Source organism: Streptomyces sp. NPDC002144 (assembly GCF_053593695.1).
Map to the genome: position 1 here is coordinate 56,045 of NZ_JBSFDB010000008.1, position 115,343 is coordinate 171,387.

At 70.4% G+C, this 115,343-nt stretch carries 90 protein-coding genes, 2 tRNA genes and 3 pseudogenes (2 of these 95 running past the window's edge); 37 read left to right on the top strand and 58 right to left on the bottom strand.

Annotated features, from left to right (window positions below; translation table 11 throughout):
- The 6 genes from ACWCQ1_RS14310 to ACWCQ1_RS14335 all read left to right on the top strand — a co-directional run.
- On the top strand, window positions 1-720 hold the 3' portion of the coding sequence (locus ACWCQ1_RS14310; RefSeq protein ID WP_133044284.1) for a phosphatidylglycerol lysyltransferase domain-containing protein. The gene continues 1,098 nt to the left of window position 1, outside the view; 720 of the gene's 1,818 nt are visible here — the last part of the coding sequence; the start codon falls outside the window, past its left edge; the stop codon is at window positions 718-720.
- A 112-nt stretch (window positions 721-832) separates the two neighbouring features.
- Window positions 833-1,792 carry a dihydropteroate synthase gene (folP, locus tag ACWCQ1_RS14315; protein ID WP_451026590.1) on the top strand — a complete coding sequence of 320 codons (960 nt, stop codon included), beginning with the start codon at window positions 833-835 and terminating at the stop codon, window positions 1,790-1,792.
- Window positions 1,789-2,292: a nuclear transport factor 2 family protein gene (locus ACWCQ1_RS14320; protein ID WP_451026591.1), complete on the top strand. Its 504-nt coding sequence runs from the start codon at window positions 1,789-1,791 to the stop codon at window positions 2,290-2,292. The genes folP and ACWCQ1_RS14320 overlap by 4 nt, the downstream gene beginning before the upstream one ends.
- 296 nt (window positions 2,293-2,588) lie before the next feature.
- Window positions 2,589-2,948, top strand: a complete 360-nt coding sequence (folB, locus tag ACWCQ1_RS14325) for a dihydroneopterin aldolase (RefSeq protein ID WP_133044282.1) — start codon at window positions 2,589-2,591, stop codon at window positions 2,946-2,948.
- On the top strand, window positions 2,945-3,556 hold the full coding sequence (gene folK, locus ACWCQ1_RS14330) for a 2-amino-4-hydroxy-6-hydroxymethyldihydropteridine diphosphokinase (RefSeq protein WP_133044281.1): 612 nt from the start codon (window positions 2,945-2,947) through the stop codon (window positions 3,554-3,556). The genes folB and folK overlap by 4 nt, the downstream gene beginning before the upstream one ends.
- A 78-nt stretch (window positions 3,557-3,634) precedes the next feature.
- A complete protein-coding gene (locus ACWCQ1_RS14335; protein WP_133044280.1) occupies window positions 3,635-4,120 on the top strand; it encodes a DUF3180 domain-containing protein in 486 nt (161 codons plus the stop codon).
- Between the two features lie 5 nt (window positions 4,121-4,125).
- Here the strand turns inward: ACWCQ1_RS14335 and folE are convergent, their stop codons facing one another.
- From folE to dacB, 6 genes are all read right to left on the bottom strand, one after another.
- A complete protein-coding gene (gene folE / locus ACWCQ1_RS14340; protein ID WP_133044279.1) occupies window positions 4,126-4,731 on the bottom strand; it encodes a GTP cyclohydrolase I FolE in 606 nt (201 codons plus the stop codon).
- A 113-nt stretch (window positions 4,732-4,844) separates the two neighbouring features.
- Window positions 4,845-6,884, bottom strand: coding sequence for an ATP-dependent zinc metalloprotease FtsH (ftsH, locus tag ACWCQ1_RS14345; protein WP_133044278.1), 2,040 nt, complete (start codon window positions 6,882-6,884; stop codon window positions 4,845-4,847).
- A gap of 206 nt (window positions 6,885-7,090) precedes the next feature.
- Complete coding sequence (hpt, locus tag ACWCQ1_RS14350) at window positions 7,091-7,651, bottom strand: hypoxanthine phosphoribosyltransferase (protein ID WP_133044376.1); 561 nt, start codon at window positions 7,649-7,651, stop codon at window positions 7,091-7,093.
- Window positions 7,652-7,722: 71 nt separating this feature from the next.
- On the bottom strand, window positions 7,723-8,748 hold the full coding sequence (gene tilS / locus ACWCQ1_RS14355) for a tRNA lysidine(34) synthetase TilS (RefSeq protein WP_133044277.1): 1,026 nt from the start codon (window positions 8,746-8,748) through the stop codon (window positions 7,723-7,725).
- A 192-nt stretch (window positions 8,749-8,940) separates the two neighbouring features.
- A complete protein-coding gene (locus ACWCQ1_RS14360) occupies window positions 8,941-10,065 on the bottom strand; it encodes a zinc-dependent metalloprotease (RefSeq protein ID WP_133044276.1) in 1,125 nt (374 codons plus the stop codon).
- A 76-nt stretch (window positions 10,066-10,141) separates the two neighbouring features.
- Entirely contained in the window at window positions 10,142-11,785 is a 1,644-nt protein-coding gene (dacB, locus tag ACWCQ1_RS14365) for a D-alanyl-D-alanine carboxypeptidase/D-alanyl-D-alanine endopeptidase (protein WP_451026592.1), read from the bottom strand.
- A gap of 79 nt (window positions 11,786-11,864) precedes the next feature.
- Here dacB and ACWCQ1_RS14370 point away from each other — a divergent pair, with 79 nt between their 5' ends.
- Together ACWCQ1_RS14370 and ACWCQ1_RS14375 are read left to right on the top strand one after the other, a co-directional pair.
- The gene (locus tag ACWCQ1_RS14370) at window positions 11,865-12,356 is read left to right on the top strand and encodes an inorganic diphosphatase (protein WP_029394330.1); all 492 of its coding nucleotides are present in this window, start codon (window positions 11,865-11,867) and stop codon (window positions 12,354-12,356) included.
- A 107-nt stretch (window positions 12,357-12,463) separates the two neighbouring features.
- Window positions 12,464-14,125, top strand: a complete 1,662-nt coding sequence (locus ACWCQ1_RS14375) for a threonine/serine exporter family protein (protein ID WP_358602323.1) — start codon at window positions 12,464-12,466, stop codon at window positions 14,123-14,125.
- Here ACWCQ1_RS14375 and ACWCQ1_RS14380 read toward each other — a convergent pair.
- Window positions 14,122-15,096, bottom strand: a complete 975-nt coding sequence (locus ACWCQ1_RS14380; protein WP_451026593.1) for a DedA family protein — start codon at window positions 15,094-15,096, stop codon at window positions 14,122-14,124. The genes ACWCQ1_RS14375 and ACWCQ1_RS14380 overlap by 4 nt on opposite strands.
- A 142-nt stretch (window positions 15,097-15,238) precedes the next feature.
- Between ACWCQ1_RS14380 and ACWCQ1_RS14385 the strand changes: the two genes are divergently transcribed.
- Entirely contained in the window at window positions 15,239-15,604 is a 366-nt protein-coding gene (locus tag ACWCQ1_RS14385) for a YbjQ family protein (protein WP_358602317.1), read from the top strand.
- Between the two features lie 18 nt (window positions 15,605-15,622).
- Here the strand turns inward: ACWCQ1_RS14385 and ACWCQ1_RS14390 are convergent, their stop codons facing one another.
- Complete coding sequence (locus tag ACWCQ1_RS14390; protein WP_133044271.1) at window positions 15,623-16,384, bottom strand: MerR family transcriptional regulator; 762 nt, start codon at window positions 16,382-16,384, stop codon at window positions 15,623-15,625.
- 165 nt (window positions 16,385-16,549) lie between these two features.
- Between ACWCQ1_RS14390 and ACWCQ1_RS14395 the strand changes: the two genes are divergently transcribed.
- The gene (locus tag ACWCQ1_RS14395; protein WP_133044270.1) at window positions 16,550-17,950 is read left to right on the top strand and encodes a glutamate decarboxylase; all 1,401 of its coding nucleotides are present in this window, start codon (window positions 16,550-16,552) and stop codon (window positions 17,948-17,950) included.
- An 11-nt stretch (window positions 17,951-17,961) separates the two neighbouring features.
- Here the strand turns inward: ACWCQ1_RS14395 and ACWCQ1_RS14400 are convergent, their stop codons facing one another.
- The 4 genes from ACWCQ1_RS14400 to ACWCQ1_RS14415 all read right to left on the bottom strand — a co-directional run bounded on the left by ACWCQ1_RS14400 (window position 17,962) and on the right by ACWCQ1_RS14415 (window position 21,684).
- The gene (locus tag ACWCQ1_RS14400; protein WP_451026594.1) at window positions 17,962-18,603 is read right to left on the bottom strand and encodes a PadR family transcriptional regulator; all 642 of its coding nucleotides are present in this window, start codon (window positions 18,601-18,603) and stop codon (window positions 17,962-17,964) included.
- A 25-nt stretch (window positions 18,604-18,628) separates the two neighbouring features.
- Window positions 18,629-19,177: a DinB family protein gene (locus ACWCQ1_RS14405; RefSeq protein WP_358602310.1), complete on the bottom strand. Its 549-nt coding sequence runs from the start codon at window positions 19,175-19,177 to the stop codon at window positions 18,629-18,631.
- Between the two features lie 109 nt (window positions 19,178-19,286).
- A complete protein-coding gene (locus ACWCQ1_RS14410) occupies window positions 19,287-20,747 on the bottom strand; it encodes an aldehyde dehydrogenase family protein (protein WP_133044267.1) in 1,461 nt (486 codons plus the stop codon).
- A 112-nt stretch (window positions 20,748-20,859) separates the two neighbouring features.
- Window positions 20,860-21,684: a helix-turn-helix domain-containing protein gene (locus ACWCQ1_RS14415; RefSeq protein WP_133044375.1), complete on the bottom strand. Its 825-nt coding sequence runs from the start codon at window positions 21,682-21,684 to the stop codon at window positions 20,860-20,862.
- Between the two features lie 334 nt (window positions 21,685-22,018).
- Between ACWCQ1_RS14415 and ACWCQ1_RS14420 the strand changes: the two genes are divergently transcribed.
- Window positions 22,019-22,531: an ATP-binding protein gene (locus ACWCQ1_RS14420; protein WP_451026595.1), complete on the top strand. Its 513-nt coding sequence runs from the start codon at window positions 22,019-22,021 to the stop codon at window positions 22,529-22,531.
- 75 nt (window positions 22,532-22,606) lie between these two features.
- Here the strand turns inward: ACWCQ1_RS14420 and ACWCQ1_RS14425 are convergent, their stop codons facing one another.
- Window positions 22,607-22,861 (bottom strand): DUF397 domain-containing protein, encoded by a 255-nt coding sequence (locus ACWCQ1_RS14425; protein WP_133044265.1) that lies wholly within the window; start codon window positions 22,859-22,861, stop codon window positions 22,607-22,609.
- Between the two features lie 410 nt (window positions 22,862-23,271).
- Between ACWCQ1_RS14425 and ACWCQ1_RS14430 the strand changes: the two genes are divergently transcribed.
- Both ACWCQ1_RS14430 and ACWCQ1_RS14435 read left to right on the top strand, forming a co-directional pair.
- The gene (locus ACWCQ1_RS14430) at window positions 23,272-23,802 is read left to right on the top strand and encodes a hypothetical protein (protein WP_358602305.1); all 531 of its coding nucleotides are present in this window, start codon (window positions 23,272-23,274) and stop codon (window positions 23,800-23,802) included.
- Between the two features lie 39 nt (window positions 23,803-23,841).
- Window positions 23,842-24,348, top strand: a complete 507-nt coding sequence (locus ACWCQ1_RS14435) for a DUF4232 domain-containing protein (protein ID WP_451026596.1) — start codon at window positions 23,842-23,844, stop codon at window positions 24,346-24,348.
- A gap of 12 nt (window positions 24,349-24,360) precedes the next feature.
- On the opposite strand, the gene ACWCQ1_RS14440 is transcribed toward ACWCQ1_RS14435, so the two are convergent.
- The gene (locus ACWCQ1_RS14440; RefSeq protein WP_451026597.1) at window positions 24,361-25,473 is read right to left on the bottom strand and encodes a DUF2786 domain-containing protein; all 1,113 of its coding nucleotides are present in this window, start codon (window positions 25,471-25,473) and stop codon (window positions 24,361-24,363) included.
- Between the two features lie 96 nt (window positions 25,474-25,569).
- On the opposite strand from ACWCQ1_RS14440, the gene ACWCQ1_RS14445 reads away from it, so the two are divergent.
- On the top strand, window positions 25,570-26,301 hold the full coding sequence (locus ACWCQ1_RS14445; protein WP_358602298.1) for a Clp protease N-terminal domain-containing protein: 732 nt from the start codon (window positions 25,570-25,572) through the stop codon (window positions 26,299-26,301).
- Window positions 26,302-26,336: 35 nt separating this feature from the next.
- Window positions 26,337-28,025, top strand: a complete 1,689-nt coding sequence (locus ACWCQ1_RS14450; protein WP_451026598.1) for a bifunctional 3'-5' exonuclease/DNA polymerase — start codon at window positions 26,337-26,339, stop codon at window positions 28,023-28,025.
- Here the strand turns inward: ACWCQ1_RS14450 and ACWCQ1_RS14455 are convergent, their stop codons facing one another.
- The 3 genes from ACWCQ1_RS14455 to ACWCQ1_RS14465 form a co-directional block, all read right to left on the bottom strand.
- Entirely contained in the window at window positions 28,026-31,244 is a 3,219-nt protein-coding gene (locus ACWCQ1_RS14455; protein ID WP_358602433.1) for a BTAD domain-containing putative transcriptional regulator, read from the bottom strand.
- Window positions 31,245-31,755: 511 nt separating this feature from the next.
- A complete protein-coding gene (locus tag ACWCQ1_RS14460) occupies window positions 31,756-32,661 on the bottom strand; it encodes a glycosyltransferase family 2 protein (protein ID WP_358602292.1) in 906 nt (301 codons plus the stop codon).
- 199 nt (window positions 32,662-32,860) lie between these two features.
- The gene (locus tag ACWCQ1_RS14465; protein WP_451026599.1) at window positions 32,861-34,306 is read right to left on the bottom strand and encodes a DHA2 family efflux MFS transporter permease subunit; all 1,446 of its coding nucleotides are present in this window, start codon (window positions 34,304-34,306) and stop codon (window positions 32,861-32,863) included.
- A 94-nt stretch (window positions 34,307-34,400) separates the two neighbouring features.
- Here ACWCQ1_RS14465 and ACWCQ1_RS14470 point away from each other — a divergent pair, with 94 nt between their 5' ends.
- Entirely contained in the window at window positions 34,401-35,144 is a 744-nt protein-coding gene (locus ACWCQ1_RS14470; protein ID WP_451026600.1) for a TetR/AcrR family transcriptional regulator, read from the top strand.
- Window positions 35,145-35,170: 26 nt separating this feature from the next.
- On the opposite strand, the gene ACWCQ1_RS14475 is transcribed toward ACWCQ1_RS14470, so the two are convergent.
- A complete protein-coding gene (locus tag ACWCQ1_RS14475) occupies window positions 35,171-35,485 on the bottom strand; it encodes an SUKH-4 family immunity protein (RefSeq protein WP_451026601.1) in 315 nt (104 codons plus the stop codon).
- Here ACWCQ1_RS14475 and ACWCQ1_RS14480 point away from each other — a divergent pair.
- Window positions 35,396-36,402 (top strand): annotated as a pseudogene (locus ACWCQ1_RS14480) (replication initiator); the annotation flags it as partial. The gene ACWCQ1_RS14475 and the pseudogene ACWCQ1_RS14480 sit on opposite strands and share 90 nt — an antisense overlap.
- A pseudogene (locus tag ACWCQ1_RS14485) lies at window positions 36,390-36,824 on the top strand (tyrosine-type recombinase/integrase); the annotation flags it as partial. The pseudogenes ACWCQ1_RS14480 and ACWCQ1_RS14485, both read left to right, overlap by 13 nt.
- A gap of 140 nt (window positions 36,825-36,964) precedes the next feature.
- On the opposite strand, the gene ACWCQ1_RS14490 reads toward ACWCQ1_RS14485, so the two are convergent.
- Window positions 36,965-37,243, bottom strand: a complete 279-nt coding sequence (locus ACWCQ1_RS14490) for a hypothetical protein (RefSeq protein ID WP_451026602.1) — start codon at window positions 37,241-37,243, stop codon at window positions 36,965-36,967.
- On the bottom strand, window positions 37,240-43,806 hold the full coding sequence (locus ACWCQ1_RS14495) for a polymorphic toxin-type HINT domain-containing protein (protein WP_451026603.1): 6,567 nt from the start codon (window positions 43,804-43,806) through the stop codon (window positions 37,240-37,242). The genes ACWCQ1_RS14490 and ACWCQ1_RS14495 overlap by 4 nt, the downstream gene beginning before the upstream one ends.
- A gap of 139 nt (window positions 43,807-43,945) precedes the next feature.
- On the opposite strand from ACWCQ1_RS14495, the gene ACWCQ1_RS14500 reads away from it, so the two are divergent.
- On the top strand, window positions 43,946-44,323 hold the full coding sequence (locus tag ACWCQ1_RS14500; RefSeq protein ID WP_358610443.1) for a hypothetical protein: 378 nt from the start codon (window positions 43,946-43,948) through the stop codon (window positions 44,321-44,323).
- Window positions 44,324-44,367: 44 nt separating this feature from the next.
- Here the strand turns inward: ACWCQ1_RS14500 and ACWCQ1_RS14505 are convergent, their stop codons facing one another.
- Together ACWCQ1_RS14505 and ACWCQ1_RS14510 are read right to left on the bottom strand one after the other, a co-directional pair.
- Entirely contained in the window at window positions 44,368-47,187 is a 2,820-nt protein-coding gene (locus ACWCQ1_RS14505; protein WP_451026604.1) for a LamG domain-containing protein, read from the bottom strand.
- Between the two features lie 252 nt (window positions 47,188-47,439).
- Window positions 47,440-48,582 carry a hypothetical protein gene (locus tag ACWCQ1_RS14510; protein ID WP_451026605.1) on the bottom strand — a complete coding sequence of 381 codons (1,143 nt, stop codon included), beginning with the start codon at window positions 48,580-48,582 and terminating at the stop codon, window positions 47,440-47,442.
- 544 nt (window positions 48,583-49,126) lie between these two features.
- On the opposite strand from ACWCQ1_RS14510, the gene ACWCQ1_RS14515 reads away from it, so the two are divergent.
- Entirely contained in the window at window positions 49,127-49,651 is a 525-nt protein-coding gene (locus ACWCQ1_RS14515; RefSeq protein ID WP_358609419.1) for a transposase, read from the top strand.
- Window positions 49,652-50,017: 366 nt separating this feature from the next.
- Here ACWCQ1_RS14515 and ACWCQ1_RS14520 read toward each other — a convergent pair.
- From ACWCQ1_RS14520 to bldG, 12 genes are all read right to left on the bottom strand, one after another.
- Window positions 50,018-50,094 (bottom strand) — tRNA-Thr (locus tag ACWCQ1_RS14520).
- A 107-nt stretch (window positions 50,095-50,201) separates the two neighbouring features.
- Entirely contained in the window at window positions 50,202-51,785 is a 1,584-nt protein-coding gene (locus ACWCQ1_RS14525) for an alpha/beta hydrolase (RefSeq protein WP_451026606.1), read from the bottom strand.
- Between the two features lie 135 nt (window positions 51,786-51,920).
- Window positions 51,921-53,126: a DNA polymerase III subunit delta' gene (locus ACWCQ1_RS14530; RefSeq protein WP_451026607.1), complete on the bottom strand. Its 1,206-nt coding sequence runs from the start codon at window positions 53,124-53,126 to the stop codon at window positions 51,921-51,923.
- Between the two features lie 111 nt (window positions 53,127-53,237).
- On the bottom strand, window positions 53,238-56,495 hold the full coding sequence (gene tmk, locus ACWCQ1_RS14535; RefSeq protein ID WP_451026608.1) for a dTMP kinase: 3,258 nt from the start codon (window positions 56,493-56,495) through the stop codon (window positions 53,238-53,240).
- A gap of 144 nt (window positions 56,496-56,639) precedes the next feature.
- Window positions 56,640-59,465, bottom strand: a complete 2,826-nt coding sequence (topA, locus tag ACWCQ1_RS14540) for a type I DNA topoisomerase (protein WP_133044248.1) — start codon at window positions 59,463-59,465, stop codon at window positions 56,640-56,642.
- Window positions 59,466-59,723: 258 nt separating this feature from the next.
- On the bottom strand, window positions 59,724-59,921 hold the full coding sequence (locus ACWCQ1_RS14545; protein WP_133044247.1) for a hypothetical protein: 198 nt from the start codon (window positions 59,919-59,921) through the stop codon (window positions 59,724-59,726).
- Window positions 59,922-60,050: 129 nt separating this feature from the next.
- Window positions 60,051-62,444 (bottom strand): protein kinase domain-containing protein, encoded by a 2,394-nt coding sequence (locus ACWCQ1_RS14550; RefSeq protein WP_451026609.1) that lies wholly within the window; start codon window positions 62,442-62,444, stop codon window positions 60,051-60,053.
- Window positions 62,445-62,625: 181 nt separating this feature from the next.
- Entirely contained in the window at window positions 62,626-64,146 is a 1,521-nt protein-coding gene (locus ACWCQ1_RS14555) for a DUF7059 domain-containing protein (protein ID WP_358598061.1), read from the bottom strand.
- Window positions 64,147-64,189: 43 nt separating this feature from the next.
- Window positions 64,190-64,786 carry an SF-assemblin family protein gene (locus ACWCQ1_RS14560; RefSeq protein ID WP_133044244.1) on the bottom strand — a complete coding sequence of 199 codons (597 nt, stop codon included), beginning with the start codon at window positions 64,784-64,786 and terminating at the stop codon, window positions 64,190-64,192.
- Between the two features lie 206 nt (window positions 64,787-64,992).
- A complete protein-coding gene (locus ACWCQ1_RS14565; protein WP_133044243.1) occupies window positions 64,993-67,401 on the bottom strand; it encodes a sodium-translocating pyrophosphatase in 2,409 nt (802 codons plus the stop codon).
- A gap of 336 nt (window positions 67,402-67,737) precedes the next feature.
- Window positions 67,738-68,169, bottom strand: coding sequence for an ATP-binding protein (locus ACWCQ1_RS14570; RefSeq protein ID WP_133044242.1), 432 nt, complete (start codon window positions 68,167-68,169; stop codon window positions 67,738-67,740).
- Between the two features lie 120 nt (window positions 68,170-68,289).
- Entirely contained in the window at window positions 68,290-68,631 is a 342-nt protein-coding gene (gene bldG, locus ACWCQ1_RS14575) for an anti-sigma factor antagonist BldG (RefSeq protein WP_003975386.1), read from the bottom strand.
- Window positions 68,632-68,792: 161 nt separating this feature from the next.
- Between bldG and ACWCQ1_RS14580 the strand changes: the two genes are divergently transcribed.
- Window positions 68,793-71,228: a DEAD/DEAH box helicase gene (locus tag ACWCQ1_RS14580; protein ID WP_451026610.1), complete on the top strand. Its 2,436-nt coding sequence runs from the start codon at window positions 68,793-68,795 to the stop codon at window positions 71,226-71,228.
- 53 nt (window positions 71,229-71,281) lie between these two features.
- Here ACWCQ1_RS14580 and ACWCQ1_RS14585 read toward each other — a convergent pair whose 3' ends face one another.
- The 7 genes from ACWCQ1_RS14585 to ssd all read right to left on the bottom strand — a co-directional run bounded on the left by ACWCQ1_RS14585 (window position 71,282) and on the right by ssd (window position 76,508).
- Entirely contained in the window at window positions 71,282-71,659 is a 378-nt protein-coding gene (locus ACWCQ1_RS14585; RefSeq protein WP_451026674.1) for an Rv3654c family TadE-like protein, read from the bottom strand.
- Window positions 71,660-71,835: 176 nt separating this feature from the next.
- On the bottom strand, window positions 71,836-72,207 hold the full coding sequence (locus tag ACWCQ1_RS14590) for a TadE family type IV pilus minor pilin (protein ID WP_451026611.1): 372 nt from the start codon (window positions 72,205-72,207) through the stop codon (window positions 71,836-71,838).
- Window positions 72,194-72,403: a DUF4244 domain-containing protein gene (locus ACWCQ1_RS14595; RefSeq protein ID WP_133044240.1), complete on the bottom strand. Its 210-nt coding sequence runs from the start codon at window positions 72,401-72,403 to the stop codon at window positions 72,194-72,196. The genes ACWCQ1_RS14590 and ACWCQ1_RS14595 overlap by 14 nt, the downstream gene beginning before the upstream one ends.
- Before the next feature lie 92 nt (window positions 72,404-72,495).
- Window positions 72,496-73,287, bottom strand: coding sequence for a type II secretion system F family protein (locus tag ACWCQ1_RS14600; RefSeq protein WP_358598081.1), 792 nt, complete (start codon window positions 73,285-73,287; stop codon window positions 72,496-72,498).
- A 35-nt stretch (window positions 73,288-73,322) separates the two neighbouring features.
- The gene (locus ACWCQ1_RS14605; RefSeq protein ID WP_358598084.1) at window positions 73,323-74,183 is read right to left on the bottom strand and encodes a type II secretion system F family protein; all 861 of its coding nucleotides are present in this window, start codon (window positions 74,181-74,183) and stop codon (window positions 73,323-73,325) included.
- Window positions 74,176-75,444 (bottom strand): TadA family conjugal transfer-associated ATPase, encoded by a 1,269-nt coding sequence (locus tag ACWCQ1_RS14610; RefSeq protein WP_451026675.1) that lies wholly within the window; start codon window positions 75,442-75,444, stop codon window positions 74,176-74,178. Before ACWCQ1_RS14610 ends, ACWCQ1_RS14605 begins: the two co-directional genes overlap by 8 nt.
- Window positions 75,396-76,508 carry a septum site-determining protein Ssd gene (gene ssd, locus ACWCQ1_RS14615; protein ID WP_451026612.1) on the bottom strand — a complete coding sequence of 371 codons (1,113 nt, stop codon included), beginning with the start codon at window positions 76,506-76,508 and terminating at the stop codon, window positions 75,396-75,398. The genes ACWCQ1_RS14610 and ssd overlap by 49 nt, the downstream gene beginning before the upstream one ends.
- Window positions 76,509-77,083: 575 nt before the next feature.
- Between ssd and ACWCQ1_RS14620 the strand changes: the two genes are divergently transcribed.
- Window positions 77,084-77,917, top strand: coding sequence for an HAD family hydrolase (locus ACWCQ1_RS14620; RefSeq protein WP_133044236.1), 834 nt, complete (start codon window positions 77,084-77,086; stop codon window positions 77,915-77,917).
- 340 nt (window positions 77,918-78,257) lie between these two features.
- On the opposite strand, the gene ACWCQ1_RS14625 is transcribed toward ACWCQ1_RS14620, so the two are convergent.
- Entirely contained in the window at window positions 78,258-79,082 is an 825-nt protein-coding gene (locus ACWCQ1_RS14625; RefSeq protein WP_133044235.1) for a Fic family protein, read from the bottom strand.
- Window positions 79,083-79,183: 101 nt separating this feature from the next.
- On the opposite strand from ACWCQ1_RS14625, the gene ACWCQ1_RS14630 reads away from it, so the two are divergent.
- On the top strand, window positions 79,184-80,164 hold the full coding sequence (locus tag ACWCQ1_RS14630) for an ATP-binding protein (protein WP_358598091.1): 981 nt from the start codon (window positions 79,184-79,186) through the stop codon (window positions 80,162-80,164).
- Window positions 80,165-80,179: 15 nt separating this feature from the next.
- Here ACWCQ1_RS14630 and ACWCQ1_RS14635 read toward each other — a convergent pair whose 3' ends face one another.
- Window positions 80,180-81,451 (bottom strand): polysaccharide deacetylase family protein, encoded by a 1,272-nt coding sequence (locus ACWCQ1_RS14635; protein ID WP_358598094.1) that lies wholly within the window; start codon window positions 81,449-81,451, stop codon window positions 80,180-80,182.
- Between the two features lie 333 nt (window positions 81,452-81,784).
- Between ACWCQ1_RS14635 and ACWCQ1_RS14640 the strand changes: the two genes are divergently transcribed.
- The 6 genes from ACWCQ1_RS14640 to ACWCQ1_RS14665 all read left to right on the top strand — a co-directional run bounded on the left by ACWCQ1_RS14640 (window position 81,785) and on the right by ACWCQ1_RS14665 (window position 90,142).
- The gene (locus ACWCQ1_RS14640) at window positions 81,785-84,493 is read left to right on the top strand and encodes a SulP family inorganic anion transporter (RefSeq protein ID WP_451026613.1); all 2,709 of its coding nucleotides are present in this window, start codon (window positions 81,785-81,787) and stop codon (window positions 84,491-84,493) included.
- Window positions 84,494-84,712: 219 nt separating this feature from the next.
- Window positions 84,713-86,668: an acetate--CoA ligase gene (gene acs / locus ACWCQ1_RS14645; RefSeq protein WP_451026614.1), complete on the top strand. Its 1,956-nt coding sequence runs from the start codon at window positions 84,713-84,715 to the stop codon at window positions 86,666-86,668.
- A gap of 184 nt (window positions 86,669-86,852) precedes the next feature.
- Window positions 86,853-88,289, top strand: a complete 1,437-nt coding sequence (gene nhaA / locus ACWCQ1_RS14650) for a Na+/H+ antiporter NhaA (RefSeq protein ID WP_133044230.1) — start codon at window positions 86,853-86,855, stop codon at window positions 88,287-88,289.
- A 77-nt stretch (window positions 88,290-88,366) separates the two neighbouring features.
- Window positions 88,367-88,882, top strand: coding sequence for a phage holin family protein (locus ACWCQ1_RS14655; RefSeq protein ID WP_133044229.1), 516 nt, complete (start codon window positions 88,367-88,369; stop codon window positions 88,880-88,882).
- On the top strand, window positions 88,879-89,832 hold the full coding sequence (locus ACWCQ1_RS14660) for an alpha/beta fold hydrolase (protein WP_133044228.1): 954 nt from the start codon (window positions 88,879-88,881) through the stop codon (window positions 89,830-89,832). Before ACWCQ1_RS14655 ends, ACWCQ1_RS14660 begins: the two co-directional genes overlap by 4 nt.
- Before the next feature lie 127 nt (window positions 89,833-89,959).
- A complete protein-coding gene (locus tag ACWCQ1_RS14665) occupies window positions 89,960-90,142 on the top strand; it encodes a hypothetical protein (protein WP_133044227.1) in 183 nt (60 codons plus the stop codon).
- A 27-nt stretch (window positions 90,143-90,169) separates the two neighbouring features.
- On the opposite strand, the gene ACWCQ1_RS14670 is transcribed toward ACWCQ1_RS14665, so the two are convergent.
- From ACWCQ1_RS14670 to nth, 3 genes are all read right to left on the bottom strand, one after another.
- A complete protein-coding gene (locus tag ACWCQ1_RS14670; RefSeq protein ID WP_133044226.1) occupies window positions 90,170-91,369 on the bottom strand; it encodes a MarP family serine protease in 1,200 nt (399 codons plus the stop codon).
- A gap of 96 nt (window positions 91,370-91,465) precedes the next feature.
- Entirely contained in the window at window positions 91,466-92,161 is a 696-nt protein-coding gene (locus ACWCQ1_RS14675; protein WP_133044225.1) for an NUDIX hydrolase, read from the bottom strand.
- 393 nt (window positions 92,162-92,554) lie between these two features.
- Complete coding sequence (nth, locus tag ACWCQ1_RS14680; RefSeq protein WP_451026615.1) at window positions 92,555-93,496, bottom strand: endonuclease III; 942 nt, start codon at window positions 93,494-93,496, stop codon at window positions 92,555-92,557.
- Between the two features lie 336 nt (window positions 93,497-93,832).
- Between nth and ACWCQ1_RS14685 the strand changes: the two genes are divergently transcribed.
- Together ACWCQ1_RS14685 and ACWCQ1_RS14690 are read left to right on the top strand one after the other, a co-directional pair.
- Entirely contained in the window at window positions 93,833-94,507 is a 675-nt protein-coding gene (locus ACWCQ1_RS14685) for a Crp/Fnr family transcriptional regulator (protein ID WP_058924095.1), read from the top strand.
- Between the two features lie 36 nt (window positions 94,508-94,543).
- Window positions 94,544-95,362 carry a nucleotidyltransferase domain-containing protein gene (locus ACWCQ1_RS14690; protein ID WP_451026616.1) on the top strand — a complete coding sequence of 273 codons (819 nt, stop codon included), beginning with the start codon at window positions 94,544-94,546 and terminating at the stop codon, window positions 95,360-95,362.
- A 28-nt stretch (window positions 95,363-95,390) separates the two neighbouring features.
- Here the strand turns inward: ACWCQ1_RS14690 and ACWCQ1_RS14695 are convergent, their stop codons facing one another.
- The 4 genes from ACWCQ1_RS14695 to ACWCQ1_RS14710 form a co-directional block, all read right to left on the bottom strand.
- Entirely contained in the window at window positions 95,391-96,221 is an 831-nt protein-coding gene (locus tag ACWCQ1_RS14695; RefSeq protein ID WP_358598117.1) for an MBL fold metallo-hydrolase, read from the bottom strand.
- A complete protein-coding gene (locus ACWCQ1_RS14700) occupies window positions 96,218-97,087 on the bottom strand; it encodes an NUDIX hydrolase (protein WP_358598120.1) in 870 nt (289 codons plus the stop codon). The genes ACWCQ1_RS14695 and ACWCQ1_RS14700 overlap by 4 nt, the downstream gene beginning before the upstream one ends.
- A gap of 61 nt (window positions 97,088-97,148) precedes the next feature.
- The gene (locus ACWCQ1_RS14705) at window positions 97,149-97,613 is read right to left on the bottom strand and encodes a RidA family protein (protein WP_133044220.1); all 465 of its coding nucleotides are present in this window, start codon (window positions 97,611-97,613) and stop codon (window positions 97,149-97,151) included.
- A complete protein-coding gene (locus ACWCQ1_RS14710) occupies window positions 97,613-97,771 on the bottom strand; it encodes a DUF4177 domain-containing protein (RefSeq protein WP_003991873.1) in 159 nt (52 codons plus the stop codon). Before ACWCQ1_RS14710 ends, ACWCQ1_RS14705 begins: the two co-directional genes overlap by 1 nt.
- Before the next feature lie 72 nt (window positions 97,772-97,843).
- Here ACWCQ1_RS14710 and ACWCQ1_RS14715 point away from each other — a divergent pair, with 72 nt between their 5' ends.
- Complete coding sequence (locus tag ACWCQ1_RS14715; RefSeq protein WP_133044219.1) at window positions 97,844-98,821, top strand: ArsA family ATPase; 978 nt, start codon at window positions 97,844-97,846, stop codon at window positions 98,819-98,821.
- 221 nt (window positions 98,822-99,042) lie between these two features.
- Window positions 99,043-100,431 carry an ArsA family ATPase gene (locus ACWCQ1_RS14720; protein ID WP_451026617.1) on the top strand — a complete coding sequence of 463 codons (1,389 nt, stop codon included), beginning with the start codon at window positions 99,043-99,045 and terminating at the stop codon, window positions 100,429-100,431.
- A 14-nt stretch (window positions 100,432-100,445) separates the two neighbouring features.
- Here ACWCQ1_RS14720 and wblA read toward each other — a convergent pair whose 3' ends face one another.
- The gene (gene wblA, locus ACWCQ1_RS14725) at window positions 100,446-100,784 is read right to left on the bottom strand and encodes a transcriptional regulator WblA (RefSeq protein ID WP_058924101.1); all 339 of its coding nucleotides are present in this window, start codon (window positions 100,782-100,784) and stop codon (window positions 100,446-100,448) included.
- Between the two features lie 408 nt (window positions 100,785-101,192).
- On the opposite strand from wblA, the gene ACWCQ1_RS14730 reads away from it, so the two are divergent.
- Window positions 101,193-103,466 (top strand): transglycosylase domain-containing protein, encoded by a 2,274-nt coding sequence (locus tag ACWCQ1_RS14730; protein ID WP_358598129.1) that lies wholly within the window; start codon window positions 101,193-101,195, stop codon window positions 103,464-103,466.
- Between the two features lie 142 nt (window positions 103,467-103,608).
- On the opposite strand, the gene ACWCQ1_RS14735 is transcribed toward ACWCQ1_RS14730, so the two are convergent.
- Window positions 103,609-104,073 carry a GatB/YqeY domain-containing protein gene (locus tag ACWCQ1_RS14735; RefSeq protein ID WP_133044216.1) on the bottom strand — a complete coding sequence of 155 codons (465 nt, stop codon included), beginning with the start codon at window positions 104,071-104,073 and terminating at the stop codon, window positions 103,609-103,611.
- Window positions 104,074-104,216: 143 nt separating this feature from the next.
- On the opposite strand from ACWCQ1_RS14735, the gene ACWCQ1_RS14740 reads away from it, so the two are divergent.
- The 3 genes from ACWCQ1_RS14740 (at window position 104,217) to ACWCQ1_RS14750 (ending at window position 106,218) form a co-directional block, all read left to right on the top strand.
- Entirely contained in the window at window positions 104,217-105,143 is a 927-nt protein-coding gene (locus ACWCQ1_RS14740) for a metallophosphoesterase (RefSeq protein WP_133044215.1), read from the top strand.
- 174 nt (window positions 105,144-105,317) lie between these two features.
- Window positions 105,318-106,088 (top strand): Pr6Pr family membrane protein, encoded by a 771-nt coding sequence (locus tag ACWCQ1_RS14745; protein ID WP_451026618.1) that lies wholly within the window; start codon window positions 105,318-105,320, stop codon window positions 106,086-106,088.
- A gap of 56 nt (window positions 106,089-106,144) precedes the next feature.
- Window positions 106,145-106,218: transfer RNA gene (locus ACWCQ1_RS14750), tRNA-Pro, on the top strand.
- A 299-nt stretch (window positions 106,219-106,517) separates the two neighbouring features.
- Here ACWCQ1_RS14750 and ACWCQ1_RS14755 read toward each other — a convergent pair.
- The 6 genes and pseudogenes from ACWCQ1_RS14755 to ACWCQ1_RS14780 all read right to left on the bottom strand — a co-directional run.
- Window positions 106,518-106,888, bottom strand: a pseudogene (locus ACWCQ1_RS14755) (site-specific integrase); the annotation flags it as partial.
- A gap of 13 nt (window positions 106,889-106,901) precedes the next feature.
- A complete protein-coding gene (locus tag ACWCQ1_RS14760; protein WP_451026619.1) occupies window positions 106,902-110,288 on the bottom strand; it encodes a S8 family peptidase in 3,387 nt (1,128 codons plus the stop codon).
- A complete protein-coding gene (locus ACWCQ1_RS14765; protein ID WP_358598143.1) occupies window positions 110,289-111,374 on the bottom strand; it encodes a CU044_5270 family protein in 1,086 nt (361 codons plus the stop codon).
- Window positions 111,371-112,015, bottom strand: a complete 645-nt coding sequence (locus tag ACWCQ1_RS14770; protein ID WP_358598146.1) for an RNA polymerase sigma factor — start codon at window positions 112,013-112,015, stop codon at window positions 111,371-111,373. The genes ACWCQ1_RS14765 and ACWCQ1_RS14770 overlap by 4 nt, the downstream gene beginning before the upstream one ends.
- Window positions 112,016-112,728: 713 nt before the next feature.
- Window positions 112,729-114,378 carry a hypothetical protein gene (locus ACWCQ1_RS14775; protein ID WP_358598152.1) on the bottom strand — a complete coding sequence of 550 codons (1,650 nt, stop codon included), beginning with the start codon at window positions 114,376-114,378 and terminating at the stop codon, window positions 112,729-112,731.
- Between the two features lie 145 nt (window positions 114,379-114,523).
- Window positions 114,524-115,343: the 3' portion of a COG1361 family protein gene (locus ACWCQ1_RS14780; protein ID WP_358598155.1), read on the bottom strand. It continues 530 nt past the right edge of the window; the window shows 820 of its 1,350 coding nt (coding positions 531-1,350); its start codon lies beyond the right edge, outside the window — the gene reads right to left on this strand; it ends in the stop codon at window positions 114,524-114,526.

A 115,343-nucleotide genomic window follows, 5' to 3' on the forward strand; every position in this document is an offset into this window, starting at 1 on the left:
GTCAAGCGCATCGAGCGCGCCGGTTACGAGACCCGGGTACGACGTGTCCGTGACCTCGGCGACGCGGAGCTGGAGCGGATCCGGCAGGCCGCCGAGGACTGGCGCGGCACGGACACCGAGCGCGGCTTCTCGATGGCCCTGGGCCGGATCGGCGACGCCTCCGACGGCGACTGCCTGATCGCCACCGCCCACAAGGCCGACGAGCAGCCCGGCCCCTACGGCGACCTGAAGGCGATCCTGCACTTCGTGCCCTGGGGCACGGACGGCGCCTCCCTGGACCTGATGCGCCGCGACCGCTCGGCCGACCCCGGCATGAACGAACTGCTCATCGTCGCCGCCCTCCAGGCGGCCCCGAGGTTCGGCATCACGCGTGTCTCACTGAACTTCGCGATGTTCCGCTCCGCCCTCGCGCGGGGCGAGAAGATCGGCGCGGGCCCCGTGCTGCGGGCCTGGCGCGGACTGCTGGTGTTCCTCTCCCGCTGGTTCCAGATCGAGTCCCTGTACAAGTTCAACGCCAAGTTCCAGCCCCGCTGGGAGCCGCGCTTCGTCGTCTACCGGGCCTCCGCGGACCTGCCGCGCATCGGTCTCGCGGCGATGCAGGCCGAGGGCTTCGTCAACCTGGCCCTGCCGCTGCCGCGCTTCCTGCGCCGCCGCCAGAAGCCCGCACGCGTGTGTGCCCACACCGTGTCCGAGAGGGACGCCCGCGCCCGAGTGGCGTGACGTCCCGGTTCACGTACGCGATGCCGACCCGGCCGGAGAGCCGCCCCGTCCCCCGGGGCCTCCGGCCGGGCCGCGGCGTCTTCGGGCCCGTTGTGGGGCCTACGCTGAACGTATGAGCAATGAGAGCGGACGCGGGCGCGTCGCGGGCCTTCCGCAGTGGGACCGCTGCGCGGTCATGGGAGTCGTGAACGTCACGCCCGATTCCTTCTCCGACGGCGGCCGCTTCTTCGACACCACGGCAGCCGTCAAGCACGGCCTGGAGCTGGTCGCCGAGGGCGCGGACCTGGTCGACGTCGGCGGTGAGTCCACCCGCCCCGGCGCCACCCGCGTCGACGCCGCCGAGGAACTCAGGCGCGTCGTCCCCGTCGTCCGCGGCCTCGCCTCCGAAGGCGTCACGGTCTCCGTCGACACCATGCGCGCGTCCGTCGCCGAGCAGGCCCTCGCCGCCGGCGCGGCCCTCGTCAACGACGTCAGCGGCGGCCTCGCCGACCCCGCGATGATCCCCGTCGTCGCCTCCTCGGGCGCCCCCTTCGTCGTCATGCACTGGCGCGGCTTCCTGGAGGGCGGCAACGTCAGGGGGGTGTACGAGGACGTGGTCGCCGAGGTCGTCGACGAACTCCACGCGCGCGTGGACGCCGTCCTCGCCGGCGGCATCGCCCCCGACCGGATCGTCGTCGACCCCGGTCTCGGCTTCTCCAAGGACGCCGAGCACGACCTCGTCCTGCTGGCCCACCTCGACCGTCTGCTCGGTCTCGGCCGCCCCCTGCTCGTCGCCGCCTCCCGCAAGCGGTTCCTGGGGCGCGTGCTCGCCGGCCCGGAGGGCGCGCCCCCGCCCGCGCGCGAGCGGGACGCCGCCACGGCCGCCGTCTCCGCCCTCGCCGCGCAGGCCGGCGCGTGGGCGGTCCGTGTGCACGAGGTCCGCGCGACAGCGGACGCGGTACGGGTCGCGCACGCCGTGGAACAAGCGCGCGCGGCTGGAAGTGCGCCGGGCGCCGGCACCCCGCGCGGGGCGCGCGATCCGGAACACGCGCCCGGCGCGCACGACTCCCACGGCTCAGAAGGAGCCCGGTGAGCGCCCCCCACACCGATGTCGAGCAGGTGGAGGCGGCCAACACCGCGTTCTACGAGGCCCTGGAGCGCGGTGACTTCGAAGATGTGTCCTCGCTCTGGCTGAGCCCCGCCGACCTGGGCGTCGACGAGGAGTACCACGACCCGGCGGACACCGGTGTGGTCTCCTGCGTGCACCCGGGCTGGCCCGTGCTGACCGGTCGCGGCGAGGTCCTGAGGTCGTACGCGCTGATCATGGCGGGCACCGACTACATCCAGTTCTTCCTGACCGACGTGCATGTCTCGGTCACCGGCGACACGGCTCTGGTCACCTGCACCGAGAACATCCTCAGCGGCGGTCCGGCCCCCAAGGGCGACGAGGAGCTGGGACCTCTGGTGGGCCAGCTGGTGGTCGCGACCAACGTGTTCCGCCGCACCCCCGACGGCTGGAAGCTGTGGTCCCACCACGCCTCCCCCGTTCTGGCCGAAAACGACGAGGACGAGGACGGGGACACACCGTCCTGACGGGGTAGTCGCCCGATGAGGACATTCACGGGCCGAGACCGTCCGCCGGCGCCCGGAACACCCACCGGGAGCAAGAAGTGGTTGGAATCACGACGGCCTGGGTAGGGGCGGCTACCAACCCGTGAGCGACCGGGTTCCCCAGGGGAAACAGACGATGAAACCTCCTGGCCCCGGCTCGGGCCCGCGGCCGGGTGGCCCGGCCCTGTCAGTGCCCGCAGGTAGATTCGTTCGAGGCCGGTGTGCCGCCCGCACACGGCACCGACCGGCCGTCACCGACGATTGCAGGAGTGATTCGCGTGGATCGTGTCGCGCTGCGCGGCCTGAAGGCCCGCGGGCACCACGGTGTGTTCCCCAAGGAACGCGAGGAGGGCCAGACCTTCCTGGTGGACCTCGTCCTCGGCCTGGACACCCGGCCGGCCGCGGCGGACGACGACCTGGCGAAGACCGTGCACTACGGCATCGTGGCGGAGGAGGTCGTGGCCGTCGTCGAGGGCGAACCCGTCAATCTCATCGAGACGCTCGCCGAGCGCATCGCCCAGGCCTGTCTGAAGCACGACGGGGTCCAGGAGGTCGAGGTCTGCGTCCACAAGCCGGACGCGCCGATCACCGTCCCCTTCGACGACGTGACCGTCACCATCACCCGGAGCCGAGTATGACCGCGTTCTTCACCGAGGGGCACAGCGACCCGACCGTACAGCCGGTGCCCGCCTCCGTCGTGCAGCAGGTGGACGCCGCCGACACCACCCTGCACAACCCCCAACGCGCCGTGATCTCCCTCGGCTCCAACCTCGGCAACCGCCTGGAGACCCTCCAGGGCGCCATCGACGCCCTGGAGGACACCCCGGGCGTCCGGGTCAAGGCCGTGTCGCCGGTGTACGAGACGGAGCCGTGGGGCGTCGAGCCCGGCAGCCAGCCCTCGTACTTCAACGCCGTGGTCGTGCTGAAGACCACCCTGCCGCCGTCCTCGCTCCTGGAGCGGGCGCACGCGGTCGAGGAGGCCTTCCACCGGGTCCGGGACGAGCGCTGGGGCGCCCGCACCCTGGACGTCGACATCGTCGCGTACGCCGACGTCGTCGACGCCGACCCGCGTCTCACCCTCCCCCACCCGCGCGCCCACGAGCGTGCCTTCGTCCTCGCTCCCTGGCACGATCTGGAGCCCGAGGCGCGGCTGCCCGGCCGCGGCGCGGTCGCCGATCTCCTCGCCGCCGTCACCCGCGACGGCGTGACTCCCCGCAAGGACCTGGAACTCCACCTGCCCGAGTAGTCGTTAAGGTCAGGGCGAGGCCGGGACGACCACAGGCCGCGGGACGATCCCGGGATCCGGGGGAGCTGAAGGGACACCGTGAGAGAGCTGCGCATCAGGGTGCTGGTCGGAGTGTTCTTCGTGGCCGCCATCCTGTCCTGGGCGGGCGCCCGCCTGTGGAACTCGATCGGGACCCTGCCGAGCGTCCCCCTGGCCGCGCCGATCGTCCTGGCCCTGATCGCGGTGGTCCTGACGGCCACGGCGCTCTCGATCCGCGGCCGTCTCAAGGCCCAGCGCGAGCGCCGCCCCGAGGCCAAGGGCGTGGACCCGCTGATGGCGGCCCGCGCGGTCGTCTTCGGCCAGGCCAGCGCCCTGGTGGCCGCCCTGGTCGCCGGGATGTACGGCGGCACGGGCGTCTTCCTGCTGGAACTCCTCGACATCCCGGCCCGCCGCGATCAGGCCATCTACGCCGGCTTCTCGGTCGTGGCGGGCATCGCGGTCATAGTGGCGGCCATCTTCCTCGAGCGGGTCTGCAAGCTCCCGGAGGACGACGAGCACAACAACGGGGCGGCCTCGACGGCGTAGGGCCGTCAGCGCGCCATGATGAGGCTCATCGCCTCGTTGCGGGTGGCGGGATCGCGCAGCTGGCCACGGACCGCCGACGTTATGGTCTTCGCCCCCGGCTTGCGGACACCCCGCATCGACATGCACATGTGCTCGCACTCGACGACGACGATCACGCCACGCGGCTCCAGTATCTCCATCAGGGAGTCGGCGATCTGCGTGGTGAGTCGTTCCTGCACCTGCGGACGGCGGGCGTAGACGTCCACGAGCCGGGCCAGCTTCGACAGGCCCGTGATCTTGCCGTCGGCGGACGGGATGTAGCCGACGTGGGCGACCCCGACGAACGGAACCAGATGGTGCTCGCACGAGCTGAGCACCTCGATGTCCTTCACCAGCACCATCTCGTCGTGGCCCAGGTCGAACGTCGTCGTCAGCACGTCCTCGGGCTTCTGCCACAGGCCCGCGAAAATCTCCTTGTACGCCCGCGCCACCCGCGCCGGCGTCTCCTTGAGGCCCTCCCGGTCAGGGTCCTCGCCGACCGCGATCAGCAGTTCGCGGATGGCGTTCTCGGCACGCTTCTCGTCGAACTCGCCGATCTCGCCCTCGCTGTCCAGCGTCACAGGGTCGGTCATCTCGTGCCTCGTTCCTCTGGTGTCACCTGCGCACAGCCACAAATGCCGCGCCCCCCAGGCTAGAACCTGGGGGGCGCGTGCATCCATTCCGGTCTCGGTGGCCGGAATTGGCGTCAGCTCTCGGGACGCTCCTCCGGAGCCGGCTCGGCCACCGGGGTGTGCTCCGTCACCGTCGACTTGGCCGTGGAGATCGCCGGGGTCGCGCCGTTGGCGCCGTTCGTCAGTGCGAGCTCCTTCGGGGAGAGCACCGGCGGACGGGTGGACGGCGTGCGGCGGGAGGAGCCGGTCCAGGCCGGACGCGGCGGGCGCTTGACGATGGGAGCGAAGATCTCGGCGATCTGCTCCTTGCCCAGCGTCTCCTTCTCCAGCAGCTGCAGGACGAGGTTGTCGAGGACGTCGCGGTTCTCGACCAGGATCTCCCAGGCTTCGTTGTGCGCGTTCTCGATGAGCTTCTTGACTTCCTCGTCCACCAGCGCGGCGACCTCTTCCGAGTAGTCGCGCTGGTGAGCCATCTCACGTCCGAGGAACGGCTCGGTGTTGTCGCCGCCGAACTTGATGGCGCCCAGACGCTCGGTCATGCCGTACTGGGTGACCATCGCGCGGGCCGTGGCGGTGGCCTTCTCGATGTCGTTCGCCGCGCCCGTGGTCGGGTCGTGGAAGACCAGTTCCTCGGCCGCGCGACCACCCAGCATGTAGGCGAGCTGGTCGAGCATCTCGTTGCGGGTGGTCGAGTACTTGTCCTCGTCCGGCAGGACCATCGTGTAGCCCAGAGCACGTCCCCGGGAGAGGATCGTGATCTTGTGGACCGGGTCGGAGTTCGGGGAGGCCGCCGCGACCAGGGCGTGTCCGCCCTCGTGGTACGCGGTGATCTTCTTCTCCTTGTCCGACATGATCCGGGTCCGCTTCTGCGGGCCCGCCACCACGCGGTCGATCGCCTCGTCCAGCATGGAGTTGTCGATCAGCTTGCGGTCGCTGCGGGCCGTGAGCAGGGCGGCCTCGTTGAGGACGTTGCTCAGGTCGGCGCCGGTGAAGCCCGGCGTCCGGCGGGCGACGGCCGCGAGGTCGACGTCCGGGGCGACCGGCTTGCCCTTCTGGTGGACCTTGAGGATCTCCAGGCGGCCCTGCAGGTCCGGCGGGTCGACCGCGATCTGGCGGTCGAAGCGGCCGGGCCGCAGAAGGGCCGGGTCGAGGATGTCCGGACGGTTGGTGGCTGCGATGAGAATCACACCACCCTTGACGTCGAAACCGTCCATCTCGACGAGCAGCTGGTTCAGCGTCTGCTCGCGCTCGTCGTGACCACCGCCGAGGCCGGCGCCGCGGTGGCGGCCGACCGCGTCGATCTCGTCGACGAAGACGATCGCCGGGGCGTTCGCCTTGGCCTGCTCGAACAGGTCACGGACCCGGGAGGCACCGACACCGACGAACATCTCGACGAAGTCGGAACCGGAGATCGAGTAGAAGGGGACCCCCGCCTCACCGGCGACCGCTCGCGCGAGCAGCGTCTTGCCGGTACCGGGGCGGCCGTACAGCAGCACACCCTTGGGGATCTTGGCGCCGACGGCCTGGAACTTCGCCGGTTCCTGCAGGAACTCCTTGATCTCGTGGAGTTCCTCGACGGCCTCGTCGCAGCCCGCGACGTCGGAGAACGTCGTCTTCGGGGTGTCCTTGGTGATCAGCTTGGCCTTGGACTTCCCGAAGTTCATCACTCGGGAGCCGCCGCCCTGCATCTGGTTCATCAGGAACAGGAAGACGACCACAATCAGGACGAAGGGGAGCAGGGAGAGCAGGATGCCGAGGAACGGGTTCTGCTTGGACGGCGACACGGTGTAGCCGTCCGGGATCTGCTTGTCCTGGTACTTGTTCTGCAGCGTGTTGGCGATGGCCACGCCCTGGTCGCCGATGTAGCTCGCCTGGATCTTCGAGCTGCCCTCGACCTTGAAACCGTCCTTGAGCTGGGCCTTGACGGTCTGCTCGTCACCGGTGGTGAGCTTGACGCTCTCCACCTTGTTGTCGTTGATCGCCGCCACGACCTGGCCGGTGTCCACCGTCTTGTAGCCGCCGGACGAGCCGACGACCTGCATCAACACGACCACGGCAAGGACGGCCAGCACGATCCACATGACCGGCCCACGGAAGTATCGCTTCACGTCCATCCATACGGAGCGGTGTCGCCCCGTCCCTCCTGCCATAGTGAGTTTGATAAGACAGTTCTTCTGACGGTACCCCAGCATTGTTGCCCGAAGCCGCACTCAGCGGCTCGGACGGCCGGCATTCCCGCCTCTGCATGCTCCAACGGCGCGAAACCCGCCGGGGTTCCCGATCGTCCTACAAAGACGGCTCGCTTGGCGCCAAGGCCGGCTCAGCCGCCGTAGACGTGGGGGGCGAGCGTACCGACGAACGGGAGGTTCCGGTACTTCTCCGCGTAGTCCAGACCGTAACCGACGACGAACTCGTTCGGGATGTCGAAGCCGACCCACTCGACGTCGATGGCGACCTTCGCGGCGTCCGGCTTGCGCAGCAGGGTGCAGATCTTCAGCGACTCCGGCTCACGCGAGCCGAGGTTGTTGATCAGCCACGACAGCGTCAGTCCGGAGTCGATGATGTCCTCGACGATCAGGACGTGCCGGCCCTTGATGTCGGTGTCGAGGTCCTTCAGGATCCGCACCACGCCGGAGGACTGGGTGCCCGCGCCGTACGACGACACGGCCATCCAGTCCATGGTGACGGGGGTGGACAGCGCCCGGGCCAGGTCGGCCATGACCATCACCGCGCCCTTGAGGACACCGACGATGAGCAGGTCCTTGCCCGCGTACTCCGCGTCGATCTTCGCGGCCAGCTCGACGAGCTTCGCGTCGATCTCTTCCTTGGTGATGAGCACCTGCTTGAGGTCGGCACCCATGTCTTTCGCGTCCACCCGCATCACTTTCGGTCGTCCCACCGGCTGCCCGGCCCCGGAAGCGGGGCCGGATCCCGCACAAAACGGGATGAGGTTCAGCCTTGCCGAATCACCAGTCTGCCACCCTGGCGCTGGGCGACGACCTTGCCCGGGAGATTGATGGCTCCCTGGCCGCGCCAGCCGGTGATCAGCCGGTCGACTTCCTCGATGTGGCGGGCGAACAGCGAGCCGGCCGGGGCGCCGGCCTCGATGGCCGCCTGGCGCAGGATGCGACGGCGCACGGCGGGCGGCAGGGCGTAGAGCTTGGCACACTCCAGCAGGCCCGCGCTGTCCCGCACGGCGGCCTCGGCCTGGCGGGCCCAGGCGTCGAGGGCGTCGGCGTCGTCGCGGGAGAGCTGCGCGGTACGGGCGAGGGCCTCGACGACGCCCTTGCCGAGCGCCTTCTCCAGGGCGGGCAGGCCCTCGTGGCGCAGCCGTGAACGGGTGTAGGCGGGGTCGGCGTTGTGCGGGTCGTCCCAGACGGGCAGCGACTGGACCATGCAGGCCTTGCGGGCGGTCTGCCGGTCGAGTTCGAGGAAGGGGCGGCGGTAACGGCCGCCGGCCCCCGAGACCGCGGCCATTCCGGACAGGGAGCGGATGCCGGAACCGCGGGCGAGGCCGAGCAGAACGGTCTCGGCCTGGTCGTCGCGGGTGTGGCCGAGCAGGATCGCGGTGGCGCCGTGGCGGGCGGCGGCCGCGTCGAGGGCGGCGTACCGGGCGTCGCGGGCGGCGGCTTCCGGGCCGCCTTCGCGGCCGACGGTCACGGCGACGGACTCGACCGGGTCCAGGCCCAACTCGCGCAGCCGCAGGGCGACTTCCTCGGCGCGCAGATCGGAGCCGGGCTGCAGTCCGTGGTCGACGGTGACGCCGCCGCAGCGGATGCCGAGCTTGGGGGCCTCGAAGGCGAGGGCGGAGGCGAGCGCCATGGAGTCGGCGCCGCCGGAGCACGCCACGAGCACGAGCGGCGCGGGCGGGGGCTCGTGCGCGGTCCGCCCGGCGGGGGGCTGGTCGTCGTTGAGGATGTCGTGAAGGACGCGGCGGACCGCCAGGCGTATCGCCGCGACCGCAGGATGGGGACCCATGTCCGGTTCCCTTCATGAAGTTTTCGGGGGTGAGCCCGAGGTTCGGTCACTCAGAGTGTGTCGATGGTGACAGAACCGGGCCGTTCCCCGAGCATTGCACGCCTACCCATGGCTCACGGTCCCTCGGACGGGTGATTGGAGGGGCGTTCGCCTGCCGTCGGCCGGATTCGGTTCACGACGTCCCCACGGCGTTCACGACTCGCTCTTGCGGTGCACCCGCGCGACCCAGTCCGCCGGTTTGGCGATCTCCGACTTGGTCGGCAGGGTGTTCGGGGACGTCCACACACGGTTGAAGCCGTCCATGCCGACCTGGTCGACGACGGCCCGCACGAACCGCTCGCCGTCCCGGTACTGCCTGAGTTTGGCGTCCAGGCCGAGCAGCCTGCGCAGTGCCATGTCGAGCCGGGAGGCGCCCTTCGCGCGGCGCTGCTGGAACTTCTCGCGGATCTCGGCGACGCTCGGCACGACCTCGGGGCCCACTCCGTCCATCACGAAGTCGGCGTGACCCTCGAGGAGCGACATCACGGCGGTGAGGCGGCCGAGGATCTCGCGCTGGGCCGGGGTCTGCACGATCTCCACGAAGGAGCGGCCCCCGTCGTCCTCCTCGGCCTCGGGGCGCCCGCCCGCGAGGGACTGGGCGGCCTCCCGGATGCGCTCCAGGACGGTCATCGGGTCGACGTCGGTCTCCCCCAGGAAAGACTGGATTTCGCCCTCGAGGTGGTCGCGCAGCCAGGGCACCGCGCTGAACTGCGTGCGGTGCGTCTCCTCGTGCAGACAGACCCAGAGGCGGAAGTCGTGGGGCTGCACGTCGAGTTCGCGCTCCACGTGCACGATGTTGGGCGCGACGAGGAGCAGCCGGCCGCCGCCGTTCTCGCCGGCCGGCAGCTCGCGGGTGGCCGGGGCGAAGGTCTCGTACTGGCCGAGGACGCGGGAGGCCAGGAACGACAGCAGCATGCCCAGTTCGACGCCGGTGACCTTGCCGCCGACCGCGCCGAGGACCGCGCCGCCGGGGCTGCTGCCGCGCCGCTCCTGCATCTTCTCGAGCAGCGGTTTGAGGATCTCCCGGAAGCCGGCGACGTTCGCCCGTACCCAGCCGGGCCGGTCGACGACCAGGATCGGGGTGTCGTGGGTCTCCTCCGTGCCCATCCGGGTGAAGCCGCGGACGTGTTCCTCCGAGGCCTTGGCATGCCGGCGCAGTTCCGCGACGACCGCTCGGGCCTCGTCGCGGCTCACGTCGGGGCCCGGCCGCACGAGCCGGGTCGCGGTCGCGACCGCGAGATTCCAGTCGACCATCTCGGCACCACCGATGCTCGTCATGTGTCAACCGTACGTGAGCGTTCCCGCTTGGGGCAGGGCGCGGAGGCCCGCGGCACCCGGTCCGGCGTCTGAGCGGTCAGCGGCAGCCGCAGGCCGCCAGGGCCGTCGCCGTGCGGTCCAGCGCCGACTGGGCGGCCTCCTTGCTTGTCGTGTCGGACGCCAGGAAGGCGAAGGCGAGCAGCCGGCCGTCCTGGTCGACCACGGTGCCCGCCAGGGAGTTCACGCCGCTCAGGGTGCCGGTCTTGGCTCGTACGACCCCTGCCGCGCCGCCCGTGTAGCGGCTGGCCAGAGTGCCGGTGAAGCCCGCCACCGGCAGGCCCGTGAGGACGGGACGGAGTTCGGGGTGGTCCGGGGCTCCGGCCTTGACCAGCAGGGCCGTCAGAAGGCCGGCCGTCAGCCTGTCGGCCCGGTTCAGGCCGCTGCCGTCATGGAACTGCGCGCCCTTCACGGGCAGTTGGAGGGACCTCAGCTGGGCGGCGATCGCCGCGGCGCCGCCGTCGAAGCTCGCCGGCTTCCCCGTCGCCACCGCCGTCTGGCGGGCCAGCGCCTCCGCGATGTCGTTGTCGGAGTTGGTCAGCATGCGCTCGACCAGGTCGGCGAGCGGCGGTGAGGAGACGGAGGCCAGCGTCCTGGCGCGGGCCGTCGCCCTGGACGGGCCCGGGGGCGTCGTCCGGATGCCGTCCGCGGCCAGGAGGCCCGCGAACTTCGTCGTCGCGTCGGCGGCCGGGTCCGCGACCCGGATCGCGGTTCCGCTGGTGGAGTCGTCCGTGCGCCCCTCGTCGGCCATCAGGGCGCTGACCGGCGCGAGGTTGTCGTTGTCGGCGCCGATGGGGTGCACCGCGGGACCGGTGTAGAGGGTGGTGTCGTAGGAGAGCGTGACCCGGTCGATGCCGCGCTTCTTCAGGGCCGTCGCCGTCCTTTCGGCCAGGTCGCGCAGGCTCGCCCAGCCGTCGGCCTCCTTGCGGGCCGTCAGCGTCGGGTCGCCGCCGCCGACGAGGACGAGTTCCTTGGTGTCCGGTTCCAGGGCGGTGCGCGTGGTGAGGTGGTGGTCGGCGCCCATCGCCGACAGCGCGGCGACCGCGGTGGCGATCTTCGTCGTGGAGGCGGGAGTGAGCGGGGCGTCGGCGCCGGTGCCGTAGAGGCGCTTGCCGGTGGCCACGTCGACGACCGCTGCGGCGCGGTGGGCGCCGAGGGCCACGTCGCCCAGCAGCGGGGTGAGGACGTCGGTGAGCGCCGGTCCGACCGGGGCGGATCGCACCGTGTTCGCGGAGCCGCCGAGGCCGATCAGAACCGAGGCGGCGCTCGGCGCGGGCCGGGGCGCCCTGGCTTTGTCGGACGTATCGGATGTACGGCCGTGATCTGCGCCACCCGCGCGTTCCAGGGCAACCGCCCGGTCCGCCTCGGCCGTACGCTGACCGGTGGAGTCCCAGGGGCCGGCGGCGGTCACCACGGTGACGGCCAGCGCCACACCGGCGGTGGCGGCACCCGCGGTGTACTGCCAGGTCCCGGTGGTCTTCGGTCTCGCCGACAGCACCCGCGCGAGCCGCGGTCGCGCGGCCGCCGCGGCCCGTTCGAGGCGGGGACGCGCGGCGTTCGCGGCTCGTTCGAGCTGCGGGCGTACTGTCCCGGCGGCCCGTGCCAGACGCGGTCGTACGGCGTTCGCGGCCCGCACCACGTGCGGTCTCGCGGCTCGCCAAGGCCTCAGTTCAGGCACGACCACCAGCCCCTTTCGCGATCACACACGTGCGTGAGGGACACTTAACCACCAGAACTATGTGTTGATCATGGAGGAGCCACCGGTGGAGTTCGACGTCACGATCGAGATCCCGAAGGGTTCGCGGAACAAGTACGAGGTGGACCACGAGACCGGTCGGATCCGCCTGGACCGTCGACTCTTCACCTCGACCGCCTACCCGACCGACTACGGCTTCGTCGAGAACACCCTCGGCGAGGACGGCGACCCGCTGGACGCGCTGGTCATCCTGGACGAGCCGACCTTCCCGGGCTGTCTGATCCGCTGCCGCGCGATCGGCATGTTCCGCATGACGGACGAGGCGGGCGGTGACGACAAGCTGCTGTGCGTCCCGTCGACGGACCCGCGCGTGGAGCACCTGCGTGACATCCACCACGTCTCCGAGTTCGACCGTCTGGAGATCCAGCACTTCTTCGAGGTCTACAAGGACCTGGAGCCCGGCAAGTCCGTCGAGGGCGCCAACTGGGTCGGCCGCACGGACGCCGAGGCCGAGATCGAGCGCTCCTACAAGCGGTTCAAGGAGCAGGGCGGCCACTGAGCCCCGAACTCCTGTGAAGGGGCCGTACGCACGCGCGTGCGGCCCCTTCGTGTGCCTGTGCGCATACTGAGGGCGGCAGGAGGTGTCGTACAGGGAGCGTTGCGCACGTGACGGAAGCGGAGTACCGCAAACCGCAGTCGGACGAGGCGAGGGGCACGTTCGATCCCGAGATCACATCGGAGTTCGCCCTTCCGGCCGGGCTCGCGGCCCCCAGAGCGGTCGCCGAGCCGGAGACCACGTCGGAGTTCGCCGTCCCGGACGGGCTGGACGTGCCGCAGGCGCCGAACGCCGAGTCCGAGGGCTCCGCGTTCAGCGCGCCGCGCACCTACAGCAGCAAGCAGGCGCCGGCCGCGTTCACCCCGGCGACCGGCATCCCCGTCGTCAGCCTCACCAAGGACGTGCCCTGGCAGGACCGCATGCGCACCATGCTGCGGATGCCGGTGGCCGAACGGCCCGCGCCGGAGCCCGGTCCGAAGGCGGAGGAGGGCGGTCCCGCCGTCCCGCGCGTGCTCGACCTGACGCTGCGCATCGGGGAGCTGCTGCTGGCCGGCGGTGAGGGCGCGGAGGACGTGGAGGCCGCGATGTTCGCGGTGTGCCGGTCCTACGGCCTGGACCGCTGCGAGCCGAACGTCACCTTCACGCTGCTGTCGATCTCCTACCAGCCCTCGCTGGTGGAGGACCCGGTGACGGCCTCGCGGACCGTGCGGCGGCGGGCGACGGACTACACGCGGCTTGCGGCCGTCTTCCGGCTCGTGGACGACCTCAGCGACCCGGAGACCACCATCTCCCTGGAGGAGGCCTACCGGCGGCTCGCGGAGATACGGCGCAACCGGCACCCGTATCCGACCTGGGTGCTGACCGGCGCGAGCGGACTGCTCGCCGGGGCCGCCTCCGTGCTCGTCGGCGGTGATCTGGTCGTGTTCGTCGCGGCCATGCTCGGCGCGATGTTCGGCGACCGGCTGGCGTGGCTGTGCGCGGGGCGCGGGCTGCCGGAGTTCTACCAGTTCACGGTCGCCGCCATGCCCCCGGCGGCGATCGGGGTCGCGCTGACCGTGGCCCATGTGGACGTGAAGGCGTCCGCGGTCATCACCGGTGGGCTGTTCGCGCTGCTTCCCGGGCGGGCGCTGGTGGCGGGCGTGCAGGACGGACTGACCGGGTTCTACATCACCGCCTCCGCGCGGCTGCTGGAGGTCATCTACCTGTTCGTCGGGATCGTCACCGGCGTGCTGGTCGTCCTGTACTTCGGGGTGAACCTGGGCGCCAAGCTGAACCCGGACGCGGCCCTGCAGATCGCCGAGCGGCCGCTGTGGCAGATCGCCGCCTCGATGCTGCTGTCGCTGACGTTCGCCGTGCTGCTGCAGCAGGAGCGCTCGACCGTGCTGTGGGTGACGCTCAACGGCGGTGTCGCGTGGTGCGTGTACGGCGCGCTGCACTACCCCGGCGGACTGTCGCCGGTCGCCTCCACGGCCGTCGCCGCCGGGCTCGTGGGGCTGTTCGGGCAGCTGCTGTCCCGGTACCGGTTCGCTTCCGCGCTGCCGTACACGACGGCGGCCATCGGGCCCCTGCTGCCGGGTTCGTCGACGTACTTCGGGCTGCTGTCGATCGCCCAGAACAACGTCGACAAGGGGCTGGTGTCGCTGGCCACGGCCGCGTCGCTCGCCATGGCCATCGCGATCGGGGTCAACCTGGGATCGGAGATCTCACGGCTGTTCCTGCGGATCGGCTCGGCCGAGAAGCGCCGGGCCGCCAAGCGGACGCGTGGTTTCTAGTAGCCCTGGTTGTAGGGGTACTGGCCGTTCTGCCCGGCGCCGTACGGCTGTTGCGGCTGCCCGGCGCCGTACGGCTGCTGGGGCTGCCCGCCGCCGTACGGCTGCTGCGGCGGGTACGTCTGCTGGGGGTACTGCGGGGCGTACTGCTGCTGGTTCGGGTCGTAGGGCTGGTTCGGGTCGTACTGCTGCTGGTTCGGGTCGTACTGCTGCTGGTTCGGGTCGTACGGCTGCTGATACGGCTGGTCCGCCGGCGGGATGCGGCGCAGCTGGGTCGTCGAGTCGTCCATGACCACCGGGAAGGGCTGGGTCTGCTCCTGGACGGGCTCGGCGGCGGCGCGCTCGGGGTTCTTCTTCGCCTTCGAGCGGGCGCGCAGGAACTCGATGGCGATCGGGACCACCGAGACGAGGACGATCAGGATGAGGATCGCCTCGATGTTGTTCCTGACCACGTCGATCTTGCCGAGCCATGAGCCGAGCAGGGTGACGCCGGCGCCCCACAGGACACCGCCGATCACGTTGAAGATCACGAACGAGCGGTACTTCATGCCGCTGACGCCGGCGATGATCGGCGTGAAGGTGCGCACCACGGGCACGAAGCGGGCCAGGACCAGGGACTTCGGGCCGTACTTCTCGAAGAACTCGTGCGCCTTGACCACGTTCTCCTGCTTGAAGAGGCGGGAGTCGGGGCGGTTGAAGAGCGAGGGGCCGACCTTCTTGCCGAACATGTAGCCCGCCTGGTCGCCGAGGACCGCGGCGACGCAGATCAGGGCGATCGCTCCCCACAGCGGGAAGTCCAGCTGGTTGGTGGTGATCAGCAGGCCCGTGGTGAACAGGAGCGAGTCGCCCGGCAGGAAGAAGCCGATGAGCAGGCCCGACTCCGCGAAGACGACCAGGAGCAGACCCCAGATGCCGAACGTGTCGAGAAGGTGGTTCGGATCGAGCCAGCTCGGGCCGAGGGCAAGCGACGTCACGGTTCCGGGCTCCCTGAGGGCTGGGGGGAAGGTACGGCGACCTTCTACGGGCGCACAAAGCTATCAACGCAAGGTGTCCGCCCCAGGTTCCACCGGTGTCTCCAGGATGCACTGTGCGCCTCCTGGGGCAAAGCTGAGAGTCATGGGCATCGATGAGTACGGCGGCGGCCAGGGGCCCCAGCCGGATGTGTTGGTCGTGACGACGAACGACGTTCCCGGGTACCAGGTGCAGCAGGTCCTCGGTGAGGTGTTCGGCCTCACCGTGCGGTCCCGGCACCTCGGCAGCCAGATCGGGGCCGGGCTGAAGTCGATGATCGGCGGTGAGCTCAGAGGCCTCACCAAGACGCTGGTGCAGACCCGGAACCAGGCCATGGAACGGCTGGTGGAGCAGGCACGCGCGCGTGGGGCGAACGGGGTGCTGATGTTCCGCTTCGACGTGACCGAGGCGGCCGACGTCGGCACCGAGGTGTGCGCCTACGGGACCGCGGTGGTCCTGGCCCGGGAGTGAGCCCCCGGGCCAGGACGGTCATGCGGCGTGCCGGGCCGCGTTGGCGTGGATCGCGTCCCTGAGGTGCTCGGCGAGGCCGGGGTGCATGGCATCGTAGAACGCCTTGAAGCGCTCGTCGGAGACGTACATGTCGGCCAGACAGCCGTGCATCTCGTAGTCGCACCCGTAGTACCAGCGGTGGATGTGCAGGCGGTGTTCCTCCGCGAGGTCCATCGCCGCCTCCGAGGCCGGTGGCTCACCGGCGGACACCAGGGCCGCGTAGCGCGTGCTCCAGTCGTCCACCTCGGCCTGCAGGCGTTTCCAGTCGGCCTTGGTGTAGCCGGCGGCCCGGCGCTGTGACTCGGCGTACGCCTCGGTGCCGCCCCAGCGGCGCTCGGCCTCCTCGGCGTACTGCTCGGGGTCCTTGTCCCCGAAGACCTCGAAGCGTTCCTCCGGGGTGAGGTTGATGCCCATCTTCCGTGCCTCCATGGCGTGTTCCACGGCCTCGGCCATCTTCCGCAGCTTCTCGATCCGGGCGGTCAGCAGCTCGTGCCGGCGGCGCAGATGCGCGCGCGGGTCCGCGTCCGGGTCGTCGAGCAGGGCCGCGACCTCGTCGAGCGGGAAGCCGAGCTCCCGGTAGAACAGGATCTGCTGCAGCCGGTCGAGGTCGGCCTCGCCGTAGCGCCGGTGCCCCGCGTGGCTGCGCTCGCCCGGGACGAGCAGTCCGATGGCGTCGTAGTGGTGCAGGGTGCGCACCGTGACGCCGGCGTAGCCCGCAACCTGTCCCACGGAGTAGCTCACTTCGTCCGCTCCCTTCTCGGTACGCACTCCACGGTGGGACCTCACGTCGCGTGAGGTGCAAGTCCGATTCTCCCGGGACGGCTCGCGGCTCCGCCCGGCCGGGGTGATCCCTGGAACTCCCTTCCGTCGGCACTCGTTCATCAGCAGACGCGAGGAGACAGGTTCATGCCGCTTCACAAGGGTTCCGCACAGTCCGAAGAGCGCCAGGTGTCGGTCAACCCCTTCTTCGGGGAGGCCAATCCGGTCGGCGGCATGACCGAGGCACCGCCCCGACACCGGCTGCCGGACGCTCCGCTGCCGCCCTCGACGGCGTACCAGCTGGTGCACGACGAGCTGATGCTGGACGGCAACTCACGGCTGAACCTGGCCACGTTCGTGACGACGTGGATGGAGCCGCAGGCCGGCGTCCTGATGGCGGAGTGCCGGGACAAGAACATGATCGACAAGGACGAGTACCCGCGCACCGCCGAGCTGGAGCGGCGCTGTGTGGCCATGCTCGCCGACCTGTGGAACGCGCCGGATCCGACGGCGGCCGTGGGCTGTTCGACGACCGGCTCCAGCGAGGCGTGCATGCTGGCCGGGATGGCCCTCAAACGGCGCTGGAGCAAGCGGAACCGGACACCGGGAGCCCGCCCCAACCTCGTGATGGGCGTCAACGTCCAGGTGTGCTGGGAGAAGTTCTGCAACTTCTGGGAGGTCGAGCCCCGCCAGGTGCCCATGGAGGGCGACCGGTTCCATCTCGATCCGCAGGCCGCCGCCGAGCTGTGCGACGAGAACACCATCGGGGTCGTCGGCATCCTCGGCTCCACCTTCGACGGCTCCTACGAGCCGATCGCGGACCTGTGCGCGGCCCTGGACGCGTTGCAGGAGCGCACGGGCCTGGACATCCCCGTGCATGTCGACGGCGCTTCCGGCGCGATGGTCGCGCCCTTCCTCGACGAGGACCTGGTGTGGGACTTCCGCCTCCCGCGCGTGGCGTCCATCAACACCTCCGGGCACAAGTACGGGCTGGTCTACCCGGGCGTCGGCTGGGCACTGTGGCGGGACAGCGAGGCCCTTCCGCAGGACCTCGTCTTCCGCGTCAACTACCTGGGCGGCGACATGCCGACCTTCGCGCTCAACTTCTCCCGCCCCGGCGCCCAGGTCGTCGCGCAGTACTACACGTTTCTGCGGCTGGGCCGGGAGGGCTACCGGGCCGTGCAGCAGGCCACCCGGGACGTGGCGACCGGGCTCGCCGAACGCATCGAGGCGCTCGGCGACTTCCGGCTCCTCACCCGGGGCGACGAACTGCCGGTCTTCGCCTTCACGACGGCGCCGGGTGTGGAGTCGTACGACGTCTTCGACGTGTCCCGGCGGATGCGGGAGAGCGGCTGGCTGGTGCCCGCGTACACCTTCCCGCCCGAACGGCAGGACCTGTCCGTGCTGCGGATCGTGTGCCGCAACGGCTTCTCGTCCGACCTCGCCGACCTGTTCGTGGAGGACCTGACCCGCCTGCTGCCGGAGCTGCGCCGGCAGCCGCACCCGTGGACCCGCGACAAGGAGGCGGCCACCGGCTTCCATCACTAGCGGCTACGTGATCAGCGGTCGTCCTCCGGATGCCGCTCCCCGGTGGCGTACGGGTTCTCCTGGTAGGCGGTGAGGACGCCCACGAACGGCTCGCCCTCTCCCGCGAAGGTGTACGCCCCGCCCTCGATCCGTCCGATCAGCCCCTGGATCCACTCGAGCTCGGCGTCGGCCGTGTGGATCCAGAGGTTCATGATCTCGCCGATGTGGCCGAGCTGTTCGGGGCCGTCCTCGGGCACGTAGTGCTCGGAGACGGACGAGCGCCACTGCTCGATGCGCCGGATCCGCTCCTTCAGGAGGGTCACCGCCTCGGGCCGCGGCAGGTCCACCATGAAGCCGATCGCGCTCGACTTGACGTCCATCTTCTGGTCGTACGAGGTCAGCGCCTCGCGCAGCAGCCGGAAGTACTCCTCGGTGCCCCGGTGGGTGATCTCGTACTCCGTGCGCGGCGGGCCGCCGGCCGTGGACGGCGCGACCGCGTGCGCGTGCAGCAGCCCCTGCCTGGCCATCTGCTTGAGCGCGTGGTAGATCGAGCCGGGTTTGGCGTTGGACCACTCGTGGGCGCCCCAGTACTCCAGGTCGCCCCGCACCTGGTAGCCGTGGGCCCGCCCGTGCTGGCGGACCGCGCCGAGCACCAGGAGACGGATGGCTGACATGGGGCCAGCGTAGGACCCGGGAGGGTCAGACCCAGTCGGCGCCCTGCTCCTTCGCCACCAGCTCGAAGGCGGTCGCGCCGTCCAGCGACTCCCTGATGATGTCGGCGTGGCCGGCGTGCCGGGCGGTCTCGCGGATCAGGTGCAGACAGAGCCAGCGCACGGAGACCCGTCCCTCCGGCGGGAACCAGGGGTCGTTCGGCAGCGGGAAGGTGTCGTCGAGGCTCGGTACGGAGCGGACGTACGCCTCGGTCTCTTCGGCGACCTTCTTCCAGTGGGCCAGCTGGGACTCGACCGTCTCGTCGCCGACGAGCTGGAAGGTCTCGTGCCAGTTGGACTCGTCCCGCTGGATCGCCGGCGGTTCCTGCTTGGCACGCGCGATCCAGCTCTGTTCGACCTCGGCGACGTGCTTGAGCAGACCGGAGAGCGAGAGGTCACTGGCGCTGGGCTTGCTCGCGGCCTGCTCCTCGGTCAGTCCGAGCAGCGCGCGCCGGATGCCGCCGCGCTGCTCCTCGATGAACGCGAGCAGCGCTCCGCGCTCGTCTCCCCGGGCCTCCGCGGGAACGTGGGTGACCATGACCGGCCGCCTTTCGTCGGGTCCTGTGGGGTTGCCCCCTGACACCCATGAAACTACGGGCCATCGAGGTCAGATCCTGTCCTCGATGGCCCGCGCGACCGGACGAAAATCAGAACGGGAACCCGCTGCGGCCGTGCTGCACCGAGATCCACTTCTGCGTGGTGAAGCACTCGACGGTCCCCTCGCCGTTCAGACGGCCGATGCCGGAGTTCTTCTCGCCGCCGAAGGGGACGACGGGCTCGTCGTGGACGGTGCCGTCGTTCACGTGGAACATGCCGGTGTCGATCTGCTTGGCGAACTCGACACCCCGCTCGATGTCACCGGTGTGGACGGCGCCGCTCAGGCCGTAGGGCGTGTCGTTGACGATGCGTACGGCCTCCTCCTCGCCGTCGAAGGGGATGAGGAAGGCGACCGGGCCGAACACCTCCTGGCGCAGCAGGGCCGAGTCGGCGGGGACACCGGTCAGGACGGACGGCTCGACCAGGTTGTCGGTGGTCGTGCCGTGCACCAGGGCCGTCGCGCCCTCGCTGATCGCCTGCTCGACGACGGAGGAGACGGCGTCCGCCTGCGAGGAGTTGATGACCGGGCCGATCACCGTCTGCGGGTCGCTCGGGTCACCGACCTTGAGGGTCCTGACCTTGGCGACGAACTTCTCGGTGAACTCGTCGGCGATGGAGCGGTCCACGAGCACGCGGTTGGCGGCCATGCAGACCTGGCCCTGGTGGACGTAGCGGCTGAAGACCGCCGCGTCGACCGCGTAGTCGATGTCGGCGTCGTCGAGGACCACGATGGCGCTGTTGCCGCCCAGTTCGAGGACCGAGCGCTTGAAGCTCGCGGCGCAGACGGTGGCGACGTGCCGGCCGACCTTGTCGGAGCCGGTGAAGGAGATGACCTTCGGGACCGGGTGCTCGATGAAGGCGTCGCCGATCTCGGCGATGTCCGTGATGACCACGTTGAACAGGCCGCCCGGCAGGCCCGCGTCCTCGAAGATCTTGGCGACCAGGGAACCGCCGGTGATCGGGGTGTTCTGGTGCGGCTTCAGGACGACGCCGTTGCCGAGCGCGAGGGCGGGCGCGACGGACTTGATGGACAGCAGGAAGGGGAAGTTGAAGGGGCTGATCACACCCACCACGCCGACCGGGACGCGGTAGAGGCGGTTCTCCTTGCCGTCGACCGGCGAGGGCAGGATCTTGCCCTCGGGGCGCAGCGCCCACTGGATCGACTCGCGCAGGAACTCCTTGGCCAGGTGCAGCTCGAAACCGGCCTTCAGCCGGGTGCCGCCGAGCTCGGCGACGATCAGATCGGCGATCTCCTGCTCGCGCTCCTCGACCAGTCTGAGCGCCTTCTCCAGGACCGCGCGCCGGGTGTAGGGGTTGGTCTTCGCCCACTGCTTCTGGACGCGGGCCGCCGCCCGGTACGCCTCGTCGACCTCGCCGACCGTGGCTATGGTGATCGACGCCAACTTCTCGTTGTCGTACGGGTTGAAGTCGATGATGTCCCAGGAGCCGGTGCCCGGACGCCACTCACCGTCGATGTACTGCTGGGCCAGGTCGGTGAAGTACGACGACATGTGATCCCCAAATCACTAGCAGACACACGATCAACGCCACGGTCTGATCACACGTCATCGTACGTGCGCACCGCATGAGTTGGGGACGCGGAGCGAACTTCTGGGGAGAACCTCAGGAAAGCTGCAGGAGACCCCGCAGAAGGTCACGGCTCGCGTCCGGCCCCGGGCTGTCCCGCTGGAGCTCCCCCAGCGCCTTCTCGTACTGGGCGACGTCCTCGGCCTTGTCCAGATAGAGGGCGCTGGTCAGCTGCTCCAGGTAGACGACGTCGGTGAGGTCCGACTCCGTGAAGGACAGGATGGTGAACGCCCCGCTCTCGCCGGCGTGGCCGCCGAAGCTGAACGGCATGATCTGCAGCCGTACGTTCGGCTGCTCGGAGATGTCGATCAGGTGCTGGAGCTGACCGCGCATCACCTCCCGGTCGCCGTACGGGCGGCGCAGTGCGGCCTCGTCCAGGACGATGTGGAAGTCGGGGGCGTTCTCCGAGACGAGGTACTTCTGGCGCTCCAGGCGCAGCTCCACCCGCTTCTCGATGTCCGACTCGCTCGCGCCCTTCATGCCGCGCTTGACCACCGCGCGCGCGTACTCCGGCGTCTGCAGCAGCCCGTGCACGAACTGCACCTCGTACGCGCGGATCAGCGAGGCCGCGCCCTCCAGGCCGACATAGGTGGGGAACCAGCTCGGCAGGACGTCCGAGTAACTGTGCCACCAGCCCGCCACGTTGGCCTCCCGCGCGAGGGACAGCAGCGAGGTGCGCTCCGCCTCGTCGGTGATGCCGTACAGCGTCAACAGGTCTTCCACGTCCCGTGTCTTGAAGCTCACCCGGCCCAGCTCCATCCGGCTGATCTTCGACTCAGAGGCGCGGATCGAGTAACCCGCCGCCTCGCGCGTGATTCCGCGCGCCTCGCGCAGTCGCCTGAGTTGCGAGCCGAGCAGCATGCGCCGCACCACCGATCCGGGCTCTCCCACGCTCACGTTCGCCAGCCTCCCCAACCGCCTTCAGGGGCCGAAGTCTGCCACTAAAACACTCCGAGCAGTACTCGTCCGATTACAGAGATGGAAAGAAGTCAAAGATTCTGCACAGGTCGAAGGAAGGAGTTGGCAAGTAGCGGGAGAGAAGATGGCGGAAAAAATGACCAAGAAGCGGTACGGGAACGTCCAATTCGGTCACCTGCACGTGCATCTGCACCTTGCATCTGCACCGCGCATCCGAAACCATGGTCTCGCGCATCCGCTGCATCGCAACGACCGCGAATTCCCGGGAGTGCCTCGCATGGGGACGAATGGATCGACCATGCTCGAGCCGTTACGGCAGGGCCTTCCGCCGCTTGATCCCGCGGCCGTGTCCAACGCCGCCTCCTGCGCTCTGCCCGCCCGCTACGAAGCGGTGCGCGAGGCAAGGCTGTTCACCCGGAGAACCCTCGACCAGTGGGACGTCGGCGAGCGGTTCGACGACGTGTGCCTGGTCGTCTCGGAACTGGTGACCAACGCCCTGCGGCACGCCCTGCCCGCGGGCGCGGTGTGCTCGGCGGAGCAAGTGCCGCTCGTGCGACTGCACTTGATGCGGTGGACCGAGCGGCTGGTGTGCGCGGTCCGCGATCCCAGCCAGGACTCTCCCGTGGAGCGGGAGACCGAGGACTTCTCCGCGGAGTCCGGGCGGGGGCTGTTCCTGGTCGACTCCTTCGCCGACAGCTGGGGCTGGCACCCGCTGGCCGGCACGCTGAGCGGCAAGGTCGTGTGGGCCCTGTTCCGGCTGCCGCAGGTGCAGCAGGCGTCCGCCGAGTGAGCTTTGCCGACGCAGCGTGACGCCGTTTTCTCTACGCGCGTCACTCAGCCGGGTCGCAGGTCGGCGGCCCGGTTCTCAGCCTGCGACCAGGTGGTCGAACTCCCCGTCCTTGACGCCCAGGAGCATCGCCTCTATCTCGGCGCGGGTGTAGACCAGGGCCGGACCGTCGGGGAAGCGGGAGTTGCGGACGGCGACGTCACCGCCGGGCAGCCGGGCGAACTCCACGCAGGAACCCTGGGAGTTGCTGTGCCGGCTCTTCTGCCAGGCCACCCCGTCCAGCTCCGTGGCCGCCATGCCGTTGTACACGTCGTTGTACACGTCGTGGTCCACAGGTCGCTCCCCGGTGCTGCGGTGGCCTTGGGGCCAGTGATGCAGTAATCAACTGACCCGGATCATAACCCTGTTCACGTGCAGATGCATGAGCAGATGCACGTGCACGGGGGGTGGTCCTGTGGTTACAGCTTTGACGACTCCTTTACCGGGTCGATCGGCGTCTTCCCCGAAGCCCGGCGGACATCCCCCGTCCACTAGGAACAGACGCACTGGGAGCCGTTCCTGTTCCACCGTTCAGGCGGTCGCGCGGAGCGTATGCGGCGCTCGCGTGGTTCAGCAGGGGGTACGCAAGTCCTGCCACGAAGTCTCACAGGCGCTCCCCATGGCATCGACGGGTGCGGCTGGTAGCTTGCTGCGGCCGGTCGGCCGGCCGGCCGGCACGGTCCGCTAGAGCTTGGGAGCTACCAGTGACTACGGCGACCTTCCCGCGTCCCTCTCGTACGGCGCCGCGTAGGCCGGTGCGGATCGCCGCGGCCGCCGCGGGGCTCGTGGGCGTGCTCGCGCTGAGCGCGTGCAGCGGCGGTGGTGGCTCCGAGGACGACTCGTCGGCGAGTCCCTCGTCGGCCGCCTCCTCCTCCGGCGCGGGCACGGGCGGCTCCAGCGGTACGTCGACCACCGCGTCCGGCGGTCTGCAGGGCAGCTGGCTCGCCACCACCGACGGCAAGGCGGTGGCGATGGTGATCACCGGCAAGCAGGCCGCGCTCTTCTCCACCGGCGGCAGCGTGTGCAGCGGGACCGCGGGCAAGGAAGCGGGCATGCAGATGATCCATCTGACCTGCACGAACGGCGACAAGAAGCGGGCCACCGGGATGGTCGACTCGGTCTCCGGGAGCGCGCTGAAGATCACCTGGTCGGGGGCGCTCGGCAAGGAGACGTACACCAAGGCGGAGGGTGGCAAGCTGCCGTCCGGGCTGCCGACGGCCGGTGCGGGGCAGTAGGTTCGGCGGCGTCACGCCCCTGATCACCAGAGGAACCACATGCGCACCACCCCGCTCGCCGTCGCGGCCCTCGCCTCGGCCCTGCTCCTGACCGCCTGCGACAGCAACGGCGGCGGTGACGACAGCGACAAGAACAAGACCGAAGCCGGGTGCACGGTCGGCGTCTCGGTCGCCGCCAGCGCGGCGCCGTCGGCCGGGGACACCGGCGACGTCACCGTCACGGTCACCAACCGCGGCACGAGCTGCACGCTCAACGGCTTCCCGGGCGTCGACCTCGTCGCCGGTGACGCCTCGAAGACGGTCCCCGCCGACAAGAGCGCGAAGCCGGCCAAGCTGACGCTGGCCAAGGACGCGACGGCCTCGTTCACGATCACGTACACGCGCGGTGAGGCGGGCGGCAAGCAGAGCCTCGCGGTGAAGACCGCGAAGTTCACCCTGCCCGGTTCCACCACCGCCCACAGTTTCGCCTGGTCCTACGGCGATGTCGTCCTCAAGGGTGATGCTCCGGAAGCGTCGGTGACGCCTCTCACACAGGCCGGCGACTGACGGGCCGCCGGCTCACGGCAGCCGCGGCCGGGCCCCCACCTGGGCCCGGTCGGCGGCCTCGGCACCCTCGCTCCAGCCCGCCGCGTCGGTCACCCGACGCAGTCGGCTCGTGGTCGTCCTCGGGAACATACGGTCCGTCTCGGTCGTGACGGCGACCTCGCGGGAGGCCAGTACCGGCAGCAGGTCGTCGGTGACCTGGATCTCGGCGGCTTTCCCGAGACGGGTGCCTATGCGGTGGGCGTAGGCCGCGAGGAAGGACTGGCGGAAGGTCTTGGTGCGTCTGCGGCCGCCGGCGCGCTGGGCCGCCTCGGCCTTCGTCATCGCGTGCGTGGCCTGCACGAGGAGCGAGGTGTAGAGCAGTTCGACCACCTCCAGGTCGGCGGCGAAACCGACGACCGTGGAGAAGCCGAAGGGTTCGTTCCACACGGCACGGCAGTGGTTGGCGGCCGCCACCGCGTCCAGCAGGACCGCCTTCGCCTGTTCGTACGGCGGCTCGACCCCGATCCGCCAGGCGCCGGGGGTGTCTCCCGTGGGCGTCCCGGCCGCGAGGAGCGCCTCGTCGATGCTGTGGCGGGCGGTGAGTTCCTGCGCCTTGGCGGTGAGGGCTTCCGCCTCCTCCGGGAACCCGGTCGCCTCCGCCTTGGCCAGCAGCGCGCGGATGCGCGCCAGCATGCGGGACTCGGGGCGGGCGGCCGGCGTGCGGGCGGGCTCGTGCTCGTCGAGCGGTTCCAGGGACGGCAGGCGCAGCAGCAGCCGGTACAGCTCCAGGGCGGTGGTCGCGTGCGTGAAGCGGTCGGTGCCGGCGGGCGGCTCCTCGGTGAGCTCCTCCACCTGGGCCCTCCAGCGGGGGCCGCGGGGGCGGTCGTCCGGCGACTGCGCGCGGATCAGCGCCGACACCAGCCGCACGTGCGCGTCCTCCAGCTCGCGCCGCACGATCCTTACGACGTCGGCGGGCTGCCAGCCGCGCTGCCAGGACGAGGCCACGAACTCCCGGCCCCGGCGGGCCAGTTCCCCGTCCGCGGCGGGGTCGGCGGCCAGCAGGGAGGCGCCGGTGTCGAGGGCGGTGTCCGACTCGGCGTAGAGGGCGGCCCGGAAGGCACGGTCGACGGTGCCGGCTGTACTCACCCCTCGATCGTGACACGGGGCACTGACATCGATGGAGTTCCCGGTAACTGTCAACCGGTGGTTGACACCCTTCGACTGTCAACCTAGGGTTGACACATGTCGACCAATCCGACCACGTCATCCGTACGTCTCGACGACCTCATCGCGGCGATCAAGAAGGTGCACTCCGAGCCCCTGGACCAGCTCCAGGACGCGGTCATCGCCGCCGACCACCTCGGCGAGGTGGCCGACCACCTGATCGGCCACTTCGTGGACCAGGCCCGCCGCTCGGGCGCGTCCTGGACCGACATCGGCCAGAGCATGGGCGTCACCCGGCAGGCCGCGCAGAAGCGGTTCGTGCCGAAGGAGTCCACCGACCTCGACCCGAACCAGGGCTTCGGCCGCTACACGCCGCGTGCCCGCAACGTCGTGATGGCCTCGCACAACGAGGCCAAGGCCGCGCCCCACACCGAGGTCGTGCCCGCCCACCTGGTGCTCGGCCTGCTCGCCGAACCGGACGGGCTGGCCGCCAAGGCGATCACCGCGCAGGGCGTCTCCCTGGACGCGGTGCGGGAGGCCGCGCGGGCCACGCTGCCGCCCGCCGCCGAGCAGGGCCCGGAACTCGTGCCGTACTCCTCGGACGCGAAGAAGGTCCTGGAGCTCACCTTCCGCGAGGCCCTGCGCCTGGGCCACAACTACATCGGCACCGAGCACATCCTGCTCGCCCTGCTGGAGTTCGAGCACGGCACGGGGGTGCTGTCCGGTCTCGGGATCCGCAAGGAGACGGCGGAGACCGAGCTGGCGAAGCTGCTGGAGGGATATCTGCAGGCCCCGCCCACCGCGGGCTGAGGCCGTTGTCAGACCCTCCTGCCACACTCGCAACCATGACCGACCGCTGGGCGCTCGCTCCGGCCGAGGACGGTGGCGTGGAGATCGCCCCCCTCGGTCCGGACGGGCTGCTCGCCGGACCCGTGCGGCGCGAGCCGGACCTGGCGGCGGCCGTGCGGGGGCGGCCGGAGGTCGCGCGCTGGGTGTGGCCGTCCACGGCCGAGGTGTATCCGCGCCTGCTCGCCGCGGGGGTGCGAGTCGAGCGGTGCTACGACGTCGAGGACGCCGAGACCCTGCTGCTGGGCCACGAGGGGCGGCACGGCGAGCCACGCTCGGCGGCGGCCGCCCTGGCCCGGCTGCGCGGCAGCCCCGTACCCCCCGACCCGCCCCACCGGTCCGCCGAACCGGGCTCCCAGTCCTCGCTGTTCGAACCCCGGGCCGTCCAGGTGCCGCTCGCCGACCTGGCCGCGGTGTACGCCGAGCAGCAGCGCCGGCACGAGGCCACCGCACACCCGGAGCGGATGCGGCTGCTCACCGCGGCCGAGTCGGCGGGCATGCTGATCGCCACCGAGATGAACCACGCCGGACTGCCCTGGAGCGCCGAGGTGCACCGGCAGGTGCTGCACGAACTGCTCGGCGAGCGCTACGCGGGCGGGGGCGAGCCCCGGCGCCTGGCGGAACTGGCCGACGAGGTGTCCGCCGCCTTCGGGCGCCGCGTCCGCCCCGATCTGCCCGCCGACGTCGTCAGGGCCTTCGCGCAGGCCGGGATCAAGGTGCGCTCCACCCGGCGGTGGGAGATCGAGTCCGTCGACCATCCGGCGGTGAAGCCCCTCGTCGAGTACAAGAAGCTCTACCGGATCTGGGTCGCCCACGGCTGGTCCTGGCTGCAGGACTGGGTGCGGGAGGGGCGGTTCCGGCCGGAGTTCCAGGCGGGCGGGACGGTCACCGGCCGATGGGTGACCAACGGTGGCGGGGCGTTGCAGATCCCCAAGGTGATCCGGCGGGCCGTCGTCGCCGACCCGGGCTGGCGGCTGGTCGTGGCCGACGCCGACCAGATGGAGCCGCGGGTGCTGGCGGCCATCTCGCGCGACCCCGGGCTGATGGAGGTGGCCGGGCGGGAGAGCGACCTCTACCAGTCGGTGTCCGACCGGGCCTTCTCCGGCGACCGGGCACAGGCCAAGCTCGCCGTGCTCGGAGCGGTGTACGGGCAGACCTCCGGCGACGGACTGAAGAACCTCGCCGCGCTCAGACGCCGCTTCCCCAAGGCGGTGGCCTACGTCGACGAAGCGGCACGCGCGGGCGAGGAGGGGCGGCTGGTGCGCACCTGGCTGGGGCGGACCTGTCCGCCGGCCGTCGGGGCGGGCGAGGGCGCGGAGGAGGCGGGCATCCCGCAGGACGAACCGGCCGAGTCCGGCGGCGGGTCCGAGTGGGTGCCGGGTTACGCCTCCAGCAACGCGCGGGCGCGCGGCCGGTTCACCCGCAACTTCGTCGTCCAGGGCAGCGCGGCGGACTGGGCGCTGCTGTTACTGGCCGCGTTGCGCCAGTTCTGCGCGGGCATGGCGGCCGAGCTGGTCTTCTTCCAGCACGACGAGGTGATCGTGCACTGTCCCGAGGAGGAGTCGCGGGTGGTGGTCGACGCGATCCGGGAGGCGTCCGCGCTGGCGGGGCGGCTGACGTTCGGCGAGACACCGGTGCGGTTTCCGTTCACGACGGCGGTGGTGGAGTGCTATGCCGACGCGAAGTGATCAGCTCTGGCCGGCCAGCAGCTCACCGAGTTCGGCCACGGTCGCCTTCTCGTCCGTTCCCTCCAGGGCGTCGAGGGCGGCCCGCCACTGGTCGCGGGCCTCGTCGTCGTGGCCCGACGCGCTGAGAAGCAGACCGCGTTGGTGGCGGGCGAGACCTCCGGTGTAGCGGTCGGCGCGGGAGTCGGCGTGGCGCAGGAGCCGCTCGCACTCCTCGGCGGCCCGCTCGGTGCGGCCGAGCAGGCGCAGGGCGCGGACCAGGCCGAGGCGGGCCTGGGACTCGCCGTGCCAGTCGCCGTGACCCCCGAGGATGCGCAGGCTCTCCTCGAAGTGCGGCAGGGCGGCGGCCGGTTCGCCGAGCGTGAGGTGGGCGTAGCCGATGTTGCAGTGGGCGGAGTGGCGCACGATCACGGCACCGATCTCGTCGCCGATGGCGAGCGAGCGCCGGTGCTGCTCGATGGCGGCGCGGGGGTCGGTGTGCTCGTAGAGGTTGCCGAGGTGGCTGTGGGTGACGGCCTCGCCGTGCGGGTCGTTCAACTGCCGTGAGTACCGCAGGCTCTGGCGCAGGGCGCTGCCGGACTCCTCGTAGCGGCCGAGGCCTTCGAGGAGCAGACCGCGGTTGTTGAGGCAACGGCGGATCCAGGAGGGCCGGTTCAGCCGGCGCCAGAGGGCGAGCGCCTGGTCCGTGAGGGCGAGGGCCCGCTGCTGGCGGCCCGTCAGGAAGTGCAGGCCCGCCAGGTCGCCCAGCGCGTGGGCCTCCGCCGCGGTGTCGCCGAGTCGGCGGGCCACCCCGAGGGCCGCCCGGCCGAGCACCTCCATCTCGGCGACGCGGCCGCTGCGGTGGACGTAGGGGAAGAGAAGGCGGACGAGGGTGGAGACGTATGCGGCCCGGCGCGGGTCGGGGTCCTCGGCGTGGCGCCGTACCAGCGTCACGACGTTCTCCAGCTCCGTGTCGGCCCAGGCGAAGGCCTGTCCGGAGGACTCGAAGACGGGGAGGGTGGCGACGTAGGGGGCGTGGTCCGCGGGCTGGGTGTCCGTCGGCCGGCGGCGGTCGTCCTGGTCCGGGCCCGCGGGGACGATGGCGGTGAGGGCGCGTTCCGCCACGGCGGCGTACCAACGCAGCGCGAAGTCGGCGGGGTCCTCCAGCGGGGCGCCGGAGGAGAGTTCGCGGGCGAAGTCGCGGACCAGGTCGTGGGGGGCGTAGCGGCCGTACGTCGTCTCCTCGAGGAGGGCGACGTCGACCAGGCGGTCCAGGGCGGCCTCGGCCCGGTGATCGTCGATGCCGGACAGCCGGGCGAGGATCGGGGCGCCGTAGGTGGGCAGGTCCAGGACGCCGACACCGCGCAGGAGCAGGGCGGCGTCGCGGTCCGCCTCGCGGTCGGAGGCGGCGAGGGAGTCGTGGGCGACGGAGAGGGAGCGGCGGACGCTGAGGTCGTCGTACTCCAGATGGGACAACCTGCTTCCCGTGGCGGTGAGTTGGCCCGCCAGGGTGTCGGGGGTCAGGGCGCGGCGGGCGGCCAGGCGGGCGGCGACGATGCGCAGGGCCAGGGGCAGGCGGCCCGTGAGTTCCACCAGGGGGTGGGTGGCGTCGAGGGTGTCGCGGCCGGAGACGGCGCGGAGGAGGGCGGCGCTTTCCTCCGTGCTCAGGGGAGTGAGGGGGTGGCGGGTGGCGCCGTCCAGGGTGGTGAGGGGGGAGCGGCTGGTGACGATGACCGCGCAGCCCGGGCCGGCGGGGAGGAGGGGGCGTACCTGGGCCGCGGTCGCCGCGTCGTCGAGGAGCAGGAGGGTGCGGGTGGGGGCGAGCAGGGTGCGCAGGAGTGCGGAAGCGGCGTCGGGGTGTTCGGGGATGTCCCGGGGAGCTGTGCCGAGGTCCCGGAGGAGGGCGGTGAGGGACTGGGTGGGGGTGAGGGGGGTCATGCCGGGGGTGGCGCCGTGCAGGTTGATGTAGAGCTGGCCGTCAGGGAAACGGTTTTTCAGGGCGTGGGCGACATGGAGGGCGAGGGCGGTTTTGCCTATGCCGGGCATGCCGGTGATGACGGTCAGTGGGGGGAGTTGGGCGTCGGAGTCGAGGAGGGTTCGGATTTCGGGGGCGCGGCCGGTGAAGTGGGCGGGGGGCGGGGGGAGTTGGGCCGGTGCGGGTGGGTTGGGGGCGGGGTCCGTGTGCCCACCCGCACCACCCGTGACGCTTTCGTCGTCGAGTGCGGGTGGCCCCTGCGGGGCGGACTCGAGGTCGGCGGGTGCGGGTGGGTGGGAGGTGGGCGCGGCTTCAGGGGCGGCGGATGCGGACAGGGGCGGAGTCCGGGTGACTTGGGTGGCGGTGGGTGCGGACACGTGCGGGGTGGAGGTGTTGCCGGTGACGGCCCGTGTGGGTGAGCCCGCAGCGGAGGCGGCATCAGCATCCTCGGCGGGGATCTGTGCGGACGCGTGGTCGCTGTCCGTGGCCGCGGCTATCTGGGTGGCTCGCAGGATGCGTACGTGGGCCTGTCTCACCGCCTGGCCCGGTTCCACGCCGATGTCGTTTCTCAGGCGCGTGCGCAGGGCGCGGTGGACTTCCAGGGCCTCCGCTTGGCGGCCCATGTGGTGCAGGGCCAGCATCAGTTGGCGGTGGAAGGACTCGCGGAGGGGGTGGGCCGTGGTCAGGGCCGTCAGTTCGGGGACCAGGGTGTCCGGGCGGGCGTCGGGGACGGCGAGTTCGGCGTCGTAACGCCATTCCAGGAGCAGGAGACGGGATTCCTGGAGCCGTTGGGTGAAGGAGTAGCCACCGAGTTCGGCGGGGAGCCCGCTCAGCGGGGTGCCGCGCCACAGGGACAGCGCGGCCGCGCACTCGCGCACGACCCGCTCCCAGTTGCGGGCGGCATGCGCGCCCCGTGCCGTGGCGAAGTGCCGTTCGAAGACATGGACGTCCAACTCACCCTGCTCGACCCGGAGTACGTATCCGGGTGGCACCGACCGCAGCCGCTCGGGGTCGTCGAGCAGGCGGCGCAGGCGGGCCACGTGGTTGTGCAGCGAGGCCTGTGCGGAGGCGGGCGGAGCTCCGCCCCACAGCGCGTCCTTGAGTGACTCGACGGAGACGACCCGGCCGGCCTCCAGCAGCAGCGCGGCCAGCAGGGCACGGAGCTTGGGACTGCCGACCGACAGCATCTCGGCGGACGCCTCGCCCCGCGCCTCGTACAGAACCGGCGAGCCGAGCAGTCCGAACCTCAGGTCGCGCCACTCCCCCATGGCCACCCACTACCCACCGTTCTTGGCGGAATTCCGCCCTCCGCACGGCGGTTTCCCGCCACCCTTTCCTTGACCGGTTCCCTCCGGGATCCGCTGCCGTTCGGCCCGATCGCGGCCGCCCTGCGGCGACTTCACGCCAGGTGGCGGACGGTGGCGCGGAGGACCGTTGGCCACATGTTAGCGATCTGTTGGCGCGACCTGATGTGATCACATCATCGGAGCCGGCCCGGGGGTGCGCGCGTTAAGACGCGATACTCGGGGGAGTGACGCCGCCGCGGCCGGATCCGGGGGACGTGGGAGGGTCCCGGTCGGCGGAGGTGAGCGACCGGGGTCCTCGTCCCCGTTCGCGTCCTCGACCGGGAGCGAGCCGCAGCTCGGACGACCGGCGGACGCCCCAGGCGCGTGAGGCGCGTGCGGCGCTCAGACGACCGGCGGACGGCCCAGGCGCGTAAGCGCGTGCGGCGCTCAAAGGACCCGCGGACACCCCAAGCGCCTAAGGCGCGTCCGGCGCTCAAACGACCGGCGGGCGCCCCAGGCGCGTAAGGCGCCACACCGTCCTCCAGCGCATCGGGCGGCGTTCGCCCGCCGGTTCCCGCAGGCCTTCCGCGAAACCGCCGAACCAGGCGCGCAGCGCGGCGGGCCGGGAGCGGTTGCGCAGAACCGTCACCGCCATCCAGACGCCGAGGTGGAGCGGGATGAGCGGCAGGGGGAGACGGCGGCGGACCAGCCAGACGCGGTTGCGGGCGTTCACGCGGTAGTAGATCGCGTGCCGGGCCGGTGAGGTCTTCGGGTGCTGGAGCAGGAGTTCGGGCGCGTAGAGGATGCGCCAGCCCGCGTCGACCGCCCGCCACGCCATGTCGATCTCCTCGTGGGCGAAGAAGAACGCCGCGGGCCAGTCACCGATCTGGTCCAGCATCGAGGTACGGAAGGCGTGCCCGCCCCCGAGGAACCCGGTGACGTGACCGCCGCGCAGCGGGTCGGCCGCGCCGAGCCTGGGCACGTGCCGGCGCTGCGTCTCGCCGTGCTCGTCCGCAATGCGGAAGCCGACGATGCCGAGCCGGGGGTCGGCGGCGAAGTGGCGGGCGACGCGGCTGAGCACGTCGGCGTCGACGAGGAGGCCGTCGTCGTCCAGTTCGACCACGATGTCCACGTCCCCGAACTCCCGCAGCTGGGCGAGCGCCACGTTGCGGCCGCCCGGGCAGCCGAGGTTCTCGTCGACCTCGAGCAGGGTGACCTCGCCGGGCAGGGCCAGCCGGGCCGCGTAGTCGGGCAGCGGGCAGCCGTTGCCGACGATCACGATCCTGGTGGGGGCGAGATCCTGCTTGGCGACGGACTCCAGCAGGGCGTCCATCTCGTCGGGGCGGTTGCCCATCGTCACCACGGCGACGGCGATCCTCGGCGCGTCCCTGTCCCCCATTGCGCTCACCCCATCCGCCGTCGGCAACGTCGGCCGCGATGCTAGCCGTTCACGGTAAGGACTTCCTGAGTACGCCGTTTCGTATGCCAAGTCTTGATCCGTCGTACGGGCGGGCTCACCCGTTTGCCGTCACGTTTGCCGTCACAGCGGAGGCAGGGGGGTGTACGACGGCCACTCACCGCGGTCGGCGGGTCCCCGTTCAGCCGTGTGCCTGCTGGGCGTGCCTGGGGAGGAGGCCGACCAGGAGCAGGGTGAGGAGGTTGAGTCCGGCCGCGATGCCGAAGACGAGTTCCGCGGCTGCGAGGTAGGAGTCGGCGGACGGGTGTCCGACCCGGGCGAAGAACACAGTGCCGAGGGCGGCTACGCCGATCGCGCCGGCGAACTGCTGCACCGCGTTGAGCAGGCCCGCCCCGGTGCCGACCTCCTCGGCGGTGGCGTCGCCGATGATGAAGTCGACCAGCGGTACGAACACCAGGCCCGAGCCGAGACCGGTGAGCAGCAGCGCGGGCGCCAGCTTCCAGACGGTGATGCCGGTGCCCCAGTGGGCGACGGACCACCACAGGGACAGCAGACCGACGACGGCGACGGACAGTCCGAGGTGCAGGGTGGCGCGCCCGAGCTTCTCGGCGAGCACGGCGCCCGCGAGCAGGACGGCGACGGCGGTGCCGAGGGCCCAGGGGATCAGGGTGAGGCCGGTGCGCAGGGGCGCCCAGTGCATGCCTTGCTGGAGCAGCAGGTTGATGACGAGGACGAAGGCGCTGAGGGAGGCGTAGAACCCGGCCACGATCACCAGGCCGACGACGAAACTGCGTTTGCGGAACAGCGACGGCGTGATGACGGGGTGCCGGCTGCGCCGCTGGGAGACGACGAAGAGGGCGAGCAGACCGACGGCGGCGGCCATCATGACGTACGTCCAGACGGGCCAGCCCAGTTCGCGCCCCTGGATGAGCGGGACGATCAGCAGGGCCGAGGCCGCGGTGAGCAGGCCGACACCGGTGAGGTCGAGACGGGCGGTCGGGTCCTCGCCGCCGCGCCGGGGCAGTACGCGCAGCCCGAGGGCGAGGGCGACGACTCCGAACGGGACGTTGATCAGGAAGATCGACCGCCAGCCGCTGCCGAACGGGTCCAGGTGGAGCAGCCAGCCGGCCAGGATGGGCCCGCCCACCATGGTCAGTCCCATCAGCGGGCCGACCGGCGTCAGGGCCTTGCGCAGGTGCTGGGGCGGGAACACGATCTTCACCAGGGCGAGCCCCTGCGGGATCATGACCGACCCGCACAGGCCCTGCAGGGTGCGGGCGACGATGAGGAAGACGGGGTCGGGGGCGAGACCGCAGGCCAGTGAGGTCAGGGTGAAGCCGGTCATGCCGAGCAGGAACAGCCGTCGGCGCCCGAGCAGGTCGCCGAGCCGCCCGGAGGTGACCAGGCCCAGGGCGAAGGCCGCGGTGTAGGCGCTGAGCACCCACTGGACCGTGACCTGACCGCCGCCGAGATCGGCGCGGATGGAGGGGCCGGCGAGGTTGGCGACGCTGGAGTCGACGAGATCCATGATGTCGGCCAGAACCACGACGACGAGGACGAGCCACGCGGTGCGCAGCGGCAGGGTACTGACGGGGGGCGCGAGGGATTCGCGCTGATTGATGGACACGAACACTGTTCTACTCACGATCGGCGTTCTGAACAATACGAACGCTGTTCTTAGTGATGCAGAACACTGTTCGTCGATGCGTTAGGCTGCCGGTATGTCACCGACTCCGCAGGAACGGCGCGCAGCACGGCACCAGCTCGGCACGGGGTCCGGGGCGCCCGCGGGCCGACGGGGGCCGTCCGGCGGACGCAAGAAGCCGATCACGGTCGACGCCATCGTCAGCACCGCGTTCGGCATCGTGGAGAGGGAGGGCTACGAAGCCCTGACGATGCGGCGCGTGGCGAGCGCGCTGGAGACCGGACCGTCCTCGCTCTACGCCCACGTGGTCAACAAGGAGGACCTGGACGAGCTGCTCATCGGCCGGCTGTGCGCCGAGATCGAGCTGCCCGAGCCGGACCCCGCCACCTGGCGGCAGCAGATCACGAGCGTCTGCGCCCGACTGCGCGACCAGTATCTCCGCTACCCGGGCATCTCCCGGGCGGCCTTCGCCGCCGCCCCGTCCAACCTGGACACGCTCCGCCTCAGCGAGGGAATGCTCGCCATCCTGCTCGCCGGGGGCATCGCCCCGAGGACCGCGGCATGGGCGATCGACTCCCTGATGCTCTACGTCAACGCCTACAGCCTCGAGGTCTCCCTGGCCGGCAGCCGGCTCGGCCGCGGCGACGACGGCTGGGTGGTCAGCCGCGACGAACTCCTGCGCCGCTTCGCCGCGCTCCCCGACACCTTCCCCCACACCAAGCGCCACGCCACCGACCTCACGGCCGGCACGGTCCACGACCGCTTCGACTTCACGATCGCCCTGATGATCGACGGCCTGCAGACCCGGGGGGCGGAGTGAGGTCCGACGGGAGCCTTCGTCTCCGCCTACCACGACTGGATGAAGCCTCGCCAGAGGGATTGTTCTGCCGACCCTACTCTCGGATCGAGCCTGACGGCGAATTCAAGGAAATCATCGAGCAGGTCGTACTGCTCGATGTCGAACCGTAGGGCCTTGACCTCTTTGAACGTCCAGTACCAACGCCATGACGTCTCGACGAAATGAGCAACCGACGAATTAACGAAAGAATGTGGAAGATCCTCGCCCGATCCACCCTCACCGCCCCCTCCTTCGGCCCCGTCCACAGCCGCCCCACCACCCCCGGCGGCGACATCCGGCCCTGCCGCTGCCGCAAACTCCACGAACCCACGGACGCCCTACTCGGCACGCCACTGAACCCCGCGATGTACGACTACGCGGGCGCGGTCCTGTTCAACGCCCACGCCGGAGCCTTGTGGGCCCGCTTCACCACCTACCTGCGCCGGGAACTCGCCGCCCGGCTCGGCATGACGCAGAAGGCCGCCCGCTCGGTCCTGCGCGTGTCCTTCGCAAAGGTCGCCGAGTACCAGAAGCGGGGCCTGGTCCACTTCCGCGCGGTGATCCGGCTCGACGGCCCGGACGGTAGCACCCAGCCCCCACCTTCGTACGCCACCGTCGCCGTACTCGCGGACGCCATCAGGGCCGCCGCCTCAGGGTCCGCGTCACGGTCGAGTCGAGCGCGGTCGGGGAACGCGAACTCGTTTGGGGCGAACAGCTCGACGTGCGCGAGATCGCCGCCTTCGGCACCGACACGGAGCTAACTGATCAGGCGGTCGCCGCCAATGTGGCCAAGTACGCCACCAAGTCCGCCGACGCCTCCGGCATCCTCGACCGCGCCCTGTTCTGCCGCCCCCAAGGACGCGGCGCAACCCTCCTACGCCAAGGGACCCCGCTCCCCTGCACCGCGTGCGGTGGCACCGGACAGGCCCGGCCCCTGCCCCGGCTCGCCGTCGCCCGCCATCTCCGGCAGATGATCCGCACATGCTGGGAGCTGGGAAAGCGCCCGGAGTTCGCCAACCTGAAGCTCTGGAAGTGGGCGCACATGCTCGGCTTCCGGGGCCACTTCTCCACCAAATCCCGCCGCTACTCCACCACCCTCGGGGCACTGCGCGACGCCCGCCGTGCCTGGCGCACCGAACAGGCCCGCGCGCACACCGGCCTGCCTGATTACGACCCGGCCACCACGCTCGTCGTCGGCCACTGGGCCTACCAGGGCTCGGGTTACAGCCCCGGCGGTGCCAGCACTCCCTCCAACAGCACCGCAACCGCCAGCGTCAGGAACGCGACGCGGCGGGCGCGGGCTGGAAGGACAGCGGCTACGTCTTCACCCGACCCGATGGAGCCCCGATCGAGGCAGCCAGCCTCACCCGGCACTTCAACACCCTGCTCCGCCGTGCCAGGCTCCGCCGCATCCGGTTCCATGATCTTCGACACTCGGCGGCCACCCTCCTCCTGGAACGGGGCGTCGAACTCGTCGTCATCAGGGAACTCCTCGGCCACGCGCACATCGGCGTCACCGCCACCGTCTACGCCCACGTCCGACTCCGGCTCCAGCGCGACGCCATCGACATCCTCAGCACCGCCCTCCGCCACGCCGCCAACAGCACTGCCGAGCCCGATGACGGTGACGCTCCCCCGCTTTGCGCAGCACCCGTCCGCTGACGTTGCCGTCAACTACTGCCGTCAGACGCCCCAGAGGCCCCACCGGAAACAAAATCCGGTGGGGCCTCTGGACTCCCCCAGGAAGTCGCCAGGCATCCTTCTCAGGAGACTGCGCGGACTTGTTTGACGAATTTCAACTATTAACCCTTTGCCCGCCTCAGCCGCTCAGCGAGCGGGATTTGACTAGGTGGTCTCAAGATGAATTTGTCCTTCTGCTCGTCAAAGCAGTCCAGATAGCCGCTGACTCGATCGCCAACCTGGTAATTATCCCCAGCGTCGATGTACAGGGCGTCAATGAGCCCAACGCGAGATAGTCCCAGGTCCACGATGATTCCCCAGCGAAATACCGCCTCAATCTCACCATCGACCATCTCGCCGATGAGATGTTGCTCGTATTCGCTGAGCTGCCCGTTTGTCACTGTCCTACCAAACTTCGCGGGTACTGGTTGAGTCGATCGAACACGGTGTTCGGAATGGCAACCTCCACGCCAGGAACGCCATTATGCGAGCCCACGTACTGACTGAAGTGCTGTTCAAAATCAGCTTTCGGGATTCTAATTTCGACGATACCGCCGTCATAGCCTCCACGGCTGGCGTAATCGAGCGCAATAGTCTTCCCTTCGTCCGCCAGCCCAAAGTACGCCCGTCCATCCGGATACCCATTTCCAGATCCCGGGAAGTCACTCTCGTGGAAGCCATCCTTCAGCAACCTATCCGTCATTCCAGTACCAGGCGCCTTGTAAATGGATACTTCCGGGCAGCCATTGCTGTTATGCACAAGAACCGGCGTATTGCCTGCAAGTACATAGTACGTATGCAGTTGCTCGACGGTCAGGTTGTACATGTCACCCTGGCCGGGTCGGGTCTCGACGCCGACGATCTGAGCGTGGTGGTCGGTCGAGGTGTTGAGTGTGTGGCCGGGCTGGAGGGCGCCGGCGGGTACCCAGGCGTGGGATGTGCCGTCCCAGAAGGGGTGGTTGGAGGTCGTGTGGAGGGTGGCGGTGTGGCCGTCGCTCCCGTGGATCGTGACATCGACGAGGTCGTTGTCGAGGTGGACGATGCGGGCCGTGACGGTCCGCGCTCCCCTGCGTTTGCCGGTCTGGGGGTCGGCCGCCACGACCTTGTCGCCGGGCTTCAGCTTGCCTATCGGTTTCGTCTTGCCATCTTTCAGCAGGACGGGCGTGGACGGGGTGAAGCTGCATGCCTCTCGCAGCATCGTCGCAACGGCGCCTTCTTCGGCCTCCGCCGCGACCGCTGGCGATGCCCCGCGGGCCAGGAGCCCCTTGCCGACGGATCCCCAGGCCATCGTTGCGACGGTGATCACGTCTGAGACGATCGCCTCGCCGCAGTCGCCGCGTCCGGTGATGCAGTGGATGGTGGCCTTGACGCCCCAGGGGTCGTTCTGGGGGCCGGGCAGGAGGCCTGCCCGTTTCGCGGTGTCGCAGAAGCCGCCGTTCTTGTCGTCCCTGATGTAGCACAGGTCCGTGGCGAAACGCGCAAGGTACTGGCTGTAGGTGGTGCGGCGCGGGTCGAGAACGGCGTAGCGGGCCACGAGTTCTTTCCTCGTGGGGAGTCTGATCCCCTGGACGATCGGCTGGCCGTCCTTGGCGGTGTTCACGCGGGACTTGGTGTTGTCGCTGGACCTCGTGGAGTTGTTGTGTCCCTTGGCGGTGCGGTACCTACCGGTGTGGTTGATGCTGTCGATGTTGTCCTGCGAGCACCCTGGATTGCTTGGGCCGCAGCTTTCGAGCCCCGTGGGGTCGGAACGGGTGACCGGACTGTTGTCGCTGTAGCTGTAGCCGTTGATCTGCTGCGGATCCGAAGCGTCCAGCACAGGGTCGGCGGACAGGAAGCGTCCGGTGGACGGGTCGTAGTCGCGGGCGCCCAGGTGGGTCAGGCCTGTGCCGGCGTCCTGGGTGCCGCCGACGAAGCCCTTGTCGCCCGGCCAGCTTGTCGGTGCTTTACCCCGGGCTGCGCCGAAGGGGGTGGAGCGGCGCTGTTGCAGGGTCAGGTCGGTTGAGTTGATGGCGAGTTCGGATGTGCCGTGGTGGTCGCCGATGAGGAAGGAGAGGTTGTTGTCGTCGGTGCGGATGGCCTGGTTGCCGCCGCCGAGGTCGTAGTAGCGGGTCGCCTTCGGTGTGGTGGCGCCCTTGGCCAGGGTGATCTGTGTGCTGCCGAGGTAGAGCGTGGTGTCCGTGTCGGTGCGGGTGATCAGGCGGTTGCCGTCGGCGTCGTAAACGTAGGAGGTGGTCTTGGTGCCGCCGCTGCCGTCGGGTTTGGTCGCCTGCGTGAGGTGGCCTTCTGCGTCCCAGGTGAAGGTCTGCTTGTCGCCGCTGATGGTGCGCGTCTGTGCGTTGCCGGCGTCGTCATAGGTGTAGGTGTCCTGGGCGACACCGTTGGGACCTGTGGTATCGACCTTGGTCAGGGTATGGGGCTGTTTGCCGCTTGGGGGCGGGTAGTTGTAGGTGCGCTTGATGTCCTTGGCCGAAGCGCCAGTGACATCGTGCTGGGTTTCCGTGAGCCGGTTGCCGCTGAGGTCGTAGGAGTAGGACTGCCAGTACGGGGCCGGTCCGCCAAGCACGGAGGCGGATGGTGTTGCCGCGCAGGTGGTGGTGTTCTGGGCCCAGGCCTCATTGAGTCGGCCGAGGTAGTCGTAGATGAAGCACTGGTTGTCGGTGCCGTCCCGGGAGACGTCCGCGAGGGAGGTGATGTTGCCTGCCTCGTCGTAGCCGTAGGTGGCCGACTTGTCTGTGCCTGCAACGTTCTCGCGGGTGACGTTGGAGTTGGCCAGGCGCTGGGTGCCCCACTGGTAACTGTTGGTGACCTGGGCCTTCTTCGCTCCGGCTGCCTGGTACGTGTACTGCAGCGGCTTGCCGGTGTAGCTGTACACCGTGTCGGTGACGTACGTGAGACCACCGGTGCCGGAGAGGGCTTTGGGGCGCAGCACGTCGTCATACGTGGGTGTGATGACTTCGGAGGCGAGGCTTCCGGCTGCGGGGTAGCTCGAGGACTGAACGGTTCCGTCGACGTTGTACTTGATGTTCGACTGGTACGAGCCGGCGAGCTTCTCCTCCCCCGTGACGGAGGGGATGGTGACGGTGGTGCGGTTGGGCCGGTAGAGGGTGTCGTACATGCTGTAGGTGGTGGTGTAGGCAGAGCCGCTCGCTCCGCCGACGTAGCGAGTGGCGGAGGAGAGCTGGCCCTTGAAGCCGCTGGGGTCCCAGACGTGCTTGGTCAGCAGGGGGCCGGAGGCGTCGCCGTCATGGGTTTCGGTCTCGCGCCCGAGGCCGTCGTAGATGTGTGTGATCTTCTTGCCGCGGTTGTCGGTGGTGGAGACCAGCTGGTTGCGGTCGTCGTATTCGGAGTTGGTGGTGCCCTTGTCCGGGTCGGTCGCCTGTTTCTGGTTGCCACGCTGGTCGTACTGGTACGTCCAGGTGCTGCCGGCCGGATCGGTGAGTTTGGTCAGCTTGCCCGCGGGGTTGTACTCGTAGTGGGTCTGGTCGTACGCGCCGGTCGGGGTGGCGGCGTGGTATTGCAGCAGGTCGGTGGTGTTGCCCCGGGCGTCCGTGATGGTCGTGGTGGGGGTGGCGCCCTTGGGCGGGGTCACTGTGACGCGGTCACCGCCGTAAGCCGTGACGGTGGTCGACAGTACGGACCCGCCGTCACCGTTGCCCGCTATCTGCTGCGACTTGACGGTGCGGCCCAGGCCGTCAAAGGTGTTCCAGGTCTGCGTCTCCACGGCGAGCGCATCGTCCAGGGTCAGCAGATCAGCGGAAGGGGCGCTGGTGTTGTAGTACGGGGCGAAGGTCTTGGCGGCCAGGCCGCGTTCGTCGTAGAAGACGTCGCTGATGAGCCGGCCGCCGTTCGGCCCTGGGGCTTGGACCTGTCGGGGCTGCAGGAAGCCGTCGTAGAGGGTGTACGAGGTTTTGCGCCCGGTCCCGTAGAGGGTGGTCGTGCCGACCGCGACCGGCTTGCCGTCGGTGATGGTGTAGGAGAACTCGTCGTTCGGGGTGTCGTTGTTCGCCTGGGAGCGGTTGGGGAGCCAGACCTTCAGCTTGCGGCCGAGCGCGTCGTAGGTGGTGTCGGTGCGCTTGTTATTGGTGTCCACCACGGTGACGGGAAGGCCCCGGACCTTGTCGTACGTCGTCGTGGTGGTCTGCGCGGTGGCGGTGTTTCCCGTCACGGAAGCCGGCGTGACGGTGACGGTGGAACTGGTGGGGAAACCGGTCGTCGGGGTGTAGGCCGTCGTGGTGGTGAGCCCGCCGGTACGGTCGGCCCGCACTGGAGCGGTCGTCTCTTTAGCGGTGACCGTGCCGGTGATGTCCGTCGTAGAAACCTGACGGCCGTAGCTGTCGTAGGTCGCGCCCGCTTCGGTGTAGGTGGCCGTCGTCCCGTCGTGCGCCTTGAGCGTCGCCGTACGCGTGCCGTCGCCCTTCACTGGCGCGGCGCCGTAGGTCTGTCCGTCGTAGGCCGTGCGAATGTCGACGATGACGTCCTTGGACCGGTCCGGGGTGTCCGCACATTTGACCGCGACGGTCTCCACCCGGGAGGGCAAGGCCAGGATCCAGTCACTGGTGTTGTCGACGTAGGACGTTCGCGTGCACTGGTTGTCCGCCGAGGTCGACTCGTCTCCGAAGTCGTCGGTCTGGGTGACGCGTCCGGCGGTGTCGTCGAAGGTGTTGGTCTGGTATGTGGTGCGCCACTTGCTGCCCGCTCCGTTGTCCAGGGAGGTCCAGGTGCGGGTGGAGGCGGTACCGGTCAGGTTGGCGGTTGTGCTGCCCCAGAAACGGAGACGCACGGCGGTCTGGTGATGCCACGGAGTGCTGACGGTCTTCTCCAGGACCTTCCCCCCGGGGCCGCTGTACTCCTCGGTCTTGTACTCGAAGCCGGACGCGGAGTCGTGGTCGGTGATGGTGCCACCGTTGTCGTCGGGGACGGTGACCGACTTGGTGCCGCCGGACGGGGCCGCCTTGTCGCCGTCCATGCCACGCAGGAAGTAGTGGTCGCTCTGCGACTTCATGCCGACCGGGTCCTGGCCGCCGGTCTGCACCCGCACATGGGCGTAGCCGCGCCACGTGGACCAGGTCTTGTACTTCTCCTTGGTCAGGCCGTCATCATCGTCGTAATGCCAGGCCGCCCCGTCCAGATAGTTGTAGCGGGTGACCATGTCCGGAGAGGTTTTGGTGCGGTCGGTCTGGGTGACCGAGTCGACGACGTATTTGTTGAACCACTGCAGGGTCGGATCGGTGTCGCCTTCCTTGGTGTAGTACGCGGGGAAGCACCGGGTGGTGTTCGTCTCCGGTTTCGGCAGGCTGGAGGCATCACAGGCCGCCGTGGAGTACTGCACCGACACCTGGCCGCCGGTCTCGTCGGAAATCCCCGACAGGCGTTCCTTGATGAACGGGGACGTGTCGTCGCCGGCGACTTTGAGGCGATTGGTGCGCTGGTCGTAGGCGAAGGTGACCTTCGGGAGGGTGATCTCGGGGGTGCTGGACTTCCCGGTGTGCTGGATCGAGTCCAGCAGCAGCTGGTAGTCGATGTCCGACTTGCCCCAGCGGTGGTTGAGCGCCCAGTCGTCGACCGCCTTGTAGGTGCCGTCGGATTGCAGGGCCTTGGTGGTCACCTCGGTCAGCCGCTTGCGGCTGAAGAAGGACGGGCTGGCGTTGTAGCAGTCGGAGCCGGACTTGCAGTTCAGGTCCCAGGGTGTGTCGTACCAGTAGAACTTCTTGTCGTCGATCGTCGAGGCGTCGCAGGACACCCCCGTTTCGGGCAGGCAGCGTTCGGCCGAGGCGAAGTCCACCCGTGCCAGCGGCTTGGCCGAGTACACGGCGGATGACTGCAGCCCGTACTCGATGTGATCGAGGTAGCCGCCACGGTCATAGACCGTCTTGTCAGCCGATTTCATGTTCCGGGCGTAGTAGTTGGTTTCCTTGTTGTAGTAGTAGGTGATCGCGTTGCCATGGGTGTCGACCGCGTAGTCCAGGTTCCAGCGCCAGCCCTGCTGGCACCAGGAGGCGGCGAACGTGGATGCGTGGCAGGGCTCGGTGTCGTCGTTGCCGAAGACCGGGGTGGTCCAGGCCGAGTTCGTTTCCGGCTTGCCGGACGCCCAGTCTGGAAGCCGGTTGTAGCCGAAGAAGTACTGCGTGCCGTCCGTAGTGGTGACCCGCCAGTACTCGTCGTTGTGGGTGCCGTTGGACCGGACGTCCTTGGTGTCCGCGCCGTAGACGCGATCGACCTTGGTGCCGTCGTCGCCCTTGATCCTGAAGGTGTTCTTGCCGGTCGCGATCAGCTCGCCGGAGTGTCCGCTGAACGACAGCGTCGCGTTGTCGTACGCCCAGCACAGGTCGCCTGGCTTGGTGCCGTCGGCGTTCTTCACTCCGTCGTCGGCGCACGACTTGTAGCTGCGCTCGATGAAGCCGGGCCACAGATCGAACCCGTCACCTGCCCAGGATCCCTGGTTGTTGGTGTTGGACGTCCGGCCGTCGAGGTTTCCGGACGAGTACGACAGGCCCACCTGCGGCGTGAACGAGCCTGGGACATCGGGCACAGGCATGTCGTACGACCACGAAAAGTCACCGGTGTTCAGGTTGGTCTGCCACGCGGAGGAGGCCGAGAGCTGGGTGGCCTTGTAGTCACCCTGGTCACTGGAGGTACCCGTGGTCGCCGCGAGGACCATCGGCGTCGCTGTGGCGCTGGTGGAGCTGGCTACGGACAGGGCGGGGGCGGTGAGCGTGTGTGTCGTGGTGTCGTTGTCGGTGGTGACCGGTGTAGCAGTGGAGCACTTCCGGTTGCCGGGGCTGGTCAGCACGCAGACCGGCAGGCGAACCATTTTCAGGCGGGCCGCGTAGGCGCCGCCATATGCCTGGGCAAAGGACGAGTAGTCGAGGGTGACGCCGACCGTGTTGCCCACGGCACCCTTGTCGGGCTGGACGCTGAACAGCAATCCGTTGACGCCGGCCCGCTTCGTGGTCTTCGCGTCCAAGACCCTGACGGTCGCCCTGCCCGACCAAGGGGTGGGGGAGGGCTTCTTGCTCGTGGTCGTGGACGACCTGCCACGGACCCGTGGGCTATTGGTCAGCGAGATGGGCAGGTGACCAGCGGCGGCTGACCTGGTGTGTGACGTGAGCGTCACCGTGGCCGAACCGGCCTTTGCCCAAGTGTGCTTGGGCTCCTTCCCAGGCACCCGCGGCTCGCCGTCGGTCTTGCGAGGCAACGCCGTGACGCCATGTCCGGACAGCGGCTTCTCGGATGCCGGTACCTTCGCCAGGTTGCTCGCCTCGGCGCCAGCGGTGGCTGTCGCCTGCAGCAGCGTGCCGACCAGGACGGTCGAAACCGCCAGCGCGATTCTGCGGCGTATCCGTCTGCGTGCCGTCGCTGCCATGTCTGTCCGCCTCATCGTGTCCATCCCCTGCCGCGCGTACCACACGGGCCCCGCCCGGCGGGGTTCCCCACTGAAGAAAGAGACCTTGCTCGTGCTCTGCCATCCGCTGACGCCGTGAACGGGCGGGATCGGCTCAGCTCTGGCGATCCCGCCCCGCTCGGGTCACGGGCCAGGAATCGTGCCGATGTCGGCACCGTTGGACAGTTGGGCGATCTGGCTGTCGCTGGCCGCGCCCTGGAAGACCCACACGTCGTCGATCGCGCCGCTCCAGTACTCACCCCAGCTGCTGGCACCGGTTTTGGCCCGGCCGAGCTGGAGTCCCTTCGTCGCGGCGAAGGGCAGCACCGACGAGTTCCACGACACGGTCTCGGTACAGGTGGGAGTGTCGGGCACTCCGTCGTCGTCTTCGTCCGCGCACAGCGTCGTTTTCAGCGCACCGTCCACGTACAGCCGCAACTGCCCGGCGTGCGCGTCGTAGACGACCGCCAGATGGTTCCAGGGGTTGGTGTTCTGGAAGTTGGTGTGCTCGGCCGTGGACTTGGCCGTGGTGAGGGTGTCGGCGTCGGCCATCTCCAGCTGCCAGCGGCCCGCGTTCGCCGGGTCGGTGGCGTCGGGGACGTAGCGCACCACGAACCCGTTCGCGTTGGCTCCGGCCATGCTCATCACCGTCACCGTCTTGGTGGGACGACTGGGCGCTGTCACCCACGCCGAGGCGGTGAAGCTGGCGCTGGTGTCGATCGGCGAGACCGAGGTGGACGCGTGGCCGGTGCTGGTGCCGTTCAGCAGCAGTCCCCCGTCGCCCACCATGTTGCTGTTGCCCGTGGTGTCGACGCTGGCTCCGGCACCGAGTGTCAGCGGGTGGGAGGTGTGGTCCTCGCGTGCCAGGTCGTCCGCGCTGGTCGCGGGAGTCCCGGAGGCCGCATCCAGTTTCCAGCGCCCCTCGACCGTCGGCCTGTTGTCGAACATCTCCGCGATCTCCGGGCCGGACAAGGCCCGGTCGTACAGCTGTACGTCCGAAATCTGGCCAGGGAAGAAGCTGCCCGGAGTGCCGCTGTACTTGCCCGCGCCGATCTGGAAGGGACCGCTGCCGTAGAACGGTGTGCTGAACTTCGTGGTGGCGACCAACTTGCCCTGCACGTACAGCCGCAGATCGTCGGTGAGCGCGTCGTAGGAGCCCACCACCTGGGTCCATTCACCGCCTGGCGCCTTGTCGGGACTCCCCTGACTTGCGCGCACGGGAGTACCGCTCGCGCTGTCGGCCGTGTACTGGTTGAACGTCCAGCCGTAGGCAGCCGAGTAGTACAGCTCGAAGCCAGGCATCACGGTGCCCGTCTGGGTGGCGATGATCGCCGCGTGAGTGGGTTTGGTCTTGGGCAGCTTGGCCCAGGCCGCCACCGAGAAACTCGCCTGGTTGTTCACCGCCGGGCCAGGAGTGGTGGCGTAGTCGTCCACACCGTCCAAGGTCAGAGCTGCACCAGCCCGCCCCGGGGCGCCGGGAACCGCCCCGCCCTTGAACACCGCCGGGTGCACATCTGCACGGCCTGTCACCTGCGCGGTCGCCGTACCGTCGGCTGCCGTGGCCGGCTCGTCCAACGGGAACACGGCTCGCGCCGGGCGGCCGTTGCCGATCGGCTTCTTGTTGTAGAGGTTGGTCACCTCTCCCGCAGACAGTGACTTGTCGAAGATGCGTACCTCGTCGATCGTGCCGGGGAAGAAACTGGACGGAGTGCCGCCGTAGTTGCCCGCGCCGATCTGCAGCCCGCGCCGCGCGTCCCACGGCGTGGAGTACGCCGCGGTGCCGACCAGGGTGCCGTTCACGTACAGCGACAGCAGATCGGAACCCGAGGCGTAGGTGCCGGTCAAGTGGACCCACTCACCGGCCTTGACCTCGCCGGCCGCCGCCTGCATCGCGCGCACCGGTGTCGCCGATGTGGTGTCCGCCGAATACTGGTTGAACACCCATCGGTCGTACGCCTTGGAGTAATACAGCTCAAAACCGGGAGCGTGGTTGCCGGGTTGTGCGGCGATCACCGCCGCGTTGTCCGGAATCTTGTCGAGTTTCGCCCATGCCGCCACGGAGAAGCTGCCGGAGGTATCTACCGTCGGAATGTCCGACACGAGATAGTCGTCGACGCCGTCGAGCGACACCGCGGTGCCGTTGACGCCTGCCGCGCCCAGGGTGGGGCCGCCCTTGAGGTCGAGGGTCCGCTGTCCGGATGTCCCCTCGGCCTGGGTCGTGCCGGACGCGTCGTCAAGCTTCCACTCCGCGCGGGCGGGCTGACCCGACTTCACCCGGAACTTGTAGCGTGTCGGCTCACTGGCATTGCCCGCCGAGTCAAACGCCTGCGCATACAGGAAGTTCGTACCGGACCGGGTCGGTCGAAAACTCACCGTCTTGGCCACCCCACCGGATGTGGTCACCTCATTGGCCGAGGACGGCTCCTCGTTGACCCCGAACCAGTACTTCGTGACGTCCGAACTCGGGGCGTCGATCGTGAAGGTGCCGTACCGGCCGACACCGTCATAGGGGGGATCGTTGGGATCACTGTCGTCCGCAGCCGGGTAGTCGCTCGACGTGATCGTGGGCCCCACAGGCACACTCGTGTCCCAGACGAAGTAACAGCCCGTCGCCGAACCCGCGCCCGACCAGGGCGAATAGCTGTAGTACTTGCCCTCGTCGTAGTCAACGGCCCGCGCGTACCAGGCCAGCGTGGTGTTCTTCGGAATCTTCTTGGTGGAAGTGATCTGCTCGATCAAGGACGTACTGAAATCCGAGCCGGACTTCTTCGGAGTCATCTTCGCGGAGACCCACTGGACCTTGAACCCGCTGCCCGCATCCCACGCCAGCTGGAACTGCACGCTCACCTGATCGCCGTCGGGGTCCTTCACGTCACTCGCGGTGATCTTCGGCAGCGAGCGTATCCGCACCTTGTTGTCGGGCTTCTTGCAGGTCGCGCCCGGAGACATGGTCAGCTGACTCATCGCGATCTGCTTCGGCGGTTGGTTGTACTTCACCCGCAGGTACGCGTCGTCCGAGAATCGCTTCCAGCCGTACTTGTCACTCTCATTGGCCGCGCGGAGACCGAATGACGTATACGCCGAATCATGCGTGGCGGCATACTTCACTCCTGCCGTCGCGTCGAACTCCACATCGCCGGATGGGCAGCTGGCGCTGCCACCCTTTGCCACGTCCCGTGAATCCAACTGGTCCAGCCAGTTGTCCGCAGAGCTGTTCTAGGTCGTACCCGAGTCGAACGACTTGGTCCGCCACAACTGCACAGAACGCCCGTCACACGAACCCGACCAGGTCTCATGCCCGACAAAGGTCGCCGAAATGATCGACTTGCCGCCGAACCGCGCCGTCGGGAACTTGAAGAACAGCCGCTTCACGTCGTACGGCGCGCAGTAGTCCCAGCCGCAATACCCCACGCCCGCGTCCGAGTCACCGTTGAACCGCCACTGCGGCGAAGACGCCCAGTACCGCGACACCATCGTCCATTCCCCGGCCTTGGGGGTGTAGGTCTGCGGGTCGATGTAGACGGGGAACGTCGTACCCGGATCCGTCAGCAGCGCGTGGTCCGGTGTCAGTCGAAGCTCGCTGTCGTCGGAGGCCACGTCGACGTCGATCGATGCCACCTTCGCCGCGTCTCCAGGACCGGCCTCGGCATCTGCTGCTGCGGAATCGGTCTGCGCGGTGGCCGTCTTCTCGCCGACTGCTCCCCGCACCAGCTGCGTTTGCGTGCCGGAGGCCTGCGCCGAGTCCCACATGACGGGCTTGGCCGCCTGGAAGACGACGCCGCCGGCCGTCTGATCCACCGCTTCCAGGCCACCCGAGGCGGTCTCCTGCAGGTCAAGGCCCGGAGAATCCACGCCCAGCTTCAATTGGGCCAATGCCGGGTTCTTCGCCGCGTTGGCGGTCTTCACCACCAGCAGCTCGCTGAAGCCATCGGTGACCGAGCGGACCTTCAGATCCACATCCGGCAGCACATTCGTGTACGTGGCGGTGTCCCCCGCCAGCATCGGCGCCGGCAACGGCGTAGGCCACGAGAACGACAGCTTCCGCCCGGCCCTCTCCAGCGTCACCAGTGGATCCGATCCACCCGCTGAGAACGACAGCCCCACAGCGGCGGCCTTCGGCATCACACTGCCGTCGCTCCGCTTCGAAAGGGTGTTGTCGACCGCCTTCCATGCCCCGTCAACCCGCGTACGTACCGGCTTCAGGTGCTGCACAGCCTCCAACTGACCGTCCGGCGTCGCGTAGACCTCACCCGACTCGCTCCGCAGGGAAGTGACTTCGACATTCGCACCATTTGCGCCCGCGGCCTCCTCAGCGGCTGACAGTGTCGCGGCCGCCTTGACGCCTCCGGCCTCCGTCACGGCTGTCGATCGCTCCACCGCATGGGCCTGGCTACTGGCTCCCACCGACGGCACGACAGTCGCAACCACGGCCGACGCGACCACAGCGATCAGTGCTCTTCCGCCAGCACGCCGTCTTCGGGACGCACTCATTCCCCCGCCCTCCCCCGCCCTCACAGAATCCCCACCCCGGAGTCACATGAGCCTCAAAAGTAAAAGGACCTTAACTGGGCCTTACTTGCACGCGTCAAGAGAGAAACGCCCGCGGCGCAGCACCCGGGCGGGCCGGTCGGACATCTTCAGCCACAGGCGCCGCATGACCGATCTGGAAGGTTTTTGCTTTGCATGACAGTTCACACACATGCAAATGCGGACATCAGCGTCCGGACCCGCAGCGAGATCCAGCCAACGGCGGCCAAGTCCATCGGACTCCACATTGCCAATATTTGGGATTCCTTGGGGAAGCTGTGTGGCTCCCATGGAGCGCTCTTGCGACTGGTCCCAGCACTCGGGTTGGCCAGCACCAACGGCTACGGCTCCGAAGGACGCTCCAACTGGTTGATCGATGTATCGCCATACTGTTGACAGAGAGGGAAGTGCCGGGCCGCGTCACACCTACCAGCAGGCGGCCACCGGCATGCTGCCCGCCCTGCGGACACGGTTTCCGGCGATCGTCAAGCTGTGGGCTGACGGCGGCTACACCAGAACCCTGATCACCTGGGCCCTGAACGTGCTGCACCCGGCCGTCACCGTGATCAAGCGTACGGACTACGTCTCCGGCTACGTCGTGCTCCCGGACCGGTGGTGCGTGGAACGGTCGTTCGCCTGGCTGCTTGGCTCACGCCGCCTCGCCCGCGACTACGAGCGGCGGCTCGATTCCAGCGAGGCGAAGATCCGGTGGCCGATGACCATGCTCATGACCTGCCACCTCGCAAGCCCGTGGCGAGCGCGAACCGCCCCGCCGACGGACAAGCGACCGGGCAACCAGCACCGGGTCCCACGCAGTCCAAGGCTGGCCCCGCACCCGGGGTGCGGCTGCGTCCGTGGTCCGGGTCGGGTGCGGAATCGCTGGCGTGCTCACATCCCATGATCAACACCAGTATCCGAGCCGGGCGGCCCACCCTGTCAGGACCGGACAGTCCCGTCCCTGCCGATCGCCCCATCGAAAACGGTCGCATTGCAGCCATCGGCCAAATGGGAGGCAGTGGCGCCTTGATGGAGTGTCACGCACGCCTGTCCACCGGCTGTCCACCGAAACCCATCGCCGATACTTGATCAGCCTCTCCCAGATGAGCAAAAGCCCAGCCCAGAGGCTCAAACCCTCCATACGGTCACGGAAACCACACCTCCGACCTACGCATTACGATGCGCAGATCACAGGTGCGCGATTTGCCGGAATTCCAAGGCCAATGAAAAGAAAAAAACCCAGGTCAGAGGTCTAACCTGGGGTTCACCATGGAGCCGCCTTCGGGATTCGAACCCGAGACCTACGCATTACGAGTGCGTTGCTCTGGCCATCTGAGCTAAGGCGGCGCGCCGTCCGCACTATGGTGCGATCAGCAACGTCGGTAAGTCTACACAGTTTCGGGGGGTGCTCCGACCACGCCCCGGGGCAGGCGGTCCCGAGGCGTGCGGCGGGGTTATGAGCAGCGCTTTCCCTGGGTCGGAGGGGTGCCGTCGAGCAGGTAGGTGTCGATCGCGGAGTCGATGCAGTCGCTGCCGCGGCCGTACGCGGTGTGGCCGTCGCCCACGTAGGTGAGCAGGCGGGCCGAGGAGAGCTGGCGGGAGAGGGACTGGGCCCAGCGGTACGGGGTCGCGGGGTCGCGCGTGGTGCCGACCACGACGATCGGCGCCGCCCCCTTCGCCTCGATGCGGTGCGGCTCACCCGTGGCCCTCACCGGCCAGTACGCGCAGTTCAGGGACGCCCAGGCGAGGCCCTCGCCGAAGACCCGGGAGGCCTTCTCGAAGGCGGGGAGCGCCTTCTCGACCTGGTCGGGAGAGGAGAAGGCGGCGGGCAGATCCAGGCAGTTCACGGCCGCGTTGGCGAACATCAGGTTCGAGTACCGGCCGTCGGCGCCGCGCTCGTAGTAGCTGTCGGACAGGACCAGCAGGCCCGCGCCGTCGTTCTCCTTCATCGCCGAGGTCAGCGCCTCGCGCAGCTGGCCCCATGAACCCTCGTCGTACATCGCCGCGATGACGCCGGTGGTGGCGAGGGCCTCGCCGAGCTTGCGGCCGTCCGCGTCGCCGGTCGGGATGGGGTGGGCGTCCAGTTTCCTGAAGAAGGCGCTGAGATTCTCGCCGACCTGCGCCGGCGTGGTGCCCCTGGTGCCGAGCGGGCAGTCCGGCTGCCGTACACAGTCCTTCGCGAAGGACTGGAACGCCGTCTCGAAACCGGCTGTCTGGTCCAGGTTCATCCGGCGCGCGGACAGGGAGGGGTCCATCGCGCCGTCGAGCACCAGCCGGCCCACCCGCTCCGGGAACAGCCCGGCGTACGTCGCCCCGAGGAACGTCCCGTACGACGCCCCCACGTACGTCAGTCTCCGATCACCGAGGACCGCGCGCAGGATGTCCATGTCCCGGGCCGCCTCGACCGTGGACACATGCCGCAGCAGGTCTGGGGAGTGCGCCCCGCACCCCTCGGCGAACTTCTTGTAGGCGTCGACGAGTTCGCCGGTCTCCTTCGTGTCGTCGGGTGTGGTGTCCGTCTGCGTGAAGGCGTCCATCCGGCGTCCGCTGAGGCATTCGACGGGCTCGCTGCGGGCGACCCCGCGCGGATCGACCGCGACCATGTCGTACCGCGCCCGCACCTCCGCCGGGTAGCCGACGCCCGCGTACTGCTCCAGGTAGCCGATGGCCGAGCCGCCCGGCCCGCCCGGGTTCACCAGCAGCGACCCCAGCGGCCGCCCCTTGCCCGTGGCCTTCCTGCGGGCGACGGCGAGCCGTACGTCCCCCGCGCCCGGCTTGGCGTAGTCGAGCGGCGCCCTCATCGTGGCGCACTGGAAGCCGGGCACCCCGCAGCTGCGCCAGCTCAGCTTCTGTTCGTAGTACGGCGCCAGGGCGGACGGCGTCGACTGCGGCAGCGCGGCCAGGGCCACCTCGGCGGCGCCGCCACCCGTGCTCGTCGTGCCTCCGGCGGAGCAGGCGGAGAGGAGGAGGGCGGCGGTGGCAAGGAGAGCGGCGGCGGTTCGGGGCCGGCGGGGACGGGGGCTGCGCCTGATGTGCATCTGGCGAGCGTAACCGTGCGCAGCCGCTCGGATGCCGTGCGTGCGCGTCGTGCCTCGTACGAGTTACGTGGTCAACCTCCGTTGATCGGCCGCGGAGTGCAGCGCCGCCCCGGAGTGCCGCGCGGTAGCCGGTTGTCAGCCGGCTCTGAGGGCCATCGTCATCGCTTCCACCGCGAGCAGGGGGGCCACGTTGCGGTCGAGGGCGTCGCGGCAGGCGGCGATCGCCTCGATGCGGCGCAGGGTGGACTCCGGGGAGCTGCCGCGGGCCAGGCGCTCCAGGGCGTCCTCGGCTTCCGCGTTGGACAACGCCACGCGCGTGCCGAGCTGCAGGGCCAGGACGTCTCGGTAGAACGCGGTGAGGTCGGTCAGAGCGAGGTCGAGGCTGTCGCGCTGGGTTCTCGTCCGGCGCCGCTTCTGCTTGTCCTCCAGGTCCTTCATCACACCCGCCGTACCGCGCGGCATCCGGCCGCCCTGAGCCGCGCCCAGCGCCGCCTTCAGCTCCTCGGTCTCCTTGCCGTCCATCTCCTCGGCGAGCTGCTTGGCGTCCTCGGCGGCTGCGTCCACCAACTCCTGGGCGGCCTTCAGCGCGCTGCCGATCTCCTCGACCCGCAGCGGCAGCTTCAGCACGGCGGCACGGCGCTCGCGGGCCGCCGGGTCGGTGGCCAGTCGGCGGGCCCGGTCGACGTGCCCCTGGGTGGCGCGGGCCGCGGCCGCGGCGACGGCCGGCTCCACGCCCTCGCGCCGTACGAGCATGTCGGCCACGGCGTCCACCGACGGCGTCAGCAGGTTCAGGTGGCGGCAGCGGGAGCGGATGGTGGGCAGGACGTCCTCGATGGAGGGCGCGCACAGCAGCCAGACCGTGCGCGGGGCGGGTTCCTCCACCGCCTTCAGCACGGCGTTGGCCGATTTCTCGTTCAGCCGCTCGGCGTCCTCGACCAGGATGATCTGCCAGCGGCCGTTCGCCGGTGAGGTGAACGACTTCCGTACGGTGTCCCGCATGTCCTCGGCGAGGATCTGCGAGCCGACGGCGGCGACGCTGGTGACGTCCGCGTGCGTGCCGACCAGGGCCGTGTGGCATCCGTCGCAGAACCCGCAGCCCGGTGATCCGCCGAGCGCGCGGTCGGGCGACACGCACTGCAGCGCGGCGGCGAACGCCCGCGCCGCCTGGTTCCGCCCGGCCCCCGGGGGCCCGGTGAACAGCCAGGCGTGCGTCATCTTCGACGCCTCGGGCGGGGGTGCGTCGGTGGCGACCGCGGTGACGAGTGCGTCGGCGTCCCGAGCGGCGGCGTCCAGCTGCTCGGCTACCTTCTCCTGGCCCACGAGGTCATCCCAGACCGTCATGCGTCCCTCGCCCTTCCACCACGGTTCGTGTTGCGGGTTCCATTGTGGCGGGCGGCACTGACAACGGGACGCCGAGTGCGCGGGGAGCAGTCGGTGCCCAAGCGGAAAGGCTCAGCGCCCCCGGCCGCGGCGCCTGCCCCGCCCCTGATCCTCGTCGTAGTCGTCCTCGTGCGGCCCGAGCAGTTCGTCGGCCAGTGACGGCAGGTCGTCGAGCGGAGTCTCCTCGGCCCAGTCCGACCGGGTGCGGCGCCGAGGTGCCCCCTCCGCGTCGACCTGGGGCATCTCCCGCGTACGCTCCTCGCCCCCGTCCGGCCGCGCACCCTCCGCCCGCTCGTCCCGGAAGTACCCCGGCGGCACCCGGTCCGCGGGCCCTTCCTCACGCACCGGCGGCAGCACGGCCGTCTCGTCAGCGGCGCCCGGCACCACCGGCGGCAAAACAGCCGTCTCGTCAGCCGCGCCCGGCACCACCGGCGGAAGCACCGCAGTCTCATCCGCCGCACCCGGCACCACCGGCGGCAACACCGCGGTGTCGTCGGCGGCACCCGGCACTACCGGCGGTTGCGGCAGCTTCGTCGTCACCTCGGCGTCCGACTCGCCGACCGGGCGCTTACGGCCCTCGGTCGCGGCGTCGGCGCCCCCGGCACCGTCCTCCCGCACCGGCCGCAGCACGGCCGTCTCCTCGGCCGGTCCGCCCGACGCGTTCGTCGGCGTCACCACCGGCGTCGGCACGGTCGAGGCCTCCGGCGCGACCGCGGGCGCCGGCGGCTCCTTGGGCCCCGCCTCCGCGGCGGCCGCGGCCTGCTCGGCAAGCCGGCGTGCCTCCTCGGCCCGCAGCAGCGCCTCCTCGGCCTTGCGCTGCTTCTCCAGCCGAAGCGCCTCCGCCTCGGCCCGCAGCCGTGCCTCCTCCTCGGCCTGCTTGCGCCGCCGCTCCTCCTCGGCCTTGCGGCGGGCCTCCTCCTCGGCGCGTGCCTTCTCCTCGGCGAGCAGCCGCTGCCGCTCCTCCTCCGCGCGCCGGGCGGCCTCCTCGGCCCGTCGCCGGGCCTCCTCCGCCTGCCGTTCGGCCTCGCGCCGCTGCGCCTCCTCCAGCTCGCGCCGCTTGCGCTCCTCCTCCTCGGCGCGCAGCTTGGCGAGCTGCTCCTGGCGCTCACGCTCCAGCCGCTCCTCCTCGGCCTTGCGGCGGGCCTCCTCCTCGGCGGCCTTGCGGGCCTCCTCCCGCTCCCGGATCTCCTGCTCGGACAGCGGCAGCATCTGATCCAGCCGGTGCCGTACGACGGTGGTGACGGCCTCGGGCTCCTGGCCGGCGTCCACCACCAGGTAGCGGCCGGGGTCGGCGGCGGCCAGCGTCAGGAAACCGGAGCGCACGCGCGCGTGGAACTCGGCGGGCTCCGACTCCAGCCGGTCCGGCGCCTCGGTGAACCGCTCGCGGGCGATCTCCGGGGAGATGTCCAGCAGGACGGTCAGATGCGGTACGAGGCCGTCGGTCGCCCAGCGGTTGATGCGGGCGATCTCCGTCGGGGACAGGTCGCGGCCCGCGCCCTGGTAGGCCACCGAGGAGTCGATGTAGCGGTCGGAGATGACCACGGCGCCGCGCTCCAGCGCAGGCCGCACCACCGTGTCCACGTGCTCCGCGCGGTCCGCCGCGTACAGCAGGGCCTCCGCGCGGTGCGAGAGCCCGGCGCTGGAGACGTCCAGCAGGATCGACCGCAGCCGCTTGCCCACCGGCGTCGCGCCCGGCTCGCGGGTCACGACGACCTCGTGGCCCTTGGCCCGGATCCATTCGGCGAGCGCCTCGGCCTGGGTGGACTTGCCGGCGCCGTCGCCGCCCTCCAGGGCGATGAAGAAGCCGCTCGCGGCGGGTGCGGTCAGCGGGTCGTCGCCGCCGCGCAGCGCGTCCCGCAGGTCGTGCCGCAGCGGGACCCCGGAGCGGTCGTCGACCTTGGCCAGCACCAGCGCGGCCACCGGCAGCAGCAGCGCGCCGACCAGCATCAGGGTGAAGGCGGCGCCGCCGTGGGCGAAGACGAACCTGCCGTTCTCCAAGCGGTGCGGCCCGATGCCCGCGGCCACGACCGGGGCGATGACCGCGCCGAGCGCCACGGAGACGCGGACGACGGCGTGCAGGTGCTCGGTGGTGCGGGCGCGCCGGTAGTCCTCGGCCTCCTGGTCGAGGAGGGTGTGCCCGGTGTTGGCGGCCACGCCCGCGCCGATGCCGGCCAGGGCGACGATGAGCAGGACGGTCGTCACGTCCGGGACGAGACCCGCGGCCAGCAGCGCGACGCCGGTGAAGGCGATGGCCAGCGCGAGCAGCCGGCGCCGCGACAGCGACACCAGCACCTTGGGCGCCGTACGGATGCCGACGACGACTCCGCCGGTCAGGGCGAGCACCAGCAGGCCGTACAGCACCGGGCCGCCGTGCAGGTCCTTGGCGTGCAGCACCGCCACGGCGACGGCCGCGGAGAGCGCTCCGGCGACGGCGGCGCAGGCGAGCACCAGCAGCGGAATCGCGCCCGTGCGGCCCTTGTCGACGCCCTCGCCCGTGCGCGGGCGGCGCAGCCCCTCGAGCGGGGAACGCGCGCGTGGGGTGCGCGTGGCCGGCAGCTCCAGGTACGTCAGCACGGACAGGGACGCGGCGAACAGGCCCGCCGCCACGTACGAGGCGAGGGCCGCCTGGTGCTGGGCGAACCAGGCGATCCCGGAGCCCAGCAGATTGTTGAGCAGTCCGGTGACGACGAGCGCGGCGGCCGCGAGCGGGATCGCCACGAAGGCCGTGCGCAGCGCCAGCCGGCGCAGGGCGTCCATGTGGTCCGGCAGCGGCCGTACCGTCGCCCCCTCCAGCGGCGGGGCCGGCAGCAGGGCCGGCGCGGCGCTCTCGCGGGAGACGGTCCAGAAGCGCTCGGCGACGCCGGTGACGAACGCGGTGACCAGGAGGATCGCCAGCGCGTTGTCCGGCGTCCAGTCGATCCACAGGGGCGCGACGATGAGCGCGAGGACCCGGACGGCGTCGGCGCCGACCATCGTCCAGCGGCGGTCGAGCGGACCCTCCTGCGAAGTGAGCGAAGTCAACGGGCCGAGCAGGACCGCTCCGAAGAGCAGCGTCGCCAGGATGCGCACCCCGAAAACGGTCGCCACTGCGAACGCAACGCCGCGGTAGCTGCCCCCGAAGGAGCCCTCGCTGATCGCCGCCTGCAGGGCGAGCAGGACCAGGACGAGGAGGGCGAGGGTGTCGCCGACCGACCCCACGAGGTGGGCGCTCCACAGCCGCTTCAGCTGCGGCTGGCGCAACAGGGCGCGGACGGCGCGCTCGCGGGAGTCCGCGACAAGGGCGTCGTCGGGGGCCGGGTGGTGGGCCGTTGGCTGCTCCGCTCGCGTCATGCTTTCAGCCTATCGGGACCGACTGACAGCCCGGGGCGCGCGGCCGCACGTGCGCGCGCCCCGACACCAAAGCGATACCGGGGCGTTCGTTTCGCGAACGGGACGTGAAGGTCCCGGCCGTCACCGACCGGGTCCCGAACGCCCTTACTCCTCCGCGGACTTGGCGGCCGTGGCCTTCTTCGCCGCGGTCTTGGCGGTCGTCTTCTTGGCGGCAGTCGTCGTCTTCTTCGCCGCGGTCTTCTTTGCGGCCGTCGTCTTCTTGGCCGGGGCCGCCTTCTTCGCGGGAGCCTTCTTCGCTGTCTTCTTGGCGGGGCCCTTGGCCCGCTTCTCGGCGAGGAGTTCGAAGCCGCGCTCCGGGGTGATGGTCTCGACGCTGTCGCCGGAGCGCAGGGTCGCGTTGGTCTCCCCGTCGGTGACGTACGGCCCGAAACGGCCGTCCTTCACCACCACGGGCTTCTCGCTGACCGGGTCGGTGCCCAGCTCCTTCAGCGGCGGCTTGGCGGCGGCCCGGCCGCGCTGCTTGGGCTGGGAGTAGATCTGCAGCGCCTCTTCGAGGGTGATGGTGAAGAGCTGCTCCTCGGACTGCAGCGAGCGCGAGTCCGTGCCCTTCTTCAGGTACGGACCGTAGCGGCCGTTCTGTGCGGTGATCTCCTGGCCCTCGGCGTCGGTGCCGACCACCCGCGGCAGGGACATCAGCCGCAGCGCGTCCTCGAGCGTCACCGTGTCCAGCGACATCGACTTGAACAGCGAGGCCGTACGCGGCTTCACGGCGTTCTTGCCGGTCTTCGGGGTGCCCTCGGGGAGCACCTCGGTGACGTACGGGCCGTAGCGGCCGTCCCGGGCGATGATCTGGTGGCCCGTCTCCGGGTCGGCGCCGAGCTCGAAGTCGCCGCTCGGCTTGGCGAGCAGCTCCTCGGCGAGCTCGACGGACAGCTCGTCCGGTGCCAGGTCCTCGGGCACGTCCGCCCGCTGGTGGCCCTCGGAGTCCTTCTCGCCGCGCTCGATGTACGGGCCGTAGCGCCCGACGCGCAGCACGATGCCGTTGCCCACCGGGAACGACGACACCTCGCGTGCGTCGATCGCGCCCAGGTCGGTCACCAGCTCCTTGAGGCCGCCGAGGTGGTCACCGTCGCCGTTGCCGGCGTCGGCCGCGCCACCCTCGCCGGCGCCCTCGCCCTCACCGAAGTAGAAGCGCCGCAGCCACGGCACGGACTGTGCCTGACCGGCGGCGATCCGGTCGAGGTCGTCCTCCATGCGGGCGGTGAAGTCGTAGTCGACGAGCCGCCCGAAGTGCTTCTCCAGGAGGTTGACCACGGCGAAGGACAGGAAGGAGGGGACGAGTGCCGTGCCCTTCTTGAAGACGTAGCCGCGGTCGAGGATCGTGCCGATGATCGACGCGTACGTCGACGGGCGGCCGATCTCGCGCTCTTCGAGCTCCTTGACCAGGCTGGCCTCGGTGTAGCGGGCCGGGGGCTTGGTGGCGTGCCCGTCGACCGTGATCTCCTCGGCGGTGAGCCGGTCGCCCTCGGCGACCTGCGGCAGCCGCCGCTCACGGTCGTCCAGCTCGGCGTTCGGGTCGTCGGCGCCCTCCACGTAGGCCTTCAGGAAGCCGTGGAAAGTGATCGTCTTGCCGGACGCGCTGAACTCGACGTCCCGCCCGTCGGCCGCCGTGCCGCCGATCTTCACGGTCACGCTGTTGCCGGTCGCGTCCTTCATCTGGGAGGCGACCGTCCGCTTCCAGATCAGCTCGTAGAGCTTGAACTGGTCGCCGGTCAGGCCGGTCTCGGCGGGCGTGCGGAAACGATCACCCGAGGGCCGGATCGCCTCGTGCGCCTCCTGCGCGTTCTTGACCTTCCCTGCGTACGTCCGCGGGCTCGACGGCAGGTAGTCGGCGCCGTAGAGCTGGGTGACCTGGGCGCGGGCGGCGGCCACGGCGGTGTCGCTGAGGGTCGTGGAGTCCGTACGCATGTAGGTGATGAAGCCGTTCTCGTACAGCTTCTGGGCCACCTGCATGGTCGCCTTCGCACCGAAGCCGAGCTTGCGCGAGGCCTCCTGCTGGAGGGTCGTCGTACGGAACGGGGCGTACGGCGAGCGGCGGTACGGCTTGGACTCGACCGAGCGGACGGCGAACTGCGTCTGCTCCAGGGCGGCGGCCAGGGCGCGGGCGTTCGCCTCGTCGAGGTGGAGGACCTGCTCGCTCTTGAGTTGTCCCAGGGAGTCGAAGTCGCGGCCCTGCGCGACCCGCCTGCCGTCGACGGTCTGCAGGCGGGCGACCAGCGACGACGGGTCCGACGGATCCCCCGCGCGGCCGGTCGCGAAGGTGCCCGTCAGGTCCCAGTACTCGGCAGAACGAAAAGCGATGCGCTCGCGTTCCCGCTCGACCACGAGCCGGGTGGCAACGGACTGGACGCGGCCCGCCGACAGCCTCGGCATGACCTTCTTCCACAGGACCGGCGAGACCTCGTAGCCGTAGAGGCGGTCGAGGATGCGGCGGGTCTCCTGGGCGTCGACCAGCTTCTGGTTGAGCTGGCGCGGGTTGGCCACGGCGGCCTGGATCGCGGACTTGGTGATCTCGTGGAAGACCATCCGCTTGACCGGGACCTTGGGCTTGAGCACTTCCTGCAGGTGCCAGGCGATGGCCTCGCCCTCGCGGTCCTCATCGGTGGCGAGGTAGAGCTCGTCGGAGTCCTTCAGCAGGTCCTTGAGCTTCTTGACCTGGGCCCGCTTGTCGGCGTTGACGACATAGATCGGCTCGAAGTCGTGCTCGACGTCCACACCGAGGCGGCGGACCTCGCCGGTGTACTTCTCCGGCACCTCCGCGGCGCCGTTGGGAAGGTCGCGGATGTGCCCGACGCTCGCCTCGACGGTGTAGCCGGGGCCGAGATAGCCCTTGATCGTCTTCGCCTTGGCAGGCGACTCGACGATGACGAGTCGGCGGCCGCCGTGTGCGGTCTCGCTGGTCGGGGACAACTTCGCTCTTCTCTCTCCGGTCGACGCTGGGGCCTCCCCAGGCGTTCCTCCCGGGGTCGTGTCATGGTGACGCTGCGGAGTGTGACGGTACATCCCGCCCCCGTGTCAAACGGGAAAAGCCCACAACGGCCACTCGAACGGTAACCCGAGTCGCGCCATTCCTGCCGCACGGAGTGGCGAGCGGCATTCGGGCAGCGCGCGGAACGTCACGTACCGGTCACTCCCGGCCATCTCCGCGCGGCTTCGGAGATCGCGTCGTCAGACGCTTGCGAGGCACCAGACGCCGATCGCGACGGCGCCCGCGCCGGCGATGGTGGCGAGGGCCGCGGATGCGACCGGGCTCACACCGAGGGCGACGGGCCGCCGGTGCCGCAGCCGGACGGCGACCCAGGCCAGCAGGGCGGCTCCGAACAGGGCGAACACCGTGCCGGTGAAGATCGCCGGACCGCTCTCCATGGTGGGTCCTTCCCGTGCCGTTCCGTGCGGGTTGCTGGACCCGGACGCTCGCAGCGACGGGAGACGCGCGGGCGAACCAGGGATGAACGCCAGGAGTCCGGACCGCCATGCGTTGACCAAGCGGGACCGTCACGCCGAGCCGGACGGCGGCGGGGTCAGCTGTCCCGTCGATTTTTCCCCGTCGGCGCGCTCCATGGTGCAGATCACCGTGGTGAAGCCCTGGTTCCAGTTCTCCTTGGTGTTCCACCAGCCGATGATCGCCCGGCCGGAGCCGGGTGACCAGGTCGACTCGAACTTGTTGGTGCAGAGCTTCTCGGCGTTCTTGGTGCCCGTGGTGAAGTCCATGTTCGCCGGGGCCCGGGCGAAGCCGATCACCTGGTCCGTGTGCGCCTGTGCGCAGTCGGTGAGGTAGGTGTGGGTGGCGTCCTTCTCCTCCAGGTAGGTGAAGCAGTCGCCGACGCTCATCTGGGCCGCCGCCATGTCGATCCCGGCGTCCCGGAACCGCCCGACCTCGCCCCCGATGGGTATGTGCCGGCCGAGGACGAGACAGGCCGTGCCGCCGCCGGACGCGCCGAATCCCTGGCGGGTCGGTACGACGGCGTAGTACCCCGCGTCCGGGAGGCTCCGCGCCAGCGGTTCGCTCTGGCGCGCGCAACGGTCGGCGCCGTGGGCGCGCGCGTCGGCGTAGTCGGCCGCGGAGTCGACGGCGACCACCTGGCCCTCGGGGAGGTCGTTGGCGCAGTCCACGACCCCGAGGTTGGGCGGCGACTTGAACGGCTCGCCCGACCACACCGCCTTCACGCAGTCCCCGGCCTGCAACGGCTTGGTGAGGCCGACCTGCTCGCCGTACACGTACACCGGCCCGGTGGGGCTCGGCTGCGAGGACGACCGCGCCGACGGACTCCTGTGCGGCCGGGCGCTGTTGTCGTGGCCGGTCAGCGACATCGCGCCCCACACTCCGACCCCGAGCACGAGCGCCACGGCGGCCACCGCGGCGACGATGACGACGGTCCGCCCGGAACGCCGGGGGCCACCGGGCTGCGGTACGGCCGCCGGGCTCTGCCCCGGGCCACCGGGGCCGCCGGGGCCCGCGTACGTGACGGTGGGGCTGCTCGCATACGGATTCCAGCCCGGATACGGCACCGGGGCCTGCGGGCTGCCCGGCGTCTGCGGAGTCGGAGTCGGAGTCGGAGTCGGCGGGTTGTCGGGAGTCTGCGGCGCCCCCGGCGTGTTCGGTCCGCCCGGCGGTACGGGGGACTGCTCGCCGTACGGTCCGGCGGCGACGTATCCGGGAGGCGTGCCGCCCGCCCCATATCCCGGGGCCGTCGCACCGCCCGCGTACCCCGCAGGCGTCCCACCCGCCACGTACCCCGGCGGCGGCGGGCTGTTCGGCGTGCTGCCCTGCGAGGGCGTGCTCGCCACGTATCCCGGCGGCGCCGCACCGTACCCGGGTGGAGGCGAGCCGGGCGAACCACCCTGCGCGGCACCCGCGTACCCGGCCGGGGACGAACTCCCTTGCGCGCCGCCCGGGGACGAACCACCCTGCGCCGCGTTCGCCACGTACCCGGGCGGAGGCGAACCGCCCTGCGCCGCGCCCGCCGCGTACCCCTGCGGTGGGCCGAACCCCTTCACCGGCGCCGGTGCCTGTGCCGCGGACTGTTGCAGCACCCGCTCCAGGGCCGGGCGGACCGTCTCCGGCGCCGCCCTGCGCACCGGGTCCTTGACCAGCAACCCGTGGAGCACGGGCGCGAGTTCGCCCGCGCGGGCCGGCGGGGTCGGTTCCTCGCCGAGCAGGGCGGTCAGGGTGGCGTAGTCGCCGTGGCGGTCGAAGGGGCCGCGGCCCTCGACGGCCGCGTACAGCGTGGCGCCGAGGGAGAAGAGGTCGGCGGCCGGGGTGGGCGGCTCGCCCCGCGCGCGCTCGGGTGCGAGGTACCCGGGTGTGCCGAGGATGCCCGCGGTCGCGGTGAGCCGGGGTTCGTGGGACTCGGGCATGAGGGCGATTCCGTAGTCGGTGAGCAGCACGCGCGCGTAGGCGTCGCCCGAAGCGTCCGGCGCCAGAAGGATGTTGGCCGGTTTCACATCCCTGTGGAGGATGCCGATGCGATGGCCGGCGGTGAGCGCGTCGAGCACGGCGAGCCCGATCTCGGCCACCCGTGCGGGCGGCAGCGGGCCCGAACTCCGGATCACCGCCTGGAGGTCGACCGCGTCCGGGACGTACTCCATGACGATCCACGGGAGCCCCTCGTGGACCACCACGTCGTGCACCGTCGCCACATGCGGATGGCCGCGCAGCCGCGCCGCGTGCCGGGCCTCGCTGCGGGCGCGGGCGATGCGCTGCGCCGTCTCGTCCCCGTCCACCGGCAGGTCCGGCAGCGCGATCTCCTTGACCGCGACCTCGCAGGCCAGTTCGGTGTCGTGGGCGAGCCAGACGCGGCCCATGCCGCCCGCGCCCAGCGTGCGCAGCAGCCGGTACCGTCCGTTGATCATCCGGCCCTGGCCGTGTTCCGGCGTGTCCCCCGCCATGGCGCCTCCCCCGAGACAGCGCGCCTCCCCCGAGGACGCGTGGAGCCTGTCTCTAGAAAGTAGCGTCGCATGCACCACTGACAGGAGTACTTTTCGTCACCAATCCCGTAAATCCCGGCAGATCGGACGCAGAGCCATCAGGGGTGCGAGGTCTTCCCATGAGCGACGTGCGGCACGCCGGTCACTCCGCAGGCTCCAGGAACCCCTGTTCCACCAGCAGCCTGATCTGCGCCGGTGTCCGGTCGCGCAGCAACACCGGGTCCTCGCCGACCAGTTGGGCGATGGCGTCCAGGATGCGGCCGGCGCTCAGCGAGCCGTCGCACACGCCCGCGAAGCCCGCGCCGACCGTGTCCACCTTGGTGGCGCGGCGCATGCCCCGGTGCTGGCGCAGCACGACGTGCTCCGGGTCCTCGGCACCGGGCAGCCCCACCTGTTCCTGGACGACCTCGGTGACGAGCCGGAAGCGCCCCTCCAGCAGGGCCGCGTCGTCGTGCGAGCGCAGGTAGTCGAGGCGGTCGAAGTGCGTCCGCACCGTTTCTCCGAGCGGCTGTTCGACCGAATGCGGCCACTCCTCCACGGTGATGGAGGGCACGGCGGCGCCCGTCCGTCGCAGGGTGATCCAGCCGAAGCCGACGGCCTTCACCTTGCGCGCCTCGAACTCGTCCAGCCACGCGTCGTACCGCGCCTGGTACTCGGCCAAGTCGCCCCGGTGGTCACCGGCGTCCCTGAGCCACAGCTCGGCGTACTGCGTGACGTCCTGCGTCTCGCGCTGCACGATCCACGCGTCGCACCCGCGCGGGACCCACGACCTGAGCCTGTCCTGCCAGTCCTCCCCCTCCACGTGCTGCCAGTTGGCGAGGAACTGCGCGAACCCGCCCTCGTTCAAGCGGTCCCCCGCACCCTGAACGAGCGAGCGGCACAGATCGTCCCCGCCCATCCCTCCGTCCCGGTAGGTCAGCCGGGCGCCGGGCGAGATGACGAAGGGCGGGTTGGAGACGATCAGGTCGTACGTCTCGTCGTCCCGCACCGGCTCGTACAGCGAGCCCTCGCGCAGATCGGCCGCGGGGGCGCCGGACAGGGCCAGGGTGAGCGCGGTGATGTGCAACGCGCGCGGGTTGAGGTCGGTCGCCGTCACGCGCGTGGCGTGCCGGGAGGCGTGCAGCGCCTGGATGCCGGAGCCCGTGCCGAGGTCCAGGGCGCTGGAGACGGGCGTACGGACGGTGATGCCGGCGAGGGTCGTGGAGGCGCCGCCGACGCCGAGGACGACGCCCTCCTCGCGGCTGCCGATGCCACCGGCGCCGCCGACGGCACAGCCAAGGTCGGACACGATGAACCAGTCCTCGCCTTCGGGCCCGCCGTACGGCCGTACGTCCACGGTCGCGGCCACCTCGTCCGCGCCGGCCGGGACGAGCCACCCGCTCTCCAGACAGGCGTCGAGCGGCAGAACGGCCTCCACGCGCGCGTGCGGCACGGGCTGCTGCAGCAGGAACAGCCGTACGAGCACCTCGAGCGGGGTGTCCCCGCGCGTCGCCCGCAGTGCCGGCACGGTCTCGCTGCGCGCCAGCGCCGCGTACGCGGGCGCGCCGAGCAGGTCGAGCAGGCCGTCGGCGGTGAAGGACGCCCCGAGCAGGGCGTCCCGCAGCCGGGCGGCGACGTCGGGACGGTCGGAGGCGGGCAGGGTGGGCAGGCCGGAGATACTCACGCCCCCATTGTGGCGGGCAGCGGTGACCGTCCGCAGCCCCGGCTCAGCTCCCCGTCGCCGCGGAGGAGGGCGTCGCCGAGGCCGCCTTGCAGCTCTCCTGCTTCGCCATCGCCTTGCCGACCTCGCCCTCCTCGAGGGTCTTCAGCGCGTCGTTCCCGCTCTGGCTCAGCTTGTCCAGCGAGGTCGCGATGCCCTTGAGTCCGTCGGCGAACTTGGCCTGGTCCTTGGTCTCCAGCTTGTCGACCTGCGCCTTCAGCGAGGCGTAGGACGCGGAGATGTCGTTGAGTTCCTTGACCGCGTCCTGCTGCTTCTTCGCCCCGTCGTCGACGTTCGGCGCCCCGGCGTTCTGCACCGCGGCCCCGATCGATTTGTAGGCGTCGGACATGTCCTGGAAGGCCTGCGCGTCGGTCTGCTGGACCTGCTCCGGCGTGCTGTTGTCGGAGGTCTCCTTCTGGATCGCGGCGTTGGCGGCCTCGATCTTCTTGGCCTGCGGCTGTACGCCGTCGCAGACCTGCTTGGCCCAGGAGTCCAGCTTGTCGTTGTTGTTGCTGCTGCTGCATCCCGACAGCGCCAGTACCAGTACCGCACCGCCGGACAGTGCGGCCGCGAGCTTCTTGTTCACCGGTTTGGTCCCTTCCATGGCTCTCGGCCCCGGAACATACACGCCACACAGACAGCAACCCCATGCCGGGCGTCCACTAGAGACCCATTTGAATCCATTTGCACCAGGCGAGAGAAGGCTCACCGTGAGCCTGCACACAGCAGGGCGCACAGACGAGGACGGGCGGGCGGCGCGTCAACACGCGCCTCCCGCCCGCCCCTTGATGCGGACCGTCGTAAGACCGCCTACGAAACCACCGCGGGGTCCGTCGACTTGGCCGTGCGCTCCGACTTGCCCTCCTCGTCGCCCACGGTGATGCCGCGCCGCTTGGAGATGTACACCGCTGTGACGATGACGAGCAGGGAGAGGATCGCGATCGCGATCCGCACCCCGATGTTCTTGTCGTCGCCGTAGGAGAACTTGATCACCGCCGGCGCGATGAGCAGCGACACCAGGTTCATCACCTTCAGCAGCGGGTTGATCGCCGGACCCGCGGTGTCCTTGAAGGGGTCGCCGACCGTGTCGCCGATGACGGTGGCCGCGTGGGCCTCGCTGCCCTTGCCGCCGTGGTGGCCGTCCTCGACGAGTTTCTTGGCGTTGTCCCAGGCGCCACCGGAGTTGGCGAGGAAGACCGCCATCAGCGTGCCCGCGCCGATCGCGCCCGCGAGGTAGGAGCCGAGCGCGCCGACTCCGAGCGTGAACCCGATGAAGATGGGTGCCATCACGGCGAGCAGACCGGGCGTGGCCAGCTCCCGCAGGGCGTCCCGGGTGCAGATGTCCACGACCTTGCCGTACTCGGGCTTCTCGCTGTAGTCCATGATCCCGGGGTGCTCGCGGAACTGCCGCCGCACCTCGTAGACCACCGAGCCCGCCGACCGCGACACCGCGTTGATCGCCAGCCCCGAGAAGAGGAAGACGACCGCCGCGCCCGCGATGAGGCCGACGAGGTTGTTGGGCTGCGAGATGTCCAGCGACAGGCTCAACGGGGCGCCCTTGCCGGTCAGCTTCTCGCCCACGTCCTGGACGTTCGTGGTGATCGCATCCCGGTACGACCCGAAGAGCGCCGACGCCGCCAGGACGGCGGTGGCGATGGCGATGCCCTTGGTGATGGCCTTCGTCGTGTTGCCGACGGCGTCCAGGTTGGTGAGCACCTGGGCGCCGGCGCCCTCGACGTCGCCGGACATCTCGGCGATGCCCTGCGCGTTGTCGGAGACCGGGCCGAAGGTGTCCATGGCGACGATCACGCCGACCGTGGTGAGCAGACCGGTGCCGGCCAGCGCCACCGCGAACAGCGCCAGCATGATCGATGTGCCGCCGAGCAGGAAGGCCCCGTAGACGCCGAGGCCGATCAGCAGGGCGGTGTAGACGGCCGACTCCAGACCCACCGAGATACCGGCGAGGACGACGGTGGCCGGGCCGGTCAGCGAGGTCTTGCCGATGTCCATGACAGGGCGGCGGTTGGTCTCGGTGAAGTAGCCGGTCAGCTGCTGGATCACGGCCGCCAGCAGGATGCCGATCGCCACCGCGACGAGCGCGAGGATGCGCGGGTCGCCGTCCTTGGCCCGGATCGCCGCGTCGCTGATGCCGTCGAGGTCGCTGTACTTGGCCGGGAGATAGATGAAGACGGCCGCCGCCACCAGCCCGAGCGAGATCACCGCGGAGATGAAGAAGCCCCGGTTGATCGCGGACATGCCGCTGCGGTCGGCCCGGCGCGGGGCGACCGCGAAGATGCCGATCATGGCGGTGATCACACCGATGGCCGGCACGATCAGCGGGAAGGCGAGCCCGGAGTCGCCGAAGGCCGCCTTGCCGAGGATCAGCGCGGCGACCAGGGTCACGGCGTACGACTCGAAGAGGTCGGCCGCCATGCCGGCGCAGTCGCCGACGTTGTCGCCCACGTTGTCGGCGATGGTCGCGGCATTGCGCGGGTCGTCCTCCGGAATGCCCTGCTCGACCTTGCCGACCAGGTCGGCGCCGACGTCGGCGGCCTTGGTGAAGATGCCGCCGCCGACACGCATGAACATGGCGATCAGAGCGGCCCCGAGGCCGAAGCCCTCGAGCACCTTCGGCGCGTCGGCCGCGTACACCAGCACCACACAGGAGGCGCCCAGCAGACCGAGCCCCACCGTGAACATGCCGACGACGCCGCCCGTGCGGAAAGCGATCTTCATGGCTTTGTGCGAGACGGTGGTGAGATCCTTTTCCGGCTCACCCTCCGCCGGGGTCGCTTCCCGGGCCGCCGCGGCAACACGCACATTGCTGCGCACCGCCAGCCACATGCCGATATAACCGGTGGCCGCCGAGAACGCGGCGCCGATCAAGAAGAACACCGATCGGCCTGCGCGCTGATTCCAGTCGTCCGCGGGCAGCAGCATGAGCAGGAAGAACACGACCACGGCGAATACGCCGAGCGTGCGCAGCTGGCGTCCCAGATAGGCGTTGGCGCCTTCCTGGACCGCTTCCGCGATCTTCTTCATGCTGTCGGTGCCCTCGCCCGCCGCCAGCACCTGGCGCACCAGGATGCCCGCGACCACGAGCGCGGCCAGCGCGACGACTCCGATGATCGTCACGATGATCCGGTTGTCGTCGGTGAGCACTGCGGCTGCGAAGGTTGTGGGGTGGTCAAACTCATGAGGGGTAGAAAGCCCCGCCATTCGTCCTCCTTGACGCTTGGGCTGAGCTCAAGATGTGGACGGATTCTAGGTACCCCGACCTGATCAAAACAGAGCACGGGAAACGGAATTAACCTTCACATGCTTCTCAGCAAATGATCGACGTCACGCCAGGGAACCCGAAAGAGGTAACGCCCCAAAGGCATTGACGGACGCATTGCCGCTTGATCGAATTATCACCTCATTGATCGTGAATTCATTCACGAATTCCAAGGGTGATCGGAAAAACTGAAAGGGCCCTGCTCAGCAGGGCCCTTCATGCGGTCTGGCGGTCTTCAGGTGATCTTCAGGTGATCTTCAGCTGGTACGAGGGTGGGGTCAGGGGAGTACCGCGACCGGCGGAGTGGTGGGCCAGGTCATCCGGATCGACCCACCGTTCTCCCCCGCACTGACCTCCACGTCGTCGACGAGGCCGCTGATGACCGCGAGGCCCATCTCGTCCTCCTCGGCCTCCACGTCGTCACCCAGCGACCCTGCTGCCCGGTCTCCGGGCACCGAGCGCGGCGCCTCGTCACCGACCTCGATGGAGAACTGCTTCTCCTCCTCGATCAGCTTCACCTGCACCGGCGTGGTGATGCCGGCGCTCAGGTGCAGTCCGACGGCACGGGAACAGGCCTCGCCGACGGCGAGCCTGACCTCGTCGAGAACGGCCTCGTCCACTCCGGCCCTGCGCGCCACCGCTGCCGCCACCAGTCGGGCGGTCCTGACGTGCTCGGGCAGCGCGCTGAAGCGGAGTTCAACGGTGGCCATGCGTCCCCCTCGGAACTACGGGCGTGCTGTGGGGGGACCGGGCCGCCGAAAGCCCGGACCCCCTGTCGGTACATCTTCCGTCCCGGGAGCGGACCCTTCCCGCTCCATTTGGGGCGGTGGTCAGTCGGTCGCCGCCACCGCTTCCTCGACCGAGGTGTGGATCGGGAACACCTTGGTGAGGCCGGTGATGCGGAAGATCTTCAGAATGCGCTCCTGGTTGCAGACCAGGCGCAGTGAGCCCTCATGGGCTCGTACCCGCTTCAGGCCGCCGACCAGCACGCCGAGCCCGGTGGAGTCGAGGAAGTCGACGCCCTCCATGTCGACGACGAGGTGGAAACTCCCGTCGTTCACCAGCTCGACCAGCTGCTCGCGCAGCTTGGGCGCGGTATATACGTCGATTTCGCCACCGACCTCGACGACCGTACGATCGCCGACGGTACGGGTCGACAGGGACAGGTCCACGGATCCTCCAGCACCTTGCTACTCGAGCGGTCGCCCCTCGGGACACCTCGGCAGAGCCCCCGGAACGGTTCGCCAGCCGCGATGGCATTCAATCACTTACGGCAGACGTGCACGACGCCTTGGTCCCATTGTCCGTCACGCCAGTGCCACACTCGGTGCCGATGGCCAAGAATCACCGATCCGATCGATCCCCGGCGGACCCCGTGTCCCGGCTCGCACCGGGCACGATCCTGGCCCGGCTCGCCTCCGGGCCGAGCCGGGCTTCGCGCATCACTCATACGGAGCACTTGCCCCCGCGTGAGGGTCGGCATGCCGTCTGGCCTGACCGGATTCGTTCGGAGGTCGTCGCGGCCGTGCAGGCCTGCGGCATCGAGCACCCCTGGGCCCACCAGGCGATCGCCGCCGAGCACGCCCTGGACGGCGACTCGGTGGTGGTCGCCACCGGCACCGCGTCCGGCAAGTCCCTGGCGTATCTCGTACCGGTCCTCTCCACCCTCCTGGAGGGCTCCGAGGCCCCGAACGGCCGCGGTGCCACCACCCTCTACCTGTCCCCCACCAAGGCGCTCGCGGCCGACCAGTGCCGATCCGTGAAGGAACTTTCACAACCTCTGGGAAATGCGGTGCGCCCTGCGGTCTACGACGGCGACACGCCGTTCGAGGAGCGCGAGTGGATCCGCCAGTACGCCAACTACGTCCTCACCAATCCGGACATGCTGCACCGCGGGATACTCCCCTCCCACCCCCGCTGGTCTTCCTTCCTGAAGTCGCTGAAGTACGTCGTCATCGACGAGTGCCACACCTACCGGGGTGTCTTCGGCTCCCACGTCGCCCAGGTGCTGCGCCGGCTGCGCCGCCTGTGCGCCCGCTACGGCGCCTCCCCCGTCTTCCTCCTCGCCTCCGCCACCGCCGCCGAGCCGGCGGTCGCCGCCCGCCGCCTCACCGGCCTCCCGGTCGTCGAGGTCGCCGACGACGCCTCCCCGCGCGGCGAGCTGCTGTTCGCCCTCTGGGAGCCCCCGCTCACCGAGCTGCAGGGCGAGAAGGGCGCCCCGGTCCGCCGTACCGCCACCGCCGAGACCGCCGACCTGCTCACCGACCTCGCCGTGCAGGGTGTGCGCTCGGTCGCCTTCGTCCGCTCCCGGCGCGGCGCCGAGCTGATCTCGGTCATCGCCCAGGAACGTCTCGCCGAGGTCGACCGCTCTCTCGCCCGGCGTGTCGCGGCCTATCGCGGCGGCTACCTCCCGGAGGAGCGCCGCGCCCTGGAACAGGCCCTCCACTCCGGCGAGCTGCTGGGCCTCGCCGCGACGACCGCCCTCGAACTCGGCATCGACGTCTCCGGCCTGGACGCCGTGGTGATCGCCGGCTACCCGGGCACGCGCGCGTCCCTGTGGCAGCAGGCGGGCCGCGCCGGGCGCGCCGGGCAGGGCGCGCTGGCCGTCCTGGTGGCCCGCGACGACCCCCTGGACACCTTCCTCGTCCACCACCCCGAGGCCCTCTTCGACCAGCCGGTGGAATCCACGGTCCTCGACCCCGACAACCCGTACGTCCTCGCCCCGCACCTGTGCGCGGCCGCGGCGGAGATGCCCCTGACCGAAGAGGACCTGGACCTCTTCGGCCCCGAGACCGAGAGCCTGCTGCCCCAACTGGAGGCCGCGAAGCTCCTGCGCCGTCGCACGAAGGCCTGGCACTGGACCCGCCGGGAACGGGCCGCCGACCTCACCGACATCCGTGGCGAGGGCGGACGCCCGGTCCAGATCGTCGAAGCCGGCACGGGCCGCCTGCTGGGCACCGTGGACGCGGGCGCGGCGCACACGACCGTGCACGAGGGCGCGGTCCATCTCCACCAGGGCCGCACCTACCTGGTCCGCTCCCTCGACCTGGACGAGTCCGTCGCTCTGGTCTCGGAGGCGAACCCGCCCTACTCGACGGTCGCCCGGGACACGACCGCCATCTCCGTCCTGGAGACCGACACCGAGATCCCCTGGGGCGAGGGCCGCCTGTGCTACGGCTCCGTCGAGGTCACCAACCAGGTCGTCTCCTTCCTCCGCCGGCGTCTGATCACCGGTGAGGTCCTGGGCGAGACGAAACTCGACCTCCCTCCTCGTACGCTGCGCACACGCGCGGTGTGGTGGACGGTCACCGAGGACCAGCTCGACGAGGCCCGCATCAACCCCGAGATCCTCGGCGGCGCCCTGCACGCCGCCGAACACGCGTCGATCGGCATGCTGCCCCTCTTCGCGACCTGCGACCGCTGGGACATCGGCGGCGTGTCGATCCCCCTGCACCCCGACACGCTCCTGCCGACGGTCTTCGTGTACGACGGCCACCCCGGCGGTGCGGGGTTCGCCGAGCGCGCCTTCCACACCGCCCGCACCTGGCTCACCGCCACCCGCGAGGCCATCGCCTCCTGCGAGTGCGACGCCGGCTGCCCCTCCTGCATCCAGTCCCCCAAGTGCGGCAACGGCAACGACCCACTCCACAAGAGGGGTGCGGTACGGCTCCTCACGGTGCTGCTGCGGGGGGCGCCGGAGGAGAAGCCGGGGGATGGGGTGGTCGGGGTGCCGGAGGGCGGGGCGTTGGGATCCGGGCGGGCGGGGTGACGCCGGAAGGGGCGCCGGCGAGCTGGCGGTCGCGGTGACACGGACGGATTCGGTCACCGGGGTGACGCCGGTCGAGCATGGCCGGGCTCCGTAAGCCCCGGCTGCGTAGGGGATCGGCGTGCCGGGGGAGGAGTCGGCGCCGGGTTCAGCTCCGCAGGGCCCGCCCTTGCCCTGACCTCCGCTGCGAACGGGCCCGTTCCCGAAGCCGCCGTCACGTCCGAGATCTCGCCCACGATCACACACCGCACGAGCCGCACGCCCTGTGCCCTGGCCACCCGGTCGGCCCGGGCACAGGCCACCGCACCGCCGTCCGCCCAGTGATCGGCCGCGGCGAGCGCCGCAAGATCCGCGCCACCGGCCGCCCGATGCCGGACCACGACGGCCTGCCCCAGGGCGAGCACGACCCCGAACACCACACACAGCACGGCGATGGCACCGACGCTCCAGACGGTGGCGGATCCACGGTCGTCATGCCGGCGGCTCCGGACATCACGGTCAGCACCCCCGCCCCCGGCTGAGCGGCCGCAGGAGCGCCGGTCAACCGTGGGCCCGTGCCTCGGCTCCCGCGCAGCCGCCGTGCCCCGTCGGCGCCGAGCGAACGCGCCGGTCACGGTCCCCTCACCCCCACCATCTCCTCCGCCGACGCCACGGCCTCCTCGCGTACCTCGAAGGGCAGCCCGTGCAGCGCCGGTGGCTTCGCCACGACGGTGACGCGGACCTGGTCGCCTTCCCGGCTGACCGTGACCGACGCGTCGCGCGGGGCGGCTTCACGGGCCACCTCGACGACCGCGCCGGCCGGGTCCTGACGGGCGGCCGCCCGTGCCCCGGTGCGCGCCGCGTCCACGCACTGGATCTGCGCGGCCACCACGAGCAGCCCCCACACCAGCGCCGTCGCGAACATCACCAGCACGGGCAGCACCACGGCCGACTCCGCCGTCACGAACCCTCGGTCCGCGTCCCGCCGATCACGTCCGCGCATCGAGCGCCCGCTTCACGATGGCCTGCAGCTCCGCGCTGACCGCCCCGCTCGTCACCACCTTGTAGAGGACCACCGCGAACGCCACCGCCGCCACGATCCCCATCGCGTACTCGGAGGTCACCATTCCCGCGTCCCTCCGCACCGCACGCACCCTGCACACCAGGGCACGCAGCCGCGCCCGTACCGCCTTGCACATCTCAACCCCCGTGAGGCTGGTTCCTGTTGCTCGATTGATTGCCGACTGCTTGCTCAACTGCCACTTGCTGCTACCTGCTTGCTGTCCCGCCGTCAGTCACCACCTCCTCCCCCCAGCACCCCGCCCGCGAGCCCGATCACCACGGGCAGTACGCCGACCGCGATGAAAGCGGGCAGGAAGCACAGCCCCACCGGCACGGTGACAATGACGGCCGCGCGTCTGGCCCGCTCGGTCGCGGCGCGGGCCCAGTCGGCGCGGGCCTCGGTCGCCAGCCGGGCCACCGGTGCGGCGGCCGGGAGACCGGACACGTCGGCCCGTTCCAGGAGCCGCGCCAGGGGCTGCGCACCCGGCAGAGCGCCCAACCTGCGCCACGCCTCCGCCGGTTCGCCACCGAGCCGTACCTCGGCCGCTCCCCGTGCCAACGCGTCCCCGACCACTCCGCCCAGGGCCTCGCCCACCGCCTGCGCGGCGACCACCGGAGCGGCCCCCGCCGCGATGCAGGCCGCCAACAGATCGGAGGCGAGCGGCAGTTGCCCGGCCGCCTTGTCCGCGTCGACCGCCTCCGCGACAGCAAGCGCACCCTGCCGACGGCGCCACCACCACAGCCCGGCCCCTGCGACCAACCCGACCGCGACCCCAGCCACCCCACCGACCAGCACCCACCCGGCGGCCACCACCCCGGCTACCGGCACCCACCTCCGTGCGACCTCACCGACTTCGAACCGAGGCCCGTCCACCGCTCCCTCCACGGCGGACACCAGCCCGGCCAGCCGCCGACGCACTCTCCGCTCCCGCCGCACCGCCTCCAGCCACCGCAGCAGCCACCCGAGGACGACCACGATCCCCGCCGTCACCCCCAGCCTGTGGACAACATCCGCGCTCACACCCGCTCCTCTCCCCGTCCCTTCCGACGCCGCCCTCACGCCGCCCCCGCCCGCCGTACGATCCCCAGCGCCCACCACATCCCCAGCCCCTCCAGCAGGCCGCCGATCAGCAGGCACCCAAGGCCCGCGCCGCTGTGCAGCAGGACGTGGAGCGGGTCGGCGCCCAGGGCCGTGCCCAGCAGGAGGCCGAGCACCGGCAGTCCCGCGAGCATCAGGGCCGTGGAGCGGGCGCCCGCCAACTGGGCACGCAGGTCGGCACGTTGGTCCCGTTCCGCCCGCAACGCCGCTTCGAGCCGGTCGAGTCCGGCGGCGAGTCCCGCACCTTGGTCCACGGCAACCCGCCAGCAGGCCGCGAGCCCCACCAGGCCTTCGGAACCCGGCTGCCGGGCCGCGCCCGAGAGTGCGCCGGGCACGTCGCCGCCGAACCGCGCGGCCGCCAGCACCGCCGCCTGGGCTTCGCCGAGTCCCCCGGAGTCCCGCGCGGCCCGCAGCAGCGCCTCTCCCGGCTGGCGCCCGGCCCGCACCTCACCCGCCAGCGCCGAGCACAGCGCGATCACCGCGTTCCCGCGTGACTCCCGTGCCCGACGGACCTGCCCCGTCACCCGGATCCGCCGCGCCAACGGCACCCCGGCCGCCCCCGCGACGACCGGGAGCACCGAGGCCCCCAGCACCGCCAGCGCCAACCCTGCCGCCAGCACCCACCATTCGGCCCCGAGCCGTCCGCGCATCCGCCGCAGCCGCCCGGCGATCTCCCGCCAGGACGGCGGTCCGGTTCCCACCACCCCGCCGCCGGCGAGCAGCAACTGCGCCCGGCGCGCCCCGGAATGCCAGCCGCCCAGCAGCAGCGCCGCGGCGCCGACGCACAACACGGCGGCCCCCATGGCGATCTCACCCATGACCCTCTCCCCCCGACATCCCGTGCCCCTCTCCTCCCGGCATCTCGTGCCCCTCTCCTCCCGGCATCTCGCCGTGGAGCAGCCCCCGCAGCCGCTCCCACCCGCGCTCCCGCTCGAACTCCCGCACGCCCCACCGCAGCGCCGGCACCGTCCGGACCAGGCCCGACGGGTCCCGCTCCAGCACGTGCACCTCGGCGATGCGGCGCCGTCCCGCCCGGTCCCGTACGAGATGCAGCACCACCGACAGCGCGGCCGCCAACTGGCTGTGCAGCGCCGCCCGGTCGAGCCCGGCCGCCGTACCGAGCGCCTCGAGACGGGCGGGGACATCGGCGGCGGCGTTGGCGTGGACGGTGCCGCAGCCGCCTTCGTGGCCGGTGTTCAACGCGGCGAGCAGATGCACCACTTCGGGCCCCCGCACCTCGCCGACGACCAGCCGGTCCGGCCGCATCCGCAGCGCCTGCCGCACCAGGTCCTGGAGGGTGACCAGCCCCGCGCCCTCCTGGTTGGCGGGTCTGGTCTCGAGCCGGACGACGTGCGGATGGTCCGGCCTGAGTTCGGCGGAGTCCTCGGCGAGCACGATCCGCTCACCGGGTCCGACGAGCCCCAGCAACGCGCTCAAGAGCGTCGTCTTGCCGCTGCCCGTGCCCCCGCTGACCACGAAGGACAGCCGGGCCTCGATCAGCGCCTTCAGCACCCGGTCCCCGCCCGGCGGTACCGTGCCCGCCGCGACCAGTTCGTCGAGCGTGAAGGCCCGGGGCCGTACCACTCGCAGTGAAAGGCAGGTGCAGCCCACGGCCACCGGTGGCAGCACCGCGTGCAGGCGCGTGCCGTCGGGCAGCCGGGCGTCCGCCCAGGGCCGGGCGTCGTCGAGCCGGCGGCCGGCCACCGCGGCGAGCCGTTGCGCGAGGCGTCGCACGGCCGCGGCGTCCGGGAAGGCGACTCGGGTCAGTTCCAGGCCGCCGCCGCGGTCCACCCACACCCGGTCCGGGGACGACACCAGGACGTCGGTGACAGAGGGATCGGCGAGCAGCGGTTCCAGGGGGCCGCTGCCGACCAGTTCGGACCGCAACTGCTCGGCCGCACCGAGGACTTCGGCGTCCCCCAGCACCCGCCCCTGTTCCCGCAGTGCCTGCGCCACCCGCGCGGGCGTCGGCTCGGCCCCGCTCTCCACCAGCCATTGGCGGACTCCGTCGAGGAGTCCCGAAGAGGCGCTCACGCCGCACCCGCCTCCATCAGCGCCCGCTCCCAGAACTCCTTGCAGAAGCGTGCCAGGGGGCCGCGCCGGGCGGCTCCGGGCGGTGTCCTGCCCTCCCCCGGTCGCACCAGTCCGACCTCCACCGGCACCTCGCCGACCAGGGGCAGACCGAGCAGCCGGGCCACCTCCCGGTCGTCGAGGCCGGGTGCGTACGGGCCGCGTACCGCCACGCGCAGGTCTCGCAGGACCATTCCGGCGGCCGAGGCGACGCGGCCCGCCGCCGCGACGGCCCGCAGTTCGCCGGGGACCACGAGGATGCCGAGGTCGATCTGGGCGAGGGCCTCGGCGACCCCGTCGTCGATGCGGCGCGGGAGGTCGACGACGACCGTGCCACCGCGCCGTCGGGCCGCGGCGAGCACCGCGCGGACGGCCTGGGCCGGGATGGCGACGCAGTCCCCTCGGTCCCAGCTCAGCACCCGCAGCGAGTGCAGTTCCGGCAGCGACTCCTCCAGGGCGCCGCCGCCGACCCTTCCGCGTGAGGCTGCGAAGGCGGGCCAGCGCAGTCCCTCCGCGCTCTCGCCACCGAGGAGTACGTCGAGTCCGCCGCCCAGCGGATCGGCGTCCACGAGCAGGGTGCGCAATCCCTCGCGTGCGGAGGTGACGGCGAGGGCGCACGCGAGCGTGGACGCCCCGGCCCCGCCGCGTCCGCCGATGACGCCGACCGTGAGGGCGGGCCGACCGACGCCCTCGGCGACGTCGGCGATGCGGTCGACCAGCCACTGCTCGCCGTCGGGCAGCATCAGGACGTGGTCGGCGCCGATCTCGACGGCCCGGCGCCAGACCCCGGAGTCGTCCTGGTCGCGGCCGACCAGCACCACTCCCCTTCTGCGCGCGGCCCCGCGCACCCTCCGCGCGGCGTCGTCGCCGACCAGGACGAGCGGTGCGGCCTCCCAGCTGCCCGCGCGCTCCGGTACGGAGTGGTGGACCTCCGGTGTCGCTCCCGCCGCGGCGCACAGCCGCAGCAGGTCGTCGAGCAGATCGACGTCCTCCGTGACGATGAGTGGTCCGGCCTGCCGCCCCGGGACGGCGGGCGGTGGGTCGTGTGCGACGGCTCCGGTCACGTGCTCCATCCCCCTTCGCTGTGTCTTTCGCGAAGGCCCCTGCGGCCCCGCGATTCCCAAACATCTGAAGAACCGGCAAGCGGCCTCCATATGAACGGCCGATACGAACCGGCCAAACCCGCCCGACTAACCGGAACCCGTCATGAACTCGGGCCGTGCGGGACGCGTTGGAATCACGGTGCAGCGATCCAGGAAATCGTGTGGATCTTGGTCGATAACTGTGGACAAGTCGGCGGTTGTGAATATGGCCGTCACCCATACCGGTGACCCCTGCACGGATCCACGTACGACATCCGCAGAGCAGCCCGACGACTACGATGAGTGACGGGTCATGAGCATGGCGAATGGGCCCCCGCAGCGGCACCAGGACGGCCGTACGAGAGCGAAGAGAGAGGAAAAACCCACCCGGACATGCGACGACCCCCGCCGGGGGGGAGAGCGGGGGTCGTCTCCACGGCCGACTCGGGGGGGGAGGAGCCGGACCGGGTTAGCACGGTCGCGAACGATCCGTGACTTCCATGGTGTACCCGAGAGCCCTCTCAGGCAAACCCACGCGCCCACCTTACGCCGAATGGGCTGCGCCTATGCTCGGGGTCGTGGAAAACCACTCGTTGCCCCGCACAGCGGCCTTCTTTGACCTGGACAAGACGGTCATTGCGAAGTCGAGCACGCTCACCTTCAGCAAGTCCTTCTACCAAGGCGGCCTGATCAACCGCCGGGCCGCCCTGCGCACCGCCTATGCCCAGTTCGTCTTCCTCGTCGGCGGCATGGACCACGACCAGATGGAGCGGACCCGCGAGTACCTCTCCCAGCTCGTGCGCGGCTGGAACGTCCAGCAGGTCAAGGAGATCGTCGCCGAGACCTTGCACGGCCTGATCGACCCGATCATCTACGACGAGGCCGCCTCCCTCATCGAGGAGCACCACACGGCCGGCCGCGACGTCGTCATCGTCTCCACCTCGGGCGCCGAGGTGGTCGAGCCGATCGGCGAACTGCTGGGCGCGGACCGGGTGGTGGCCACCCGTATGGTCGTGGGCGAGGACGGCTGTTACACCGGCGAGGTGGAGTACTACGCGTACGGCCCGACCAAGGCGGAGGCGGTCAGGGAACTGGCCGAGTCCGAGGGGTACGACCTCGAACGCTGCTACGCCTACAGCGACTCCGCCACCGATCTGCCGATGCTGCAGGCCGTCGGCCACCCGCACGCCGTCAACCCGGACCGCGCACTGCGCCGCGAGGCACTCGCGCGCGGGTGGCCGATTCTGGACTTCCACCGCCCGGTCCGTCTCAAGCAGCGGATTCCGACGTTCTCGGTACCGCCCCGTCCAGCCCTTGTCGCGGTCGCGGCGATCGGCGCGGCGGCCGCCACAGCGGGCTTCGTCTGGTACGCGAGCAGGCGACGGGCGACACCAGCGTGAAGACTGGCGCCCGTTTGAAACTGATTTGAGACCAAAAGTAAAGAAGCGCGGGCGGGGGTTCCGCTTGCATCACGCCTGGAGTACAAAGGGTTTACGGCCCGCGAGACCAAGGACATCCGAGAGGATCACCTTAAACAACGCATTTGGCCCCACGGACCGAGCATGAACACCGGGCACCCACGCGACGTCGACCCGTCGATTACGGGCCAGCCGCACCAGGTGACGGGCAAAGTTCCCGACCTGATGGGCAACATATCGAGGACGCTTGGTAACCCGGTGAGCATGCCAGCGGCGGTACGAATCCTCGTACCGCCGCACCTCTTTTCCCGAAAGAAAGCTGCTACGCCGCTCCGCGCTGCAGTGCCTCGCACACGGCCGTCGACTCGCGCGCACCCAGCTCGACCGCCCGCCCGCAGTGCGCGATCCAGGCGGCCATGCCCTCCGGCGTTCCGGAGACGTACCCCTCCAGTGCCGCCAGATAGGCAGCCCGGCCCAGTTCGGCGTGGCCCACCTCCGCCGGGCAGACCGACTTCGGGTCGAGGCCGCTGCCCACCAGGACGATGCGCTCGGCGGTGCGTGCCACGAGGCCGTTGTGGGAGGTGAAGGGGCGCAGCGCGAGGAGTTCGCCGTGCACGACGGCCGCCGTCACCAGGGCGGGGGCGGAGCTGCCGGCGATGATCAGTTCGGACAGGCCCTCCAGCCTGCCGTGCACCTCGTCGGCGTCCGGCAGCCGCAGCTCGACCAACGGCTCGTCGACCGGCTCGCCCGCCCGCCGTGGCCGCCCCACCTCGTCCCCGTTGGTCGCGGCGGCCACCAGGTGCAGCCGGGCCAGCACCCGCAGGGGCGACTGCCGCCAGATGGACAGCAGCTGTCCGGCCTCGGCGGTGAGCCTGAGGGCCGCGCCCATCACGCGCGCGTCCCCGTCGCCGCTGAAGTCGGTGCGCCGGCGCACCTCCTCCAGAGCCCAGTCGGCGCCGGACAGCGCTGCCGAGCCGCGGGCGCCCCGCAGCGCCGCCTCGGAGGTGATCTCGTTGCTGCGGCGCCGCATGACCCGGTGCCCGTAGACCCGGTCCACGGCCTTGCGCACGGACTCCACGGACTCGGCCACGCCGGGCAGCGAGCCCAGGGCGGCGAGCGGATCGGCGGTCGCGCCTGTCGTACTCATGAGTACGACAGTAGCCACCCCGCGCGCGTGCCCCACGAATGAGTGGTCTTCTTCACGCCCGTCTGCCACATACAGCTATCGTCCGACTACTCTTCGTGAACATGAAAATTGCTTTCGTCGGTAAGGGCGGCAGCGGCAAGACCACCCTGTCCTCCCTGTTCGTCCGTCACCTGGCGGCCGGTGGCGCGCCGGTCGTCGCGATCGACGCGGACATCAACCAGCACCTGGGACCCGCCCTCGGCCTGGACGAGACGGAGGCTGCCGCGCTGCCCGCGATGGGCGACCGGCTGCCCCTGATCAAGAATTACCTGCGCGGAACCAACCCCCGCATCGCCTCCGCCGAGACGATGATCAAGACGACCCCGCCCGGCGCCGGCTCACGGCTGCTGCGGGTGCGCGAGGACAATCCGGTGTACGAGGCCTGCGCCCGGCCGGTGGAACTCGACGGCGGCGCCGTCCGTTTGATGGTCACCGGCCCCTTCACCGACGCCGACCTGGGGGTCGCCTGCTACCACTCCAAGACGGGAGCGGTGGAGCTGTGCCTGAACCACCTGGTGGACGGGCAGGGCGAGTACGTCGTGGTGGACATGACGGCGGGCTCGGACTCCTTCGCCTCCGGCATGTTCACCCGTTTCGACATCACGTTCCTGGTGGCCGAGCCGACCCGGAAGGGGGTCTCCGTCTACCGCCAGTACAAGGAGCACGCCCGAGACTTCGGTGTCGTCCTGAAGGTCGTCGGCAACAAGGTGCAGGGGCAGGACGATCTGGACTTCCTGCGCGCCGAGGTCGGGGACGACCTGCTGGTGACCGTCGGGCACTCGGACTGGGTGCGCGCCATGGAGAAGGGCCGTCCGCCCCGGTTCGAGTTGCTGGAGGACGTCAACCGCCGTGCCCTGCGCACGCTTCAGGTCGCCGCCGACGCGACGTACGAACTGCGTGACTGGCAGAGCTACACCCGGCAGATGGTGCACTTCCATCTGAAGAACGCCGACGCATGGGGCAACGCGCGCACCGGGGCCGACCTGACGGCTCAGGTCGACCCCGGGTTCGTGCTGGGCGAGAGCCTGGCGGCAACCGCCTGACCGCCCTCGGGTTGGCTACCGCTTGGCCGCCGGCGCTCCGGGCACGCCCTTCGGCGCCGGGGCCGGGCTGCCCGACAGGAAGGACGCCCAGCCCTGCTTCGGGGCCTCCCCGACGTTCAGGCCGCGCAGCTTTGCGAGGACCTGCGGGTCCTGGGCGTCCAGCCAGTCGGCCAGTTGGTGGAAGGAGACGCAGCGCACCTCGGGCTTGTTGCAGACGTTCTCGATGACGTCGTCGAGGGCGTGCATGTAGGTGCCGCCGTTCCACGACTCGAAGTGGTTGCCGATGATCAGGGGCGCCCGGTTGCCGTCGTAGGCGCGCCTGAAACCGGCGAGCAGACCGTCACGCATCTGGTCGCCCCAGTAGGCGAACTTGCCGGGGTCGCCCTGGGTCCGGGTGCCGGACTGGTTGACCATGAAGTTGTAGTCCATGGTCAACTGCTCGTAGGAGTGCCCGGGGAAGGGCACCAGCTGCATCGACAGGTCCCACAGGTCCTCCCTCTTCTTCGGCCAGACCTGCTCGTTCACCCCGCTGGTGTCGTAGCGGAAACCGAGCTGGCTCGCGGCCCTCACGAAGTTCTGCTGACCCTCCAGACAGGGGGTGCGGGCGCCGATCAGCTCCTTGTCGTAGTCGAAGGGCAGCGGGGCCGCGTTCTTCATCCCGGCGTTGGTCTTCCAGGACTTCACGAACTGCTTCGCCTGGGCGATCTCGTCCTTCCACTCGTCGACCGACCACTCGCCGACGCCGCCGTTCCTGCCGCAGAAGTGGCCGTTGAAGTGGGTGCCGATCTCGTTGCCCTCCAGCCAGGCCAGGCGCAGCTGCTTGACGGTGTCGGCGATGCCCTTCTCGTCGTTGAAGCCGATGTCGGAGCGCCCCGGCGAGTGCTGCGGCGGCTTGTACAGGTCGCGCTTGTCCTCCGGGAGCATGTACACGCCGCTGAGGAAATACGTCATCGTCGCGTGGTTGGCCTTGGCGACCTTGCGGAAGTGCGAGAAGAGCTTCTGGCTGTCCTCACCTGCGCCGTCCCAGGAGAAGACGACGAACTGCGGGGGCTTCTGGCCGGGCTTGAGCCGCTCCGGTCTGGGCAGGTGCGGCTGCGCTCCGGTGTACGCGGTGGAGCCGTCGCCGATCAGTCGGACCACACTGCCCGGCGCCTGGGCCGGCCTGGCCTTCTGGGGACCGGAGGCACCCGGCTTGGAGCCGTTGGTGCCGACCGCGCAGCCGGCGAGCGACGCGGCGCAGGCTGCGGCGATCACTGCTCCGGTGGCGATCCTCTGGGTGGCGGCCATCTTCCGCCCACCTTCTTCCTTCTCTCAGACCGACGCCGGTAAGGGCGTTTTCTGGCGATGTGCCGGGCGGGGCCCGACAGCGCCGTCAAGGTCGCACGGAGCCGAGAAGGAATTAGTACGACAAGCCGATGAAATGCCCGCTTCACTCATTCAGGTGAGCCAATACACCATTTGCCAGAAAAGTCTATGCCTGTCCTTTACTCTGAATTACGATTCGTTTACCGAGCGTTGATCCATCCCGCTGTACGCCGTGACCCACGGCCGCGTTCCGACCCCGCCCAGGGCGGGGACCACCTGATCCGCGACCGCGCTGCCCCGGAGGAGACGGGAACCATGTCCGCCTGCGCCCCCACCCGCGCCGCCGACCCGAATCGGCCCCCGCGCGTCCACCCACCCCACAGCCCACCATCCGGCCCGCACCGCCGCTTCCGCGTCGCGGGCGCGGACGTGTCCGCCTCGATCGCGGTCTTCCTGATCGCCCTCCCGCTGTCCCTGGGCATCGCCCTCGCCACCGGCGCACCACTCCAGGCAGGCCTCGTCGCGGCCGCCGTCGGCGGCATCGTCGCCGGCCGGCTCGGCGGCTGCCCCCTCCAGGTCAGCGGGCCGGCAGCGGGCCTGACAGTGGTGACCGCCGACCTCATCCACCGCTACGGCTGGCGTACCACCTGCGCCATCACCGTCCTCGCCGGTCTCGCCCAACTCGGCCTCGGCTGCCTGCGCGTGGCGCGCACCGCGCTCGCCGTCAGCCCCGCCATCGTGCACGGCATGCTCGCCGGCATCGGCGTCACCATCGCCGTCGCCCAGCTGCACATCGTCCTCGGCGGCACCCCGCAGAGCTCCGTCCTCGCCAACCTGCGCGCTCTGCCCGCCCAGTTGGCGGGGCTGCAGCCCGCCTCCGTGACCGTCAGCGCGCTGACCCTGACCCTGCTGCTGCTCTGGCCGCGCGTTCCCGGCCGGGCCGGGCGCCTGCTGCGCACGATCCCGGCCCCGCTCGTCGCCGTCGCCGGCGCCACCACGGCCGCCTCGCTCGCCGGCCTCACCCTGCCCAGGGTCGACCTGCCGTCCTGGAGCAGCCACGCCCTGGCCGGCCTGCCCGAGGGCCCGGTGCTCGGCCTGACCGCCGCCGTGCTCACCACCACCCTGGTCTGCAGCGTGCAGTCGCTGCTCGGCGCCGTCGCCGTCGACAAGCTTGCGGCCGCCCGCCCGGGCCTCACGGCCCGGGTGGGCCGCTCCGACCTCGACCGCGAACTGCTGGGACAGGGCGCCGCCAACGTGGTCTCCGGCGCACTCGGCGGACTGCCGGTCGCGGGGGTGGCGGTGAGAAGCTCGGCGAATGTGAAGGCGGGTGCCATCAGCCGGAACTCCACGATGCTGCACGGCGTTCTCGTAGTGATCGCCGCGCTGCTGATGGTTCCGATCCTGGAGTGCATCCCGCTCGCCGCACTCGCCGCCCTGGTGATGGCCGTCGGCATCCAGATGGTGTCCCTGCACCACATCCGCACGGTGACCCGCCACCGCGAAGTGCTGGTGTACGCCGTCACCACCCTCGGCGTGGTGGTCTTCGGCGTCCTGGAAGGCGTGGCGCTGGGGATCGCCGTAGCCGTAGCCGTCGCCATGCAGCGCCTCGCCCACACCCGTATCACGCACGAGGAGAAGGAAGGAGTCCATCACGTACATGTCCGAGGTCAGTTGACGTTCCTCGCGGTCCCGCAGCTGAGCCGCGCCCTGCATCTCGTACCCCACAGCGCGCACGCCGTCGTGGAGTTGGACGGGTCGTTCATGGACCACGCGGCGTACGAGTCACTGCAGGACTGGCACAACTCGCACACCGCACAGGGCGGCACCGCGGACATCACCGGCCGCCGCACGGGGTTGAGCGACACCGAGCCCCCAACACCTCGGCCCGGCCTCGGGACGGAGCCGGGAGTCCCGTCAACCGCCGCCTCGACCCCCTCCGTCGGCTGCCGCTGCCGCCCCTGGACCCCCTGGCGCAACCACCACTGCGAACTCCCACGGACCGCACCGCCCTCCGGTGCGTCCGGTGCCTCCGACGCGTCCCTCACTCCCGGTGCGCGCCCCGGTGCGTCCGACGCCCACGAGGCGTCCGGCACCACTGGTGCGTCAGCCGCTCCGGACGGACCGAATGATCCAGATAATCCGAACAATCCGGACGACCAGAGCAGCTCCGGTCCGAGCAGCCCCGGTCCGAGCGACCCTGGTACGAGCAGATCCGGCGTCGGCAGTTCCGGTGCCAGTAGCCCCGGTGCCAGTAGACCCGGTGCCAGTAGACCCGGAGCCAGTAGACCCGGAGCCAGTAGACCCGGTTCGCGTACACCCGGTGCGTCCCGAGATGCCGACACCACCGGCGCCTCCGGAGGTCATCAACTGGCGCGCGGTATCAGCGCGTTCCAGCGCAACACCGCACCGCTGGTGCGGGGGGAGCTGGCGCGACTGGCCCGGGAGGGGCAGCGGCCGTCCCAGCTGTTCCTCACCTGCGCGGACTCGCGGCTCGTCACGTCGATGATCACCTCCAGTGGTCCGGGCGACCTGTTCGTGGTGCGCAACGTCGGCAATCTCGTGCCGCCGCCCGGCAAGGAGAACGGCGACGACTCGGTGGCGGCCGCGATCGAGTACGCGGTGGACGTCCTGGGCGTGCGGTCCGTCACGGTGTGCGGGCACTCCGGGTGCGGGGCCATGCAGGCGCTGCTCAACTCCGAGCCCACCGGCGCTCGGACACCGCTCCAGCGGTGGCTGCGGCACGGGTTGCCCAGTCTGGAGCGGATGGCCGACGGCGGTCGGCCGTGGGCCCGGCTGGCCGGGCGGGCACCGGCCGACGCGGTCGAGCAGCTGTGCCTGACCAATGTCGTCCAGCAGTTGGAGCACCTGAGCGCCCATCCGTCGGTGGCTCGGGCCGTGCGGGAAGGGGAGCTGGAACTGCACGGGATGTACTTCCATGTGGGTGAGGCGCAGGCGTATCTGCTGGCCGAGACGGGCGAGGAGCACGTGTTCGACCATGTGGGGGTGACGGATCTGTCCGCCTGACCGGAGGGCCGGGCGGGTGTGAAGGGCAGCACATCGCTGAACCCCGCCCGGACGGCCTCCGTGGGTACGGATGACCTGGGCCACGGCCTCGGGGCGACCTCGTCGACCAGCCCGGACGACAGGTCTAAACCAATCCTCGGTCGGCCCTTGTCATCGGGGCCCCGGGTCTGATGAGCTGTGGCCTGGGACACAACGGACACCCTGGGAAAGGCAGATGCCGTGAGCAACGAGAGCCTGGCCAACCTGCTCAAGGAAGAACGCAGGTTCGCGCCCCCCGCCGAGCTGGCCGCGAACGCCAATGTCACGGCGCAGGCGTACGAACAGGCCAAGGCTGACAGGCTCGGCTTCTGGGCCGAGCAGGCCCGCCGGCTGACCTGGGCCAAGGAGCCGAGCGAGACGCTGGACTGGTCGAACCCGCCGTTCGCCAAGTGGTTCAAGGACGGCGAACTCAACGTCGCCTACAACTGCGTGGACCGGCATGTGGAGGCCGGCCACGGCGACCGGGTCGCCATCCACTTCGAGGGCGAGCCCGGCGACAGCCGCGCCATCACCTACGCCGAGCTCAAGGACGAGGTGAGCAAGGCGGCCAACGCGCTGCTGGAGCTCGGCGTCGAGAAGGGCGACCGGGTCGCCATCTACATGCCGATGATCCCGGAGACCGCGGTCGCGATGCTGGCCTGCGCCCGGATCGGCGCCGCGCACTCCGTCGTCTTCGGCGGCTTCTCCGCCGACGCACTGGCCACCCGCATCCAGGACGCCGACGCCCGGGTCGTCATCACCTCGGACGGCGGTTACCGGCGCGGCAAGCCGTCCGCGCTCAAGCCGGCCGTGGACGAGGCGGTCGCCAAGGCCGGCAACGTCAACCACGTACTGGTGGTGCGCCGTACCGGGCAGGAGGTCGCCTGGAGCGAGGGCCGCGACGTGTGGTGGCACGAGCTGGTGGAGCGGCAGCCGGCCGAGCACACCCCGGAGGCGTTCGAGGCCGAGCACCCGCTGTTCATCCTGTACACCTCGGGTACGACGGGGAAGCCGAAGGGCATCCTGCACACCTCCGGCGGCTACCTCACCCAGACCTCGTACACCCACCACGCCGTCTTCGACCTCAAGCCGGAGACGGACGTGTACTGGTGCACGGCCGACGTCGGCTGGGTCACCGGGCACTCCTACATCGTCTACGGGCCGCTGGCCAACGGCGCCACCCAGGTCATGTACGAGGGCACGCCGGACACCCCGCACCAGGGCCGGTTCTGGGAGATCGTGCAGAAGTACGGGGTGACGATCCTGTACACGGCGCCGACAGCGATCCGCACGTTCATGAAGTGGGGCGACGACATCCCCGCGAAGTTCGACCTGTCCAGCCTGCGGGTGCTGGGCTCGGTGGGCGAGCCGATCAACCCCGAGGCGTGGATCTGGTACCGCAAGAACATCGGCCACGACCGTACCCCGGTGGTGGACACCTGGTGGCAGACCGAGACCGGCGCGATCATGATCTCGCCGCTGCCCGGCGTCACCGCCGCCAAGCCCGGCTCCGCGCAGACCCCGCTGCCCGGCATCTCCGCGACCGTCGTCGACGACGAGGCGAACGAGGTCCCCGACGGCGGCGGCGGTTACCTGGTGCTCACCGAGCCGTGGCCGTCCATGCTGCGCACCATCTGGGGCGACGACCAGCGCTTCCTGGACACCTACTGGTCCCGCTTCGAGGGCCGGTACTTCGCCGGTGACGGCGCCAAGAAGGACGACGACGGCGACATCTGGCTGCTCGGCCGCGTCGACGACGTGATGCTCGTGTCCGGGCACAACATCTCCACCACCGAGGTCGAGTCCGCCCTCGTCTCCCACCCCGCCGTGGCCGAGGCGGCCGTCGTCGGCGCCACCGACGAGACCACCGGACAGGCGATCGTCGCCTTCGTCATCCTGCGCGGCACCGCGGCCGAGACCGAGGACCTGGCCGCCGAGCTGCGCAACCACGTCGGAACCACCCTCGGACCGATCGCCAAGCCCAAGCGGATCCTGCCGGTCGCGGAGCTGCCCAAGACCCGCTCAGGCAAGATCATGCGGCGTCTGCTGCGTGACGTCGCCGAGAACCGTCAGCTCGGTGACGTCACGACGCTGACCGACTCCACGGTGATGGACCTCATCCAGGCCAAGCTCCCCGCGGCACCCAGCGAGGACTGAGCACGACGAAACGCGGGCACCCGGCGCCGAGCGCGCCGGGTGCCCTTTTCGTGCCTAACGTGGGAATCGCCGGATTCCCCTCGGCTACACTTTTAGGTAAACTAAGCAAAGCTCCACCTCAGGTGTGCCGGGAAGTCTGGTCGGCAAGCGTTCCGTCCTGCCCACCGACCGGAGGTCTCCCCCCGTGGCCGCGCCCCGCACCCCCACCGCCCGCAAGGTCCTCGGACGGCTCTCGCTGCCCGAGCGCACCTTCGTCGCGGACGCGCTGCGCACCGAGACGGTCGGCGGTGTGCTGCTGCTCCTGGCCGCGGTCACCGCGCTGGTCTGGGCCAACATCCCCGCGCTGCACGACAGTTACGAGAGCGTCAGCCACTACCACTTCGGCCCCGCGGCCCTCGGCCTGCATCTCTCGGTCGCGCACTGGGCCGCGGACGGCCTTCTCGCGGTCTTCTTCTTCGTCGCCGGCATCGAGCTCAAGCGCGAACTCGTCGCGGGCGATCTCCGCGACCCCAAGGCCGCCGCCCTGCCGGTCGTGGCGGCGCTGTGCGGCATGGCCGTACCCGCGCTCGTCTACGCCCTCACCAACCTCACCGCCCACGGCTCCCTCGGGGGCTGGGCGGTGCCCACGGCAACCGACATCGCCTTCGCGCTCGCGGTCCTGGCCGTCATCGGCACATCGCTGCCGAGCGCGCTGCGGGCCTTCCTGCTCACCCTCGCCGTCGTCGACGACCTCTTCGCGATCCTGATCATCGCCGTCTTCTTCACCAGCACCATCGACTTCGCCGCGCTCGGCGGCGCGGTCGTGGGCCTGGCCGTCTTCTGGCTGCTGCTGCGCAAGGGCGTGCACGGCTGGTACGTGTACGTGCCGCTCGCCGTCGTCATCTGGGCGCTCATGTACAACAGCGGCGTCCACGCCACCATCGCCGGGGTCGCGATGGGCCTCATGCTGCGCTGCCACCGCCGCGAGGGCGAGGAGCACTCCCCCGGCGAGCGCATCGAGCATCTGGTGCGGCCCCTGTCGGCAGGGCTCGCCGTCCCGCTGTTCGCGCTGTTCAGCGCAGGTGTCGCCGTCTCCGGGGGAGCGCTCGGCGATGTGTTCACCAAGCCCGAGACGCTGGGCGTGGTCCTCGGGCTGGTCGTCGGCAAGGCGGTCGGGATCTTCGGCGGGACATGGCTGACGGCACGCTTCACCAGGGCCTCGCTCAGTGAGGACCTTCAGTGGGCCGACGTGTTCGCGGTGGCGACACTGGCCGGCATCGGGTTCACCGTGTCGCTGCTCATCGGCGAACTGGCCTTCGACGGGAACGCCGTACTGACCGACGAGGTCAAGGCCGCCGTGCTCACCGGGTCCCTGATCGCGGCCCTGCTGGCGACCGTTCTGCTGAAGATCCGCAACGCGAAGTACCGCAGGCTGTGCGAGGCCGAGGAGCGGGACGAGGATCTCGACGGCATCCCGGACATCTACGAGCAGGACGATCCGGCGTACCACCTGCGCATGGCCGCGATCTACGAGGGGAAGGCGGCCGAGCACCGGCGGATCGCCGAGGAGAAGGCCGCCGAGCGACGCGCGCCCGCCGAAGTGCCGGGCGGGGCGCGCGGGGAGGACGGCCGTCCGGCATGATCTGACGGGACGGTACAAACGGATCGTCCGTACACATGGATCCGTCCACAGCAGTCAGGCAGAAGAGGGAGACCGCGATGAGCGCACCCGACGGCAGCCCGGTCGGCACCGAACGCAGCATCGGTCAGCTGTTCGCCTCGGCGACGGCCGAGATGTCGGCGCTGGTGCACGACGAGATCGCGCTGGCCAAGGCGCAGCTCAAGCAGGACGTCAAGAAGGGTGCGACCAGCGGCGGGGCGTTCACGGTGGCCGCCGCGGTCCTCGTGTTCTCGCTGCCGATGCTCAACTTCGCGCTGGCGTACGGCATTCAGGCCTGGACCGGCGGTCACAACGGACAGGGCGGCTGGAGCCTGGGCTGGTGCTTCCTGCTGTCCTTCGCGGCGAACGTGCTGATCGCCGGGCTGCTCGCCCTGGTCGGCATGATCTTCGCGAAGAAGGCGAAGAAGAGCAAGGGACCGCAGAAGGTGGCCGCTTCCATGAAGGAGTCGGCGGGCGTCCTGCAGAAGGCCAAGCCGCACCCGCGGCCCGAGACCCCGGCGATCGAGGACCGCGCCCCCGCGGCCATCGAGGCTGTGGCACGCTCGTCCTCATGACGGACCCCGCCACGCCCTCGGCGCAACCCGCTTCGGTGGTACGACCGGACGCCCTCCCCGACGGGACGAAGGTGACCCATCGTGAGGTCGCCGCCAACGGCGCCCGCTTCCACATCGCCGAGGCCGGTGACGGGCCGCTGGTGCTGCTGTTGCACGGCTTCCCGCAGTTCTGGTGGACCTGGCGGCACCAGCTCGGGGCGCTGGCCGACGCCGGCTACCGGGCCGTCGCCATGGACCTGCGCGGAGTCGGCGGCAGCGACCGCACCCCGCGCGGCTACGACCCGGCCAACCTCGCGCTCGACATCACCGGGGTGATCCGCTCCCTCGGCGAGCCGGACGCCGCGCTGGTCGGCCACGACCTGGGCGGATATCTGGCATGGACGGCGGCCGTGATGCGGCCCAAGCTGGTACGGCGGCTCGCGGTGGCCTCGATGCCGCATCCGCGGCGCTGGCGCTCGGCGATGCTCGCCGACGTCCGCCAGACGCGCGCCGGTTCCTACATCTGGGGCTTCCAGCGGCCGTGGATCCCGGAGCGGCAGCTGACCGCCGACGACGGCGCGCTCGTCGCCGAGCTGATCCGGGAGTGGTCCGGGCCGCAGGTTCCGGACGACAAGGTGCTGGACGTCTACCGCCGGGCGATGTGCATCCCGTCGACGGCGCACTGCTCGATCGAGCCGTACCGGTGGATGGTGCGCTCGATGGCCCGGCCGGACGGCATCCAGTTCAACCGCCGGATGAAGCGCCCGCTGCGGGTGCCGACCCTCCATCTGCACGGCTCCCTCGATCCGGTGATGCGCACCCGAAGCGCGGCCGGCTCCGGCGAGTACGTCGAAGCCCCGTACCGCTGGCGCCTGTTCGACGGTCTGGGCCACTTCCCGCACGAGGAGGACCCGGCGGCTTTCACCGCGGAACTGGTCAACTGGCTGAAGGATCCCGAACCCGATCGGTGACCGATCCGATGCGCCCGGTATCCGGATCTGAACACCTGTCCTACGAACAGCCACTTGCCCGGCGCATAGGCCAATTGGGGGCTCTGGTGACGGTTATCGACCTTGGGGCAGGGGCACACGTCGGGGTATGGGCTGGACGCACGACTACAGTGACGCAGCACGCACTCGCCGCTCGGCCAATGGTCTGAGCTCTCACCAACGAGGCGGTGCGCCGCAGCTGGCGGGCACGGATCTCCGAGTGGGCATCCCGCGCATTCTGCGCCGCCGGGCCCGCTGGGTCTCGGTACGGCTGCGTCACCCTCGAGGTTGACGCCCTCTTCTCACCCCGCACGACGCCTCAGAGGGCGCAGCTGTCGCTGTCCACCTGCTGGTTCGCGGTACGTCCCTTGACGATGTCCTCCTGGATCTCGTCCGCGGTAAGCGCGTATCCGGTCTCGGGGTCGTCGAGGGACTTCGCGAAGACCACGCCGTACACCTTCCCCTGGGGGGTGAGCAGCGGGCCGCCGGAGTTGCCCTGGCGGACGGTCGCGTACAGCGAGTAGACGTCGCGGTGCACGGTGCCCCGGTGGTAGATGTCCGGGCCGTTGGCGGGGATCTGCCCCCGTACCCGGGCGGCACGGACGTCGTACGAGCCGTTCTCCGGGAAGCCCGCGATGATCGCTCCGTCGTCGCGCCTGGCGTCCGTGGGCGAGAACTTCAGGACGGGCGCCTTCAGTTTCGGCACGTCCAGTACGGCGATGTCGCGGTGCCAGTCGTACAGGACCACCTTGGCGTCGTACGTCCTGCCCTCGCCGCCTATCTGGACGGTGGGCTCGTCGACGCCGCCGACCACGTGCGCGTTGGTCATGACGCGGCGGTCGGCGAAGACGAAGCCGGTGCCCTCGAGGACCTTGCCGCAGCTCTGGGCGGTGCCCACGACCTTGACGATGGACTTCTTGGCGCGGACGGCGACGGGGCTGTTGGCGAGGGCCGGGTCGGGCGGCTGGACGTCGGTGATGGGCTCGTTCGCGAAGGGGCTGAAGACCTGCGGGAAGCCGTTCTGCGCGAGGACCGAGGAGAAGTCCGCGAACCAGCTGTTCGCCTGGGTGGGCAGCGCCCGGGAGACGCCGAGGAGGACCTTGGAGTTACGGACCTCCTTGCCCAGGGTGGGCAGCGTCGTGCCGGCGAGGGCGGAGCCGATCAGCCACGCGACCAGCAGCATCGCGACGACGTTGACCAGGGCGCCGCCGGTCGCGTCCAGGGCGCGGGCCGGGGACCAGGTGATGTACCGGCGCAGCTTGTTGCCGAGGTGGGTGGTCAGGGCCTGCCCGACGGAGGCGCAGACGATCACGACGACGACCGCGACCACGGCGGCGGTCGTGCTCACCTCGGCGTTGTCGGTCAGGGCGTCCCAGATGACGGGCAGCGTGTAGACCGCGACGAGACCGCCGCCGAGGAAACCGATCACCGACAGGATGCCGACGACGAAGCCCTGGCGGTAGCCGACGATCGCGAACCACACGGCGGCGACCAGCAACAGGATGTCCAGCACGTTCACCGGTTCGAGCCTCGCCTCGTCATGTCGCGGTCACCACAGGTCAGCCGGGGGTCCGGGGGATGTCCCCCGGGAAGACACAGCACGGCAGACACCCTGTCATGAGCGCCAGTCGAGCGGGACCTGCTTGCCGCGGTCCCAGGGGCGCTCCCAGCCGGAGTAGTGGAGCAGGCGGTCGATGATGCCCGCCGTGAAGCCCCAGACCAGGGCCGATTCGACCAGGAATGCCGGACCTCGGTGGCCGCTGGGGTGGACGGTCGTCGCACGGTTGTCGGGGTTGGTGAGATCCGCCACGGGGACGGTGAAGACCCGCGCCGTCTCGTTCGGATCGACCACGCCGACCGGGCTCGGCTCGCGCCACCAGCCCATCACCGGGGTCACCACGAAGCCGCTGACCGGGATGTACAGCTTGGGCAGGACACCGAAGAGCTGGACGCCGGAGGGGTCGAGCCCGGTCTCCTCCTCGGCCTCGCGGAGAGCGGCCCGCAGCGGCCCGTCGGCCTTCGGGTCGCCGTCCTCGGGGTCGAGGGCGCCGCCGGGGAAGGAGGGCTGGCCGGCGTGCGAGCGCAGCGAGCTGGCCCGCTCCATCAGCAGCAGCTCTGGGCCGCGCTCTCCCTCGCCGAACAGCACCAGCACCGCCGACTGGCGGCCCGCCCCGTCGGCCGGGGGCAGGAAGCGGCTCAGCTGCAGCGGCTGAACCGTCTCCACCGCCCGCACCACCGGGTCCAGCCAGTCGGGCAGCCCCTCCTTGCTGATCGTCACCGCCCCGCCCTGCGTATCACTCGTGCGCGTCATCGCCACCCCCGTCGTCCTGCCCGTCCAACGCCCACGACTCCCTTGCCCGTTCCCGCCACGGCCCTGAGATCACCCCGAGGAACACCCCTGAGGTCCGGGCCCGGGTCCCCGACGACCGGACCACGGAAACCGTCCGGCCCCCGATCCCGCACTGCGCCGGGCGCCGATTCGCGCATGCCCTCGGGATTCGCGCCGCCCGAACGCCACCCCGGCGTACGGGCGCGGAAACGCCCGTCCCCGGTCGCCGCCCCAGCCGACGGGTGTGCGCTGCCGGCACTGTGAGCGCTGCACCGATGAGGACCGCCCAGGCCTGTGCCGAACCACCCTCGTCCGTCGTCGTGCCGTCGGCCCGGCGACCGGTGCACGAGGCCCGGAACGCCGGCCCTCCGCCCCTCACCCGGCCCCCAGCGGAGGCGCCGGCTTGCCGCCCGCATCCAGGTAGGACTGCGGGGGATTGAGGCGTTGCCCCGGGAAGCCGCCCTTCTCGTACTTGAGGAGCTTCTTCGCCTTCTCGGGGTCCGTCTCGCCCTCGCCGTACGCCGGGCAGAGCGGAGCGATGGGGCAGGCGCCGCAGGCGGGCTTGCGGGCGTGGCAGATGCGGCGGCCGTGCCAGATCACGTGGTGCGACAGGTCCGTCCAGTCGCTCTTCGGGAAGAGCGCTCCCACGGCGGCCTCGATCTTGTCCGGGTCGGTCTCCGCGCTCCACTGCCACCGCCTGACCAGCCGCTGGAAGTGGGTGTCCACGGTGATGCCGGGGCGCCCGAACGCGTTGCCGAGCACCACGAACGCGGTCTTGCGGCCGACACCGGGCAGCTTGACGAGGTCCTCGAGCCGCCCGGGCACCTCACCGCCGAACTGCTCGACGATCCCCTTCGACAGCCCTATCACCGACTTGGTCTTGGCCCGGAAGAACCCGGTCGGGCGGAGGATCTCCTCGACCTCCTCGGGGTTGGCCGCGGCCAGGTCCTCGGGGGTCGGGTACTTGGCGAACAGGGCCGGCGTCGTCTGGTTCACGCGCAGGTCCGTGGTCTGGGCCGACAGGACCGTCGCCACGATCAGCTGGAAGGGGTTCTCGAAGTCCAGCTCCGGGTGGGCGTACGGATACACCTCGGCGAGCTCGCGGTTGATCCGCCGGGCACGGCGCACGAGGGCGGTGTGCGACTCGCCCTTCGGAGGCGCGACGGCCTTCGCGGCCGGGGCGCCCTTCACCTCGGCGGTCGCCTTCTTGGGCGCCACCACCGCCTTCTTCACAGCTGCCTTCTTCACAGCCGCCTTCTTCACAGGCGACTTTTTCACGGCCTTCTTCGCTGCTTTCTTCGCGGCCGCCTTCTTCACCGGAACTGCTTCTGTCGCTTTTGCCGGTTTCTTTCCGCCACCGGAGTTCTGTTCGCCCACAGCGGAATCACGACGTACAACCACCCGCCCAGCCCCCTTGGCCTGTGCTCTCACCGGCGATTTGGACACCCGGCCAGCCTAGAGCCCGCCACCGACATCCGCCCCGGACCCAGGGGATCGGCCGCCAATTGGACCCCTGCCGCCCACCCCGGGACGCCTGTGCGGCATCCTTGTGACAGATCACACTGTTTGGACCGTCCGGCAAGATGGGGAACACGGACCCCTGGTACCAAGGGGGAGCAAGATCCCCTGAGCAGGTCGACAAGGAGAGAACTCGTGGACGACGTTCTGCGGCGGAACCCGCTCTTCGCGGCGCTCGACGACGAGCAGGCCGCGGAGCTCCGCGCCTCCATGAGTGAGGTGACCCTCGCGCGCGGCGACTCGCTCTTCCACGAGGGCGACCCCGGTGACCGGCTCTATGTCGTCACCGAGGGCAAGGTCAAGCTGCACCGCACCTCCCCCGACGGCCGCGAGAACATGCTCGCCGTCGTCGGCCCCGGCGAGCTGATCGGCGAGCTGTCGCTGTTCGACCCGGGCCCGCGCACCGCCACGGCCACCGCGCTGACCGAGGTCAAGCTGCTCGGTCTCGGCCACGGCGACCTCCAGCCCTGGCTGAACGTACGGCCCGAGGTGGCCGGCGCCCTGCTGCGCGCCGTCGCGCGGCGGCTGCGCAAGACCAACGACCAGATGTCCGACCTGGTCTTCTCGGACGTCCCCGGCCGTGTGGCACGCGCCCTGCTGGACCTCTCGCGCCGCTTCGGCGTGCAGTCCGAGGAGGGCATCCACGTGGTCCACGACCTCACGCAGGAGGAGCTGGCCCAGCTGGTCGGCGCCTCGCGCGAGACGGTCAACAAGGCGCTGGCGGACTTCGCCCAGCGCGGATGGCTGCGCCTGGAGGCGCGTGCGGTGATCCTCCTGGACGTGGAGAGGCTCGCCAAGCGGTCTCGCTGACGCTCCTGAGGGAGCTCCGGCTGATGTAGTGGAGCCATGTCCGACAACGTGCTCTCCAAGGGCCTCGATCCCCAGGGCTACATCGAGCGCGAGGGCTCCCTCGGGCGCGTCCCGCACGCCTTCCGCCCCGTCGTCGCCGCCGCTCGTGACCGGCTGCTGGACCTCTTCGGGGCGCGGCTGCACAGCGCGTACCTCTACGGGTCGGTGCCGCGGGGCACCGCGCGCGTGGGACGCAGCGACCTGGATCTCCTGGTCGCCCTCCGGGAGGAGCCGGCCGACGCGGACCACGACGCCGTACGGGCGCTGGGCGAGGCGCTCGACAAGGAGTTCCCGCAGATCGACGGCGTCGGCACGCTGTTGTACGGCCGGGCGCGGCTGCTGAGCGCGGCGGAGACGTACGACCTGGGGTGGTTCGTGGCCTGTATGTGCACCCCACTGCTCGGGGAGGATCTCGCCGAGTACCTGCCGCGCTACCGGCCCGACTCCCTGCTCGCCCGGGAGACCAACGGCGACCTCGCCGAGCTGCTGCTCCGCTGGCGGCGGCGGATCGCGGACGCCGACGACACGGATTCGGCCCGCAGGCCCCTCGTGCGGTTCATGTCACGGCATCTCGTGCGCACCGGGTTCACGCTCGTCATGCCTCGCTGGGGCGGCTGGACCAGCGATCTGACGGAGATGGCGGAGGCGTTCGCCGCGTACTACCCGGAGCGGGCCGAGCAGATGCGCGCGGCGGCGCTGCTCGGCCACGAGCCGACCGGGGATCCGGCCGTGCTGCGGTCGTACGTCGACGACCTCGGGCCATGGCTCGCCGACGAGTACGCGCGCGTGCACGGCGTGAAGACCCCACGGCCCTGAGGTCCTGTCGACAGGACCTGGATCTGCCCTAGATCAGGCCGTGCTCCTCCAGGTAGTCCAGCTGGGCGCGCACCGACAGCTCCGCCGCCGGCCACAGGGAGCGGTCGACGTCGGCGTAGACGTGGGCGACGACCTCGGACGGGGTGCTGTAGCCGTCCTCGACGGCCGTCTCGACCTGGGCGAGGCGGTGGGCGCGGTGGGCGAGGTAGAACTCGACGGCGCCCTGCGCGTCCTCCAGGACGGGGCCGTGACCGGGGAGGACCGTGTGGACGCCGTCGTCGACCGTCAGGGAGCGCAGCCGGCGCAGTGAGTCCAGGTAGTCGCCGAGACGGCCGTCGGGGTGCGCCACGACCGTCGTGCCGCGGCCCAGGACGGTGTCGCCGGTCAGGACCGCCTGATCGGCCGGGAGATGGAAGCACAGGGAGTCCGAGGTGTGCCCGGGCGTCGGTACGACCCTCAGCTCCAGACCGCCGACGGTGACGGCGTCCCCCGCGCCCAGCCCCTCGTCGCCGAGCCGCAGCGCCGGGTCCAGGGCCCGTACCTTCGTGGCGGTGAGCTCGGCGAAGCGCGCGGCGCCCTCGGCGTGGTCCGGGTGGCCATGGGTCAGCAGGGTCAGCGCGACGCGCCTGCCCGCCTTTTCGGCGGTGTCCACGACCGCCCGCAGATGACCCTCGTCCAGCGGACCGGGGTCGACGACCACCGCGAGCTCGGAGTCGGGCTCGGCGAGGATCCAGGTGTTCGTGCCGTCCAGGGTCATCGGCGAGGCGTTGGGCGCCAGCACGTTCACGGCCCGCACGGTGGCGGGCCCGGAGGAGATCCCGCCGCGGGGCCGGCCGGGGAGGGCTGCTGTGTCGGTCATGCGGGGGCTCCACCGGTCGGGATGTGCTTGGTGAACTCGTCGTGGCCCGGCCAGGACAGCACGATCTCGCCGTCCGCCAGCCGGGCCCGCGCCAGTACGGCGGTCATGTCGCGGTCCGGGGCCGCCGCGAGCGCCTCGTCGGCCGTGGCGTACGGGGCCAGCTGGCGCAGGGTCGCGATGGTGGGCGGCATCATCAGCAGCTCGCCCTTGTCGTAGCCGTCGGCGGCCTCCCGAGGCCGGATCCACACCGTCCGGTCGGCCTCCGTGGAGGCGTTGCGGGTGCGCTGGCCGTGCGGCAGGGCGGCGACGAAGAACCAGGTGTCGTAGCGGCGGGTCTCGAACTCCGGGGTGATCCAGCGCGTCCAGGCGCCCAGCAGGTCCGAGCGCAGGACGAGACCACGGCGGTCCAGGAACTCGGCGAAGGAGAAGTCGCGGGCGACCAGGGCCGCACGGTCGGCCTCCCAGTCCTCGCCCGTGGTGTCGCCGACCACGGAGTCCGCGGACGGCCCGGCGAGCAGGACGCCCGCCTCCTCGTACGTCTCCCGCACGGCCGCGCACACGATCGCCTGCGCCGTCGCCTCGTCGACGCCGAGCCGGTTCGCCCACCACGCGCGCGTGGGGCCCGACCAGCGGATCTGGCGCTCGTCGTCCCGGGGGTCGACCCCGCCGCCCGGATACGCGTACGCGCCTCCGGCGAAGGCCATGGAGGCGCGTCTGCGCAGCATGTGGACGACGGGACCGCCGTCGGTGTCCTTCAGGAGCATGACGGTCGCCGCGCGCTTCGGGACGACCGGAGTGAGGGTGCCCTCGGCGAGCGCCCGGATGCGTTCCGGCCAGTCCTGCGGAAACCACTGCCCATTCGCCATGGGCGGAGGCTATCCCGTGGCGCGCGAATGTTCGAGAGGTCCCCCGAGGTCAGAGCGGCCGTTACGGCACGAGCTCGACCTGGATCTCGACCTCCACCGGCGCGTCCAGCGGCAGCACCGCCACGCCGACCGCGCTGCGCGCGTGCACGCCCTTGTCGCCGAGGACCTCTCCGAGCAGTTCGCTCGCGCCGTTGACCACACCGGGCTGGCCGGTGAAGTCGGCGGCCGAGGCGACGAAGCCGACGACCTTCACCACGCGCGCGATCCGGTCCAGGTCGCCGGTGACGGACTTGACCGCCGCCAGGGCGTTCAGGGCGCAGGTGCGGGCCAGGTCCTTGGCCTCCTCCGCCGTGACCTCGGCGCCGACCTTGCCCGTGACGGGCAGCTTGCCCTCGACCATCGGCAGCTGGCCGGCGGTGTAGACGTACACGCCCGACTGGACGGCCGGCTGGTACGCGGCCAGCGGCGGGACGACCTCGGGAAGTGTCAGGCCCAGTTCGGCGAGCCTCTCCTCGACCGCGCCCATTACTGCTTCTCCCGCTTCAGGTAGGCCACCAGCTGCTCGGGGTTGTTGGGCCCGGGCACGACCTGGACGAGCTCCCAGCCGTCCTCGCCCCAGGTGTCCAGGATCTGCTTCGTTGCGTGGACGAGCAGCGGCACGGTTGCGTATTCCCACTTGGTCATGTGGCTGACTGTATCCGCTGTTATCCACAGGCTGCCGCGTAGGTCGCGGGCGTACTGGTTAGGCTCGAAGACGTGAGCAGGCTCCAGGTCGTCAGCGGCAAGGGCGGGACCGGTAAGACCACGGTCGCCGCCGCTCTCGCGCTGGCCCTCGCGACCGAGGGGAAGCGGACGCTTCTCGTCGAGGTCGAGGGGCGCCAGGGCATCGCGCAGCTCTTCGAGACGGAAGCGCTGCCCTATGAGGAGCGGAAGATCGCCGTCGCTCCCGGGGGCGGGGAGGTGTATGCCCTCGCCATCGATCCCGAACTGGCCCTTCTGGACTATCTCCAGATGTTCTACAAGCTCGGGGGTGCCGGCAGAGCGCTGAAGAAACTCGGCGCGATCGACTTCGCCACCACCATCGCCCCGGGCCTCAGGGACGTGCTCCTGACCGGCAAGGCGTGCGAGGCGGTGCGGCGCAAGGAGAAGAGCGGGCGCTTCACCTACGACTACGTCGTCATGGACGCGCCCCCCACCGGCCGCATCACCCGCTTCCTGAACGTCAACGACGAGGTGGCGGGCCTGGCGAAGATAGGGCCGATACACAATCAGGCGCAGGCCGTGATGCGGGTGCTGAAGTCGCCGGAGACGGCCGTGCACCTGGTGACGCTGCTGGAGGAGATGCCCGTCCAGGAGACCGCGGACGGGATCGCCGAACTGCGCGCCGCGAAGCTGCCGGTGGGCCGGATCATCGTCAACATGGTGCGCCCGGAGGTGTTGGACGGCACGGACCTGGAACTCGTCCGCAGCGTGCCGCGTTCCTCCGTCGCGAAGGCGCTGTCGGCGGCGGGTCTCGGCGGCGCGCGGCGCGGCGGGAACGCCGAGAAGCTGGTCGACCCGCTGCTGCGGCAGGCGGAGGAGTACGCGGAGCGGTACGCGCTGGAGCACGAACAGCGCGCGGTCCTCACCGAACTGGGCCTGCCGCTGCACGAACTGCCGCTGCTCGCCGAGGGCATGGACCTGGCGGGCCTGTACGAGCTGGCCAGGGAGCTGCGGAAGCAGAACCTGTCATGACCGGCGGCACGAGTGGGAAGCGGGGTCCGTCATGAACCGGGGCACAGGTCGAAGGCGGGCCCAGGTCGAAAGCGGGCCCGGTCGAAGGCGGGCCCAGGTCAGAAGCAGGGCCGGTCATGAACCGCGGCACGTATCGCAAGCAGAGCCCGTCATGAAGCGGGCCACTGGTCGGAAGCAGGGCCCGTCATGAATCGGGGCACTAGTCGGAAGCAGGGGATGTCATGAGTCCGGATTCGGCAAGCGCCCAGGAGAGCGTCCGACCCCACGGCCTCTCCCCCGCGCGGGTGCTCGACGTCGACCCGCTGCTGGACGACCCGGCGACGCGGATCGTGGTGTGCTGCGGCTCGGGCGGGGTCGGCAAGACCACGACGGCGGCGGCACTCGGCCTCAGGGCCGCCGAGCGCGGACGCAAGGTGGTCGTGCTGACCATCGACCCGGCGCGCAGGCTCGCCCAGTCCATGGGCATCGACTCGCTGGACAACACGCCACGCCGTGTGAAGGGCGTCGAGGGCGACGGCGAACTGCACGCGATGATGCTCGACATGAAGCGCACCTTCGACGAGATCGTCGAGGCGCACGCGGACCCCGAGCGCGCGGCCACGATCCTGTCGAATCCCTTCTACCAGTCGCTGTCCGCGGGCTTCGCCGGCACGCAGGAGTACATGGCGATGGAGAAGCTGGGGCAGTTGCGGGCCCGGGACGAGTGGGACCTGATCGTCGTCGACACCCCGCCCTCCCGCTCGGCGCTGGACTTCCTGGACGCGCCCAAGCGGCTCGGGTCGTTCCTCGACGGCCGGCTGATCCGGCTGCTGACCGCGCCGGCCAAGCTGGGCGGGCGCGCGGGCATGAAGTTCCTGAACGTCGGGATGTCGATGATGACCGGCACGCTCGGCAAGCTGCTGGGCGGTCAGCTCCTCAAGGACGTCCAGACGTTCGTCGCGGCGATGGACACGACCTTCGGCGGCTTCCGCACCCGCGCCGACGCCACGTACAAGCTGCTGCAGGCGCCCGGGACGGCGTTCCTGGTGGTGGCGGCCCCGGAGCGCGACGCGCTGCGCGAGGCCGCGTACTTCGTGGAGCGGCTGGCGGCCGAGGACATGCCGCTGGCCGGACTGGTGCTCAACCGGGTCCACGGCAGCGGCGCCGACCGGCTGTCGGCCGAGCGCGCGCTCGGCGCCGCGGAAAATCTTGTGGAGGCCCGCATTGTCGATCAGGACGGCGGGAAAGCTGGACTTCGTAACTCTCCCGACACGTACGGCAGTTCAGAATCTCCCGCATCCGGGCGCTCCGCGTCCGGGGCGACCCGGCCCGCCGACCCTCCCGTGTCCAGGACCAACTCCCCCGGTCCGGATCAGGAGGACGAGGGCGCCGAGGGCGCCCAGGGCGTCGAGCGGCTCACCGCGGGCCTGCTGAGGCTACACGCCGAACGTATGCAACTGCTCTCCCGCGAGCAGCGCACGCGCGACCGTTTCACCGCGCTCCACCCCGAGGTGGCGGTGGCCGAAGTGGCCGCGCTGCCCGGCGATGTGCACGACCTCGCGGGCCTCAGGGACATCGGTGACCGGCTCGCGGCCAACCGGCCGGAGCTGCCCGAGACCGCCGTCGACTGAGCCGAGGGGTGCCCTCAGCTCACCGCCGCGTAGTTCTCGTACACCTCGTCGTCGTCGAGCGGCAGGATGCCCACGCCCCGCTCGTACTCCACACGTGCAGTCTCGAGCAGCCGGCGCCAGGAGGTCACGGTGGGCCGCCTGCGCAACAGCGCGCGGCGCTCCCGCTCCGTCATTCCTCCCCACACGCCGAACTCGACGCGGTTGTCCAGCGCGTCGGCCAGGCATTCGGTGCGTACCGGGCATCCGGTGCACACCGCCTTGGCCCTGTTCTGCGCTGCTCCCTGCACGAACAGTTCATCCGGATCGGTAGTGCGGCAGGCGGCCTGCGCACTCCAGTCGGTTACCCAGCCCATACCGGCGCCGTCCTCTCCCGAATCGAGGCTCCCCCACGGCGGCAGCGGCATATTCACCGCCGCCAGTTGAGGACGTTACGGAAGGCGGGCACAGCGCAACACCCCCTTCGGGCCCAATCTTGAATGGCCCGAACGGACTATGGGTAAGCGGCAGATCACCCGGGGGAGTGAGCTGGTGACATACATGACTTTCCCGGCGAAACGGGACAGTTCCATGGAGTCACAACGGACACCGCCCGACACACAAGGCGGATTCGGACACGCCCCCACCAAAAAAGTCGGGGAACCTCCGGAACGATTCGGGGTCGCCGGACGTATTGATACGTGGCCCTACTGCTGTGACAGTTGAGAGCAGCTTAGGCCAAGGCATATACGTGTGTCCGGCGATTGAGAACGTAGGCTGCCCTCATGCCAAAGAAGCGCTCGGGCGGTGGCCTGTCCCCAACGCAGCAGGCCGCCAAGTTCCTCGGTGTCAGTGTGCTCGCGGGAGCCGTCATGGCCGGCATCGCGCTGCCCGCCGTGGGCGCGCTGGGCCTGGCCGCCAAGGGATCGGTGGAGAGCTTCGACGAGCTCCCGGCCAACCTGAAGACGCCCCCGCTCAGCCAGCGCACCACCATCCTCGACGCCGAGGGCGGCCAGATCGCCACCGTGTACTCACGTGACCGTACGGTCGTCCAGCTCAAGGACATCTCGCCGTACATGCAGAAGGCGATCGTCGCGATCGAGGACTCGCGCTACTACCAGCACGGCGCGGTCGACCTGAAGGGCGTCCTGCGCGCCCTCAACAAGAACGTGCAGAGCAGCGGGGTCGCCCAGGGCGCCTCCACGCTCACCCAGCAGTACGTGAAGAACGTCTTCGTGGAGGAGGCCGGCGACGACCCCACCAAGGTCGCCGAGGCCACCCAGCAGACCCTCGGCCGCAAGATCAAGGAGCTGAAGTACGCGATCCAGGTGGAGGAGGAGCTCGGCAAGAAGAAGATCCTCGAGAACTACCTGAACATCACGTTCTTCGGCGAGCAGGCCTACGGCGTCGAGGCCGCCTCCCAGCGCTACTTCTCCAAGCACGCCAAGGACCTCAACCTCCAGCAGGCCGCGCTGCTCGCGGGCATCGTCCAGTCGCCGACCCGGTACGACCCGGTCAACGACGCGACGGAGGCCACCCTGCGCCGCAACGTCGTACTGCAGCGCATGGCCGACATGGGCGACATCTCGCAGGCGCAGGCCAACGCGGCCAAGAAGACACCGCTGGGCCTCGCCCCCAGCAAGCCCAAGAACGGCTGCATCACCGCCGTCAAGGGCGCCGGTTTCTTCTGCGACTACGTGCGCGAGGTCTTCCTGACCAACCCGATGTTCGGCAAGACCCAGGAGGCCCGGGCCAAGGTCTGGAACCAGGGCGGTCTGACGATCCGCACGACGCTGGACCCGCAGTCCCAGAAATCCGTCCAGCGCTCCGTCAAGAAGCATGTCTACAAGAGCGACCAGGTCGCCACCGCCGCCACCATCGTGGAGCCCGGCACCGGCAAGATCCTGGCGATGGGCCAGTCGCGGCCGTACGGCATCAACGTCAAGGACCACGAGACCTCGATCAACCTGTCCGTCGACAAGGACATGGGCGGCGGCGCCGGCTACCAGCCCGGTTCGACGTTCAAGCCGATCGTGGCCGCGGCCGCCATCGAGGGCGGTACGCCGGCGACGCAGCAGTACTCCTCGCCGTACGAGATGGACTACCCTGCCCCCGTCTCCGCCTGCGACGGCAGGACCTGGGACGAGAAGGGCGTCAAGCTCACCAACGAGAACCCCGACGAACACGGCCCGTACTCCATGAAGGAGGCGACCGCCAAGTCGGTCAACACCTACTACGTGCAGCTGATAAGCGACATCGGCATCTGCCCGGTGACGACGATGGCGCAGAAGATGGGCGTGGAGCGGGCCGACGGCAAGAAGATCCAGCAGGCCCCGTCGATCGCGCTCGGCACGCAGGAGATGTCGCCGCTGACGATGGCGAACGCCTACGCCACCTTCGCCTCGCGCGGCATGTACTGCACGCCGGTCGCCATCGAGTCGATCACCCAGACCGTGGGCACCCAGAAGAAGTCGCTGGAGGTGCCGAAGTCGACCTGCTCGCGCGCGATGTCGGAGAAGACCGCCGACACCGTCACCACGCTGCTGAAGGGCGTGGTCGAGGACGGCACCGGTAAGGCGGCCGGCCTCGACAGCCGCCCGAGCGCGGGCAAGACCGGTACCACGGACAACCGCTACGCGGCCTGGTTCGTCGGCTTCACCCCGAACATGGCGGGCGCGGTCTGGGTCGGCGACCCGGCCCACGAGCGCCAGATGAAGAACATCACCATCGGCGGCGTCTGGAACGAGAAGGTCTACGGCGGCCAGGTCCCCGGACCGATCTGGCGCGACATGATGGACGGCGCGCTGGACGGCAGGCCGGTGGAGGAGTTCCACCTCGTCGACATCCCCAACCCCGACAAGGGCAAGGACAAGGGAAACGGCGACGGGAAGAACGGCGGCAACGACAACGGCGGGCTCATCGCCGGCCTGACCAACGGCGGCCAGGACTCGGGCGGCAACAACGGCGGCAACACCTTCCCGACGCCGACGTTCTCCTTCCCGGACAACCTCTTCCAGGGCCAGAGCAACGGCAACGGAAATGGCGGACGGCGCGGCTGACGCGGCTGACACCGGCGCCAGACCGCGGGTCGCGCTGACGCCGACGGCCCCTGATCGTCGTAACCGGACTTCTCCGGTACGACGATCAGGGGCCGTTCTGTTGCGTGCCGGGGGTCGCGGTCGCGGTCCGTCGGTCAGTCGGTCAGTCGGCGAGGAGGCGCTTCACCTCCGCGGCGACCCGGCCGCCCTCGGCCAGGCCCGCGACCTTCGGGTTGACGATCTTCATGACGGCGCCCATGGCTCGCGGCCCCTCGGCGCCGGCCGCCTTCGCCTCCTCGACGGCCTGGGCGACGATGGTGTTCAGCTCCTCGTCGCTGAGCTGCTTCGGCAGGTACGCGGCGAGGACCTCGCCCTCCGCCTTCTCCCGCTCGGCGGACTCGGCGCGGCCACCCTGCGCGAAGGCCTCGGCCGCCTCCCGGCGCTTCTTCGCCTCGCGGGTGATCACCTTCTGCACCTCGTCGTCGGAGAGCTCGCGCTTCTGCTTGCCCGCGACCTCCTCCTTGGTGATCGCGGCGAGCGTCAGCCGGAGCGTCGAGGAGCGGAGCTCGTCGTGCTCCCTGATCGCGGTCGTGAGGTCTTCCTGCAGCTTCGACTTGAGCGTGGTCATGGGTTTGATTGTCGCAGGTACCGACACCCCGACGCCCTCCCATTTAGGCGGCCCGACGCCCTCTCCCTCAAGGGGCGGTGAGGATCGTGCGGTCACGGACCGGGGTGGCTCGGGTGCCGTGCCGGGTCTGTCACGATGGAGGTATGCGCGCTCGATACGGAGTACCTCTGGGGATCGCGGCGGCAGGCGCCGCCGGTGTGGCCTATGCAGCGGGGTTCGAGGCCCGCTCCTTCCGCCTGCGAAGGGTGACGGTGCCCGTCCTGCCGTCCGGCATGCGCCCCCTGCGCGTCCTGCAGGTCTCCGACATCCACATGGTCGGCGGCCAGCGCAAGAAGCAGCGCTGGCTGCGCTCGCTGGCCGGCCTGCGCCCCGACTTCGTGATCAACACGGGCGACAACCTGTCCGACCCGGAGGCCGTGCCGGAGGTCCTGGACGCGCTGGGTCCGCTGATGGAGTTCCCCGGCGCCTATGTCTTCGGCTCCAACGACTACTACGGCCCCAGGCCCCGCAACCCCGCCCGCTACCTGCTGGAGAAGGTGCAGGGCCGGCACGGTCTGAACGGCAACCCGCCGGTCGTCGGCGCGATCCACAACCCGTGGGAGGACCTGCGGGACGGTTTCGACGCGGCGGGCTGGCTGAACCTCACCAACACGCGCGGCCAGCTGAAGATCGAGGGCGTCTCGGTCGAGCTGACGGGCCTGGACGACCCGCACATCAAGCGCGACCGCTACGTCCAGGTGGCCGGCGGCCCCTCACGCTCGGCGGACTTCTCGATGGGCGTCGTCCACGCGCCGTACCTGCGCGTCCTGGACGCCTTCACGGCGGACTCGTACCCGCTGATCCTGGCCGGCCACACCCACGGCGGGCAGATCTGCATCCCCTTCTACGGCGCCCTGGTCACCAACTGCGACCTGGACGCGGACCGGGTGAAGGGCCTGTCCTCGCACCGGGCGGAGGGCCGTACGTCATACCTGCACGTCTCGGCGGGCTGCGGCACGAACCGCTACACGCCGGTACGGTTCGCGTGCCCACCGGAGGTCACGCTGCTGACGTTGGTGGGCCGGGAGTAGGCGGGGAACGGGGCCGGACCGTAGGCAGGACCGGACGGTAGGCAGGACCGGGCGGTAGGCAGGACCGGGCCGTTGGCAGGGGCCGGGCCGTAGACATCAGCTGCTGGCGGGCGTCCATAGCCCATACGGCCCGCCCGGATGGCCCCTTTTATCCCCCCTCCCTAGCTTGGGGGCATGACCGCCCCCATACCCAGGGACATCCCGGACCTCCCCGCGGTCCCGGGCGTGCCCGTGCTGATGCCCTCCGCCGTCCCCGCCACGGCGGTGGTGACGCCGGTCCGCCGCCCGCTCACGGCCGCGTATCGCCTGCTCGTGGCCCTGATGGCGGTGTCTGCCGTCACCGTCGACCTGCTCCTCGGCAGCCCGATCCGGGTCCTGAGCCACTTCACGATCCAGAGCAGCCTCTTCCTGGCCGCCGTCCTCACCCTCTCGGCCCGCCGAGCCTGGACGGCCCGCCGCCCGCTGCCGTCCGCCGTCACGGGCGCGGCACTGCTGTACGTCCTGATCGCGGCCCTGGTCTACCACCTGCTCCTGACCCACGCCTCGCCCCCCTTCTCCCTGACGGGCGGTACGACGGCGCCAACCGGCTGGCAGTGGCTGACCAACCAACTCCTCCACACGGCGGTCCCGGCGGCCGCGGTCCTGGACTGGCTGCTCCTCACACCCCCGGACCGCCTGCACCTGCGCCAGGCGGCCCCGTGGCTCCTCTACCCCCTGACCTACCTGGCGTTCTCCTTCATCCGAGGCGAACTGATCCTCCCTGGAACACGGGGCCGCTACCTCTACCCCTTCTTGGACGTCGACCTGCACGGCTACAAGAGCGTCCTCGGCAGCGCCCTCCTCCTGGGCCTCGCCTTCTACGCCCTCGCCGTCCTCCTCGTCGCCCTCGACCACGCCCGCCCGAACCCCGTCCGCCACCGCGCGAAAACCGGATTTCGTCTCTAGCCACCGGTGGGCTAAAGTAAACGACGTCGCCGCGACGAGCAGGACTGCAGCGACATCGGGGTGTAGCGCAGCTTGGCAGCGCGCTTCGTTCGGGACGAAGAGGTCGTGGGTTCAAATCCCGCCACCCCGACAGCCGAAACACCAGTTCAGGGCCGGTTTTCCTTCACGGGAAACCGGCCCTGACTCGTTCCGCGGAGTCCCTGGGGAGTGATTGGGGAGTGGATCAAGGAAATCCACTCCCCTGATGTCGCGCCACTGTACGAACGACCTGGACGCCATGGGCCGCGTCTACTCGGCTCTGCCTGGGTCGGCGGCGGACGGGATGGGAGCTCCCTCCTGCCGAGGGCACAGACAGAAGGGCCAGCTCAGGAGGGGTTTCCTCCAAGGCTAGCCCTTGGCCATTTCAGGCGCCGTGCCACATCCATGCCACTACGAGCCCGCCCGATGCTTTTCAGAGGGCTCGGGGGTGGCCACTCCCCCGCCGCCCCGGATCATGGCCCCAAGCCGGTCGGCGATGGCCCGGTCCCGGTCGCTGGTCATGTGCTGGTAGATCAGCGCGGCTCGGGAGCTGCTGTGGCCCATGCGCGTCATCAGCTCCCGGGTGCCGGCTCCCGCCGTCGAGGCGAGCGTGTTGCCCTTGTGCCGAAGGTCGTGCAACTCGGCCCTGACACCCGCAGCCTTCCCAGCCTTCACCCAGTCGTCCCTCCGTCGCAGTTGTCCGCCTCTGCGGATCGACGAAGACGTGTGTCTCGGTCGGCAGCGGCGAAGCGCTCCAGATGATGCGTGACCGCGTCGAGGAGTGTCTGGACCACGTCAGGTCAGGAGGTATGCCTTCAGGATCGTCACCGCGTAGGTGTTGCCGGTGGTGTCGGTAAGGGTGGATGTGAGGGAGACCGAGCGGGCGTTTTCCGGGTGGGTCAGGGTGAGGGTCCTTTTGCCGTGGGTCGTGGTCACCGGGGCGGCGGACCAGGTCTTGCCGGCGTCGTAGGAGACCTTCACCGTCAGGGACTTCAGGTGGGTGGCTGCTGGGCCTTGGAGGGACAGGGGGATCGTGGTGCGGCGGCCTGCGGGGGCCGTGCCGGTCGGGGTCAGCTTCGGGTGGAAGCGGACCGTGGAGAGGGGCAGCGAGCCGGAGTCGGACGGGCTGGACGTGAAGGTCCAGGCCGCTGTCAGGCGGCTCGTGGTCGTGGCCACGCCTGGCGGGCGGGTCAGGTTCGTCCGGATCGTGTAGCGGGCCGGGACGGACGGGAGCTTCTCCACGGTCTGGCAGAGGTCGCCGTCGTTGTCGAGCAGGGTGCTGCCGTCCGCGGTGACCGTCGTGTGCCGTTTGGCGACGGAGGAGGCGGGATGACCGGCCCCGTCGGCGAGGTCGGGGACGCACAGGTCCAGGGTGTCGCCGTCGCGCTGTGCGCCGTACGGGCCGCCGGTGATCGGGCTGAAGACGCCGACGTTGTACGTGGCCGCGTAGGTCCGGCCCGCCTGGTACGACCTCGCGCTCTCCGTGCCGTAGAAGACGTCGTCGTCTCCGGAGGCGTTTCGCTGGCCCAGGTTGGCCGTCCACTTGAAGCCCTTGGGCGTGGTGACGTAGATCTTCGCGGTCGTCGGCAGCGGGAAGGGGTCGCTCACCGTGCCCAGCGACAGTGTGGGGCCGCTCCACAGGACGTTGACGGTGCCCTTGCGGTGGGCGGCGGACGAGCCGAAGTTCCGCTTCAGCAGGGCCAGTTCGTTCATGCGCGTGGTGTGCCGATAGCCGGTGGGGAAGCGGTCGGGCAGGTTGTGGAGCAGGTGGTAGGTGGTGCTGCCCTTCTGCCACAGGCCGCCGAGCTGCGTGCTGAGCCTCCCGGCCGGGGCGGTCGGACCCAGGGTCGCGGTGCGCAGGTTCTTGAACGTTCCCCAGAACAGGGTGCTGTTATGCGATGCGCTCCCCCTGTCCCCGGTGCCGACGGCGACGTTGAGCTGGCCGTCGGACATCTTCGCGCCATGCGGCGCGGTGATCCGGACCGGCTTCGCCTTGCGCGCGTCGAAGACGACCGTGGTGTCCCCGGTGAGGGAGAGCCGGGGCCGGACCAGCGCGGAGGTGCCACTGGCGTCGGCCAGCACGGTGTCCACGACGTAGTCGCCGCGCGGGACCCGTACCCGGTACACGCCCTTGGAGATCCGCTCGGAGTCCTCGAGGTTCGTGGTCCAGTACGTGCCCGAGTATCCGAGGATCTCGGTCAGCGGAGCGCTCACGGGCCGGCCGCCGCGGTCGAGGAACTTCAGGGTGAGGTCGTGTGCCTCGGCCTCGCGTACGACGCCGAAGGCGGTCCGTACGGCCGCGGGGTCGGCGGCCGCGGGGTCGGCGCCGTTCCGCGCGGTGGCGACGAGCGTGCCCGAGTAGGTGCCGTCCGCCGCCTCGACGCGGGTGTCCGCGGTGAGATCGACGTCGGCGGTGCCGCCCGCCGGCACGGTGAGCTGTGTGGTGCTCAGCGTGAACATGCCTACGGGGGCCGTGCTGCCTCCGGGGCCGGTCGCGGTGGCCGTCAGGTCCAGGGTGACGGGGTGGTCGCCGTCGTTGCGGTAGGTGATGTGCCGGGTGAGCGGCCGGTCGTCGGTGTGGGGCCACAGCTGCTTGCCGAAGGACACGGAGGTCTGTTCGCTCGCCACCTCCCCCTCCAGTGCCCGGGACACGTCGAGTCGGCCCGTCCCCTGCTGGTAGCCGGTCGCGCCGGTGGTCGGGGTGGTGGACGCGGTGAGCGCCTGCTTGATCCGTGCGCCGGTCCAGTCGGGATGCCGCTGGGCGAGGATCGCGGCCGCCCCCGCGGCATGCGGCGTCGCCATCGACGTACCGGACATGGAGACATAGCCGTCGGCGGCCGGGTCGCCCATGTGGCCGTGCGCCGCCCTCGCCGAGACGATGGCCACGCCCGGCGCCGTGAGGTCCGGTTTCAGCGCGTTGTCGGCGGTCGGGCCGGTGCTGGAGAAGTCGGCGAGCCGGTCCTCGCCGTCGACGGCGCCCACGGTGAGCGCCGACTCCGCGGCCCCCGGGGAGTCGACGGTTCCCGCGTCGGGGCCCTCGTTGCCGGCCGCGGCGACGGTGAGCATGCCGGTGCTCTTCGAGAGGGCGTTCACCGCCGCCTCGACCGGGTCCTCCCCCGGGGTGTCGGCCTGGCCCAGGCTGAGGTTGGCCACCTTGGCGCCCTGCCCGGCGGCCCACTCCAGGCCGGCGATGACGCCGGAGTCGCTGCCCTCGCCGTTGTCGTCCAGCACCTTGGCGTTGAGGATCCCGGCACCGGGCGCGACGCCCTTGTACCGGCCGCCGGACCGTGCGCCGGAGCCCGCCAGCGTCGCGGCCACATGGGTGCCGTGGCCGGCCATGTCGTCGGTGCTGCCGGTGCTGGTGAAGTTCTTCGAGGCCTTCACCGCCGAGGCGAGGTCCGGGTGTGTGGTGTCGACGCCGGTGTCCAGGACGGCGACCTTGACGCCCTTGCCGTCGTATCCGGCCGCCCAGGCGGCCGGGGCGCCGATCTGCGCGACGCCGCCGCCCGCCTCCCCGGCCTTCGCGCCGTCTTCGTCAGCCGGGGCCTTGAACCGGCCGTCCAGCCAGACCCGCGCGACTCCCTGCTCCTCGGTGAGGGCCTGCCACATGTCGTCGGCCCCGGCCTTGGGCACGGTGATCGCGGCGCCCGCCACGCTGGGCAGCTCCCGGCGCACGGTGGCGTCCGCGTCCGCGACCAGTGACTTCTGGGTGCTCCTGCGCTGGGCGGACTTGCCCTCGTACGACACGATCAGCGGGAGCGTGCCGCGCCGGGTGTCGTCGTAGCCGGCGCGTATCAGGCCGCTGACGTCGAACAGCCGCATGTCCAGGACGCCTTGGCCGATCAGGGCGGCGGCATCGGCGGGAACGACGTACTGATCGCCCCCGACGCCGCGCACGGACACCGGGACGTGCTCACGGCCCGGTGCCCGCCGTACGCCCGTAACCCGGCCCCGGGCGTCCAACCGGACCCGGTCGCCGGTGAGGAGGGTGACGTACCGGCCGGCCGCGGAGGCGGAGCCGGCGGTCCGCGCGCCGAGGGCGGGGCTGCCGGGCGCCGCGACCGTGGCGGTGTCCTGCGTCCGTACGCCGAGGCCGGAGCCCGTGGCGGCCACCGAGACGCCCGTCATCAGCCCCGCCACCAGCAGGGCGGCCAGCGAGGCGCTTGCGGTTCTGTCGCGCATTCAGCTCACCTGCCCGGGAACCTGCTTGGCGGCGTCGACGACCGCGCGCTCGGTGATCGCGCTGGTGTGCGTGACGGTACCGACCTTGAGGGGATTGCCCGCCGTGGCCTTGACCACCACGATGCGCTCGCCGAGGAACCGCAGCGTCTTCTTGTCGAAGATCCACTCGGTGCGCTCGCCGTCGGTGTCGTTCTCCCGCGCGATCGCGACCCCGTGCCGGCCCGTGGCGTCGACCGCGTCATCCACCGAGACGACTCCGGGGATCTTGGCCGCGGCCTTGTAGAGGGCGGCGCCGACCTCGGCGGGCGGGTAGCTCTCGAACAGCAGATCGCCGATGGCGACGAAGGCGGCCTGGTCGCGCGGGACTTCGGGGTCCCGGACGGCGTCCGACGCGCGGTAGATCCGCTGCAGCAGCGCGTCGGGGTCGGTCGGCAGCGCGGCCAGGGCGTTGTAGGCGCCGCTGAACGGGGTGTCGCTCTTCAGGGTGATGCCCTTGTCGCTGGTCTCGCCGGCCTCGATCAGCCAGCCGTCCCTGCCGTCGAGGGAGTTCCAGACCTGGCGGGAGTGCAGCTCGTTGCTGACCGCCTCGCTCTTGTCGCCGACGGTCTTGATGTAGGTGTCGGCCACCTTCGAGGCGATGTAGATGTACTGGCCCTTGCGCGGGGCGGGGGCGGAGGTGTCGGCGGCGGCCAGGGAGATGCGTTCGAGGAGCTGGGGGGCGCCCTTGGCGTCGGCGGCACCGATCCGGGTGGTCAGTGCGGGGCCGGTGGCCAGGGTGGTCTTGCCGTCGTCCGCCCCGCCGCCGGTCACGGCGAGGCCGCCTACGACCGCGCCGGCCAGGGCGAAGGCCGCGGCGGGCAGGAGGATCGTACGGCGCAGGAACGGGTTGGAGCGCTTCACGGGCGCGACCGGATAGGCAGCGGAGGTACGGGAGGAGGTGCGGAGGTCTTCGTGGATCCGGGCCATCATCTGCTCCTTGTGGAACTGGTGGCGGCCCGCCGGCAGATCCCGCTCGGCGGAGGGCAGCAGACTCTGCGTCTCCGTCCACTCGGCCGGGTGGGGCCGGTGGGAGGGGCTGGCGTTCATCGGTTTCCTTCCTGTGCGGACCGGACCGCGTATCCGCGATCACCTGTTATCTGCCGGTTCGTGCGGGTGGGTTCCCGTTTTTCTTCGAGCAGTTGTGCATCGGCGAGCTTGCGCAGCCGGGCGCGGGCGCGGGAGAGGCGGGAGCGGACGGTGCCGACCGGGATGCCGAGGGCGCGGGCCGCCTCGACGTACTCCATCCCCTCCCACAGGCACAGCGTCAGGACCTCACGCTCGGGGCGCTTGAGCAGGCTGAGGGCGGCGAGCGTGGCGTTGATGCGGCGCCGGTCGTCCAGGCGTCCGGCGGTCTCCTCGGCGTGGTCCTCGACCCGTTCCTCGGCGGCGTGCGCGGCGGCCGCGGCGCTCGCCGCGTTGCGGTAGCGGCGGTTGCTGCGGTGGTGGGAGCGGGCGACGTTGGTGGCGATGCCCAGCAGCCACGGCCGCAGCGAGCCGCCTTCGGCCTCGACCGAGGCCCGGCGCCGCCACGCCTCCATGAAGGTCGTCGACATCACGTCCTCGGCCAGCGACCAGTCGGCGGTCAGCCGGAAGGCGTGGTTGTACACCGCGCGGGCGCACTCGTCGTAGAGTTCCGCGAAGGCGTCCGGATCTCCGTTTCGCACCCGGGTTCGCATATCTGTGGTCACGTCTTGAACTGACGTACGGTGCGGGCGGGTTCCGGTGAGACACGTCACAGCCGTCGTACAGGTCACCGGGGCGGTGACCGCACGAGGACTCGGTGGACATGGCAGCCGCTCACCCGCGCACCGCTCAGGCTGCGAGGCCCGTGAGCAAGGAGCCCGATCTGGTGCGGGCCCCGGTCCGGGGGTGCGCAGGCCGGTCGAGAAGCAGTTGGAGGTGTCGAGGCCGAACGCGGGCGCGGAGCAGGCTGATCCGGCAACGCCCACCGGCACGGGCGGGCACCGGTCTCACCGACGGTGAACGGCGCCGTTGTCGTCGTACGCAAACCAGAGCCCGGGCTTCGGCAGAGCTGCTAGCCCACGGGCCGCAACACTTGCGAACCGGAGCGGCCGAGAACCGACGGGGCCAGGGCCTCGGGCTGACCTCCCGCCGGTCCAGGCACAAGCCATCCAGGCGCGCCCGGAATGGATTGACCGAGTGTCTAACTGCGTGACAACGCCGACGAACGAGCGCGGAAACCCACGGACTGTCGCCGCAGGTGATCGGCTCGCCAGTCCAAGGTCCAACACCCACCCAAGTTGCTTCGGGACGAAGAGGTCGTGGGTTCAAATCCCGCCACCCCGACGCTGATCAGAGGGCACCTCCGGATTTCCGGAGGTGCCCTCTGTCGTGTCTGGGGGGCCTGAGGAGCGTTGCCGGCTCGCTCAGGTGGCCGGTGTTATTTGGTGGGCTGGGGGGTGATCTCCCAGGTGGTGTTGTCGCCGTGCTGCTGGGTCCAGAACAGGCGCCAGCCGTCGCGGAACAGTGTCGGCACCTTGGCGCCGAGGATGCCGTGCGTGCCCGGGTCGCCGTCGGAGGCGTGGATGCCGGTGATCTCGTTGTCACCGTCGTTCTGGATACCGCCGTTCACCGCGGACAGCATGTTGTCCAGGGTGGCCGAGGGGTCGCGGCCCTCGGCCAGGAAGCGCACCGGCTGGGCGCCGCCCGAGTAGTCGGTGGTCGTGGCGAAGACGTACCCGGAGTCCAGGGCACCGCGCTGGGTGTGCACCGTGTCGCTGGCGTCCTCGACGAAGGCGACGTGCGTGCGGTCGAGGAAGGTGACGTTGTCGATGCCGGTGTGCGCCTGGTCGCCGGTGTAGAAGACGCTGAGCTTGCCGTTGTCGGAGCGCGGGTCGCTCTGGGTTAGCTTGTAGAGGGTGCCCCAGCCGCCGTAGCCGTCGTTGGCGGTGCTGGTGGTGTTGGTGTCGCCGGTGGCGTCGAAGTAGAACTCGCGGAAGTCCGTGCCGGGGCGGAACTGGCCGTTCTCCGGACGCTTGAACGGGGTGGCCTTGGCCGCCTTCGCCAGGGCGTTCGCGTCGAACGCCTTGCCGCTGGTGTCGGTCTTGGTGTCGTGGATGGTCACCCAGTGGGTGCTCAGGGCCGGGCCGTAGTTGGTCAGGTCCTTCTCGTCGTCGGTGAACGCTCCGCCCGTGGGGTGCGCGCCGTCGACGCCCTGGTACGCGATGGGCGAGCCGCTGCGACGGGAGACCACCTGCAGAGCCTGGAGCCTGCCGCCCCTGGTGAGGTCGTGCTTGTCGTAGGGGATCAGCCGGTAGACGAAGCTGTTGGGGATCTTCGCCTTGGTGGCGACCGTGGCTCCGCCGCTGTCCTCCACCAGCCAGATGTTGCCGGCGGAGTCGTTCTGCACGCCCTCGTAGCCGGCCCGCCCGGTGACGGAGGAGATGTCCTCGACCTTCGAATCGATGTCCGGGGTGGCCTGGAGCACGGCGCCCGCGGCCCCCTCCTCGGAGGTGAACAGCAGCCGCTTGGCCCAGGGGTCCCAGGTGGAGCCGTCGATGGCGGGAATGCTCGTGCCGTCGGTCTCCTTGGTGGCCAGCAGGGTCACACGGTGGGCCTGGTCGGCGTCGAGGTTGACGCGGGTGATGTACCCGGCCTCGCCGCCCTCGTGGCCCTGGAAGAGGAAGTGCCTGCCGTACGGGTACGACGGGTCGGCGCCGTGCAGGCCGGGCAGCCGCAAGTAGGTGTTCTTGTCGGGCTCGGTCTTGCTCGCCTCGATCTTCACGCCCGGGGCCTGCTTGACGGCAGGGTCGGGAAGCAGTGTTCCGTCGCCGAGGTAGCCGTAGTACGGAACCTCGGCGGTCGGGTTCTCCAGCTTCAGGGAGCCCTGCGCGACGGGGTGCTCGGCGAGCCCGGGCGACAGGACGTTCGGGGCGGTGACGCCGCGGACGTCGGTGACCGCCGGCACCGACGACCACGCCGCCACACCGCCACTGGCGTCGGCCGCGCCGGCGGACAACGCCAGGCCGACCCCGATCCCGCACGCCGCCACCGATATCGCGACAACTCTCAGACGTCTCTTCTTGACCATGTGCCAGCACCTTCCTGGTGAGCGAGGGCACACAGTCAAGACACAGCCACCGTCACCAGGATGGCTGGATCGGTGTCACTGCGATTGCCGATCCGTGAACATTGTGCGGCCTTGCCCGGTAAGGAAGGTCCGGCGGGATCTGGTGTCAGGTCGTCGGGTTCAGTACCACCTTCGTCGTGTTGTTCTTCGGCTTCGGGTCGAAGTTCGAGGACGTGTCGGAGTGGGGGTGGACCGTGACGTGGCCCGTCGCGTTGGGGACCAGGCGGTCGATGTGGAGTTTGAAGGGGAAGGCCACTTTGAGGTTCGGCTTGGCCCACAGGGGGAGCGTGCAGGCGTAGTGGGCGATCGTCGGGTCGTCGCCGGACGTCGAGGTGGGGTGGCAAGTGCTGGGGACCGATGTGGCGGTCGTGCCCTCGGGGAGGTAGTAGTCGATCACCGCCACCGGGTCGCCCGAGGCGACGTTGCCGACCCAGGCCGGGCCGTGGTTGACGAAGCGGAAGCCGGCGGTGACCGTGTCGCCGGCGGCGCCCGTCGCCACGGTGCCGTGGACGGCGAAGTCGGCCGTGTTGTCGGCGTTGACGTGCCAGGAGCGGCCGTTGTCCGAGGTGTCGAGGTCGGCGGTGTCGCCGACGGGCTCGACCTCGTAGTCGAAGCGCTCGTAGAGGGCGTGGCGGGTCAGGGTGAGGCGGAGGGGCTCGGGGAGGTGCACCGTCGCCCCCGGGGGCACCTCCGTGTTGAAGGAGCAGGTCGCGACCGTCATCGGCGTGTACTCGCCGTTCGGGTCCGGCTCGGTGTAGGTGCACTGCGGGTAGCGGGTGGTGATGCGAAGGCCGTATGTCGCCCACATCCTGACCGTGAAGCCGTGCGCGGTCTCGTTGCCGGTGTTGGTGACGGCGGACGGCACGGTCAGGGTGGTTCCGGGTGCGATGCCGCTGACGTCCGTCGGGGCGCTGATGCCCAGGTCC

Excerpts from the sequence above, each read along its gene's own strand:
- ACWCQ1_RS14395 (WP_133044270.1), top strand. The coding sequence starts at position 16,550 with ATGCCGCTTCACAAGGGTTCCGCACAGTCCGAAGAGCGCCAGGTGTCG.
- ACWCQ1_RS14660 (WP_133044228.1), top strand. The coding sequence starts at position 88,879 with ATGACGGACCCCGCCACGCCCTCGGCGCAACCCGCTTCGGTGGTACGA.
- ACWCQ1_RS14720 (WP_451026617.1), top strand. The coding sequence starts at position 99,043 with ATGAGTCCGGATTCGGCAAGCGCCCAGGAGAGCGTCCGACCCCACGGC.
- ACWCQ1_RS14745 (WP_451026618.1), top strand. The coding sequence starts at position 105,318 with ATGACCGCCCCCATACCCAGGGACATCCCGGACCTCCCCGCGGTCCCG.
- ACWCQ1_RS14565 (WP_133044243.1), bottom strand. The coding sequence starts at position 67,401 with ATGGCGGGGCTTTCTACCCCTCATGAGTTTGACCACCCCACAACCTTC.
- ACWCQ1_RS14515 (WP_358609419.1), top strand. The coding sequence starts at position 49,127 with ATGTATCGCCATACTGTTGACAGAGAGGGAAGTGCCGGGCCGCGTCAC.
- ACWCQ1_RS14605 (WP_358598084.1), bottom strand. The coding sequence starts at position 74,183 with ATGGGTGAGATCGCCATGGGGGCCGCCGTGTTGTGCGTCGGCGCCGCG.
- ACWCQ1_RS14640 (WP_451026613.1), top strand. The coding sequence starts at position 81,785 with ATGTCCGCCTGCGCCCCCACCCGCGCCGCCGACCCGAATCGGCCCCCG.
- ACWCQ1_RS14435 (WP_451026596.1), top strand. The coding sequence starts at position 23,842 with ATGCGCACCACCCCGCTCGCCGTCGCGGCCCTCGCCTCGGCCCTGCTC.
- ACWCQ1_RS14460 (WP_358602292.1), bottom strand. The coding sequence starts at position 32,661 with ATGGGGGACAGGGACGCGCCGAGGATCGCCGTCGCCGTGGTGACGATG.
- ACWCQ1_RS14690 (WP_451026616.1), top strand. The coding sequence starts at position 94,544 with ATGTCCGACAACGTGCTCTCCAAGGGCCTCGATCCCCAGGGCTACATC.
- ACWCQ1_RS14665 (WP_133044227.1), top strand. The coding sequence starts at position 89,960 with ATGGGCTGGACGCACGACTACAGTGACGCAGCACGCACTCGCCGCTCG.
- ACWCQ1_RS14655 (WP_133044229.1), top strand. The coding sequence starts at position 88,367 with ATGAGCGCACCCGACGGCAGCCCGGTCGGCACCGAACGCAGCATCGGT.
- ACWCQ1_RS14775 (WP_358598152.1), bottom strand. The coding sequence starts at position 114,378 with ATGGTCAAGAAGAGACGTCTGAGAGTTGTCGCGATATCGGTGGCGGCG.
- ACWCQ1_RS14530 (WP_451026607.1), bottom strand. The coding sequence starts at position 53,126 with ATGACGGTCTGGGATGACCTCGTGGGCCAGGAGAAGGTAGCCGAGCAG.
- ACWCQ1_RS14625 (WP_133044235.1), bottom strand. The coding sequence starts at position 79,082 with ATGAGTACGACAGGCGCGACCGCCGATCCGCTCGCCGCCCTGGGCTCG.
- folE (WP_133044279.1), bottom strand. The coding sequence starts at position 4,731 with ATGACCGACCCTGTGACGCTGGACAGCGAGGGCGAGATCGGCGAGTTC.
- ACWCQ1_RS14765 (WP_358598143.1), bottom strand. The coding sequence starts at position 111,374 with ATGAACGCCAGCCCCTCCCACCGGCCCCACCCGGCCGAGTGGACGGAG.
- ACWCQ1_RS14595 (WP_133044240.1), bottom strand. The coding sequence starts at position 72,403 with ATGTGCAAGGCGGTACGGGCGCGGCTGCGTGCCCTGGTGTGCAGGGTG.
- ACWCQ1_RS14550 (WP_451026609.1), bottom strand. The coding sequence starts at position 62,444 with ATGGCGGGGGACACGCCGGAACACGGCCAGGGCCGGATGATCAACGGA.
- hpt (WP_133044376.1), bottom strand. The coding sequence starts at position 7,651 with ATGCGGGTGGACGCGAAAGACATGGGTGCCGACCTCAAGCAGGTGCTC.
- ACWCQ1_RS14445 (WP_358602298.1), top strand. The coding sequence starts at position 25,570 with ATGTCGACCAATCCGACCACGTCATCCGTACGTCTCGACGACCTCATC.
- ACWCQ1_RS14525 (WP_451026606.1), bottom strand. The coding sequence starts at position 51,785 with ATGCACATCAGGCGCAGCCCCCGTCCCCGCCGGCCCCGAACCGCCGCC.
- ACWCQ1_RS14400 (WP_451026594.1), bottom strand. The coding sequence starts at position 18,603 with ATGTCAGCCATCCGTCTCCTGGTGCTCGGCGCGGTCCGCCAGCACGGG.
- ACWCQ1_RS14545 (WP_133044247.1), bottom strand. The coding sequence starts at position 59,921 with ATGGAGAGCGGTCCGGCGATCTTCACCGGCACGGTGTTCGCCCTGTTC.
- ACWCQ1_RS14630 (WP_358598091.1), top strand. The coding sequence starts at position 79,184 with ATGAAAATTGCTTTCGTCGGTAAGGGCGGCAGCGGCAAGACCACCCTG.
- ACWCQ1_RS14385 (WP_358602317.1), top strand. The coding sequence starts at position 15,239 with ATGGGCATCGATGAGTACGGCGGCGGCCAGGGGCCCCAGCCGGATGTG.
- ACWCQ1_RS14410 (WP_133044267.1), bottom strand. The coding sequence starts at position 20,747 with ATGTCGTCGTACTTCACCGACCTGGCCCAGCAGTACATCGACGGTGAG.
- folK (WP_133044281.1), top strand. The coding sequence starts at position 2,945 with ATGACCGCGTTCTTCACCGAGGGGCACAGCGACCCGACCGTACAGCCG.
- ACWCQ1_RS14415 (WP_133044375.1), bottom strand. The coding sequence starts at position 21,684 with ATGCTGCTCGGCTCGCAACTCAGGCGACTGCGCGAGGCGCGCGGAATC.
- ACWCQ1_RS14760 (WP_451026619.1), bottom strand. The coding sequence starts at position 110,288 with ATGCGCGACAGAACCGCAAGCGCCTCGCTGGCCGCCCTGCTGGTGGCG.
- ACWCQ1_RS14405 (WP_358602310.1), bottom strand. The coding sequence starts at position 19,177 with ATGGTCACCCACGTTCCCGCGGAGGCCCGGGGAGACGAGCGCGGAGCG.
- tilS (WP_133044277.1), bottom strand. The coding sequence starts at position 8,748 with ATGGGTCCCCATCCTGCGGTCGCGGCGATACGCCTGGCGGTCCGCCGC.
- tmk (WP_451026608.1), bottom strand. The coding sequence starts at position 56,495 with ATGACGCGAGCGGAGCAGCCAACGGCCCACCACCCGGCCCCCGACGAC.
- folP (WP_451026590.1), top strand. The coding sequence starts at position 833 with ATGAGCAATGAGAGCGGACGCGGGCGCGTCGCGGGCCTTCCGCAGTGG.
- ACWCQ1_RS14740 (WP_133044215.1), top strand. The coding sequence starts at position 104,217 with ATGCGCGCTCGATACGGAGTACCTCTGGGGATCGCGGCGGCAGGCGCC.
- wblA (WP_058924101.1), bottom strand. The coding sequence starts at position 100,784 with ATGGGCTGGGTAACCGACTGGAGTGCGCAGGCCGCCTGCCGCACTACC.
- ACWCQ1_RS14705 (WP_133044220.1), bottom strand. The coding sequence starts at position 97,613 with ATGGGCGCGGTCGAGGAGAGGCTCGCCGAACTGGGCCTGACACTTCCC.
- ACWCQ1_RS14360 (WP_133044276.1), bottom strand. The coding sequence starts at position 10,065 with ATGACGAGCATCGGTGGTGCCGAGATGGTCGACTGGAATCTCGCGGTC.
- ACWCQ1_RS14560 (WP_133044244.1), bottom strand. The coding sequence starts at position 64,786 with ATGGAAGGGACCAAACCGGTGAACAAGAAGCTCGCGGCCGCACTGTCC.
- ACWCQ1_RS14710 (WP_003991873.1), bottom strand. The coding sequence starts at position 97,771 with ATGACCAAGTGGGAATACGCAACCGTGCCGCTGCTCGTCCACGCAACG.
- ACWCQ1_RS14580 (WP_451026610.1), top strand. The coding sequence starts at position 68,793 with ATGGCCAAGAATCACCGATCCGATCGATCCCCGGCGGACCCCGTGTCC.
- ACWCQ1_RS14700 (WP_358598120.1), bottom strand. The coding sequence starts at position 97,087 with ATGGCGAATGGGCAGTGGTTTCCGCAGGACTGGCCGGAACGCATCCGG.
- ACWCQ1_RS14695 (WP_358598117.1), bottom strand. The coding sequence starts at position 96,221 with ATGACCGACACAGCAGCCCTCCCCGGCCGGCCCCGCGGCGGGATCTCC.
- ACWCQ1_RS14505 (WP_451026604.1), bottom strand. The coding sequence starts at position 47,187 with ATGAGTCAGCTGACCATGTCTCCGGGCGCGACCTGCAAGAAGCCCGAC.
- ACWCQ1_RS14735 (WP_133044216.1), bottom strand. The coding sequence starts at position 104,073 with ATGACCACGCTCAAGTCGAAGCTGCAGGAAGACCTCACGACCGCGATC.
- ftsH (WP_133044278.1), bottom strand. The coding sequence starts at position 6,884 with ATGGACGTGAAGCGATACTTCCGTGGGCCGGTCATGTGGATCGTGCTG.
- ACWCQ1_RS14470 (WP_451026600.1), top strand. The coding sequence starts at position 34,401 with ATGTCACCGACTCCGCAGGAACGGCGCGCAGCACGGCACCAGCTCGGC.
- ACWCQ1_RS14620 (WP_133044236.1), top strand. The coding sequence starts at position 77,084 with ATGCTCGGGGTCGTGGAAAACCACTCGTTGCCCCGCACAGCGGCCTTC.
- ACWCQ1_RS14450 (WP_451026598.1), top strand. The coding sequence starts at position 26,337 with ATGACCGACCGCTGGGCGCTCGCTCCGGCCGAGGACGGTGGCGTGGAG.
- ACWCQ1_RS14730 (WP_358598129.1), top strand. The coding sequence starts at position 101,193 with ATGCCAAAGAAGCGCTCGGGCGGTGGCCTGTCCCCAACGCAGCAGGCC.
- ssd (WP_451026612.1), bottom strand. The coding sequence starts at position 76,508 with ATGGAGCACGTGACCGGAGCCGTCGCACACGACCCACCGCCCGCCGTC.
- ACWCQ1_RS14455 (WP_358602433.1), bottom strand. The coding sequence starts at position 31,244 with ATGGGGGAGTGGCGCGACCTGAGGTTCGGACTGCTCGGCTCGCCGGTT.
- ACWCQ1_RS14675 (WP_133044225.1), bottom strand. The coding sequence starts at position 92,161 with ATGACGCGCACGAGTGATACGCAGGGCGGGGCGGTGACGATCAGCAAG.
- ACWCQ1_RS14635 (WP_358598094.1), bottom strand. The coding sequence starts at position 81,451 with ATGGCCGCCACCCAGAGGATCGCCACCGGAGCAGTGATCGCCGCAGCC.
- ACWCQ1_RS14420 (WP_451026595.1), top strand. The coding sequence starts at position 22,019 with ATGGGGACGAATGGATCGACCATGCTCGAGCCGTTACGGCAGGGCCTT.
- ACWCQ1_RS14570 (WP_133044242.1), bottom strand. The coding sequence starts at position 68,169 with ATGGCCACCGTTGAACTCCGCTTCAGCGCGCTGCCCGAGCACGTCAGG.
- ACWCQ1_RS14590 (WP_451026611.1), bottom strand. The coding sequence starts at position 72,207 with ATGCGCGGACGTGATCGGCGGGACGCGGACCGAGGGTTCGTGACGGCG.